107 protein-coding genes and 1 other RNA gene (2 of these 108 running past the window's edge) are annotated in these 115,343 nt (G+C 52.4%); 59 read left to right on the plus strand and 49 right to left on the minus strand.

Annotated elements, in window-relative coordinates; translation table 11 throughout:
• The 5 genes from DDT52_RS09995 to DDT52_RS10015 form a co-directional block, all read left to right on the plus strand.
• Nucleotides 1-514, plus strand: the 3' portion of a protein-coding gene (locus DDT52_RS09995) for an aminoimidazole riboside kinase (RefSeq protein ID WP_136156208.1). Its footprint begins 422 nt before the window's first position; the window shows 514 of its 936 coding nt (coding positions 423-936); its start codon lies beyond the left edge, outside the window; its stop codon occupies nucleotides 512-514.
• 184 nt (nucleotides 515-698) lie between these two features.
• Nucleotides 699-2,231, plus strand: a complete 1,533-nt coding sequence (locus DDT52_RS10000; RefSeq protein ID WP_136156209.1) for a carbohydrate porin — start codon at nucleotides 699-701, stop codon at nucleotides 2,229-2,231.
• Between the two features lie 81 nt (nucleotides 2,232-2,312).
• Nucleotides 2,313-3,683: a sucrose-specific PTS transporter subunit IIBC gene (locus tag DDT52_RS10005; RefSeq protein WP_136156210.1), complete on the plus strand. Its 1,371-nt coding sequence runs from the start codon at nucleotides 2,313-2,315 to the stop codon at nucleotides 3,681-3,683.
• A complete protein-coding gene (locus tag DDT52_RS10010; RefSeq protein WP_136156211.1) occupies nucleotides 3,683-5,092 on the plus strand; it encodes a glycoside hydrolase family 32 protein in 1,410 nt (469 codons plus the stop codon). Before DDT52_RS10005 ends, DDT52_RS10010 begins: the two co-directional genes overlap by 1 nt.
• Before the next feature lie 31 nt (nucleotides 5,093-5,123).
• Nucleotides 5,124-6,143, plus strand: coding sequence for a substrate-binding domain-containing protein (locus tag DDT52_RS10015; RefSeq protein WP_136156212.1), 1,020 nt, complete (start codon nucleotides 5,124-5,126; stop codon nucleotides 6,141-6,143).
• A gap of 34 nt (nucleotides 6,144-6,177) precedes the next feature.
• Here DDT52_RS10015 and exbD read toward each other — a convergent pair whose 3' ends face one another.
• Nucleotides 6,178-6,600, minus strand: a complete 423-nt coding sequence (exbD, locus tag DDT52_RS10020; protein WP_136156213.1) for a TonB system transport protein ExbD — start codon at nucleotides 6,598-6,600, stop codon at nucleotides 6,178-6,180.
• 3 nt (nucleotides 6,601-6,603) lie between these two features.
• Nucleotides 6,604-7,350: a tol-pal system-associated acyl-CoA thioesterase gene (exbB, locus tag DDT52_RS10025; RefSeq protein WP_136156320.1), complete on the minus strand. Its 747-nt coding sequence runs from the start codon at nucleotides 7,348-7,350 to the stop codon at nucleotides 6,604-6,606.
• Between the two features lie 1,105 nt (nucleotides 7,351-8,455).
• On the opposite strand from exbB, the gene DDT52_RS10030 reads away from it, so the two are divergent.
• From DDT52_RS10030 to DDT52_RS10050, 5 genes are all read left to right on the plus strand, one after another.
• The gene (locus tag DDT52_RS10030) at nucleotides 8,456-9,433 is read left to right on the plus strand and encodes a TRAP transporter substrate-binding protein (protein ID WP_136156214.1); all 978 of its coding nucleotides are present in this window, start codon (nucleotides 8,456-8,458) and stop codon (nucleotides 9,431-9,433) included.
• A 194-nt stretch (nucleotides 9,434-9,627) separates the two neighbouring features.
• Nucleotides 9,628-10,134, plus strand: coding sequence for a TRAP transporter small permease (locus tag DDT52_RS10035; RefSeq protein WP_136156215.1), 507 nt, complete (start codon nucleotides 9,628-9,630; stop codon nucleotides 10,132-10,134).
• A gap of 15 nt (nucleotides 10,135-10,149) precedes the next feature.
• Nucleotides 10,150-11,442 carry a TRAP transporter large permease gene (locus DDT52_RS10040; protein ID WP_136156216.1) on the plus strand — a complete coding sequence of 431 codons (1,293 nt, stop codon included), beginning with the start codon at nucleotides 10,150-10,152 and terminating at the stop codon, nucleotides 11,440-11,442.
• A 317-nt stretch (nucleotides 11,443-11,759) separates the two neighbouring features.
• Nucleotides 11,760-12,953 carry a cystathionine beta-lyase gene (metC, locus tag DDT52_RS10045; protein ID WP_136156217.1) on the plus strand — a complete coding sequence of 398 codons (1,194 nt, stop codon included), beginning with the start codon at nucleotides 11,760-11,762 and terminating at the stop codon, nucleotides 12,951-12,953.
• Nucleotides 12,954-13,197: 244 nt separating this feature from the next.
• Nucleotides 13,198-13,857, plus strand: coding sequence for a DedA family protein (locus tag DDT52_RS10050; RefSeq protein WP_109053824.1), 660 nt, complete (start codon nucleotides 13,198-13,200; stop codon nucleotides 13,855-13,857).
• Here the strand turns inward: DDT52_RS10050 and DDT52_RS10055 are convergent, their stop codons facing one another.
• Nucleotides 13,858-14,772 (minus strand): AraC family transcriptional regulator, encoded by a 915-nt coding sequence (locus DDT52_RS10055; protein WP_136156218.1) that lies wholly within the window; start codon nucleotides 14,770-14,772, stop codon nucleotides 13,858-13,860.
• Nucleotides 14,773-15,020: 248 nt separating this feature from the next.
• On the opposite strand from DDT52_RS10055, the gene yqhD reads away from it, so the two are divergent.
• A complete protein-coding gene (gene yqhD / locus DDT52_RS10060; protein ID WP_136156219.1) occupies nucleotides 15,021-16,184 on the plus strand; it encodes an alcohol dehydrogenase in 1,164 nt (387 codons plus the stop codon).
• A 276-nt stretch (nucleotides 16,185-16,460) separates the two neighbouring features.
• Nucleotides 16,461-17,288 (plus strand): 2,5-didehydrogluconate reductase DkgA, encoded by an 828-nt coding sequence (gene dkgA / locus DDT52_RS10065; protein ID WP_136156220.1) that lies wholly within the window; start codon nucleotides 16,461-16,463, stop codon nucleotides 17,286-17,288.
• 59 nt (nucleotides 17,289-17,347) lie between these two features.
• Here dkgA and DDT52_RS10070 read toward each other — a convergent pair whose 3' ends face one another.
• Entirely contained in the window at nucleotides 17,348-18,085 is a 738-nt protein-coding gene (locus DDT52_RS10070) for a GntR family transcriptional regulator (protein ID WP_136156221.1), read from the minus strand.
• Nucleotides 18,086-18,852: 767 nt separating this feature from the next.
• Here DDT52_RS10070 and DDT52_RS10075 point away from each other — a divergent pair.
• Together DDT52_RS10075 and DDT52_RS10080 are read left to right on the plus strand one after the other, a co-directional pair.
• Nucleotides 18,853-20,310, plus strand: coding sequence for a purine-cytosine permease family protein (locus tag DDT52_RS10075; protein WP_136156222.1), 1,458 nt, complete (start codon nucleotides 18,853-18,855; stop codon nucleotides 20,308-20,310).
• Entirely contained in the window at nucleotides 20,307-21,242 is a 936-nt protein-coding gene (locus DDT52_RS10080; protein WP_136156223.1) for a PfkB family carbohydrate kinase, read from the plus strand. The genes DDT52_RS10075 and DDT52_RS10080 overlap by 4 nt, the downstream gene beginning before the upstream one ends.
• Here DDT52_RS10080 and ftsP read toward each other — a convergent pair whose 3' ends face one another.
• From ftsP to parC, 3 genes are all read right to left on the minus strand, one after another.
• On the minus strand, nucleotides 21,243-22,658 hold the full coding sequence (gene ftsP, locus DDT52_RS10085; RefSeq protein ID WP_136156224.1) for a cell division protein FtsP: 1,416 nt from the start codon (nucleotides 22,656-22,658) through the stop codon (nucleotides 21,243-21,245). It lies immediately after the preceding gene.
• Between the two features lie 88 nt (nucleotides 22,659-22,746).
• Nucleotides 22,747-23,484: a 1-acylglycerol-3-phosphate O-acyltransferase gene (locus tag DDT52_RS10090; protein ID WP_136156225.1), complete on the minus strand. Its 738-nt coding sequence runs from the start codon at nucleotides 23,482-23,484 to the stop codon at nucleotides 22,747-22,749.
• A 169-nt stretch (nucleotides 23,485-23,653) separates the two neighbouring features.
• Nucleotides 23,654-25,924 (minus strand): DNA topoisomerase IV subunit A, encoded by a 2,271-nt coding sequence (gene parC / locus DDT52_RS10095; protein WP_136156226.1) that lies wholly within the window; start codon nucleotides 25,922-25,924, stop codon nucleotides 23,654-23,656.
• A 455-nt stretch (nucleotides 25,925-26,379) separates the two neighbouring features.
• On the opposite strand from parC, the gene DDT52_RS10100 reads away from it, so the two are divergent.
• From DDT52_RS10100 to DDT52_RS10140, 9 genes are all read left to right on the plus strand, one after another.
• A complete protein-coding gene (locus tag DDT52_RS10100) occupies nucleotides 26,380-27,948 on the plus strand; it encodes a BglG family transcription antiterminator (RefSeq protein WP_136156227.1) in 1,569 nt (522 codons plus the stop codon).
• Nucleotides 27,949-27,979: 31 nt separating this feature from the next.
• Entirely contained in the window at nucleotides 27,980-28,459 is a 480-nt protein-coding gene (locus tag DDT52_RS10105; RefSeq protein ID WP_136156228.1) for a PTS sugar transporter subunit IIA, read from the plus strand.
• A gap of 13 nt (nucleotides 28,460-28,472) precedes the next feature.
• Entirely contained in the window at nucleotides 28,473-28,787 is a 315-nt protein-coding gene (locus tag DDT52_RS10110; RefSeq protein ID WP_136156229.1) for a PTS fructose transporter subunit IIB, read from the plus strand.
• A gap of 25 nt (nucleotides 28,788-28,812) precedes the next feature.
• Entirely contained in the window at nucleotides 28,813-29,904 is a 1,092-nt protein-coding gene (locus tag DDT52_RS10115) for a PTS fructose transporter subunit IIC (protein ID WP_136156230.1), read from the plus strand.
• Nucleotides 29,905-29,916: 12 nt separating this feature from the next.
• The gene (locus DDT52_RS10120; RefSeq protein WP_136156231.1) at nucleotides 29,917-30,768 is read left to right on the plus strand and encodes a class II fructose-bisphosphate aldolase; all 852 of its coding nucleotides are present in this window, start codon (nucleotides 29,917-29,919) and stop codon (nucleotides 30,766-30,768) included.
• A 110-nt stretch (nucleotides 30,769-30,878) separates the two neighbouring features.
• Complete coding sequence (locus DDT52_RS10125; protein ID WP_136156232.1) at nucleotides 30,879-31,739, plus strand: ketose-bisphosphate aldolase; 861 nt, start codon at nucleotides 30,879-30,881, stop codon at nucleotides 31,737-31,739.
• Between the two features lie 371 nt (nucleotides 31,740-32,110).
• Nucleotides 32,111-33,151 carry a CAP-Gly protein gene (locus DDT52_RS10130; RefSeq protein WP_136156233.1) on the plus strand — a complete coding sequence of 347 codons (1,041 nt, stop codon included), beginning with the start codon at nucleotides 32,111-32,113 and terminating at the stop codon, nucleotides 33,149-33,151.
• A gap of 337 nt (nucleotides 33,152-33,488) precedes the next feature.
• Complete coding sequence (locus DDT52_RS10135) at nucleotides 33,489-35,873, plus strand: TonB-dependent receptor domain-containing protein (RefSeq protein WP_136156234.1); 2,385 nt, start codon at nucleotides 33,489-33,491, stop codon at nucleotides 35,871-35,873.
• 277 nt (nucleotides 35,874-36,150) lie between these two features.
• Nucleotides 36,151-36,732 (plus strand): NAD(P)H-dependent oxidoreductase, encoded by a 582-nt coding sequence (locus DDT52_RS10140; protein ID WP_136156235.1) that lies wholly within the window; start codon nucleotides 36,151-36,153, stop codon nucleotides 36,730-36,732.
• Between the two features lie 37 nt (nucleotides 36,733-36,769).
• Here DDT52_RS10140 and DDT52_RS10145 read toward each other — a convergent pair whose 3' ends face one another.
• The 6 genes from DDT52_RS10145 to nudF all read right to left on the minus strand — a co-directional run bounded on the left by DDT52_RS10145 (nucleotide 36,770) and on the right by nudF (nucleotide 42,281).
• A complete protein-coding gene (locus tag DDT52_RS10145) occupies nucleotides 36,770-37,666 on the minus strand; it encodes a LysR family transcriptional regulator (RefSeq protein WP_136156236.1) in 897 nt (298 codons plus the stop codon).
• 17 nt (nucleotides 37,667-37,683) lie between these two features.
• Entirely contained in the window at nucleotides 37,684-39,579 is a 1,896-nt protein-coding gene (gene parE, locus DDT52_RS10150) for a DNA topoisomerase IV subunit B (protein WP_136156237.1), read from the minus strand.
• 56 nt (nucleotides 39,580-39,635) lie between these two features.
• Entirely contained in the window at nucleotides 39,636-40,217 is a 582-nt protein-coding gene (yqiA, locus tag DDT52_RS10155) for an esterase YqiA (protein ID WP_136156238.1), read from the minus strand.
• Nucleotides 40,217-41,044: a 3',5'-cyclic-AMP phosphodiesterase gene (cpdA, locus tag DDT52_RS10160; RefSeq protein WP_136156239.1), complete on the minus strand. Its 828-nt coding sequence runs from the start codon at nucleotides 41,042-41,044 to the stop codon at nucleotides 40,217-40,219. The genes yqiA and cpdA overlap by 1 nt, the downstream gene beginning before the upstream one ends.
• 168 nt (nucleotides 41,045-41,212) lie before the next feature.
• Entirely contained in the window at nucleotides 41,213-41,644 is a 432-nt protein-coding gene (locus DDT52_RS10165; RefSeq protein ID WP_136156240.1) for a DUF1249 family protein, read from the minus strand.
• 4 nt (nucleotides 41,645-41,648) lie between these two features.
• Entirely contained in the window at nucleotides 41,649-42,281 is a 633-nt protein-coding gene (gene nudF / locus DDT52_RS10170) for an ADP-ribose diphosphatase (protein ID WP_136156241.1), read from the minus strand.
• Nucleotides 42,282-42,401: 120 nt separating this feature from the next.
• On the opposite strand from nudF, the gene DDT52_RS10175 reads away from it, so the two are divergent.
• The 4 genes from DDT52_RS10175 (at nucleotide 42,402) to DDT52_RS10190 (ending at nucleotide 46,267) form a co-directional block, all read left to right on the plus strand.
• Nucleotides 42,402-42,662 (plus strand): hypothetical protein, encoded by a 261-nt coding sequence (locus tag DDT52_RS10175; RefSeq protein WP_136156242.1) that lies wholly within the window; start codon nucleotides 42,402-42,404, stop codon nucleotides 42,660-42,662.
• Nucleotides 42,659-44,056, plus strand: coding sequence for an outer membrane channel protein TolC (gene tolC, locus DDT52_RS10180; RefSeq protein ID WP_136156243.1), 1,398 nt, complete (start codon nucleotides 42,659-42,661; stop codon nucleotides 44,054-44,056). Before DDT52_RS10175 ends, tolC begins: the two co-directional genes overlap by 4 nt.
• Before the next feature lie 373 nt (nucleotides 44,057-44,429).
• Nucleotides 44,430-45,095 carry a DUF1190 family protein gene (locus DDT52_RS10185; protein ID WP_109053797.1) on the plus strand — a complete coding sequence of 222 codons (666 nt, stop codon included), beginning with the start codon at nucleotides 44,430-44,432 and terminating at the stop codon, nucleotides 45,093-45,095.
• An 11-nt stretch (nucleotides 45,096-45,106) separates the two neighbouring features.
• Entirely contained in the window at nucleotides 45,107-46,267 is a 1,161-nt protein-coding gene (locus DDT52_RS10190; RefSeq protein ID WP_136156244.1) for a glutathionylspermidine synthase family protein, read from the plus strand.
• 52 nt (nucleotides 46,268-46,319) lie between these two features.
• On the opposite strand, the gene ygiD is transcribed toward DDT52_RS10190, so the two are convergent.
• The 3 genes from ygiD to rsmI all read right to left on the minus strand — a co-directional run bounded on the left by ygiD (nucleotide 46,320) and on the right by rsmI (nucleotide 48,593).
• Complete coding sequence (ygiD, locus tag DDT52_RS10195; RefSeq protein WP_136156245.1) at nucleotides 46,320-47,105, minus strand: 4,5-DOPA-extradiol-dioxygenase; 786 nt, start codon at nucleotides 47,103-47,105, stop codon at nucleotides 46,320-46,322.
• Nucleotides 47,106-47,301: 196 nt separating this feature from the next.
• Nucleotides 47,302-47,680, minus strand: an RNA gene (gene rnpB / locus DDT52_RS10200) — RNase P RNA component class A.
• Between the two features lie 25 nt (nucleotides 47,681-47,705).
• Nucleotides 47,706-48,593 (minus strand): 16S rRNA (cytidine(1402)-2'-O)-methyltransferase, encoded by an 888-nt coding sequence (gene rsmI / locus DDT52_RS10205; RefSeq protein WP_109053794.1) that lies wholly within the window; start codon nucleotides 48,591-48,593, stop codon nucleotides 47,706-47,708.
• A gap of 61 nt (nucleotides 48,594-48,654) precedes the next feature.
• On the opposite strand from rsmI, the gene DDT52_RS10210 reads away from it, so the two are divergent.
• The 4 genes from DDT52_RS10210 to dolP are packed head-to-tail and all read left to right on the plus strand — an operon-like array spanning nucleotide 48,655 to nucleotide 52,238.
• The gene (locus DDT52_RS10210) at nucleotides 48,655-50,667 is read left to right on the plus strand and encodes a penicillin-binding protein activator (RefSeq protein ID WP_136156246.1); all 2,013 of its coding nucleotides are present in this window, start codon (nucleotides 48,655-48,657) and stop codon (nucleotides 50,665-50,667) included.
• A complete protein-coding gene (locus DDT52_RS10215) occupies nucleotides 50,664-51,020 on the plus strand; it encodes a YraN family protein (RefSeq protein ID WP_210732700.1) in 357 nt (118 codons plus the stop codon). The genes DDT52_RS10210 and DDT52_RS10215 overlap by 4 nt, the downstream gene beginning before the upstream one ends.
• A gap of 41 nt (nucleotides 51,021-51,061) precedes the next feature.
• On the plus strand, nucleotides 51,062-51,652 hold the full coding sequence (gene diaA, locus DDT52_RS10220; RefSeq protein ID WP_109053792.1) for a DnaA initiator-associating protein DiaA: 591 nt from the start codon (nucleotides 51,062-51,064) through the stop codon (nucleotides 51,650-51,652).
• A gap of 10 nt (nucleotides 51,653-51,662) precedes the next feature.
• On the plus strand, nucleotides 51,663-52,238 hold the full coding sequence (gene dolP, locus DDT52_RS10225; protein WP_136156247.1) for a division/outer membrane stress-associated lipid-binding lipoprotein: 576 nt from the start codon (nucleotides 51,663-51,665) through the stop codon (nucleotides 52,236-52,238).
• A gap of 20 nt (nucleotides 52,239-52,258) precedes the next feature.
• Here the strand turns inward: dolP and DDT52_RS10230 are convergent, their stop codons facing one another.
• From DDT52_RS10230 to mnmL, 5 genes are all read right to left on the minus strand, one after another.
• The gene (locus DDT52_RS10230) at nucleotides 52,259-52,441 is read right to left on the minus strand and encodes a hypothetical protein (protein ID WP_136156248.1); all 183 of its coding nucleotides are present in this window, start codon (nucleotides 52,439-52,441) and stop codon (nucleotides 52,259-52,261) included.
• Complete coding sequence (gene mtgA / locus DDT52_RS10235) at nucleotides 52,442-53,179, minus strand: monofunctional biosynthetic peptidoglycan transglycosylase (RefSeq protein WP_136156249.1); 738 nt, start codon at nucleotides 53,177-53,179, stop codon at nucleotides 52,442-52,444.
• Nucleotides 53,176-53,829, minus strand: coding sequence for an isoprenoid biosynthesis glyoxalase ElbB (elbB, locus tag DDT52_RS10240; protein ID WP_136156322.1), 654 nt, complete (start codon nucleotides 53,827-53,829; stop codon nucleotides 53,176-53,178). The genes mtgA and elbB overlap by 4 nt, the downstream gene beginning before the upstream one ends.
• A 479-nt stretch (nucleotides 53,830-54,308) precedes the next feature.
• Entirely contained in the window at nucleotides 54,309-56,666 is a 2,358-nt protein-coding gene (gene arcB / locus DDT52_RS10245) for an aerobic respiration two-component sensor histidine kinase ArcB (RefSeq protein WP_136156250.1), read from the minus strand.
• Between the two features lie 158 nt (nucleotides 56,667-56,824).
• Complete coding sequence (gene mnmL / locus DDT52_RS10250) at nucleotides 56,825-57,760, minus strand: tRNA modification radical SAM protein MnmL/YtqA (RefSeq protein WP_136156251.1); 936 nt, start codon at nucleotides 57,758-57,760, stop codon at nucleotides 56,825-56,827.
• 656 nt (nucleotides 57,761-58,416) lie between these two features.
• On the opposite strand from mnmL, the gene gltB reads away from it, so the two are divergent.
• Together gltB and DDT52_RS10260 are read left to right on the plus strand one after the other, a co-directional pair.
• Entirely contained in the window at nucleotides 58,417-62,877 is a 4,461-nt protein-coding gene (gltB, locus tag DDT52_RS10255; RefSeq protein ID WP_136156252.1) for a glutamate synthase large subunit, read from the plus strand.
• Nucleotides 62,878-62,886: 9 nt separating this feature from the next.
• On the plus strand, nucleotides 62,887-64,305 hold the full coding sequence (locus DDT52_RS10260) for a glutamate synthase small subunit (RefSeq protein ID WP_136156253.1): 1,419 nt from the start codon (nucleotides 62,887-62,889) through the stop codon (nucleotides 64,303-64,305).
• Nucleotides 64,306-64,390: 85 nt separating this feature from the next.
• Here DDT52_RS10260 and DDT52_RS10265 read toward each other — a convergent pair whose 3' ends face one another.
• Nucleotides 64,391-65,344 carry a LysR family transcriptional regulator gene (locus DDT52_RS10265; RefSeq protein WP_136156254.1) on the minus strand — a complete coding sequence of 318 codons (954 nt, stop codon included), beginning with the start codon at nucleotides 65,342-65,344 and terminating at the stop codon, nucleotides 64,391-64,393.
• 199 nt (nucleotides 65,345-65,543) lie between these two features.
• Here DDT52_RS10265 and DDT52_RS10270 point away from each other — a divergent pair, with 199 nt between their 5' ends.
• Together DDT52_RS10270 and DDT52_RS10275 are read left to right on the plus strand one after the other, a co-directional pair.
• Nucleotides 65,544-66,218 carry an RraA family protein gene (locus tag DDT52_RS10270; protein WP_136156255.1) on the plus strand — a complete coding sequence of 225 codons (675 nt, stop codon included), beginning with the start codon at nucleotides 65,544-65,546 and terminating at the stop codon, nucleotides 66,216-66,218.
• Between the two features lie 11 nt (nucleotides 66,219-66,229).
• On the plus strand, nucleotides 66,230-67,573 hold the full coding sequence (locus tag DDT52_RS10275) for an MFS transporter (RefSeq protein ID WP_136156256.1): 1,344 nt from the start codon (nucleotides 66,230-66,232) through the stop codon (nucleotides 67,571-67,573).
• 53 nt (nucleotides 67,574-67,626) lie between these two features.
• Here the strand turns inward: DDT52_RS10275 and DDT52_RS10280 are convergent, their stop codons facing one another.
• From DDT52_RS10280 to zapE, 6 genes are all read right to left on the minus strand, one after another.
• Nucleotides 67,627-68,079: a GFA family protein gene (locus DDT52_RS10280; RefSeq protein WP_136156257.1), complete on the minus strand. Its 453-nt coding sequence runs from the start codon at nucleotides 68,077-68,079 to the stop codon at nucleotides 67,627-67,629.
• Nucleotides 68,080-68,137: 58 nt separating this feature from the next.
• The gene (gene sspB, locus DDT52_RS10285; RefSeq protein ID WP_136156258.1) at nucleotides 68,138-68,644 is read right to left on the minus strand and encodes a ClpXP protease specificity-enhancing factor; all 507 of its coding nucleotides are present in this window, start codon (nucleotides 68,642-68,644) and stop codon (nucleotides 68,138-68,140) included.
• Between the two features lie 4 nt (nucleotides 68,645-68,648).
• Nucleotides 68,649-69,290, minus strand: coding sequence for a stringent starvation protein SspA (gene sspA / locus DDT52_RS10290; protein ID WP_136156259.1), 642 nt, complete (start codon nucleotides 69,288-69,290; stop codon nucleotides 68,649-68,651).
• 421 nt (nucleotides 69,291-69,711) lie between these two features.
• Nucleotides 69,712-70,104 (minus strand): 30S ribosomal protein S9, encoded by a 393-nt coding sequence (gene rpsI / locus DDT52_RS10295; RefSeq protein ID WP_109053781.1) that lies wholly within the window; start codon nucleotides 70,102-70,104, stop codon nucleotides 69,712-69,714.
• 15 nt (nucleotides 70,105-70,119) lie between these two features.
• Nucleotides 70,120-70,548: a 50S ribosomal protein L13 gene (gene rplM, locus DDT52_RS10300; protein WP_109053780.1), complete on the minus strand. Its 429-nt coding sequence runs from the start codon at nucleotides 70,546-70,548 to the stop codon at nucleotides 70,120-70,122.
• 273 nt (nucleotides 70,549-70,821) lie between these two features.
• Nucleotides 70,822-71,952, minus strand: coding sequence for a cell division protein ZapE (gene zapE / locus DDT52_RS10305; RefSeq protein WP_136156260.1), 1,131 nt, complete (start codon nucleotides 71,950-71,952; stop codon nucleotides 70,822-70,824).
• A 223-nt stretch (nucleotides 71,953-72,175) separates the two neighbouring features.
• Between zapE and zapG the strand changes: the two genes are divergently transcribed.
• The 3 genes from zapG to degS all read left to right on the plus strand — a co-directional run bounded on the left by zapG (nucleotide 72,176) and on the right by degS (nucleotide 75,391).
• A complete protein-coding gene (gene zapG / locus DDT52_RS10310; protein WP_136156261.1) occupies nucleotides 72,176-72,580 on the plus strand; it encodes a Z-ring associated protein ZapG in 405 nt (134 codons plus the stop codon).
• A 210-nt stretch (nucleotides 72,581-72,790) separates the two neighbouring features.
• A complete protein-coding gene (gene degQ, locus DDT52_RS10315; RefSeq protein WP_136156262.1) occupies nucleotides 72,791-74,161 on the plus strand; it encodes a serine endoprotease DegQ in 1,371 nt (456 codons plus the stop codon).
• A gap of 144 nt (nucleotides 74,162-74,305) precedes the next feature.
• Nucleotides 74,306-75,391: an outer membrane-stress sensor serine endopeptidase DegS gene (gene degS, locus DDT52_RS10320; RefSeq protein WP_136156263.1), complete on the plus strand. Its 1,086-nt coding sequence runs from the start codon at nucleotides 74,306-74,308 to the stop codon at nucleotides 75,389-75,391.
• Between the two features lie 90 nt (nucleotides 75,392-75,481).
• On the opposite strand, the gene murA is transcribed toward degS, so the two are convergent.
• From murA to mlaF, 7 genes are all read right to left on the minus strand, one after another.
• Complete coding sequence (gene murA, locus DDT52_RS10325) at nucleotides 75,482-76,744, minus strand: UDP-N-acetylglucosamine 1-carboxyvinyltransferase (protein WP_136156264.1); 1,263 nt, start codon at nucleotides 76,742-76,744, stop codon at nucleotides 75,482-75,484.
• A gap of 52 nt (nucleotides 76,745-76,796) precedes the next feature.
• Nucleotides 76,797-77,051 carry a BolA family iron metabolism protein IbaG gene (ibaG, locus tag DDT52_RS10330; RefSeq protein WP_136156265.1) on the minus strand — a complete coding sequence of 85 codons (255 nt, stop codon included), beginning with the start codon at nucleotides 77,049-77,051 and terminating at the stop codon, nucleotides 76,797-76,799.
• Nucleotides 77,052-77,242: 191 nt separating this feature from the next.
• The gene (gene mlaB, locus DDT52_RS10335; RefSeq protein WP_136156266.1) at nucleotides 77,243-77,545 is read right to left on the minus strand and encodes a lipid asymmetry maintenance protein MlaB; all 303 of its coding nucleotides are present in this window, start codon (nucleotides 77,543-77,545) and stop codon (nucleotides 77,243-77,245) included.
• Nucleotides 77,546-77,558: 13 nt separating this feature from the next.
• Entirely contained in the window at nucleotides 77,559-78,191 is a 633-nt protein-coding gene (gene mlaC, locus DDT52_RS10340) for a phospholipid-binding protein MlaC (RefSeq protein ID WP_136156267.1), read from the minus strand.
• Nucleotides 78,192-78,203: 12 nt separating this feature from the next.
• Nucleotides 78,204-78,770, minus strand: coding sequence for an outer membrane lipid asymmetry maintenance protein MlaD (mlaD, locus tag DDT52_RS10345; protein ID WP_136156268.1), 567 nt, complete (start codon nucleotides 78,768-78,770; stop codon nucleotides 78,204-78,206).
• Between the two features lie 4 nt (nucleotides 78,771-78,774).
• On the minus strand, nucleotides 78,775-79,557 hold the full coding sequence (gene mlaE, locus DDT52_RS10350) for a lipid asymmetry maintenance ABC transporter permease subunit MlaE (RefSeq protein ID WP_136156269.1): 783 nt from the start codon (nucleotides 79,555-79,557) through the stop codon (nucleotides 78,775-78,777).
• 7 nt (nucleotides 79,558-79,564) lie between these two features.
• On the minus strand, nucleotides 79,565-80,377 hold the full coding sequence (mlaF, locus tag DDT52_RS10355; RefSeq protein ID WP_136156270.1) for a phospholipid ABC transporter ATP-binding protein MlaF: 813 nt from the start codon (nucleotides 80,375-80,377) through the stop codon (nucleotides 79,565-79,567).
• Nucleotides 80,378-80,681: 304 nt separating this feature from the next.
• Between mlaF and DDT52_RS10360 the strand changes: the two genes are divergently transcribed.
• From DDT52_RS10360 to rnk, 12 genes are all read left to right on the plus strand, one after another.
• Entirely contained in the window at nucleotides 80,682-81,644 is a 963-nt protein-coding gene (locus DDT52_RS10360; RefSeq protein ID WP_136156271.1) for a calcium/sodium antiporter, read from the plus strand.
• A gap of 89 nt (nucleotides 81,645-81,733) precedes the next feature.
• Entirely contained in the window at nucleotides 81,734-82,720 is a 987-nt protein-coding gene (gene kdsD / locus DDT52_RS10365) for an arabinose-5-phosphate isomerase KdsD (protein ID WP_136156272.1), read from the plus strand.
• A gap of 92 nt (nucleotides 82,721-82,812) precedes the next feature.
• Nucleotides 82,813-83,379, plus strand: coding sequence for a 3-deoxy-manno-octulosonate-8-phosphatase KdsC (gene kdsC / locus DDT52_RS10370; protein ID WP_136156273.1), 567 nt, complete (start codon nucleotides 82,813-82,815; stop codon nucleotides 83,377-83,379).
• Nucleotides 83,376-83,942, plus strand: coding sequence for an LPS export ABC transporter periplasmic protein LptC (lptC, locus tag DDT52_RS10375; protein ID WP_136156274.1), 567 nt, complete (start codon nucleotides 83,376-83,378; stop codon nucleotides 83,940-83,942). Before kdsC ends, lptC begins: the two co-directional genes overlap by 4 nt.
• Nucleotides 83,923-84,495: a lipopolysaccharide ABC transporter substrate-binding protein LptA gene (gene lptA / locus DDT52_RS10380; protein WP_136156275.1), complete on the plus strand. Its 573-nt coding sequence runs from the start codon at nucleotides 83,923-83,925 to the stop codon at nucleotides 84,493-84,495. The genes lptC and lptA overlap by 20 nt, the downstream gene beginning before the upstream one ends.
• A 3-nt stretch (nucleotides 84,496-84,498) precedes the next feature.
• Nucleotides 84,499-85,224 (plus strand): LPS export ABC transporter ATP-binding protein, encoded by a 726-nt coding sequence (gene lptB, locus DDT52_RS10385; protein ID WP_109053764.1) that lies wholly within the window; start codon nucleotides 84,499-84,501, stop codon nucleotides 85,222-85,224.
• 48 nt (nucleotides 85,225-85,272) lie between these two features.
• Nucleotides 85,273-86,706, plus strand: a complete 1,434-nt coding sequence (rpoN, locus tag DDT52_RS10390) for an RNA polymerase factor sigma-54 (protein WP_136156276.1) — start codon at nucleotides 85,273-85,275, stop codon at nucleotides 86,704-86,706.
• 23 nt (nucleotides 86,707-86,729) lie between these two features.
• Nucleotides 86,730-87,017, plus strand: coding sequence for a ribosome hibernation promoting factor (hpf, locus tag DDT52_RS10395; RefSeq protein WP_109053762.1), 288 nt, complete (start codon nucleotides 86,730-86,732; stop codon nucleotides 87,015-87,017).
• A gap of 95 nt (nucleotides 87,018-87,112) precedes the next feature.
• Nucleotides 87,113-87,586 (plus strand): PTS IIA-like nitrogen regulatory protein PtsN, encoded by a 474-nt coding sequence (gene ptsN, locus DDT52_RS10400; protein ID WP_109053761.1) that lies wholly within the window; start codon nucleotides 87,113-87,115, stop codon nucleotides 87,584-87,586.
• A gap of 153 nt (nucleotides 87,587-87,739) precedes the next feature.
• Entirely contained in the window at nucleotides 87,740-88,594 is an 855-nt protein-coding gene (gene rapZ, locus DDT52_RS10405) for an RNase adapter RapZ (protein ID WP_109053760.1), read from the plus strand.
• A gap of 15 nt (nucleotides 88,595-88,609) precedes the next feature.
• Nucleotides 88,610-88,882, plus strand: coding sequence for a PTS phosphocarrier protein NPr (gene npr, locus DDT52_RS10410; RefSeq protein ID WP_136156277.1), 273 nt, complete (start codon nucleotides 88,610-88,612; stop codon nucleotides 88,880-88,882).
• Between the two features lie 163 nt (nucleotides 88,883-89,045).
• Nucleotides 89,046-89,456 carry a nucleoside diphosphate kinase regulator gene (rnk, locus tag DDT52_RS10415; RefSeq protein WP_136156278.1) on the plus strand — a complete coding sequence of 137 codons (411 nt, stop codon included), beginning with the start codon at nucleotides 89,046-89,048 and terminating at the stop codon, nucleotides 89,454-89,456.
• 81 nt (nucleotides 89,457-89,537) lie between these two features.
• Here rnk and pmbA read toward each other — a convergent pair whose 3' ends face one another.
• Nucleotides 89,538-90,878: a metalloprotease PmbA gene (gene pmbA, locus DDT52_RS10420; RefSeq protein ID WP_136156279.1), complete on the minus strand. Its 1,341-nt coding sequence runs from the start codon at nucleotides 90,876-90,878 to the stop codon at nucleotides 89,538-89,540.
• Nucleotides 90,879-91,200: 322 nt separating this feature from the next.
• On the opposite strand from pmbA, the gene yjgA reads away from it, so the two are divergent.
• On the plus strand, nucleotides 91,201-91,749 hold the full coding sequence (gene yjgA, locus DDT52_RS10425; RefSeq protein ID WP_136156280.1) for a ribosome biogenesis factor YjgA: 549 nt from the start codon (nucleotides 91,201-91,203) through the stop codon (nucleotides 91,747-91,749).
• A 42-nt stretch (nucleotides 91,750-91,791) separates the two neighbouring features.
• On the opposite strand, the gene aaeB is transcribed toward yjgA, so the two are convergent.
• Genes aaeB through aaeX form a run of 3 tightly spaced genes read right to left on the minus strand, consistent with a single transcriptional unit; the run spans nucleotide 91,792 to nucleotide 94,914 of the window.
• Nucleotides 91,792-93,750, minus strand: coding sequence for a p-hydroxybenzoic acid efflux pump subunit AaeB (aaeB, locus tag DDT52_RS10430; protein ID WP_136156281.1), 1,959 nt, complete (start codon nucleotides 93,748-93,750; stop codon nucleotides 91,792-91,794).
• Nucleotides 93,751-93,754: 4 nt separating this feature from the next.
• Entirely contained in the window at nucleotides 93,755-94,675 is a 921-nt protein-coding gene (gene aaeA, locus DDT52_RS10435) for a p-hydroxybenzoic acid efflux pump subunit AaeA (RefSeq protein ID WP_425591545.1), read from the minus strand.
• Between the two features lie 35 nt (nucleotides 94,676-94,710).
• Nucleotides 94,711-94,914, minus strand: coding sequence for a p-hydroxybenzoic acid efflux pump operon protein AaeX (gene aaeX / locus DDT52_RS10440; RefSeq protein WP_109053754.1), 204 nt, complete (start codon nucleotides 94,912-94,914; stop codon nucleotides 94,711-94,713).
• 356 nt (nucleotides 94,915-95,270) lie between these two features.
• On the opposite strand from aaeX, the gene aaeR reads away from it, so the two are divergent.
• The 3 genes from aaeR to DDT52_RS10455 all read left to right on the plus strand — a co-directional run bounded on the left by aaeR (nucleotide 95,271) and on the right by DDT52_RS10455 (nucleotide 97,303).
• Nucleotides 95,271-96,206: an HTH-type transcriptional activator AaeR gene (gene aaeR / locus DDT52_RS10445; protein ID WP_136156283.1), complete on the plus strand. Its 936-nt coding sequence runs from the start codon at nucleotides 95,271-95,273 to the stop codon at nucleotides 96,204-96,206.
• A 197-nt stretch (nucleotides 96,207-96,403) separates the two neighbouring features.
• Nucleotides 96,404-96,700, plus strand: a complete 297-nt coding sequence (locus DDT52_RS10450; protein WP_109053752.1) for a hypothetical protein — start codon at nucleotides 96,404-96,406, stop codon at nucleotides 96,698-96,700.
• A gap of 9 nt (nucleotides 96,701-96,709) precedes the next feature.
• A complete protein-coding gene (locus tag DDT52_RS10455) occupies nucleotides 96,710-97,303 on the plus strand; it encodes a hypothetical protein (protein WP_136156284.1) in 594 nt (197 codons plus the stop codon).
• 63 nt (nucleotides 97,304-97,366) lie between these two features.
• Here DDT52_RS10455 and tldD read toward each other — a convergent pair whose 3' ends face one another.
• From tldD to csrD, 8 genes are all read right to left on the minus strand, one after another.
• The gene (gene tldD, locus DDT52_RS10460) at nucleotides 97,367-98,812 is read right to left on the minus strand and encodes a metalloprotease TldD (protein ID WP_136156285.1); all 1,446 of its coding nucleotides are present in this window, start codon (nucleotides 98,810-98,812) and stop codon (nucleotides 97,367-97,369) included.
• 44 nt (nucleotides 98,813-98,856) lie between these two features.
• Nucleotides 98,857-102,681, minus strand: a complete 3,825-nt coding sequence (gene yhdP, locus DDT52_RS10465) for an AsmA2 domain-containing protein YhdP (RefSeq protein WP_136156286.1) — start codon at nucleotides 102,679-102,681, stop codon at nucleotides 98,857-98,859.
• Nucleotides 102,682-102,738: 57 nt separating this feature from the next.
• The gene (gene rng / locus DDT52_RS10470) at nucleotides 102,739-104,208 is read right to left on the minus strand and encodes a ribonuclease G (RefSeq protein ID WP_109053748.1); all 1,470 of its coding nucleotides are present in this window, start codon (nucleotides 104,206-104,208) and stop codon (nucleotides 102,739-102,741) included.
• A complete protein-coding gene (locus DDT52_RS10475; RefSeq protein WP_136156287.1) occupies nucleotides 104,198-104,791 on the minus strand; it encodes a Maf family protein in 594 nt (197 codons plus the stop codon). Before DDT52_RS10475 ends, rng begins: the two co-directional genes overlap by 11 nt.
• A gap of 10 nt (nucleotides 104,792-104,801) precedes the next feature.
• Nucleotides 104,802-105,290, minus strand: coding sequence for a rod shape-determining protein MreD (gene mreD, locus DDT52_RS10480; RefSeq protein ID WP_136156288.1), 489 nt, complete (start codon nucleotides 105,288-105,290; stop codon nucleotides 104,802-104,804).
• Nucleotides 105,287-106,252, minus strand: coding sequence for a rod shape-determining protein MreC (gene mreC, locus DDT52_RS10485; protein ID WP_136156289.1), 966 nt, complete (start codon nucleotides 106,250-106,252; stop codon nucleotides 105,287-105,289). The genes mreD and mreC overlap by 4 nt, the downstream gene beginning before the upstream one ends.
• 325 nt (nucleotides 106,253-106,577) lie before the next feature.
• Entirely contained in the window at nucleotides 106,578-107,621 is a 1,044-nt protein-coding gene (mreB, locus tag DDT52_RS10490; RefSeq protein ID WP_009114770.1) for a rod shape-determining protein MreB, read from the minus strand.
• A 318-nt stretch (nucleotides 107,622-107,939) separates the two neighbouring features.
• A complete protein-coding gene (csrD, locus tag DDT52_RS10495) occupies nucleotides 107,940-109,877 on the minus strand; it encodes an RNase E specificity factor CsrD (protein ID WP_136156290.1) in 1,938 nt (645 codons plus the stop codon).
• A gap of 470 nt (nucleotides 109,878-110,347) precedes the next feature.
• Here csrD and msrP point away from each other — a divergent pair, with 470 nt between their 5' ends.
• The 5 genes from msrP (at nucleotide 110,348) to accC (ending at nucleotide 114,589) form a co-directional block, all read left to right on the plus strand.
• Nucleotides 110,348-111,349 carry a protein-methionine-sulfoxide reductase catalytic subunit MsrP gene (msrP, locus tag DDT52_RS10500; RefSeq protein ID WP_136156291.1) on the plus strand — a complete coding sequence of 334 codons (1,002 nt, stop codon included), beginning with the start codon at nucleotides 110,348-110,350 and terminating at the stop codon, nucleotides 111,347-111,349.
• A gap of 84 nt (nucleotides 111,350-111,433) precedes the next feature.
• The gene (msrQ, locus tag DDT52_RS10505; protein ID WP_136156292.1) at nucleotides 111,434-112,033 is read left to right on the plus strand and encodes a protein-methionine-sulfoxide reductase heme-binding subunit MsrQ; all 600 of its coding nucleotides are present in this window, start codon (nucleotides 111,434-111,436) and stop codon (nucleotides 112,031-112,033) included.
• Between the two features lie 252 nt (nucleotides 112,034-112,285).
• On the plus strand, nucleotides 112,286-112,738 hold the full coding sequence (gene aroQ, locus DDT52_RS10510) for a type II 3-dehydroquinate dehydratase (RefSeq protein WP_136156293.1): 453 nt from the start codon (nucleotides 112,286-112,288) through the stop codon (nucleotides 112,736-112,738).
• Between the two features lie 25 nt (nucleotides 112,739-112,763).
• Nucleotides 112,764-113,234, plus strand: a complete 471-nt coding sequence (gene accB / locus DDT52_RS10515; protein WP_136156294.1) for an acetyl-CoA carboxylase biotin carboxyl carrier protein — start codon at nucleotides 112,764-112,766, stop codon at nucleotides 113,232-113,234.
• Between the two features lie 11 nt (nucleotides 113,235-113,245).
• Nucleotides 113,246-114,589, plus strand: a complete 1,344-nt coding sequence (accC, locus tag DDT52_RS10520; protein ID WP_109053739.1) for an acetyl-CoA carboxylase biotin carboxylase subunit — start codon at nucleotides 113,246-113,248, stop codon at nucleotides 114,587-114,589.
• A gap of 132 nt (nucleotides 114,590-114,721) precedes the next feature.
• Here accC and DDT52_RS10525 read toward each other — a convergent pair whose 3' ends face one another.
• Together DDT52_RS10525 and DDT52_RS10530 are read right to left on the minus strand one after the other, a co-directional pair.
• Nucleotides 114,722-115,183: a hypothetical protein gene (locus tag DDT52_RS10525; protein WP_136156295.1), complete on the minus strand. Its 462-nt coding sequence runs from the start codon at nucleotides 115,181-115,183 to the stop codon at nucleotides 114,722-114,724.
• Nucleotides 115,180-115,343, minus strand: the final stretch of a protein-coding gene (locus DDT52_RS10530) for a hypothetical protein (protein WP_136156296.1). The gene runs 223 nt beyond the window's last position; only the last 164 of its 387 coding nucleotides appear in the window; its start codon lies beyond the right edge, outside the window — the gene reads right to left on this strand; it ends in the stop codon at nucleotides 115,180-115,182. Before DDT52_RS10530 ends, DDT52_RS10525 begins: the two co-directional genes overlap by 4 nt.

A 115,343-nucleotide genomic window follows, 5' to 3' on the forward strand; every position in this document is an offset into this window, starting at 1 on the left:
GGCAATGCGACGCATCAGATCCGCACAGGGATGGGTGAGTTTCGATCCCAATATCCGCGAGGATTTGTGGAACAGTACACAAGCCTTGCAGGACACGCTTTCCCAGGCGTTGTCGCTGGCCGATGTAGTGAAATTATCTCGTGAAGAGCTGAGTTTTCTCACCGCCACAAACGATCCCGAACAGGGCATCGCACAGTTGATGCAACGCTTCCCCATCCAATTACTGCTGGTCACGCTGGGCGGAGAAGGCGTATGGCTGCACGATCGCCAAAAATTGCAGCACTTCGCCGCGCCTTATGTCACCCCGGTTGACACCACCGGCGCAGGCGACGCCTTTGTTGCCGGACTGCTGCAAGGTCTCGCCGAATATAACGATTTATCGCATCGAAGCTCATGGGAAAGCGTGATCGAACAGGCACAACTGTGCGGCGCGCTTGCTACCACCGCAAAAGGTGCCATGACCGCCCTGCCGTTTGCGCAACAGCTTAAGTCCACGCCGCTCGCCAAACACTAACCCGCCTAATTTAATAAGGTCAATTGGCCTGTATTTGCAGTCAGGATCACAGTTACAGAATCGGGTTGGTGAAATTCCTTGCTAACCCGATTCTCTCACTTTAATTTCCATGAAAAACCGGTTTAGCAATTTAGCAAACCTGACGCTGACACATAATAAAGCTCCCCCAAGAAGAGAACTCAACATGAAACTAAATCATCTTGCCGTAACGATAGGGTTATTACTCTCGTCCCCTTTGTACGTTTCCGCAGCCAGTTCAGACAGCGTTGAGGCGCGCCTGAATGCTCTTGAACAACGGCTGCAACAGGCCGAAGCCAGGGCATCCGCGGCCGAGGCCCGTGCGGATGCGGCAGAGCAGAAAACGCAGCAGCTCGCGACCCGAACAGAGCAAACCGAACAGAAAACCCAGCAGGTTGAACAACGCACCACTGAGCTGGCCAGCCAGAAATCATTTGCCGATGGTTTCGAATTCCACGGCTATGCTCGCTCAGGCTTATCCATCAATGATTCGGCAACAAGTTCCAAAACCGACATTGGGCCGGGAATGTCACCCGCAGGTCAAACGGGTGGGCATGTTGGTCGACTGGGCAACGAAGACGATACCTATGTCGAAATCAAACTGGAGCACAAACAGAAACTGGACAACGGCGCGACGACCCGGTTCAAGGTGATGATGGCGGACGGCCAGCGCAGTTATAACGACTGGACGGCAGGCACCAGCGATCTCAACGTGCGTGAAGCGTTTGTCGAACTCGGTTCACTACCCTCCTTCACCGGGGCGCTGAAAGACACCACGCTGTGGGCGGGTAAACGCTTCGACCGTGACAATTTCGATATCCACTGGCTGGATAGCGACGTGATCTTCCTGGCCGGGACCGGCGGCGGGATCTACGACGTGAAATGGACGGACAGCTTCAAAAGCAACTTTTCCCTCTATGGCCGTAGTTTTGGTTCGTTGGACGGATCGGATCACGCTCTAAACGACGACATTAAAAACTATGTTTTCACCGCCAACAACTACGTCGGTCCATTCCAGTTCATGCTTAGCGGGATGAAAGCGAAAGATAATGAAGCCCGCCCTAACACAAGCGCAGACGTGACCAATGTTAATGCAGGCGACAAAGGGTATCACGCAATGGCTGCTTATCACGGGGACAGCTTCTTTGGCCTGCGTGAAGGTACATCCAAAGTGGCCGTGCTTTACGGCCACGGACTGGGCGGCGAAGTGAAAAACGTCGGTTCGGATGGCAACCTGACCAATGATGCCAACACCTGGCGTCTGGCCACCTACGGCACGACGCCGATCAGCAAAAACTGGAGCTTCGCGCCATCTATTCTGGCCCAGACCAGTAAAGATCGTTACGTCAGCGGCGACAGCTACGAATGGGTGACGTTTAATGCGCGTCTGATTCAGGAAATCACCGAAAACTTTGCACTGGCCTATGAAGGCAGTTATCAATACATGGATCTCGATCCACGTGGCTACCAGAGCCTCAATAAAGTCAGCGGCGGTTTCTATAAGCTAACGTTCGCGCCGACCTTCAAAGTGGGTGATATCGGCAATTTCTTCAGTCGCCCGGAATTACGTCTGTTTGCAACCTATATGGACTGGGATAAACGACTGGATAATTATTCCAGTGAGGACACCTTTGGCTCCACCGGATTTAAAGCCGGCGGCGAATGGAACTTTGGCGTCCAGATGGAAACCTGGTTCTAGCAGATAGCACAACCGCCGGTCGTCGCAACCGATGGCCGGCGCTGAGGATACCTCGTATCCAAATGATAAAAGAGGAATAAAATGGACATTAACGCCATAGCGACAGCACTCATTCCGTTATTGGGCGGGAAAGAAAATATCGCCAGTGCCGCCCACTGCGCCACCCGTCTGCGTCTGGTACTGACCGATGATAGTCTCGCCGACAAAAAAGCGATTGAAAATGTCGAAGGAGTCAAAGGCTGTTTCCACAACGCGGGACAGATTCAGATCATTTTCGGCACCGGACTGGTAAATAAAGTTTATGCCGAATTCATCAAAGTTGCCGGTATCAGCGAATCCAGCAAGTCTGAGGCAGCCTCATTAGCCGCACAAAAACTAAACCCGCTGCAACGTCTGGCCCGTCTGCTGTCAAACATCTTTGTCCCCATCATTCCGGCTATCGTGGCATCCGGTCTGCTGATGGGTCTGCTCGGCTTGATCAAAACCTATGGCTGGGCCGATGCCGACAGTGCGATTTTCATCATGCTGGACATGTTCAGCTCCGCCGCCTTTATCATCCTGCCCATCCTTATCGGCTTTACCGCCGCACGGGAATTTGGCGGAAACCCCTATCTCGGCGCCACGCTGGGCGGGATCCTCACCCATCCAGCGCTGACTAACGCCTGGGGCGTAGCCAGCGGGTTCCAGACCATGAGCCTGTTCGGTCTGGATATCGCCATGGTGGGCTATCAGGGAACCGTATTCCCGGTGCTGTTGGCCGTCTGGTTCATGAGCCTGGTGGAAAAACGGCTGCGCAAAGTCGTACCGGATGCGTTAGATATCATTGTTACCCCATTCCTGACCGTGGTCATTTCCGGCTTTATTGCCTTACTGATTATCGGTCCGGCTGGCCGTATGCTGGGCGATGGTATTTCCTTCGTTCTGAGCACGCTGATCGCCCACGCCGGATGGCTGGCCGGATTGCTGTTTGGCGGACTCTATTCCGCCATCGTCATCACCGGCGTTCACCACAGTTTCCATGCGATTGAAGCCGGTTTGCTGGGGAACCCGAGTATCGGCGTGAATTTCCTGCTGCCGATTTGGGCCATGGCGAACGTGGCGCAAGGCGGCGCGTGTCTGGCCGTCTATTTCAAAACCAAGGATGTGAAGATCAAGGCGATTGCCATTCCCTCGGCATTTTCCGCCCTGCTTGGCATCACCGAGGCGGCGATATTTGGTATCAACCTGCGATTCGTCAAACCGTTTCTGGCGGCCCTGGCCGGCGGCGCACTGGGCGGCGCCTGGGTGGTCTTCAATCATGTCAACATGACGGCCGTTGGGCTGACGGGCTTTCCCGGTCTGGCTATTGTGCAGGCGGGTTCTATTCTCAGCTATCTGATTGGTATGCTGATCGCCTTTGGCGCGGCATTTATCATCTCACTGCTGCTGAAATATAAAACGGATAGCGAATAATGAAGGAAGTCCACTTATTAAAGCGCATGGCGCATGCCCTGATGTCGGGTCATAACCAGACTCATGATGATCCTTACCGTCCGGCCTGGCACCTGTCACCGAACGTGGGGCTACTTAACGATCCAAATGGATTTATTCATCACAACGGGCGTTACCATCTGTTTTATCAGTGGAATCCTTTATCCTGTGCCCACGGCGCCAAATTCTGGGGGCACTGGAGTTCCGTTGATTTGGTGCATTGGAAACACGAGCCTGTCGCGCTGGTTCCCAGTGAAAGCTACGAAACTCACGGTTGCTATTCCGGCTCTGCCGTAGTGGATAACGATGCGATCACGCTGATTTATACCGGCAACGTCAAGTATGAAGACGGTTCGCGTACCGCTTTCCAGTGTATCGCCCGGGAAAACAACAACGGCGAATACGACAAGCTGGGGCCGGTACTCACGCTGCCCGAAGGCTATACCGGCCACGTTCGCGACCCGAAAGTCTGGCAGCACGACGATAGTTGGTACATGGTGTTAGGCGCGCAGGATAAGGCGTTACAAGGGAAAGTGCTGCTGTATCGCTCCAACGATCTGCTCGGCTGGGAACAAATAGCCGAGATCGCGGGTTCCCGGCTCGGCGGGCTCGGCGATTTTGGCTACATGTGGGAATGCCCGGATTTATTCTCTCTCGACGGACGGGAAATCCTCATTTGCTGTCCGCAAGGGCTTCCGCCAGAAGAAGAACGTTACCTGAATACCTTTCAGTCAGGCTACTTCGTTGGCGCACTGGATTATCAGCACGGCCATTACCAACACCAGGGTTTTCACGAACTGGATCTTGGCTTTGAATTTTATGCTCCGCAAACTACCGCAAGCGAAGATGGCCGACGCTTGATGTTTGCCTGGATGGCGATTCCCGACGAAAACGAATTTTTTGAGCCAACGATAGCGCATGGCTGGATCCATACCATGACCTGTCCACGCGAGCTGACGCTCCGTGGCGACGCGCTGTATCAACAGCCGGCGCGAGAACTGCAACAGTTGCGTACCCAGCATTACGCCTGGCGCGGCACTGCCGATTATGCGCCTTCCCTTCCCATCCACAGCGCAGAGATTTTGATGACGGTACAGGGAGAGTTCCAGCTGAATTTCGCTGCTCTGCTGGTGCTTTGCTGGGATGGCGAACGGCTGACCTTAAGCCGCCGTAACCTGCGGACAGGAGAGCCCGAACACCGCTACTGGCGCGGGGAGCTGAATCAGTTGCAGATCCTGTGCGATCGTTCCAGCATCGAAATTTTTATCAATGAAGGAGCCGCGGTGATTTCTGCCCGCTATTTCCCGGATCGCGATGCGACGCTTTCCTTCAGCGGACCGGGAAGACTGACGCTGCAACACTGGCTGTTGGCGTCATGCGTGATAGAATGACCGCACCTTTTTTCTGACAGCAGACTCCGTGGTGAAACAAACTAAACGCGTAACAATCAGTGACATCGCCACACTGGCCGGTGTATCAAAATCCACCGCCAGTCTGGTACTGAATGGCCGCAGCAAAGAGTTTCGCGTTTCTGATGAAACCCGCGATCGCATTCTGGCCGTTGCCCACGAGCAGCGCTATCAACCCAGTATTCATGCCCGCTCCCTGCGATCTTCCCGCAGTAATACGCTGGGGCTGGTTGTGCCGGAAATGACCAACTACGGCTTCGCGGTTATCTCGCGCGAGCTGGAGATGTTGTGCCGTGAAGCGGGATTACAGTTGTTGATCGCCTGTACGGATGAAAATGCCAGTCAGGAAATGATGGCCGTCAACAGCCTGATACAGCGTCAGGTTGATGGTTTGATCGTTGCTTCCAGCATGCTCAGCGATAGCGAATACCAGAAAATCAATCAACAATTGCCGGTGGTGCAATTCGACCGGGTAATTGGCGACTCCACATTACCGCTGGTGATTTCCGAAGCCGTGGAATCAACGGCGGAGCTGGTGGAACGCATCGCTCGTCAGCATCGGGAAGAGTTCTATTTCATTGGCGGTCAATCCCGCATTTCCCCGACCCGCGACCGTCTGGCAGGGTTTCAGTTAGGATTGCAGCGTGCGGGCCTGGAATGCCGGCCGGAATGGATTATTCACGGCAGCTACCATCCCAGCTCCGGCTATGAAATGTTCGCGCAGCTGTGCGCAACGCTGGGTCGCCCGCCCAAAGCGCTGTTTGTTGCCGCCTGCGGCTTGCTGGAAGGGGTACTGCGTTATCTGAATCAACACAACCTGATGGAAAGCGATATCCGCCTGTGCAGCTTTGACGATCACTATCTGTTTGACTGTTTACCGCTGAAGATTGACACCATCGCGCAGGATTGTGAAACGCTGGCGAGAAACAGCTTTGAAATGATTACGCGCTTAATTGACCAGCAGCCGCTGGACGAGGACAAACGCTATATACCGACCCGTATACACTGGCGGCATCCTGATTCACGTCAGTAAATCAGGATGCCGCCGTGAATATCATCTTCTGGAGCTATTTGGCGGCGGACTCCGCGCCAACTAACCCGACTTTGAGATAACCGGCCTTACGTAGCGCATCCATGACACTCATCATGGTTTCATAATCCACGCTTTTGTCTGCCTGAAAGAAGATGGTGGTTTCTTTATTGGCGCCGGTTTCGGCGTCAAGAACCTGAGCCAGTGACTGCTCATTAATCGCATCGTCACCCACATAAATCTGCTTGTCCGCTTTCACCGTCAGATAAACCGGTTTTTCCGGACGCGGCTGAGGCGCGGCAGAAGATGCGGGCAAATCTACACGAATATCCACCGTTGCCAGCGGGGCCGCCACCATAAAGATGATCAGCAAAACCAGCATGACGTCAATGAACGGCGTGACGTTGATATCATGCATCTCGCCATTGTCACTCACATCGTCGTTCATATGCATGGCCATGACTTATCCCACCCGCAGTTTATGCGCCGATGACGCCCGGTTGTCGTTGCTGGCTGCAACATCCAGATCGCGGCTCAACAGCAACAGCACCTGCGCGGCAACATCCCCCACCAGCGCTTTATAACCTGCAATCCAACGGGCAAATACGTTATAAATCACAACGGCAGGGATCGCCGCCACCAAACCAATGGCGGTCGCCAGCAAGGCTTCCGCAATACCCGGCGCCACAACGGCCAGATTGGTGGTCTGCGTCTGCGCGATACCAATGAAGCTATTCATGATGCCCCATACGGTGCCAAACAACCCGACAAACGGCGCCACGGCGCCAACCGTCGCCAGATAGCCGTTTCCACGCCCCATATGGCGCCCGGTCGCCGCAACGCGACGTTCCAGACGGAACGCGGTACGCTCTTTAATACCGTTGTTGTCGTCAGAACGCGCTGACAGATCCAGCTCATTCTGCGCATCACCCAGCAGCACTTGTGCGACACTGCCGGCGTTGAAAGCTTCCGCCGTTTCTGACGCGTCATCCAGTGTTCTGGCCTGTTCCAGAGCCTGATATTCACGGCGCAGGCGACGACGGGCGCCCATTAGCTCGACGGTTTTGCTGAAAAAAATCGCCCAGGTGACGACGGAAGCCAGCAGCAGGCCGATCATGACCGACTTAACGACGATATCAGCGTGTTGATACATTCCCCAGACCGATAAATCCGTTCTCATAAGATTGTTCGTGTCCGGATCCACGCTCATAGGAAGAGAAAGCGGAGAAGCTGGAGCCAATACATCCGGCGTCGCGCTATCCGGTGTCGCAGGAGCCGGCGTTGCGGTATCCAGTGTCGGCGCCTCAGCCTCAGGAGGAGGAGTGGGCTGAGCGACGGCCGCGCCTGAATTATCGCCAGAAATCGGCGCTGTTGCGGGAGCCGCAAACACATGTCCGCTTAGCCCTGCGCTAAACAGCAGAATAATCAGTACGCTACGGGAAAATGCGCTGAACGCGCCACGTTTTTTTTGCCAGGCTGATGACACCTGTTGAGTAATGTTACTGACAGCCGTATTCACGCTGTGCCTCCACCGTTAATTCAATACTTGTACCTTGGCACCAACACACCTGCGACTCGAAAGATGACGGGTATCATGACGCAAGAAATCAGCCTGAAATAATATCAGACCCTGAGTTAATTGATAGTCGTTCTCATTATTATTTACACTCTGCCAGGCGTTTTTTGTCGCGGCACTTTGTGCGGATGGCGTCGTGACAGGCAGAAAATGCCAATATGGTATAAAAATGATTTACCCACTTACATAAAGGAATAACGGCCGATACTTTTTATTCTGTGTCTCGCTTATTGCAAGTTGAGCATGCATGACTATGACTTTCACACCTTCCCGACCGGCGAATCAACACGCTGTAGATGACAACACTCCGCAAGCGATAGCATGGCGATACGATAAGAATTAATGTTTTCCGTTATGTGATCGACATTAAGTTATCACACCATTTTCCGCCTTAGCCCCGGAAGTTGCCCGACAGAAATTGAAATGCCATTTAATATTAAAATAAACAAAAACATTAAGTTACATAACATCATCTCTTCTGATTTGAAAAATATCTCATATAAAACAGCATTTCATATCACATATGGCTTTTGTGATATGGGTCATTCTCCAAAGTTGTATAATAGGTTAGCTTTACTCTTGAGAATTCAAGGGAACTTCACCAGGACAATAAAACAGATAAGGAACACCGCCCCCGCTCTCACAACTGACCCCTGCCCGTTAATGGGCTTAATTCTTATTAAATAGACCATTTGAATAAATTTACTCTACCTTACCCATCACCTCTGGAGATAACTCAATGAAGCTGTCGAAAACATTGATAAGCCTTTGCCTGAGTTCCGCGGCAATATTTATGACTCAAGCCATTCAAGCGCAACAAATTAAAGCCTCTGATGTTCACCCTGAAGGTTATCCAAATGTCGTTGCAGTACAAAAGATGGGGGAGAAACTGAAAGCCGCCACCAATGGCCGACTGGAAATCAAAACTTTTCCCGGCGGTGTTCTTGGTGATGAAAAACAAATGATTGAGCAGGCGCAATTAGGTGCTATTGATATTATTCGTGTTTCCATGACGCCGGTTGCCGCAATATTGCCTGAAATCGAAGTCTTTACCCTCCCCTATGTCTTCCGCGATGAAGACCATATGCACAAAGTGCTTGATGGACAAATCGGACAGGAAATTGGCGATAAAATTACCAATAACAGCAGATCCAAGTTGGTGTTTCTGGGTTGGATGGATGCCGGCACCCGTAATCTGATCACCAAACAGCCCGTCGCCAAACCGGAAGATCTTAAAGGCATGAAGATTCGCGTACAGACCAGTCAGGTTGCACTCGCGACGTTAAAAGCAATGGGCGCCAACGCTATTGCAATGGGCACCAGCGAAGTTTTCAGCGGTATGCAAACCGGCGTTATTGATGGCACGGAGAATAATCCGCCAACCTATATTGCACATAACTATATGCCGGTTGCCAAAAACTTTACCTGGAGCAGACACTTTATTATTCCGGAAGTATTCCTCTACTCAAAAACAAAATGGGATAAACTTTCTAAAGAAGATCAGGATCTTATTTTGAAATTCGCCAAAGAAGCCCAGCAGGAACAGCGGGTACTCTGGAATGAATACACTCAACAATCTCTGGATAAAATGAAAGCCGGTGGCGTTCAGTTCCATGAAATAGATAATGACTACTATTTCAAAGCGACTCAATCCGTGCGCGATCAATTTGGTGCCAAATATCAAGATCTGATTAAAGCCGTCGCCGACGTACAATAATAAATTCGCTATACCCAATAGACGTCATAAAGCTAAAGACAGTAACCAGAATGACACCCCGGCCGTTTAAAACATTAAACAGCCGGGGTGGATGAGGACGGACATCACTGCTGAACTTGAACGATATCGGGTATATACGGGTAAAACAGCAGAGCTTATTTACCCGTCATCATTGATGGTATACAGGTGAAAATATGGCACGCACTTATATTTCAACCATGGATATTCTCTATTTTATTGCCATGTGGATTTCAGGTCTGGCGTTATTAATCATGACGCTTATCATTCCCATTGGCATATTCGCACGCTATGCATTGAATGCCGCATTATCCTGGCCGGAACCGATATCGATTATCTGCATGGTGACCTTTACTTTTATCGGCGCAGCAGTCAGCTATCGTTCCTGTTCACATATTGCCGTTAGCATGCTTACCGATCGCCTTCCTGATGCAGGGAAGAAAATCTGTTCACATCTGGCCAATATTCTGATGCTGGTAATCAGCCTGTTCATTCTTTACTACAGCACCACGCTGTGTATGGAGCTATGGGATCAGCCCGTTGCAGAGTTTCCTTTATTGACGGCAGGTGAAAGCTATTTACCACTGCCAATCGGATCGCTGATTACCTTGCTCTTCATCATCGAAAGAATATGTTTTGGCCCGCAGGATAAACGCCCTGTGGTGATGCTTGGCAGTTCTTAATTCGGAGCCAATACCATGGATGCATTTATTTTAGTTGCCGCAATGGCCATATTGTTAGCGGTCGGCGTCCCCGTCGCTTACGCCGTCGGGCTCAGCGCCATCGTTGGCGCGTTTTGGATCGATTTGCCACTTGAAGCGGTCATGATCCAGATTACCAACGGCGTGAACAAGTTTTCACTGCTGGCGATCCCCTTCTTCATTCTGGCCGGTGCGATTATGGCTGAAGGCGGTATCGCCCGCCGTCTGGTCAACTTCGCCTATATCTTTGTCGGTTTCATTCGTGGCGGTCTGTCGCTGGTTAACATTGTCGCCTCCACCTTTTTCGGCGCCATATCGGGCTCCTCTGTCGCGGATACCGCCTCGATCGGTTCGGTGATGATTCCTGAAATGGAGAAAAAGGGCTACCCACGCGATTTTGCCGCAGCCGTCACCGCCAGCGGTTCCGTTCAGGCGATCCTGACGCCGCCAAGCCATAACTCGGTAATTTACTCACTGGCAACCGGTGGTACGGTTTCCATCGCCTCGCTGTTTATTGCCGGGATCGTACCAGGTCTGCTGCTCAGCCTGACCATGATGATCATGTGCGTGGGATTTGCCCACAAACGCGGCTATCCCAAAGGCGAGCGGGTTCCCTTTCGCCAGGCGCTGAAAATCTTCGTTGATACGCTCTGGGGATTGATGACCGTTGTCATCATTATGGGTGGGATCCTTTCCGGTATTTTTACCGCAACAGAGTCCGCAGCCATCGCCTGTCTGTGGTCGTTCTTCGTCACCATGTTTATCTACAAGGATTACAAATGGTCTGAACTGCCTAAGCTGATGTATCGCACCGTGAAAACGGTGACGATTGTGATGATCCTGATTGGTTTTGCCGCCGCGTTTGGGGCGATCATGACCTATATGCAGTTGCCAAGCCGCATTACGGATTTTTTCACCTCCATCTCCGATAACAAGTACGTCATCCTGATGTGGATTAACATCATGCTGCTGCTGATCGGTACGCTGATGGATATGGCGCCGCTGATTTTAATCCTGACCCCCGTGCTGCTGCCTGTCGCCATTTCTCTGGGCATTGATCCGGTACACTTCGGCATGATCATGCTGGTCAACCTGGGGATCGGGCTGATCACGCCGCCCGTCGGCTCCGTCCTGTTTGTGGCCAGCGCGGTCAGTAAACAGAAAATCGAACAGGTGATAAAAGCCATGCTGCCGTTTTATTGCGGGCTGTTCTTCGTACTGATGCTGGTGACCTATGTCCCGGCGATTTCTCTCTGGCTTCCCAAACTGTTCGGCGTACATACTGGCTGATAAACGCCATTCCGACTCAACGCATCAAGCCCCAAGCCCGCTGTTTACCGCGGGCTTTTTTCATCGCTCGTTTTTGCCTTCACCCCATGGATACTTGAAAGATGTTCATCTTCGCACAGCAGGAAGCCCCTTCTCACGGCGTAATAACAGTCACTCTTACCATTTTTTCCCTTCATATAGAAAACGCGCCCACGCGCCGCTCAAGGCGTGATAACGTAGAAAGCCTCCTATTGCAGAGAGACTCCCGCTAACACACGGTCATACAGGCGTTTTGAATAACCCGGCGAGACCTGAACAGAGAAAAGGTGATATTGGTTATGACAAGCAAAAAAACGGCAACGGTACTGGTCGCCGCAGGACGCAGTAAAAAATTCACGCAAGGTTCCGTAAACCCGATTATCCAACGCGCTTCCTCCCTGGTATTTGATACCGTTCAGGATAAAAAACACGCCACCATCAACCGGGCAAAAGGCGCGCTTTTTTATGGCCGCCGCGGTACGCTGACCCATTTTTCCTTTCAGGAGGCCATGACCGAGCTGGAAGGCGGCGCCGGCTGCGTACTTTATCCCTGCGGTGCGGCGGCGATCGCCAATGCCATCCTTTCCTTCGTTTCGACAGGCGATCACGTACTGGTAACCGGTTCCGCCTACGAGCCGACCCAAAGCTTCTGCAATACCGTTCTCAGTAAAATGAATATCGGCACAACCTATTTCGATCCCTTGATCGGAGCCGGTATCAGCGAGCTCATTCAGGAAAACACCAAGGTGGTGTTTCTGGAATCACCGGGTTCCATCACCATGGAAGTTCATGATGTCCCGGCGATTGTGCAGGCAGTGCGTCGTATCAACCCGGAAATCGTCATCATTATGGATAATACCTGGGCGGCGGGTATCCTGTTCAAGGCGCTGGAATTTGGTATTGATATCTCAGTGCAGTCCGGCACCAAGTACATTGTGGGCCATTCCGATGCCATGTTGGGCACCGCCGTTTCCAACGCTCGCTGTCTGGAGCAGTTGCGCGAACACTCCTACCTGATGGGGCAAATGGTTGATGCCGACACCGCCTACGTTGCCGGCCGCGGCCTGCGTACGCTGGGCGTTCGTTTGAAACAGCATCAGGAAAGCAGTATCCGCATCGCCGAATGGTTGTCAGAACGCCCCGAAGTGGCAGTCGTCAACCACCCGGCACTCCCGGAATGTAAAGGCCACGAATTCTATGTCCGCGATTTCTCAGGGTGTAACGGCCTGTTCTCATTCGTCCTGAAAGAACGGTTGAGCAAAACACAGTTGGCAAACTACCTGGATCACTTCGAGCACTTCAGCATGGCTTATTCATGGGGAGGATTTGAATCGCTGATCCTGGCCAATCAGCCTGATGATTTGGCCTCCATCCGTCCGGTTGCCGGCGTTGATTTTACCGGCACCTTGATTCGGTTACATATCGGACTTGAAGATTGCGACGATCTGATTGAAGACCTGGCTGCGGGCTTTAACAGAATTCAGGAAGTGTGACGGCCATAAGAGCCCCATCGCTTGATTTACCTGCGTCGGGGCGGGCAAAGCGTGTATCATATATATTGATAAACGCTTTACCTTAATCTGAATTCAGCGCTTATCTAATAAATATTACTGGCGGCATTAACACGATAAGCGCATCGCCCTACGTTGGTACCAACGCCATCATTGCGATATGGTGGTCTGGGCATTTTGTCCTGTTTTTGTTTTTTAGGGCTTCAGTCACCTGGCGGGAAGTAGCATGGTTCATGAAATTATTCAGGCGCTATGGCAACAAGATTTCAGCGCACTAGCCGACCCCAAAGTCATCTGGGTGATTTACGGTATTTTGTTTACCACCCTGTTTCTGGAAAACGGATTGCTGCCTGCCTCTTTTCTGCCCGGTGATAGTCTGCTGTTACTGACGGGAGCCATGATTGCCAAAGGCGTTATGAATTTTATTCCGACCATGATTCTGCTGACCGTGGCTGCCAGCCTCGGCTGCTGGTTCAGCTATCTGCAAGGGCGTTGGCTGGGCGATACCCGGCTGGTGAAAGGCTGGCTGTTGCAGTTACCCGCTCACTATCATCAACGGGCTCACCGCCTTTTCTATCGTCACGGACTGGTCGCCTTACTGATCGGTCGTTTTCTGGCTTTTGTCCGCACGCTGTTACCGACGATAGCTGGAATTGCCGGATTAAATAACGCCCGTTTTCAAATATTTAACTGGCTCAGTGGTTTCCTTTGGGTCGGTGGTATCGTGACATTAGGTTACACCCTGAGCCATATTCCGCTGGTAAAACGCTATGAAGATCAGGTGATGACCGCGCTGATCATTCTTCCCATGATCCTGCTGCTGTGCGGATTAATCGGCATGGTCGTCGTGGTGTGGCGTAAACATCTGACACGCCGTCTTCAGTAATTAGCCCGCTTCTACCGCCATATTGCCGGACCTCAGGCGCGCCACTTCATCCCCCGGCGTGGCGCCAAAATAGCGTTTAAATTCACGGCTGAACTGGGACGCGCTTTCATACCCCACCCGCATAGCGGCGGTACTGGCTTTCAGGCCGTCATTCAGCATCATCAAACGCGCCTTATGCAGCCGATAGGACTTCAGATATTGCAACGGTGAGGTATTGGTCACCGCTTTGAAGTTATGGTGAAACGCAGAAACACTCATGTTGACCTCTGCCGCCAGCAGTTCAACATTCAGGCTATCCGCATACTGGTTTTCTATTCGACGCAGCGCCTTCGCAATCTGGCTAAAGTGCGTATGCCGATTCACCAGGGCCTGCAACGATGCGCCGCGCTCGCCGCACAGCATATGATAAATAATCTCTCGGACAATGTGCGGTCCCAACACGCGCGCATCGCGCGGGCTATCCATAGCATCCAGAAGACGTTCGACGGCACACAGCACCTCATCAGTCAAAGGCACGCTATTTACGCCGCAGGTATCGGAACAAGGCCGGATTACACTGTCGTCGTCGCCGATATCAATCAGCAGATCTTGCAGCATCTGCATATCAATACGGATAGAGAGACCAATCAAAGGCTGTTCGACGCTGGCGAACGTCTCACATTCAAAAGGCAACGGTATGGTCATCAGCAGGTAGTTTTTCGGGTCGTAGCGGAATGTTTTCCCGCCCAGATAACCAACCTTCTGCCCCTGCAAAATGATGACAATCATCGGGTCATACATGACCGGCGAACGTGGATGGTGCTCATTCGCATAGAGAATTCTGACCTGTGGAATCGGTGACTGCGTCACCCAGTTTTTTGATGAATGGCATATCGCCTGCTTCACCATCCGCTCACGCGGGCTATCAACGGACATTGCATCACCTCTTCTGTCAATCAGAGACAAAATGCCATAGAGAAGCAAATTTATCACCGCTTTCTATTGGATTTTGTAGAAATAGGCAATAACCAAACAGGAATGAGCATTGTGCAATCGATGATAGATCCCAAGAATAAACCCGATGATTGTCATTGAGACATCCGAACCCCGCTCAGGCGGTGGCAGCACAGATGCTCAGTGAGATGACAACCTGATTTTTATTATTAAATGGGATAAATAACCTAATGCTGAATTTTATACTTCATACCCCAACCAAAATTCTGTTCGGTGAAGGTCAAATCGCTGAATTGAGCAAAGAAATTCCGGCTGACGCACGGATTCTCATCACCTATGGCGGCGGCAGCATAAAACGCAATGGCGTATTGGATCAGGTACACCAGGCGCTGGAAGGACGAAATGTTCTCGAGTTCTCCGGTATCGAACCGAATCCGACTTATGAAACCTTAATGAAGGCCGTTGACATTGTCCGCGCGGAAAAAATTGATTTCCTGCTGGCCGTGGGCGGCGGTTCCGTCGTTGACGGCACCAAATTCATCGCGGCCGCAGCGGACTACCAGGCCGCGCCGGATCCCTGGCATATTCTGGAAACCACCGGGGCCCACATCACCAGCGGTATTGCTATGGGCGCGGTACTGACCCTGCCGGCGACGGGCTCCGAATCAAACAGCGGCGCAGTCATTACCCGCCGTGCTACCGGCGATAAACAGCACTTCTTCTCTCCACATGTTCAGCCGGTATTTGCCGTGCTCGATCCGGTGGTGACTTACACGCTGCCTGAACGCCAGATTGCCAACGGCGTTGTGGATGCCTTTGTTCACACCATTGAGCAATACCTGACCTATCCTATTGATGCCAGGGTGCAGGATCGCTTCTCCGAAGGTTTGCTGCTGACGCTGATCGAAGAGGGACCGCGCGCGCTGTCCGAACCGCAGAATTATAAAGTCCGGGCAAACGTGATGTGGAGCGCCACCATGGCGTTGAACGGACTGATTGGCGCAGGTGTGCCGCAGGACTGGGCGACCCATATGCTGGGTCATGAACTGACGGCGATGCACGGGCTCGATCATGCCCAGACGCTGGCGATTGTCCTGCCTTCCATGCTGACGGCGAAGAAAGCGCAGAAGCGCGCCAAACTGCTGCAATATGCAGAGCGCGTGTGGAACTTACGGGATGGCAGTGAAGATCAGCGTATTGATGGCGCCATCGCCGCAACCCGTGATTTCTTTGAGAAAATGGGCGTTCCCACCCGGATGTCCGACTATCAGTTGGATGGCAGCACCATCCCGGCAATGGTTGCCAAGCTGGAAGAACACGGTATGACGGCGCTGGGTGAGCACCATGACATTACGCTGGCGGATAGTCAGCGGATTTACGAAGCGGCACGGTAATCCTCACCTCCCCGTCAAAACCATCGTCAATCGTTACGCGTTCTAACGTTTTCAGCGCGGGGAAAAAATAACCCGACACGGGATAACCCCGTCTCTGGAAATCGATAGCCGAAATGACGAAGAGGACAAAACCGCAGACGCATTTTTCGGCTAGAATGAAACGACATGCCCGTTCTTGCGAAGCGCGATATCGCATCGAATTGTCGCATCAACGGGCTGCAAATTCCCGTTAACCACCCGATATCACATTGATTAACGGTTAAAAAGGAGAATGACATGACGCAACCTAAAATTAAACTGGCTGACGGCAATATCATGCCGCAGTTAGGACTGGGCGTCTGGCGAGCAAACAATGAAGAAACGGTATCTGCCGTCACTGAAGCCTTAAACACAGGTTATCGCGCCATCGATACCGCCGCGATTTACAAAAATGAAGAGGGTGTCGGTCTGGCATTACAGAAGGCGGAGCTTCCGCGCGATACATTATTCATTACCACCAAACTCTGGAACAGCGATCAGAAGGATCCGCAGAAAGCCCTGGAAGAAAGCCTGCGAAAACTGCAACTGGACTACGTGGATTTGTACCTGATTCATTGGCCGCTGCCGCAGCAGGACACCTACGTGGAGGCCTGGCGGGGGCTGATTAAGCTACAGGAGCAAGGGCTGGCCAAAAGTATTGGCGTCAGTAACTTCCATGCCCACCATTTACAGCGCCTGAAAGACGAAACCGGCGTTCTTCCCGTCATTAACCAGATTGAATTACACCCGCTGTTGCAACAACGTCCGCTGCATATCTGGAACGTGAATCATCATATCCAAACCGAATCCTGGAGCCCGCTGGCCCAAGGTGGCGAGGGTATCTTCGATCAACCGATTATCCGCAAACTGGCAACCAAGTACGATAAAACCCCGGCACAAATCGTCATCCGCTGGCATTTGGATAACGGGCTGGTGGTGATTCCCAAATCGGTGACGCCTTCACGCATTCGGGAAAATTTTAACGTGTTTGATTTCCGGCTGGATAAAGATGAACTCAGCGAAATTGCCAAACTGGATAGCGGCAAACGTCTCGGTCCTGATCCTGATGCGGCCAGAAACGACTAACTTACCTTCTCGCTGCCGGCAGGCTGATGACGCTTGCCGGTAAGTGCGCCCTGCATGTTTTAGTCTGTCACCTGAAACTCATAGACATCGCTGCGACAGTAGATTTCACAATACTCCAGCAGTTCGCCACGCGTATTGTAGGTATGTTGCCGGGATAACAAGATGGGTGAACCCGCAGGAACATGCAAATGCTCAGCGATGTCTGCCGGACACGCCAGCGCTTTCAATCGATAGCGCTTTTTATCCGGATAGATATTCCGAGCGGCCCAATATTGATAGAGCGAATGTTCCAGTTGCTCAGGCTCCGGCAACAACGCCAGCGGGATCCATGTGATCTCCAACGACACCGGATCGCCATTGATTAAACGAACGCGCCGTAACTTGGTTGCCAGCGTCTCTTTCGGCAAAGACATTTCTGCCGCTATCGACGCAGGCAATTTCTTTTTGACCCGTTCAAGCCAGAGATTACCGGCCGCCCCACCTTGCCGCAGCACCAGTGAGGTAAAACCAGCCTCATCAGAATCTAACGAATAGTTCAGATGCTGACTGATTCTGGTTCCCACGCCTTGCTGACGAACAATCAACCCTTTCTTTTCCAACATCGACATAGAACGGGAAACCGTAACGCGGGATAACCCGAGCTGCTGAGCGATCAATCTTTCAGCAGGTAAAAACTGTCCTGACAACGCCTTACGCCGGCCAATTTCCATTTCAAGCAGCGAAGCAAGCTGCATATAACGCGGTGCTGAAGATTGCCCGCCCAGATTATCCCGTATCCAAAGAAGTAATTCCTGCATATCGCAGCCTTTTATTGTTTTATGCTGCTTTCAGCATACGCAATTGTTAAGTACAAATGTTGAGCCAAATGCGTTCGTCAGACGACATTCACTTGGACTTAGATTGGCATCATAAAGGCATTAAATTGGACTTGCACGTTTAGTGTAATATTTGTACACTCTGATAAGAAGTGCCAACACCAGGGGTCATGTGAGTGACTCAAAAAAACACCTCACGACGTCATTTTGGCTGTCTTGTTGTCAGCCGGTGGCGCGATGAAAGTGCATTAATCAAGATTGGTGATGCGGCTGTCTCCGGGAGTACGTTGCCTGCTTTGTCCGGGCGTGGAGTCACAGCCGCCCCACTTTTTCATCAAAACCACCGGTTTCCAAATGCCTTTTCTTTCTGTACGCCCACCATTTCACTCCGCCAAAAAACGATATTGGAAAAGAGAAATCGCTATCTATTGCATCGGCTGGCATTGACATAACTTTATGATACGCTGAACGCATTGGTGCAGATAAGCGGGAACCGGTGAAATAATCGCCATTGTCAGTGGGTATTTCGTGTTACACCGCCAATTCTGATGGTGATACGAATAGGATCGTGCCATCCTCACCGCGACATGGGGAATATTGGATGGCAGTGTACCGCTTCAATTTCAAGACGGCGGGTATCGTACTTTTCCAGCGGCATGGATTCACCATCATCAATCAGTTGGCGTGATTGATTTCCTCCTCCCTGCCGCCCTTCATTGTGTACCTGGGTTAAAAAGGAGCACGCCGGTATGGGTGAAACACAGCAGAAAGGCAGACCTTCACCAGATAAAGACTCCGCACCGTCCGGTGCGCTATCACAAAACAAAACCTGGAAAGTAGAAAATACCGGTATTGATCTGGTGCCGGAATCCGAGCGCACGGGCAAACCGCTGGAGTTATTCTGGATCTGGTGTGCGGCCAATATCGGGATTCTCGGTATTGTTTACGGTGCGATTATTGTGTCGTTCGGTCTTTCTTTTATTCAGTCCATCCTTGCGGCCATCGTCGGCGTCGCCAGCTTTGCGCTGGTCGGTTACACCTCATTTGCCGGACAAACCGGACGAACGGCAACCCTGACGCTCTCCCGGACTATTTTCGGTTTTAAAGGCAACATCGCCCCCACCGCGCTAAGCTGGTTTACCCTGATGGGTTGGGAAGCCGTGAATCTCATCACCGGAACGCTGACGCTCTCCGCACTGTTTGAAGCAACGGGCTTCAGCGCCAACACCACGCTGACAGCCGTTTGTCTGGTTCTGTTCGGCGGTCTGACCATCGCCGTCAGTATTCTGGGGCAAAACACACTGATCTTTTTGCAAAGCTGGATCACCCGTATTTTCGGTACGATGACGCTGGTGGTGGTCATCTATATTCTGTTCAATACGCCGTGGCATGCCGTGTTGTCGTTGCCGTCAGGCAACTGGCTAACGGGTTTTCTACCCGCGGTTTCCGTCATCGCGGCGGGAACCGGCGTAGGCTGGACTATCGCGGGTGCGGACTACAGCCGCTACCAGAGTCCGTCCTCCAGCCGCCGCAGCGTATTTTCGGCGGTGGTCGGTGGAGCGGCATTACCGCTGGTTCTGCTGATGCTGGCAGGCATCCTGCTGTCGTCACAGCTGCCTGACCTCACCAGTTCCGCCAACCCGATCGCGCTGATCGGCAGCATATTGCCTACCTGGATGTCAGTACCTTATCTGCTCACCGCAACGGCGGGAATTGTGACGATTGCCGTGCTCAGCCTCTATTCCGCCAGCCTTAACCTGCTGACCGTGGGTGTAAAAGTACGTCAGTCCGTCGCCGTTGCTTTTGACGCGGTGCTGGTAGTCGGCGTCGCCATCTATGTACTGTTTATTTCCGGTGATTTCCTGACGCCGTTTATCTCCTTCCTGATTTTCTGCGGCCTGTTTCTTGGTCCGTGGTCTGCGGTATTTATCCTCGACTATCTCTGGCTCCGCCAGCATCACGGTTACAATAACGACGCCGTATTTGGACTGAACGGCAAAAACCTTGGCGTACGCTGGGTGCCGTTGATTTGCTGGCTGCTGGGCGCCATTTCCGGCCTGATGGTCACGAAAACCGGCTTCATCGACGGGCCGCTGGCAATCGGTATTTTTGCCAATTCCAGCCTGGGTCTGTTTGTCTCTTTCGGCGTCAGCCTGATCACCTATTGGCTCTATCTGCTGGTCAACCCGCAAGCGAAACAGATATGACAACCTTTATCCCTGAACGCCCGATTGTGGTTATTGGCGGCGCCTGCGGCGATATGCTGCTGGCGTTGCCGCGCCTTCCCGTCAGCGGGGAGGATATCGAAGGCGAAGATCTGGGTCAGCAGATTGGGGGCTGCGCCTTCAACGTGGCCCGCGTGCTGTTTCACCTCACTGTCCCCATCATCAACGGCATGCCTGTCGGCAATGGTCCCTGGGGAAAGGCCGTCGAAGCCGCCATGGCGGAGCTGAATCTGCCGGTGCTGTTACGCAACACGGAAATGGACAATGGCTGGTGCATCGCCATGACGGAACCCAACGGTGAACGGACGTTCATCGGTATCACCGGATGCGAAGCGCATTGCAGCCGGGAACTGCTGCAACAGCTGACGCCGCCGGAAAATGCCTGGATTTATGTGAACGGCTACGAGCTGTTTGGCGCGGGGGGAAAGGCACTACGCGAATGGACACTGGCGCAGCCGCAGAAAAAACTGGTGGATTTTGGGCCGCGTCTGCCGTTCATCCCAGCGGAATTTATTACCGCCCTGTCTGGTACTGACACCATACTGACCTTAAACCGTGACGAGACGAAACAGCTATGCGGGCAAGGCGATCCGGTTTCACAAGCGTTGCGCTATGCGCAACGCAGCGGGTTGACGCTGATCTGTCGGCTGGATAAGGAAGGCGCCTGGATTTGCCCGCCAGACGGCGCGCCGACGACTATCGGGGCCTATGCGGTCAATGTCGTGGACACCATCGGCGCCGGCGATGCGCACAGCGGCGGCCTGCTGGCCGGGCTGTCGGCAGGCTGGCCGCTGCCTGATGCCGTCGATCTGGCTAATCGGGTTGCCGCCTGCGTGGTTGCCGGTAAAGGCGCGGCGGGTGCGCCCGACTGGGCAACACTGCGCCGATACTTTCCGGATTCCCGGCTGCCATAATCAGGCGGCCGGCTGGACGATCAGTTGCCCTGCGGAGCCCCGGTCAGCCATTTCCAGCGTCTGGCTGTAATACAGGAACGGGAATGCCTGTGATGAGGACTGCATAAAATACACCAACAGTTCGACGTCATTATCAACCCAGACGGTATCTTTCCAGCCGCTGTCCTCGATCGGCACGGCCCCGCCGTTCACGCTGCGCACCAGGAACTTCACGCCCTGTATATGGAATGACTGTGGCGTATCGGCATGGATCACCCAGCGCTCGCAGCGTCCAAACTGCGTTTGCACATCCATGCGGGTCATATCCCACATGGCGCCGTTAATACCCGGCAGGCTATCGCCCAGACGAAACTCACGCGTGCGGCTGATGCTGCCTTCAATGATATTATCCGCCAGCAAACGCATCGGCAGATTGTCCGTCACCAACGGCAGTAATCCCGTTGGTTTGAGCGTTAAAACCTGAGTTGAAATCAAAATGCTGGAAGGTTCAAACAGGCCGCGCAGGCGATCCATGATCCCGGCGGATTCGCCCGCCGTCAGCGTCACCTCACCGCCCTGAGACATATCAATCAGGATCTCCCGCCGTTCGCCAGGCGCAAGCGAGATCTGATTCACCGCCATCGGCGCAGGCAGAAGCCCTTGATCGCTGGCGATAACGTGCAGCGAACGTCCATCGTTCAGACGCATCACATAGCGGCGGGCATTCGATGCATTCAACAATCTCAGACGAACCCAGCCGCGGGAAACTTCCACAAACGGATTCTGAACGCCATTCACCAGTAGCGTATCGCCCACGAATCCACCGTTTGCCGGCGGGTTGTAAATCGGCACGCCAAAATTATCCAGACGCTTGTCCTGAATAATCAACGGAAAATCATCAACGCCGTAGTGATTGGGAAGCGGTAGCGATTTGCTGATACTGTCTTCAACCAGCCACAGCCCCGCCAGCCCGTTATAAATATGTGGAGCCATACGGTTCGGCGTATTGGCGTGATACCAGCAGGTCGCGGATGGCTGGCGGATCGGCAGAACGGGCGACCAGTCCATACCCGGCGAAATAATACGTGCAGCGCCGCCCATCAGCGATCCGGGAACCTGTAATCCACCAATCGTCATCGCCACGGGTTCATTTAGCCGGTTGCTATAAATCAGCTTGACGTCATCCCCGTCAAACACCCGCACCGTTGGCCCTAAATACCGGCCGTTGATCCCCCAAACCGAGGTTTTGCGATCGCCGACAAAGGCCCAGTGCGCACGTTGCATCGTCAGAAACAAAGGTTGCCCTCGGCGCGACTCCAGCAATGGCGGGATCGGTAATGCGCCGGGAATGCCATTTGCGTTCGCCGTCAATGGCGTCATACCCGCACACAGCGCAAGGCCCGATGCCTGAATAAACTGACGTCGGCTGAGTGACATAATGACTCCGTAAATCTGTTAAACCGTCTGCAAAGTTTAACTTCCGGTAACTTATCCGGAAGAAATAACTATTTGGCCTGAGTAAGGGTTATTTTTTTTCCGCCGCGTTGCGTGCCGCCACTTCCGCATCCAGCTGTGCCAGCTTGGCGGCCATCAGGTCGTGGCAATGTGCGGCCAGCTCACGAACCTGTTCTTTAGTATAGGAACGGGTATCGACCGGCGGCAGCATTTCCACGATAACGTGGCCGTTATTCCAGCGATTCAGCTTCACTTTGTTGCTGGTCGTCGAAACACAAATCGGTACAATCGGCACTTCCGCGCTGATCGCCGCATGAAACGCGCCGGTTTTAAACGGTAATAGACCACGCCCGCGACTACGCGTCCCTTCCGGGAACATCCAGATAGAAATGTTGCGTTCTTTGATATGTTTCACCACCTGAGCGATGGTGCCATGCGCTTTGGTACGATTTTCTCTATCAATCAGCAGGTTGCCCGTCAGCCAGTAAAGCGGCCCAAAAAAGGGAATCCACAGCAGGCTCTTTTTCCCGACGGTCACCGTACGCGGTTGCACGGCATTCGACGCAGTAACCATATCGTAATTATTCTGGTGGTTGGCGATATAGATACAATTGCCGTAATGCGCTGCCTCTTCCGGTATACGTAATTCAACCTTCAGGCCAAACACCACTGACAAGCGACCGAAAAGGCGGCCAAATGTCGATACATGACCTGGGTTTTTTGGGCTGAACAGGCAGTAAATGGAGCCAAAAATGCAGATCAGAAGCGAAAATACGATCACCACAATAAAACGAAGAACGAATAACATAGCAACCTCATTAGCCAACAGCCGCCGCTAGTATAGCGATTTCGCTATAAAAAACACGGTGATTCCTTTTGCAGCGGATTGGCGTTCTGGTAATCAGATAATGTCCGAAGGGATCAGGCATGCCGGGACGAAGATGCCCTACACATCGTCCCGCCCCGGCGTTGATTATTTATTCTTCACTACCGCCATCGCCAGCTTGCTTCGGCGCATCCACATCAATGCGATCGATGCGTTGCAGACCGCGCAACAACGTGCCCTTACGACCCCGTTCAGACTGGTATTTCTGTAGCTCATTGGGGCGCAGCACCAGCTTGCGTTTGCCGAAATACAGCGTGACCGACGCCTGCGGAGGCAGCAGCAGCAGCCAGGACAGACGATCCTTGCCGCTGGTAAAATCCGCGGACGAAATCGACACGATCTTGTTGCCTTTGCCTTTCGACAACTGCGGTAAGTCAGAGACGGGGAACAGCAACATCCTGCCAGCTGCGGTAATTGCCATCAACAGGTTGTCATCGCCTTTGATTTCAATCGGCGTAAGCGTTTTCGCCTTATCCGGCAGGGTAATAATCGCTTTACCTGCACGGTTGCGCGCGACCAGATCGTTAAAGGTACAGACGAATCCATATCCGGCATCCGACGCCATCAGCAGCGGCTGATCGTCTGCCGCCATCAGCACCTGCTCAATCGTCGCGCCCGGCGGCGGCGTCAATTTGCCCGTCAACGGCTCACCCTGACCCCGCGCAGAAGGCAACGTGAGGGGATCCAAAGCATAACTGCGTCCGGTAGAATCGATAAACACCACCGGCTGGCTGGTTTTCCCTTTGGCGGCGGCCCGGAAGCTATCGCCCGCCTTATAACTCAGTCCGGCAGGATCGATGTCGTGCCCTTTGGCGCTGCGCACCCAACCCATTTCCGACAACACAATCGTCACGGGTTCGGAAGGCACGAAATCATGTTCGCTCATGGCTTTCGCTTCGCCGCGTTCCTGTAGCGGTGAACGACGTTCATCGCCATAGGCCTGCGCATCCGCCTGGATTTCTTTTTTCAGCAGATTGCTGAGCTTACGTTCTGACGCCAGCAGCGCCTGAAGCTGATCGCGCTCTTTCGCCAGATCATCCTGCTCACCCCGGATTTTCATCTCTTCCAGTTTGGCCAAATGACGTAATTTCAACTCCAGTATCGCTTCAGCCTGCGTTTCACTCAGGCTGAACTGCCGCATCAGAACCGGCTTGGGTTCGTCCTCCGTACGGATGATGTGAATCACTTCATCAATATTCAGGAACGCCACCAGCAAACCTTCGAGGATATGCAGGCGCTTGAGCACTTTCTCCAACCGATAATTCAGCCGGCGGCGCACGGTATCGCGACGGAATACCAGCCATTCGCTCAGGATTTCGACCAGCCCCTTCACGCCGGGACGCCCATCCAGACCGATCATGTTCATGTTGATGCGGTAGCTTTTTTCCAGATCGGTGGTCGCGAACAGGTGGTTCATCACCAGATCGAAATCGATACGGTTAGAGCGTGGCACCAGCACCAGACGGGTCGGGTTTTCGTGATCGGATTCATCGCGCAAATCTTCAATCATCGGCAGTTTTTTGGCGCGCATCTGACTGGCTATCTGCTCCAGCACCTTGGCGCCCGAAACCTGATGAGGCAGAGCGGTGATCACCACCTCGCCATCTTCTTTCTTCCAGATGGCGCGCATGCGAACCGAGCCGCGTCCATTCTGGTAAATCCTGCGCACTTCCTCACGCGGCGTGATGATTTCCGCTTCGGTAGGGAAATCCGGCCCCTGAACGTACTGCAACAGATCTTCCAGCGAAGAGTCCGGTTTATCGATCAGCGCCACCGCGGCGGCGGCCACTTCACGGATATTGTGCGGCGGAATGTCTGTCGCCATACCGACCGCAATGCCCGTCGTACCGTTCAGCAGAATATTGGGCAGGCGCGCAGGCAGCATCTTCGGTTCCTGCATCGTACCGTCAAAGTTCGGGACATAGTCGACCGTCCCCTGCCCCAGCTCCCCAAGCAGCACTTCCGCATATCTGGACAGCCGCGACTCGGTATAACGCATGGCCGCAAATGACTTCGGATCATCCGGCGCGCCCCAGTTACCCTGCCCGTCCACCAGCGTATAGCGGTAGGAGAACGGCTGCGCCATTAATACCATCGCTTCATAGCAGGCGCTGTCGCCGTGCGGATGGTATTTACCCAGCACGTCGCCAACGGTACGCGCGGATTTTTTGAATTTGGCGCTGGCATTCAGCCCCAGCTCCGACATGGCGTACACGATACGTCGCTGTACGGGTTTCAGACCATCGCCAATGAACGGCAATGCCCGGTCCATGATGACGTACATGGAATAGTTCAGATACGCATTTTCAGTAAACGTATGCAGCGCAAGGCTTTCTGCGCCGTCATGAGTCATCTCACTCATTTATTTCACTTTCCTCACATCGCGGCGCGATTATAACGCTTTCCGACACGCCATACGGCGGTATGTTTGGCGAGAATAGTACCTTATCTGATGATGCTCTGTCACAGAGAACAGGGGACAAACGGTGGAAAGCGCGTCAGGCATTCGTCCAATCGTGCCAATACATTTATTTTCCCGCCATTATGAAAAAAATAATTAATATGCAGATAAGATCACAGTTATTTATTTTAGCCCGTAATGTGATCGCGATCTCAATTAATGAATGTTAAAAATAATGTTTTAATTTTGTCCCATCCAGCGGACACCATTTAGTATTGTCGTGATTTATTATCACGACTAGATTAATCATTACAGAACCACCTGAAATAACATCCCGAAAGCACAGCACAGGAAATAAGTTTAAAAAAAATTGAAATATAAGCATCAGAGAATCTCACACTCAACACAAGGGTAATATGATGCAGCCACTTACCTCCAGACAGAACCGATTATTAAAATATCTGCTACAGCATCAGGAGCATGTAACGGTTAAAAATATTGCGCATTATCTGGATGTGTCAGAAAAGACCGTTTATCGCGATATGCAGTTTGTTGAAGCCTTCCTTTCTGTCTGGAATATCTATCCAGACAAAAAGGTCGGCGCGGGAATAATGTTAACCGCTGACGACGATCGACATTTAACCTTGCTGGAACAGCAAATTGTGGTGGATGATGGTGATACCGACGCACTGATTAACAATTCTCGTCGTGTCAAAATCGCCTCACAGTTGTTGAGCGACACCCCCCATGAAACATCGATCAGTAAACTGTCAGAACGCTATTTTATCAGCAGCGCCTCCATCGTTAACGATCTCAAGATCATCGAAAGCTGGCTGCACCCACTGGGATTGTCGCTGGTGCGCAGCCAGAGCGGTACGCATATTGAAGGCAGTGAGGGCAGCGTGCGGCAGGCCATGGCCTCGTTAATCAATGATGTCATGCATCACAAAGAACCCGGCCCCCTTACCCATTCCCGTCTCGATCCCGGCAGCTATAAGGCGCTGATAAATTATTTCGGCGCAGAGGACGTCGCTTTTGTGCAATCGCTGTTACAGGAGATGGAACAGCAGCTTTCCTATCCGCTCGGCGAACCCTATTACATAAATATTTTCACCCACACCTTAATTATGATGCACCGCATCGCGCAGGGAAAAGCGTTAATGATGAATGAAGAGGCGATTCATCAGCAGGTGGATAACCGGGTATTTTCCATTGCGAAAAATATGGTCGCCAGAATAGAACAACGCGTCGATAACCGTTTACCTTCTGATGAAGTCTGGTTTATTTATCAATATATTATTTCCTCCGGCATTGTGATGGAGGAACGTGCGGATAATCAGGCTCTTCACTATCAATTTTCCAATGGAGAATCACGCCAACTCACCCGGGCGATCGTTCAGGTATTTTCCGATTTAATCAATATAGACCTACGCGCGGATAAACTTCTGCATGAAGGATTGCTTATTCACATCAAGCCATTACTCAACCGATTAAAATATCAGATTCATATTCGAAATCCTTTATTAGAAGATATCAAAAATGAATTTCAGGATATTTATCAGATTACCCGTCAGGCGATGGATAAAGTCTGTCGGCAATTTCAATTAAAAACGATAGCCGAGGATGAAGTCGGTTACCTGACCATTCATTTTCAGGCCGCGCTGGAACGACAAATCGCCCATAAGCGCATTCTGGTGGTCTGTTCCAGCGGTGTCGGCACATCGCACCTGTTGAAGAGCCGTATTCTGAGAGCCTTTCCCGACTGGTTTATCGTTGGCGTGGTCTCGGCCAGCAATATGCTGACTTTTTGTCAGCAGGAAAATATCGAGCTGATTATTTCCACCATTCATCTGGAAGAGCAGCAGATACCCATTGTTTATGTGTCCGCCTTTTTTAATGACGATGACATTAAGCGGGTTACCGAAAAAGTTATCGCCAATAAATTGCATCAGGCCGAACATCAATGTTCCGCGGCCGATCATTAATTTCCTTAAATTTATCGATGAGGTGTGATTAATGGATATCAATAAAATACTCAATGCCAACCGCGTGAAATTAACCATGTCCGCAACCAATAAAGATGAGGCGATTAATGAGCTAGCCGACCTGTTATATGCCGATGGCGCCATCACCAACAAACAGGATTTTATTCACGATGTGTGGTTGCGCGAGGCCGAAGGCTCCACCGGTTTTGAAAACCATATTGCGATCCCGCATGGAAAATCCTCAGCCGTAAAACAGACCACGCTCGCCATTGGCCGCACGCGTCAGGATATTCCCTGGGAAACGCTGGATGGCAGCAAAGTCCGCTGCATCATTCTTTTTGCCGTGCGTCTGGAAGATCAGAACACGACACATATTCGCCTGCTGTCTCAGGTTGCCAGCGCACTGGCCGACGATGAGGTGATCGCCCGACTGTTAGACGAGTCCGATCCCCATAAAATTATCCGACTGTTTAGTCAGTATGCAGAAACAGCCCCTGTAAATCCGACATAAAACGAGGCTCAAAATGAATATTGTTTGTGTTGCCGCCTGTACGGCGGGCATCGCGCATACCTATATCGCACGAGAGAAACTCATTAAGGGAGCCCAGGCCTTAAATTACGCGATTCGAGTAGAAACCCAGGGCACCATTGGCACCGAAAATGAATTAACTCCCGATGAAATAGCCGCAGCCGATGTCGTTATTCTGGCCGTCGATATCAAAATAAAGGGGGAAGAACGGTTTAAAGGTAAACCTATCGTCCGGGTAAAAACGGAAATTGTCATTAAATCTCCGGTCAAGTTTCTGGAAAAAGTCGCGGGTTCTTTAGCACGTGCCTGAATAACCATTTTTCGGGGTAACTACTATGAACACCAGAAAAAATACAGTTGGACAGGAAATAAAACGCCACCTCCTTACCGGTATTTCCTGGATGATCCCGCTGATTGTCGCCGCCGGTATCTGTATCGCGCTTGGTCAGGTGATTGGCGGCCCCAACGTGGCGGAAAAAACGGGCAGCATCGCGTGGATGCTGAACCAGATCGGCGGCTGGGGGATGGGACTGATTGTCCCGTTGATCAGCGCGGCGATTGCCTACTCGATTGCCGACCGCCCCGGTTTCGCGCCCGGCCTGATCGTGGGCTTTATCTGCGGCCAGATTCAGACCGGGTTTATTGGCGGTATCCTTGGCGGCTTTCTGGTCGGCTACATCGTGCTGCTGCTGCGCCGCTCGATCAAACTCCCCGTCTCCATGCAGGGTCTGATGCCCATCATGATCCTGCCGCTGCTCAGTACCATTATCGCAGGATTACTGATGATGACGTTTATCGGTCAGCCTATCGTCTGGCTACAGCAGGCGCTGATTCATCTGCTTGAATCCATGCAGGGCGGTTCGAAATTTCTGATGGGGGCGATTCTGGGCGCCATGGCGACGTTCGACTTCGGCGGTCCGGTGAACAAAACCATGTCGCTGTTCGCCGACGGCATGCTGGTAGACGGCATTTACGGCCCGGAAGCCGTCAAATTTGTCGGCTCCATCATTCCTCCCTTCGGCATCACGCTCTCCTTCCTGCTGACCCGTTACAAATACACCCGGTCGGAAAAAGAGGCGCTGAAAGCCGCATTTCCCATGGGCATCTGCATGATTACCGAAGGCGTAATTCCGATAGCCGCCCGCGATCTGATCCGGGTCGTGGCCAGCTGCGTCGTCGCTTCGGCTATTGCCGGCGGGCTGATCATGGTCTGGGGCGTGGAAGCGCCGGTGCCGCACGGCGGTATGTTCGTGGTCCCGCTGTTTACCAAACCGCTGATGTTCTGTCTGGCATTGGGGATCGGTACGGTTATTTGCGGCGTGATGCTATCGCTGCTCAAGAAACGCGTTACTCAGGCAGATGAAGAGTTTGATGATATCGACGATCGCACCGTCCGTGATGAAGATATTAAATTCACCCTCGAATAAACAGGAGCCGCTATGTATGCCCCCATGAAAGCCCTCATTGATGATGCGTATCAACGGCAGTATGCCGTACTCGCCATCAACTGTTTCAACCTTGAGACCGCGCGGGCCGCTATTGCCGCCGCCGAACAGCAGCAGGCGCCGCTGATCCTCAATGTCTACCAAGGGCACTGCCGGCATTTCCCGCCACACCTTGCCGTGCCGTTGGTCAGCGCGCTGGCGCAGCGGGCTGCCGTTCCGGTCGCGCTGAGTCTGGATCATGGTAAGGCGTTCGAGCTGATAGGCCAGTCGTTTCGCGCCGGTTTTACCGGCCTGATGATCGATGCTTCCAGCCATCCGCTGGAAGAGAACATCCGTCAGACCCGGCAGGTGGTGCAAATGGCCGCCACCGCCGGCGTCTGTGTGGAAGGAGAGCTGGGACACATCGCCGATGCCCCGGCTTATGACCTTGATGATGCCGCCGTCAAGATGACGCAGGTGGAAGATGTCATGCCCTTTATCCGTCAGACCGGCATCGACCTGCTCGCCGTTTCGGTAGGCACCGCCCACGGGATTTATCCTCCCGGCGTAACACCACGGATTGATTTTGATCGCCTCGACGCTCTGCATCGGGAATCGCCGATTCCGCTGGCGCTGCACGGCGGCAGCGGCACCAGGGCCGATGATATCCGCCGGGTCAGCCGCCACGGCGTGGCGAAAATCAATGTCGGCGCGGCGGTCTTTGAAGCAGGGAAAACGACGCTACAGCAGGCGTTGCAACCGCATCCCGAGGCTGAGCTGGCTGATTTGCTGGCCATGATGGAATCCGCCTGCCGGGAGGTGGTTTGCGACTATCTCAGTTGGTCCGGCGCCGCCGATAAAGCCTAACGCCCGACCGTAGCCCGTTTCACCGCCGGCCGTTTGATGTCAGACACATCAGTGAATCCTCACTGATGCGGGAAAGCTTTACCTATCGTCCACTATCAGGGAGACAAAACATGTTGATTTCCATGCACGAAATGCTGAAACCCACCCGCGAACACCGCTTTGCCATTGGCGCATTTAACGTCGCCGATAGCTGCTTTATCCGTGCCGTGGTGGAAGAGGCCGAATCAACCCATACGCCCGCTATTATTTCCATTCATCCCAGCGAGCTGGAATTCGTTACCGATACGTTCTTTGCCTATGTCCGGGAAAGAACCCTGCGCAGCCCGGTGCCCTTTGTCATTCACCTCGACCACGGCGCTTCCATTGCACACGTCCAGCGCGCGATCCAATGCGGATTCACCTCCGTCATGATTGACGGTTCGCTACTGCCTTATGAAGAGAACGTGGCACTGACCGCCGAAGTGGTCAAACTGGCGCACGCCGTCGGCGTTTCCGTTGAGGGTGAACTCGGCACCATTGGCGATACCGGCACCACGGTAGAAGGCGGCGTCAGTAAAGTTATTTATACCGACCCTGAACAGGCGGAGGATTTCGTCAACCGCACAGGCGTTGATACGCTCGCGGTCGCAATCGGCACCGCGCACGGCATCTACCCGAAAGACCTGAAGCCAGAGCTGCAAATGCACATTCTGCGGGATATCTCGCAGCGGCTGTCTATCCCGCTGGTATTGCACGGCGGCTCAGCGAACCCGGACGCCGAGATCGCCGAAGCCGTGACGCTCGGCGTGGGCAAAATCAACATCTCCAGCGATATGAAATACGCCTATTTTAAAAAAGCGCGGGAAATCCTCAGCCGTGAAACCTGGTGGGATCCCAATGCCATCTACCCGGAACCCATCAACGCGGCAAAAGAAGTTATCCGCTATAAAATGGCGCTATTTGGTTCGACGGGAAAAGCCAGCCTGTATTGATTCCATCGCCGGATAACCGTACACAGGGAGCTCAGGCTCCCTGAAAGGTTGATGACCCCCCTTCACCATCACTTGATTCTTCATTCCACTGCAATAGCCAGTTTTCATCAGAAAGGCAGATTGACTTATATTAATCATGCTAATTGTTTTATTGGTATATTTATACCTTTCCCGCTAAAAAAAACATTAATTACCACTGAAACCGTTATTTTTATTCATTTTAAACAATTGAATAATATCATAATTACCTTTCATTAATCGTTTGACTGTTTGCCAGTCCTCTTGTTTTTCCAATCACGACTATACTTCAACTTGCTTAATGATTTTGCCTTGAACTATGAGGCTTTGATTGCTTAAAAAAAGGGGTTGGTATGGGTATTCCGAATGAATTACATGTAGCGAAAAAAATATCATGGGGTAGCATCATTGGCGGTGTTGTAACCGTGTTAGCCGTTTCATTACTCCTCTCTACGCTCGGCACCGGTCTGGGCTTTTCGATTGTCGATCCATTGTCTGACGAGCCAGTTGACGGAGTGGGAACCACCGTCCTGATCTGGTCTGCCTTATCCATCATTGTCAGTCTGGCTGCGGGGGCGTTTGTTGCCGGGCGGTTGGCGGCGGTTGATGGTTTGATTCATGGCTTTCTTGTCTGGGCAACGGCGTTGATTGTTGCCGCCGTTTTAGGCAGCATGCTGCTTGGCGGCGCGTTGAAAGCCACCGGTCATGCACTCGGATCGGTTGCATCATTAACGGGCAACGCCATTTCCGGCGCGGGATCCGCCGTTGGAGGAGGATTGCAAGGCATCGCCAGTCTGGGCGGCAAGGCGTTTGATCAGCTTGATCTGGATACCACGCTGCAACCAGAACAGATGACCAACGAGGTGGCGCAGGCATTACGCAACAGCGATATTGAGTCATTGCATCCAGACTATATGAAAAAACAGCTGGAAGAGGCGAAAACGGAAATTGGCGCAGCGATAAAAGCCATTGCGCTCAACCCGGATAACAGCGACGCCGTTATACAGAGTCTGGTCGAAAAGCTGAAAAAACGCGGAGAAGCATTAGCGCAGGACGTCGACCGTGATAGCGTAACCAAAGCGTTATCAGACCATACTTCCTTGTCGCAGGAAGAAGTGAATCAAACCGTCGATAACCTGATTGAAGCCAAGAATAAAACGGCACAGTTGGTCAATCAGCGGTTGAATGACGCCGAAGCCCGTATTGAACAAGCCAAACAGCAATATGCCGAACTGAAGCAAAAAGCCCGCGAACAGGCCGCTGCCGCTGCTTCCGCCGCCGCACAGGCAGCGTTTTGGTCATTCTTTGCCCTGCTGATTGGCGCTATTGTCAGCGTATTCGCCGGTTTGTGGGGAGTTAAAACCAGCAACAAATACCACTTTGAACAGGTGTAAATTCACCATCGCTGACCGAACCCGTTTATAACCTGGCGTTGTTCGGCTTTATCGGCACCGTCAGCTTATATTGAGACGATATGTTTACCGACAGGCTCCGTAAAAGGGGCCTGTTTTATTTCTGCCTCCGCATCCCCCATCGATTACCCGCCTAAAACGTTTTATTAAGAATCATTCATCATTATTGCAACGGTTAATGATAATGCTTAGCATATGATAATAGTTATCATTACCCTATTTTTTATAATGTTATAGCTTGTTTTTCTGCCACCGCCATTGATTGCCAGCACGTCTACCGACATCGCTGGTCGGACAGCCCATTGCAAAGAGTATCATTATGTTAACTAATAAGAATTTAAATAAAATTCTTCTCACCGGTATATTAACAGGCATTGCGTTAAACAGTGCTGCCGCCGACAGCCAGACAACCCCACAGACTAATCCAGCCAGCGAATCAGAGCCAACGGGCGACGTAATGACGGTTTATTCTCCCAAAGTGGAGAAAGAGGCAGGCTCCAAGACAACCATCACCGCCAGCGATATGCAGAAAGAGGGCGGCAACGATTTCGGCACTATCATGCGCTATCAGCCGCTGATCAGCGCCACCGGCGCTGCCGGTGGCGCCAATACCGGCAAAAGCGGCTATACCGGGGATCGCGGCGGCTATACCGGCTATAACATCCGCGGGCTGGAAGCCAACCGCATAGCCATAGACGTGGACGGCATCGCACAGCCCAACGCCACGGGTCGGCCTTCCGTCGGTCGTACTGGCTCCAACACCTTCGGCATCGGCCGCGACTATATCGACCCCTATATGTATGGCTCCGTGGGCATCGAATCCGGCGCCACTGCGGTATCCAATCCCAACAACGCGCTGGGCGGCTCGGTATCGTTCCGTCCCAAATCCGCCGACGATTATCTTTCAGCCAATAAATCCAGCTATTTCGGCTACCAGAGCGACTATGATTCCTCCAACCGCAGCTGGCACAACGGCATCACCGCCGCCGCCGGTGATGACTACCTGCGCGGCGTAATCGTAGTCAGCCGCCGCGACGGTCAGGAAACTGAAAACAACAGCGGCACCATCGATGCTTATCCGGCCAACTGGCACTCCGACGCGATACTGGCGTCCGGTATCTGGCAGGCAACGGATACCCATCAGTTGACCGGTACGCTGGATTACTATCATAAAACCAACCATACCAACTTTGACTACTGGGGCACCGGCACCAGCACCATTTACGGCAGAGCGCAGCAAAGCAGCCAGACCCGCCGCTGGAGCGCCAGCCTGAAAGATCGCTGGACGCCAACCGACAACCGGCTGATCGATCTGGCGGAAACCCGGGCGTACTACCAGCAGACCGAAGCGCACGATAATACCTGGGCTCCGGCAACCACGGGCACCACTGCGGCTGAGGCTCACCGCATCTATTCCGATTACAATGTGAAGACCTACGGTTTGGAAACTCAGATGTCCAAAGAATGGGGCATTCATAGTTTGAGCTGGGGTCTGAACGCCAGCGAATCGAAAACAGAACGCCCGTATCGCCTCGATCCAGTATTGACCACGTACAACGACATTTCCAAACCAGAAGCAGATAGCCGCACTTATATTCTGGGCGGTTTCGCACAGGACAAAATGACCTGGGATCTGGACGGTCATGACTTCTCTATGGTACCAGCGGTACGTGTGGCCTATCAGAACAGCAAAGCCACCAATTTGTCCAATATGACCGGTGGCGACGCCAACATATCCGACTCGGATGTTGAAAAACTCTATGGCGAAGGATTCAGCGATACGCAGGTGTTGCCTTCCCTGAGCTTCCTGTATGACATTACGCCAAAACTGACCACCTATCTGCAATACAAACGCGGCGCCCAGTTCCCCAACGCCAGCCAGCTGTATGGCTCTTTTAACCTGACGGCAAACTATGCGTCGGCTTATGGCGCGCAATATGCGCTGCTGGGCAGCCCCGATCTGGAAACCGAAACCAGCAATAACTTCGAGCTGGGCCTGAAAGGGGAAGCGGTGGAAGGGATTACGGTCAGCGCCGCCGCGTTCTACAACGACTATAAAAACTTCATTGACTACACCCGCTACGCCCGGACAACCAATCCGGAAAAATTCACCAACGTACCGAGCAATATCAACATCGTCTATCAGGCGGAAAATCGTGATAAAGCCTATATCTACGGTGGTGAAATCAGTACCAAATTCAACTTTGGCACCTGGTTCGAACAGGTTAACGGTTTGAGCGCGCGTCTGGCGTTCGGTTACGCCGAAGGGGCATCCAAATCCAGCTACCTGGGCGACAAATACGTCGATCTGGCCAGCGTAACGCCAATGAAAGCCATCGTGGGCGTTGCCTATGACGATCCGGACAAACGCTATGGCGCCGCGCTGACCGCGACATTCAACAAAGGTAAACAGGCCACTTACACCAACCGTCAGAGCTATAACAACAGCGGTACGCCAATCGCCGATTCCACCAGCGAATATATGCGGGTGCCCGGCTATGGCGTGGTTGATCTGACCGCTTACTACCGTGTCGCTAAAAACGTGAAGCTGAGCGGCGGCGTCTACAACATTACCGATCGCAAATACTGGGATTATCTGAGCAGCCATAGTCTGGAAAGCGCCAACAACCAGGATCTGTACGATCAGGCACTGTCAGTCGCGCCGGGCCGGACCTTCCAACTGGGCGTGAATGTGGATTTCTGATTCACACAAAACGCGATCTCACGTAAAACAGGGCGATGCTGGTGCATCGCCAAAACAACAAGGGTAAGAGCGCAGGTTACTCTCTTACCCTATATTCACGACCAGTGATACGCCCCTTCCCATCCATCCCGAATGACTGCAATAACGTGTTTACCTAATCCCGCATTATTGTATTTTAGTCAATGGTGTTGTGCGCTACCGCACATTTTTCTTATCAATCAGACCTAATAGACTAGGCCTAACTCATCTTTCAATAACCTAATTTGGGATCATACCTATGCAGAAAATTTTTCTGATTAATGCAGGCAAATCATTTGCTCACTCCAAAGGTGAACTGAACAACACGCTTACCAAGATCGCCACCGATTTTCTGCGTGAAAAAGGTCATGATGTGCGCGTGACCACCGTGGATAACGGCTACGATATTAAACAGGAAATCCAGAATTACCTGTGGGCGGATACCATCATTTATCAGATGCCTGGCTGGTGGATGGACACGCCATGGATACTGAAGAAATATATTGATGAAGTGTTTACCGCAGGTCACGGCTTACTCTATGCCAGCGATGGCCGCAGCCGTGCCGACAGCAGTAAAAAATACGGCTCTGGCGGCCTGTTGCAAGGCAGGAAATACATGCTTTCCCTGACCTGGAACGCCCCGTTGGAAGCTTTCGAGGATCCCGATCAATTCTTCCATGGCGTCGGCGTGGACGGGGTTTATCTGCCGTTTCATAAGGCCAATCAGTTTATCGGGTTATCCCCGCTGCCGACCTTCATTTGTAATGACGTGATAAAATCACCGGATATTCCTGCTTATACCGCGCGTTACCGTCAGCATCTGGGCAAACTTTTTGCCTGAGAATAATAACGTACCGCCCCGCCGCTGTGGGCAACGCTCACAGCGGCTGCTCTGACAGTTTCTCGCTCAAATAATCCAGAAAACAGGTAATACGCACCGCCAGTTGGGTGTTGCGGTAATACACCGCGTGGACAGGCAAACTGACATTTACCGTTTCCTCTTTGAGAATCTGAACCAGACGGCCCGTCGCCAGATCATCCCGAATCAGAAAATCAGACATGCGGACAATCCCTTCCCCGCGCAGCGCCAGTTGGCGCAACGTTTCACCGTTTGAAGCCGCCAGCGCGGGAGTAATCGGGTAAAAATCCTGTAGCCCATACCGCAACGGCCAGTGATTCAGCGATTCCACCTGGGTAAATCCCAGACAGACATGTGTCGCCAGCGCCTCAACATTCGCAGGCGTCCCATGACGCCGCAGATAATCCGGGCTGGCAACCACGCGCAAACGGCTCGACCCCAACGCGCGGGCGTGGATGCTGGAATCTTTTAGCGTGCCGATACGGATCGCGATATCCGTATGCTGTTCCAGCAGGTCGATAATAAAATCGTCGGTGTTCAGTTCAAGAATGATCTTCGGGTAGCGGCGGCGGAATTCGGGAACGAGGGGGACAATGACATGTTGCATAAACGCAGAGGCTGCGTTGACCCGTAACCGCCCGCCGGGCCGTTCGTGCCGCAATAGCACCTGCTCTTCCGCATGTTCCACCGCATGGATCACGGCTCGCGCATGCTCAAGAAACATTACGCCTTCTTCTGACAGCGACAAACGCCGCGTGGTACGGTGCAACAGCGTCGTTCCCAGTTTATCTTCCAGACGCCGCAACGCCCGGCTGATACCGGACGTCGTCTGACCCAGTTGCTCTGCCGCCGCAGTAATCGATCCCGTGTCGACCACCACGACAAAAGCCTGTAATTCCTCAAGCGTGACTTTCATCAGCGTATACCCAAGCGTTATACTTCGATTTCCGCCTTATCGCCCTTCTCTTGCAACCAGTTACGTCGATCTTCGGAACGTTTTTTCGCCAGCAGCATATCCATCATCGCCATCGTCTGATCGATATCAGCGTCATTAATGGTTAACTGCACCAAACGACGGGTATTCGGATCAAGCGTGGTTTCACGTAGCTGCAACGGGTTCATTTCACCCAACCCTTTGAAACGCTGCACGTTAGGCTTGCCCTTTTTACGCTTGAGCTGCTCCAGCACGCCCGCTTTTTCTTCCTCATCCAGCGCGTAGTAAACCTCTTTCCCCAGATCGATGCGGTATAACGGCGGCATCGCGACATAAACATGTCCGCCGCGGACCAGCGCCCGGAAATGACGGACAAACAGGGCGCACAGCAGCGTGGCGATGTGTAAACCATCAGAATCCGCATCCGCCAGAATACAGATTTTGCCGTAGCGAAGCTGGCTGAGATCGTCACTGTCCGGATCGATGCCGATCGCCACGGAGATATCATGCACTTCCTGGGAAGCAAGCACTTCATCAGAAGAAACCTCCCAGGTATTCAGGATCTTACCCTTAAGCGGCATGATCGCCTGAAACTCACGCTCCCGCGCCTGTTTCGCCGAGCCCCCCGCGGAATCGCCTTCCACCAGAAACAATTCCGTGCGATTCAAATCCTGCGAGGTGCAGTCCGCCAACTTACCGGGCAACGCCGGGCCACTGGTCAGTTTTTTACGCACCACCTTCTTGGCCGCGCGCATACGACGTTGCGCGCTGGAGATAGCCAGTTCAGCCAGTTGCTCCGCGGCTTGTACGTTCTGATTCAGCCACAGGCTGAAAGCATCTTTCACCACGCCGGAAACAAACGCGGCGCACTGGCGCGAAGACAGGCGCTCTTTGGTCTGTCCGGCGAACTGCGGCTCCTGCATTTTTACCGACAGCACATAAGCGCAGCGTTCCCAGATATCGTCCGCGCTCAGCTTCACGCCGCGCGGCAGAATATTGCGGAATTCACAGAACTCGCGCATGGCGTCCAGCAGCCCCTGACGCAGGCCGTTAACGTGTGTCCCGCCCATCGGGGTGGGGATCAGGTTAACGTAGCTTTCGGTCAGCAGATCGCCGCCTTCCGGCAGCCACAACAGCGCCCAGTCCACCGCCTCGGTATCCCCGGCGATGGAACCCAGAAACGGTTTTTCCGGCAGGGTAATCAGGCCATTCACCGCTTCACACAGGTAATCGTTCAGGCCATCCTGATAACACCAGCGCTGTTCGGTGTTGTTGACCTTGTCTTTGAAAACGATTTCTACGCCGGGGCACAAGACCGCTTTGGCTTTCAGCAAGTGCGTCAGCCGCGATACCGAAAAGCGCGGGCTGTCGAAAAACTTCTCATCCGGCCAGAAATGTACTCGCGTACCGGTATTACGGCGGCCGCAGGTTCCCGTTACGGTGAGATCCTGCACTTTGTCGCCGTTTTCAAACGCCATATCGTAGACCTGTCCGTCACGTCGAACCGTCACTTCCACTCGCGATGACAGGGCGTTAACCACAGAAATCCCCACGCCGTGCAGGCCGCCGGAAAACTGATAGTTTTTGTTGGAGAACTTACCGCCGGCGTGTAACCGGCACAGAATCAATTCAACGGCCGGAACGCCCTCTTCAGGATGGATATCCACCGGCATGCCGCGACCGTCATCAATGACTTCCAATGACTGATCGTCGTGCAGAATCACATCAATACGGCGTGCATGTCCCGCCAATGCCTCATCGATGCTGTTATCTATAACTTCTTGCCCCAGATGATTAGGACGTGTGGTATCGGTATACATGCCCGGACGACGGCGCACCGGTTCCAGCCCGCTGAGTACTTCAATCGCATCAGCGTTATAACTTGATTGAGTCATGGTTTGAATGAATTCTTTGTTTTTAAACGGATTGTTTTAAATGAAATCAGCGGCGATCAGTCTGTCGTAAGACCCAGAAAATTCACTATGGGTGCAAAAAAGTGCTCAAATCCGACAAAGGCGTGATTGCCCCCCGACTCCACTGTTTGGCGACAGGCAGTGTAATAGGCGACCGCCTGGCGATAGTCCAGAACTTCATCCCCGGTCTGAAGCAACAGCCAGAGCAAATCCGGCGATTCCAGCGGCTCAACCTGCATCACTTTCAGATCGTAAACGTGCCGAGACTCTAGCACATATTGCTCACCTGTGTAGGGGTTCTGATATTCCCCCAGATGATCGAGCAGCAGTTCAAACGGTCTGACGGCCGGATTCACCACGACAGCGGGTATGGTAAAACACTGGGACAACCAGGTTGCATAATAACCACCGAGAGAGGAACCAACAATCCCAAGCGGCCGGCCGGCGTGCGCCATCACCAATGACTCCATCATCTCGGCCGCTTCCGCCGGATAAGGCGGAAGTTGCGGGATCAGCATGTCGATTTCAGGATGCCGGCTTGCCAGCCAGTTCTTCAGCGCGGTTGCTTTCGCTGAATTGGGGGTGCTGTTAAAACCGTGAAGATAGAGTAAGGTTGGCATTAATAACCATCCGAATCCATATCCGGCAGGAATTCACTTCCCGACAGACGAAACACCGCCGTCTCCAGACGGCCGTCAGGCATCAGATCCAGATAGCGCCAGCCCGGCGCGACATCATCAATCGTGAAATTCGTGCAGTGCGGTTTGAACTGTACGCAGGTTGACGGCGTTGCCAGCAAGCGACGGCCGTGCCAGTCGAGATCCATTTCCTGATGGATATGTCCACACAGAATGGTATTCACCTGCGGGTAACGAGCCAGAACCGCAGCCAGACTGTGCGCGTTGCGCAAGCTGTGCTGGTCAAGCCAGGTACAGCCGGAAGGCGATGGGTGATGGTGCAATAAAAGCAGCGTGAAGCGCTCGGGCTGGTTTTTCAGGCAACGCTCCAGCCATTCAAGCTGATAATCGCTCAGTTCGCCATGCGGCACGCCAAATACCTGACTATCGAGCAGGATGATCTGCCATTTATCGCCGACCAGCACCTGTTTGGAAGGGGCGATATCCGCTTCAGCCAACGCATCCACCATTGCCGGCTGGAAATCATGATTGCCCGGCAGCCACACACAAGGTGCGTCCAGTTGCCGGATACCGCGAGAAAAGTGGCGATAGGCTTCCAATGAATGATCCTGTGCCAAATCACCTGTCGCGACGATCAGATCGAACGCTTCCTGCTGAGCCTGTATGGCATCCAGTACCGCGTGGTAACTGCGATATGTGTTAATACCAAGCAATGTTTCATGCTCGCCGGCAAAAAGGTGGGTATCTGTTATTTGTAAAATCCTGATTCTGGCCCCACTCGCCACAGGAAGTGTCAACAGGCTTTCCAAATGGTGTCCTTGGTTACTTAATCTGTCTATACCCGTCATCTTTCACGTTGCAAATGTGCTGGTTTCATTACCCGGCCTCTCCGTGCATCCTGAAAAAACGCCGGGAGCATTTTTTAACAACGCATAGCGTTGGCTCCCGTGGACGGGCAAGGATAGCCCGTCATCAATCTATTGGGTATCAAAAACCGGAATCGACATCGAACCATACGCCAAACAATATCTTAGCCAATCAGCAAGAAACTGATTAATTTGATGCTTTTCGTCACGTTGATGTAACTTCTTATTCGGATAATCATAACGTGCTTTGAAACGGAAGATCTGCTGACTGGCACACACTTCCGCAACCAGCGCGTCATGATACAGCCTGACCGTCATCATTGGCAGGCTCCAGTAGCTTACCGCCGGTACGGTCTGCTTAATCTCAACCAATGAGGTATAGCGGGTAGATTCAAGAATCGTTAAGCGATAGGCCGCATTATTAACGTGATAAACCGCCGTTTCACCGACTTCGTCAATACGGGGCAGCAAACGCCGTAATTGCATAAAATTGGTTTCGCATAGCCTCATCATTGCCGGGAAATCCGGGGTATAACGCTTCATAAATTCAATCCGCCCACGTTTTTCTCAGTTTCTCATGGTGCAACGCCAACCATTGCAAGGCAATGACAGAGGCTGCGTTATCAATAATCCCTTGTTCAACCCATTGATAGCTCTGCTCGCGGCTGACAACATGCACACGAATGTCTTCATTTTCTGCCGCCAGACCGTGAATGCCTGCCGCCGTCCGGGTATCCACTTCGCCTACCATAACAGCCAGACGCTCACTGGTGCCACCCGGGCTGGCAAGATAGCTGATTATCGGGCGGCAGCGCCCTACCGTTAATCCGGCTTCCTCAAGTGCTTCACGCCGGGCAACGTCTTCCAGGCTTTCTCCCTGCTCAATCATGCCAGCCACCAGCTCAAACAGCCAGGGGGAAACGCTGGTGTCATAGGCCGCGATACGAATCTGTTCGATCAATACCACCTCATCCCTTACAGGATCATAAGGTAACAGGACGACCGCATGACCACGTTCAAAAATCTCACGGCTGACTTCGCCACTCATTTCACCATTAAACAGGCGGTGACGAAAACGGTAGCGTTTCAGTGAAAAAAAACCGTCGTATAGCGTTTCACGTGCAATAATTTCTACATCATCTTTCGTGAAAGTAACCGGACCGGATACGGAAGACCCCATGACTAAACTCCTGTAACGAGTATTGATGAAATCCGGTATTGTATGGCGGAAATCCCTATCATTATACTCATCGTTGTTTTGGATAGATTTGTTTTTGATAGATCTGTTTGTGGTAGATTTATGTACATTCAGTCCTTGTTCCAACGGGGACTGATGATTACGGGTGTTCTGGTGCGATCGCGTTTATCCTGTAAAACAGAAAAATTCCGTACCATTCAGGCCCGGATCGCCAATAACACCAGCCGGTTCGGACAGCGTCCACAGAAAGATGGCACGTTCAGCTACCTTATCCTATTGGCAGATTCTGATAGAATCGACAATTATTCGTCTATAGATAGCGCAACCATAGCGACATTGCTGCACAACAAGGAATGCAAATGAAGAAATTGCTCCCTCTTCTTATCGGTTTGAGCCTGGGCGGCTTTAGCGCCATGGGCCAGGCGGAAAATCTACTACAGGTTTATCAGCAAGCCAAAAATACCAACCCTGATTTACGCAGTGCCGCCGCTGTCCGCGATTCCGCGTTTGAAAAAATCAATGAAGCGCGCAGCCCGTTGCTGCCACAGATGGCACTGGGCGCGGATTATACCTATAACAACGGCTACCGCGACAACAGCGGCACGAACAGCCAGGTAAAAAGCGCGTCATTGCAGTTGACACAAACCCTGTTCGATATGTCCAAATGGCGCGCGCTGACGCTACAGGAAAAACAGGCCGGTATTGAAGATGTTACCTATCAAAGCGCCCAGCAGAATCTGATTCTGAACACGGCGACCGCCTATTTTAATGTTCTGCGCGCCATTGATTCTCTGTCATACATCAACGCACAGAAACAGGCGATTTACCGCCAGTTGGATCAGACTACCCAGCGCTTCAACGTGGGTCTGGTCGCCATTACCGACGTACAAAACGCCCGCGCAGAATATGACAGCGTGCTGGCCAATGAAGTTCTGGCACGAAATACGTTGGATAACTCGCTGGAATCCCTGCGTCAGGTAACCGGAAATTTCTACCCGCAGTTGGCTGGTCTTAACATCGAACGTTTTTCCACCCAGCAACCAGGCGTGGTTAACAATCTGCTAAAAGAAGCTGAAAACCGTAACCTGAACCTGTTATCCGCCCGTTTAAGTCAGGATCTGGCTCGTGAGCAAATCCGTTCGGCGCAAACCGGCTATATGCCGACGCTGGATCTGACCGCGTCTACCGGCGTGAGTAATACGGACTATAACGCCCGTAACGCAGCGAATGACAGTGACATAGGTCAAAACAAAGTCGGCATCAACTTTACATTGCCACTTTACAGCGGCGGCTCCACCAACTCTCAGGTGAAACAGGCCCAGCATAACTTTGTCAGCGCCAGCGAACTGCTGGAAAGCGCCCACCGTACCGTGGTTCAGACGGTGCGCTCTTCGTTCAACAACATTTCGGCGTCTATCAGCAGCATCAATGCTTACAAACAGGCAGAAGTGTCTGCACAAAGCTCGCTGGATGCCATGGAAGCCGGCTATCAGGTCGGTACCCGCACGATTGTTGATGTGCTGGACGCGACCACCACGCTGTATAACGCCAAGCAGCAGCTTTCCAGCGCGCGTTATGATTACCTGATCAACCAGTTAAACATTAAATACGCCTTGGGTACGCTGAATGAAAGCGACCTGCAAACGCTGAACGCGGCGTTAGGTCAGATGGTATCGACCACACCGGCGGTCTCTGACGACAATAGCGGCGCACCGTTTGCCAATACCACAACGGTATCCGCGACAGCAGGCCAGTAATCAGCTCGATTCGAGGGGAACGGCAGGTTCCCCTCAGACGGTTGAAAACCTGTTTACGGAATCAGAACGGTGATAATAGGATAGAAGAGTAAAGCGTTCGCGCCAGAGACGGACTTACCGCGTTTTGACGATCTCCCCATTATCGCCGCTCATCACGCGTTATCATTAACCTTCCTTTTTGGCGTTAAAATCGCCTCCGGCATTTTCCACGCTCGCCGGTCGATAAAGCGAAACGCGGCACAACTGAATGTATAGCAACGTAAAGAGTCGCCTGGTTACGGCCACTGGTGCTTTAAATTACATCAACCTTCCCCTATTCTTAGCCCCACTAGTTGGTTATTCGGCATGATGCCTTTTCTCTGGGATTAACACGATGAAACGTACAAAAGATATTAATCAGGAAACTTTTCGTAAGGGATGGAGAACATACCGCATGGCCCCCATCGCGCTGGCGGTCAGTGCCGTATTTGTTTTGGCGAGTTGCGAACAGGCTGATGAAACGGTTTCTCTGTATCAGAATGCCGACGACTGCTCCGCCGCCAACCCATCCATGAGCGAACAATGCACCACGGCATACAATAATGCGTTGAAAGAAGCAGAGAAAACGGCGCCCAAATATGCCACCCGCGAAGACTGCGTAGCAGAGTTTGGCGAAGCACAGTGTACACCGGCGCCGGCGCCTGCTCAGGCAGGTATGGCCGCGGAATCCCAACAGAGTGGCAGCTTCTGGATGCCGCTGATGGCCGGTTATATGATGGGCCGCATGATGAGTGGCGCAGGCTACGCACAGCAGCCGCTGTTTACCTCAAAATCGCCGACCAGTCCGGCAAACGGCAAATTCGTCGATGCTACCGGCAAGAACTACGGCAATGCCACCACTGGCCGTACCATCAACGTGCCGAAAACCGCGCTGGCGCCGAAACCGGCGACAACATCAACCATTACTCGTGGCGGCTTCGGTGAAACCGTCGCCAAGCAGACCACCATGCAGCGCAGCAGCAGTTCAAGTTCCAGCCCTTCCCGTAGCATGGGTGGCTGAGGACGTATTTAATGAAGCGGATAGATATTCAAGAACGTCCTGACTGGCGTGAAAAAGCGACCGAGTTCGGTTTCCGTTTTCATACCATGTATGGCGAGCCCTACTGGAGTGAAGAGGCTTACTACCAGTTTACTCTGGCCCAAATCGAAGATCTTGAAGACACAACGGCAGAACTGCACCAGATGTGTCTGCAAGTGGTGGATAAGGTCGTCGACAGCGAACAGCTACTGACGAAGTTTCGCATTCCCAAACATACCTGGGATTTTGTCAGAACCTCATGGCGCACCAATCAACCGTCGCTTTATTCGCGTCTCGATCTGGCTTATGACGGCCAAACGCCGGCCAAGCTGCTGGAGAATAACGCCGATACCCCGACGTCACTGTACGAATCGGCGTTTTTCCAGTGGCTGTGGCTGGAAGATCAGATCAAGTCAGGGCAGTTGCCGCAAACCGCCGATCAGTACAACAGTATTCAGGAAAAGCTGATCGAACGTTTCGAAGATCTGAAGCTGAACCATGGCTTTGGACTGGTGCATTTTGCCTGCTGTCAGGATACCGAGGAAGATCGCGGTACGGTGCAATATCTCCAGGATTGCGCGCTGGAAGCCGGCTTACCAAGCGAATTTCTGTACATGGAAGAGATTGGACTTGGTGAGAAAGGCCAGTTTACCGATCTGGAAAATCAGGTTATCAGCAACCTGTTCAAGCTGTACCCATGGGAATTCATGCTGCGTGAAATGTTCTCCACCAAGCTTGAGGATGCCGGAGTCCGCTGGTTGGAGCCCGCCTGGAAGAGTATTATTTCCAATAAAGCGCTGCTGCCGATGCTGTGGGAAATGTTCCCCAATCACCCTAACCTGCTTCCCGCCTATTTTGCCGAAGATGATCACCCCGCGCTGGAAAATTACGTCATCAAGCCGTTGTTTTCGCGTGAAGGCGCCAACATCCAAATCGTGGAAAACGGTAAAGAAATTGCTTCAGCGGGGGGGCCTTACGGTGAAGAAGGCAAAATCATTCAGCAATATCATCCTCTGCCGAAATTCGGGGACAGCTATACGCTGATCGGCAGCTGGCTGGTCAACGACCAGCCTTGCGGTATCTGCATGCGCGAAGATCGTCAACTGATCACGCAGGATCTGTCACGTTTCTATCCGCATATCATCCTGGATTGATTCCGTCAAAAAGAGGCGCGGTTAAAACTGCGCCTCTTCCCGCATAGAAATGTTATCCCACCTGTACCGACAACATACTCAGCGACCCCATTTCAATGCCGTCGACCGGGATGCTAACGGCCTCTTTGCCATCCCAACTGCCCAGAACATAAAGCAATGGCAGATAGTGATCCGGTGTCGGGTTAGATAATGCGGCTCCTTCATGCTGCATAAAGTCTATCAGCGGATGGTTATCGCCCTGATAGGTCAGATTATCCCGAACGAACTGATTAAAGGATGTCGCCCACGGATAAGCATCCGCAGCGCCATCCCATTTAGCCATGCGCAGGTTATGCACGACATTGCCACTGGCGACAATCATGATGCCTTCATTGCGTAACACAGCCAATTTGCGGCCCAATTCATAGTGGTATGCCGCGGGCTGAGTACCGTCTACGCTGAGTTGTACCACCGGGATATCCGCATGTGGATACATCTTTATCAACACACCCCAGGAGCCATGATCCAATCCCCATTGGCTCTGATCGGCTACGACGGGATACGGCGCCAGCGCCTGCTGGATCCTCGCCGCCAGCTCAGGCGAACCGGGCGCGGGATATTGCGTATCAAACAGCGCCTGCGGGAAGCCGCCGAAGTCATGAATGGTTCTCGGTTTTTCCATGGCCGTCACGGCAGTGCCGCGGGTGTACCAATGGGCTGAAACGGCAACAATCGCTTTTGGCCGCGGCAATGATTCGCCTAGAGCTTGCCACGCCTGGGTATAAGGGTTGTTCTCCAACACATTCATCGGGCTACCATGGCCGAGGAACAGTGCGGGCATCCGGGCAGTATTGCTCATCAAAATATCCTCAGAAAAAGATCGGCATGTGCCGTAGCACGTTATGGGGACTACTTTACGCCCTTTGTGCCGTTGAAAAAGCCGGATATCTATGATGGAGAGATTCAATAAATTTGAAGGGGCGTGGACAGTCATTTATCTTTTTGCCTGTTCGCACAAGACAAAAAAAACCCGCCGGAGCGGGTTTTTATAAAAGAATTGGAGTTGACCGTTAAGCCGGGTTCTGTCGTGGACAGTCATTCATCTAGGCCAGCAATCGCTCACTGGCTCAAGCAGCCTACCCGGGTTCAGTACGGGCCGTACCATGTGAACCCCTATTTGGCCTTGCTCCGGGTGGAGTTTACCCTGCCACGCACTGTTGCCAGCCGTGCGGTGCGCTCTTACCGCACCCTTTCACCCTTACCTGTGCCCGCTTAAGCGGGCCATCGGCGGTTTGCTCTCTGTTGCACTTGTCGTAGGCTTGCGCCTCCCAGGCGTTACCTGGCACCCTGCCCTATGGAGCCCGGACTTTCCTCCCCTCCACCTGTCTCCCCCGAAAGGGACGGCAGTGAAGCGGCGACTGTCTGGTCAACTCCGGCGCGGATAATAGGACAAATTGTCCTACTTGTCATCCTCAGATTCACCACTATCGCCGTCTTGTTCCAGCGCATAGCGATAAAGCGCGTTTTTCTTCACGCCATGGATTTCCGCCGCCAGCGCGGCGGCCTTTTTCAATGGCAGTTCCGCTCGCAACAGCGACAGCGTATGCAACGCCGCGGTCGGCAACGCGTCCTCATCCGCCTGGTGGCCTTCCACGATCAGCACCATCTCGCCCTTACGGCGATTTTCATCTTCCTTCACCCAGGCCAGCAGTTCTCCCACTGGCGCCCCTTGAATCGACTCCCAGGTTTTGGTGATTTCCCGTGCCAGTACGACATAACGCTGCGGTCCCATGACTTCAACCATATCCTGTAGACTATCAAGCAACCGATGGGTTGATTCATAGAAAATCAGCGTCCGCGGTTCTTCCATCCGTTCGCGCAACGCGTCCTTTCGCGCTTTGGTTTTGGCGGGCAGAAAACCTTCATAGCAAAAACGATCGGAGGGCAGTCCGGCAGCCGACAGAGCGGTAATGGCCGCACAGGCCCCCGGCAACGGCACGACGCGGATACCGGCTTCACGGCAGCGCCTTACCAGATGATAACCGGGATCGTTAATCAGTGGCGTACCCGCATCGGAAACCAGCGCAATACTTTGTCCAGACTGCAATTTCGCCAGCAGCGTGTCTGCTTTCTGCTGTTCATTGTGATCGTGTAATGCGAACAGTCGCGCATTAATTGCAAAATGTTGTAACAGCAGGCCAGTATGACGGGTATCCTCAGCGGCGATCAAATCAACACGCTGCAGCACGGCCAACGCACGCTGCGTGATATCGCCCAAATTGCCGATCGGCGTAGGGACAATGTAGAGGGTGGATGCAGAAATGTCTGCTTGTTGGTTTTGATTCATTGTTTCATCCGGGTTGCCGATTTAATATTGAGCATCTTTAAAAAAAATCACTGGATACAGTATGCTTCCCTTTCATTTCGTCCGTACCCAGGCAGGGCGTGTTATCCCTGTTTTGTTAGCGGCGCTGTTTCTTGCAGGCTGTCCAAGTCAGGCGCCGCAAAGCCCGCCCCCCGAAGTTCAGGGCAAGGCCGATGCTTCATCTGATTATTATCTGCAACAGATGCAGCAAAGCAGCGATAATAACAAGGCTGACTGGCAATTACTTGCGATTCGTTCTTTGCTACAGGAAGGCAAGGTGCCGCAGGCAAGCCAGCAGTTTAGCGCATTGCCTGAAAAATTAAGCGATACACAGAAGCTGGAGCAACAATTACTCAGTGCTGAACTGTCCGCCGCGCAGCATAACGTGGACGCCGCGAATGCGGCACTGGGCCAGTTGGATGTCAACACGCTTGGCGAACAGCAAAAGCGCCGCTACTATCAGGTCCAGATTAACGCCAATCAGGGGCGGCCTTCTATTACGCTGCTGCGCGCCTATATCGCTCAGGAGCCACTGCTGCAAGGTGAAGAGCGCCAGGCAAATCTTGATCAAACCTGGCAGGCGCTGGCACAAATGAGCCCGCAAGAGTCGGGGTCATTGCTGATCAATGCGAATGAAAACACGCTGGCGGGCTGGGTGGATTTGCTGAATACCTATCAGAATAACCGCCCGTCTCCCGATCAGTTAAAACCGGCTATTCTGGATTGGCAGACCCGCTATCCTCATCATCCGGCTGCGAAAACACTGCCGACCCAACTGAATAATTTGCTGAATTTCCAGCAGACCGCCATTAACAGCATCGCCTTGCTGTTGCCGTTGAACGGTCAGGCTCAGGTATTCGCCAACGCCATCCAGCAGGGGTTCAATGCCGCAAGAAGCGGCCAGGCGATGATGGCGGCCACGATGCCGGCCGACCTGCCATCCACGGATACTCAGGATGAAGCGGTTGATCCCAATGCCGCTCTTGCGGATAACCAGACCACGCCATCACAACCTGAATACAGCGAACAGATTGTCCCTGCGACCAGCCCCGACCCGATTGACCAGCAGGCGGTCAGTTCACTGCCAGTGAGGGTCTATGACACATCCTCACAGCCGTTGGCAAATGTACTGGCGCAGGCGCAGCAGGACGGCGCCTCGCTCGTCGTCGGGCCGTTACTAAAAAACGAAGTGGAACAGCTCTCTGGCGATCAATCTCCGCTCAACATTTTAGCGCTTAACCAACCGGAGCATGTGCAGGACACGCCTAACATCTGCTATTTCGCCTTGTCGCCGGAAGATGAAGCGCGAGATGCCGCGAAATTTATCCATCAGCAAGGCAAGCAACAGCCATTGTTGCTGGTGCCGCGCAACAATCTGGGCGATCGCGTCGTGAGCGCATTTGCCCAGGCATGGGATCAACAAGGCGGTGGCGGTCTGTTGCAGCAACGCTTTGGTAGTGCGTTTGAGTTAAAACAAGCCATCAATAGCGGCGCCGGACTCAGCCTGAGCGGCCAGCCAGTCAATATCGCGCCCGCACAGAGCCAACCGGGTATTACCGTCGCGGGTCTGACCATTCCCGCGCAGGTACAGCCCACGGTGAGTACCTCGGTCAGCGGCAATATCGATGCGGTATATATCATCGCCACGCCGGATGAGCTGTCCCTGCTCAAACCGATGATCGATATGCGTACCACATCGCGTTCACGGCCCGCGCTATATGCCAGTTCACGCAGCTTCCAGGCAGGCAGCGGCCCTGATTTCCGTTTCGAAATGGAAGGATTGCAGTTCAGCGATATCCCGTTGCTGACCGGCGCCAATCCCGCGCTCATGCAGCAGGTAAGCAGTCAGTTTAAAAACGACTACTCATTGGTTCGCCTCTATGCCATGGGAATGGATGCCTGGACCCTCGCCAACCATTTTGGTGAAATGCGCCAGATCCCGGGACACCAGATTGCCGGCGCCACCGGTATACTGAGTTCCACACAGGATTGTACGATCAATCGGCAACTGACCTGGCTGCAATATCGTCAGGGACAACTGGTTCCTGCCTCCTGAACCAGCGAGTGACGGGAGCCCGCTATGAGCGACAGGCCCGGTATTATCTTGAGCGCGCCGGCCTGATCTTCGTGGCAGCCAATGTCGCGTTGCGCGGCGGCGAGCTCGATTTGGTGATGCGCGACCAGCAAACCTGGGTGTTTGTGGAAGTACGATATCGACGAAACGCCGACTTCGGTGGCGCAGCAGCCAGTGTCACCTACCGCAAACAGCAGCGGCTGCTGCATGCCGCCGCTGTCTGGCTGGCTCAACGTGGAGCCAGCTTTGATACGGTAGATTGCCGTTTCGATGTGCTGGCCATTACGGGCGACCAGTTTATCTGGCTTCCTAACGCTTTTAATGCGCAGGGATGAGATGCGCTTCATGGACTTTAATTAAAGTAGGTTAATTCAACGTGCTGGATAGAATAAAAGTTTGTTTTACCGAAAGTATTCAAACACAGATAGCGGCGGCGGAGGCCTTGCCCGACGCCATCTCCCGCGGCGCCGTCGCATTAGTGCAGTGCCTGCTGAATGGCAACAAAATTCTGTGCTGCGGTAACGGAACATCGGCAGCCAACTCGCAGCATTTTGCCGCCAGTATGATCAATCGCTTTGAAACCGAACGCCCCAGTTTACCGGCTATTGCACTTAATGCCGATAATGTGGTCTTAACTGCGATAGCCAACGATCGGCTACAGGAAGAGGTCTACGCCAAACAAGTCCGGGCGCTGGGACAGGCTGGCGATGTGTTGCTGGCGATCTCGACTCGTGGAAATAGCCGTGACATAGTCAAAGCGGTGGAAGCGGCGGTTACCAGAGATATGACCATCGTCGCCCTCACCGGTTACGATGGCGGTGAACTGGCCGGACTGCTCGGCCCACAGGATGTGGAAATACGCATCCCTTCCCATCGCAGCGCCCGTATCCAGGAAATGCACATGCTGACCGTTAACTGCCTGTGCGATTTGATTGATAACACCCTTTTTCCACACCAGAACGATTAAGGAGCACTACATGAGGATAAGTTCTGCATTTGCCGTGCTATCTATCGCCCTGCTGCTACAAGGCTGTGTCGGCGCGGTAGTTGTCGGAAGCGCGGCGGTTGCCACCAAAAGCGCCACCGACCCCCGCACGGTAGGGACGCAGGTCGACGATGGTACGCTGGAAGTTCGCGTAACCAATGCAATCAGCAAAGATGAGCAGTTGAAAAAAGACGCCCGAATTGTTGTTACCGCTTATCAAGGGAAAGTGCTGCTGACGGGGCAAGCCCCAAACACCGAACTCGCCAACCGAGCTAAACAGATTGCCCTCGGCGTGGAAGGCGCGGCCGAAGTCTATAACGAGATCCGTCAGGGTAGCCCGGTTTCACTCGGAACCGCCTCAATGGATACCTGGATTACCACTAAAGTCCGCTCACAGATCCTGGCGAGCGACACAGTCAAATCATCCAACGTGAAAGTCACCACCGAAAACGGTGAAGTCTTCCTGTTAGGTCTTGTGACCCAACGTGAAGGCGCATCAGCGGCGGAAATCGCCAGTAAAGTCAGCGGTGTGAAACACGTCACCACTGCCTTTACCTACCTGCAATAACCTTCACCGCTCGTAACGCTTCAACCGCTGATGTCACCGTCAGCGGTTGAAGTGATGGTCATGATGGTCACCCCACCCTGTAAGCGATACGCTGACAGGGTATTTTCTTTATGGCCGGCTATTTTTACGCGTCCCTGGCGGGCCGTCGCAAGCGACGTTGAAAATCGCTTCGGACGATTTTTTATCGCGCAGTCCGCCCCCATTTATTCCAGCAAATTATTGGCACGCAAAAACGCTTCGCCACCAATCTGGCGCATCTGACGTAAAATCCATTGCTGACGTTGAATCACATAGCCAGAAGGCGCATTCACCCGAAAACGGATCGGGTTTGGCAATACTGCCGCCAGCAACGCCGCCTCACTTGCCGTTAATCGATTGGCTGATTTGTTGAAATAATGGTTAGCCGCCGCTTCCACACCAAAGAGGCCGGGGCCGAATTCGGCGATATTCAGATAAACCGTTAAAATCCGCCGTTTGGTCCAGACCAGTTCCACTCCTGCGGTGATCCCGGCTTCAAGACCTTTGCGCAGCCAACTGCGGCCATCCCACAGGAACAGATTCTTTACCGTCTGTTGAGAGAGCGTTGATGCCCCGCGGATCCGCTGTGTATTCCGCTCGTTGTGCCTTAACGCCGAGTTAATCGCATCCAGATCGAACCCCCAGTGCTGCGGAAACTTCTGATCTTCCGCCGCGATAACAGCCAGCGCCATCGCTGGCGCTATCTCATCCATTGAAACCCAATCCGAGTGCGCGACATAGCCAAAGTCGCCGCTTAGCCATGCACTGAGCTGACGATCGACCATGACGGCCGAAAACGGCACAGGCAGGAATGAAAACAACAAAATGCCAGCCAGCCATAGTCCCAGGATCGCCAGAAGGCCACGAACGACCAGACGCCGCAGACATACCAGTAATCCCTTGCCGCGTCGCCTGAATATCATTCAATTAAATCCAGTACGCGCGATACCAGTTTATCAATTCCCTGCGCCGCTTCACCGATCGAGTTAGCCAGCATATAAGCCGGTGTCGTGACAATCTTGTGCTCGGCATCAACCACGATATCATCCACCGGGCAGACCACGTGAATCCCGCCCATTTCTTCAATCGCTTCCGCTGTATCAATATCGTTACCAATGGTTACCCGAATCGGTTCTCCCAACAACGCCGGCAACAACGCCGGAGCGATGCAAATAAAACCAATTGGTTTATTTTGCTTATAAATTTCCTGGGTGAGTAATTTTAAAAATTCATCAACCTGACAGGCCGATCCCTGAGTGGCAAAGTCGCTTAAATTTTTAGCGGCACCGAATCCGCCAGGGACGATCAGAGCATCAAGTTGCTGCGCATCAGCCGTTGAAAGTGGCTGAATTTTTCCTCTGACAATTCGGGCCGATTCGATTAAAACGTTGCGATTCTCATTGGTTACGTCACCCGTCAGATGATTAATCACATGAAACTGCGGTTTATCTGGCGCAAAGCAAACGGCTTGTGCGCCGGCACGATCCAATGCAAGCAACGTCAGTACCGCTTCATGAATCTCCGAACCATCAAAAACACCACATCCGCTCAGGACGATACCGACTCGTTTCATCATCTTTCCCTCATTTCATTACATCAACTAATTGATTTTTTAATTGGCAAACACTAATCTACATCACACATTTTAATGATTCTTGTAACAAAGATTTCCACATTTGCTATTTTGTTGCTTGATGAAGATGCACTTTAGTTGAGACTATACGCTTTAACGAAAGCAGCAGTATCCGCACTTGCGAGTTCACGACCTCTGATATCTAAAATGCAGGTGCATGATTTCCCTGGTGTTGGCGCATAATTCGCGCACCCCGGCCTCGGTCGGGGTCATTTTTTTATCCCCCCGCCACACATCCTTGTCGCTCCCTGCCCATGCCTTGCAACACACAATGCCAGCGGTTACTCCCGATTTTTTATGGCGGACCTATCCCTGCCCGCCACCCTTCGGGCCGCCGCAAAGCGGCGTTAAGAAACGCTCCCGGCGCTTTTTATGGCGGGCTATCCTGCCCGCCACCCTTCGGGCCGCCGCAAGCGGCGTTAAGAAACGCTCCCGGCGTTTCTTTCAGCTTCGGCGACCCAATCCCGCAGCACCTGAACATCATGGCGCCAGTCGTGTTTAAGCTCATCAATCCATTCCTGCACGTTATCCCACCATGCTGGCAATGTCGGCGTCTGAATCTGCTGCGCAATCTGTTGCAGGTGACGAAGCCCAACAGAGCCCGCAGCCCCTTTAATCTTGTGCCCTTCTTCGGTAATGCCTTGCTGGTCGCGCGCCGTCATATTGGAATCAAGAATCGCCAGATAGCCCGGCATCATCTGTTCAAACATATCCAGACTTTGATGGATTAATTTGGGTCCAACCAGATCCAGATATTGTTCCAGCATCGCAATATCCAACAGTTCCTCATTCACCATTTCGCCACCTTTCTCCGCGACAGACTCATCGACATGGGTTGCCTGATAATCCCAATATTGCTTGATTATCGCAGTTAGCGCGGGGACAGACAGCGGTTTACTCAGCACGTCATCCATGCCCGCATCCAGATACTCTTTTTTATCTTTCAGTACGTTGGCCGTTAACGCCACCAGCGGAGGCAGGCTACGGTTGGCGTAGCGCTGGCGTATCTGACGAGCGACGTCCAGCCCGGTCATATCCGGCAGTTGAATATCCAGCAGCACTAAATCAAACTCATCAGGATCAAACATTTCCAGCGCTTCATTCCCGGTCATCGCCACTTCCACGCTGTTACCCAGTTTTTCCAGTACCGAACGAGCCACCACGACGTTTAATTCAATGTCTTCAACCAACAGGACATGCAGTGCCGGTAATGGCATATCATCATCCGCGTCCGTCTTTCCGATGTCCTCGTCGACGCTGGGCGCCGTCACGGTCAGCGTAAAACAGGAACCTTTACCCTGCGTACTGGTAACCTGAATATCGCCGCCCATGTTTTGGGCCAGACGTTTGGAGACGGATAAACCAATCCCCGTACCGGTCGCCGGTTTGCCGCCGTGTTGATCTTTTACCTGATAGTACATGGCAAAGATTTTTTCCAGTTCATCCGCCGGGATACCCATCCCGGAATCTTCAACGTCAAAACGCAGGCGATTGCCGTGCTCATGCCACACCCGCACGACAATTTTTCCCTGCGGCGTAAATTTCACCGCGTTACTGAGCAGGTTCCACAAAATCTGCCGCAGGCGCGTACCATCGGTAATAATTTTCTGGGGCAGCGGTTGATGCAGATCCATAATCAGCTTCAATCCTTTCGGCTGGGCCAGCAGCCCGCCCAAATTCTCCAGATCGACCAGAAAACCGGTGAAATCTATCGGCTGATTATCCAGTTGCACCTTCCGGCGCTCCTGTTTGTCCATTTCAATGATATCGTTAAAGATATTGCCCAACGTGATGGCGCTGACGTGAATCGTTTTCAAATATCGCTGCTGTTCCGGCTCAAGCTGCGTGTCCAGCAGGATACGACTTAATCCGACAATGCCATTAAGCGGCGTACGAAGCTCGTGACTGATCGTTGAGATAAACGTCGTCTTCTCCCTGCTGGCGTTTTCCAGCGCGTCCTGATAGCGTTTACGCTCCGTTATATCGCGTCCAAAGCCCATCAATCCGTGCCGTTTTCCCATCCGATCGTAAAATGGCACTTTGCGCAGTTCAAAGCAGGCCTTACGGCCATCGGGGTAGACCAGCCATTGTTCATACGTCAGAGAAACGTTATGGCGGAACACCTTCTCGTCCGTTTCCATCACTTTTTCCGCAATATCGGGGGAATAAACGTCCCGCGGCGTCAGGCCGATCAGCTGCTTCTGGCTTTTTCCGACCAACAGTTCCATTGCGCGATTGCAGCCAGAAAACTCTTTGTCTTCATTGCGGTAATAAACCAGATCGGGAGACGCATCCAGAAAGGAACGTAATAGCGCCGACTGCTGTTCCAGCTCAATCTGCGCCTGTTCACGGCGCGCCATTTCATCTTTCAGGCGGCTCACGACCAGCAGACGAGCCTCTTCCGCCTTGATACGGTCGGCGATTTCCTGATTGAGCTGGACAATGTTGCCCTGAAGCTGCGCATTCAATTCCAGATCCCGGTGCCGCATCTCTTCGAGTTTAGCGACCAGCTTTGATAATCGCTGGCGGGACTCTTCCAGTTGCTCGACCACGACGGAAAGGAAGTAAACCGCCCAGGGCGTAATCAGCAGCCCGAAAAAGACGGAACGAACAACATCGATACTTTCCACTGCGCCGCTGAGCAATAGCGTAACGGCCATCTGCACCACCATCGCCAGCAGCACCAATACCGAGGCCAGCAGCAGTGAAAAACGAACAAGCCCCAGCTTTACCATCAAATCAACGTAGTACTGAGCCAACAGGCGGATTTGCTTCATAGCGGTTTCCCTTAGTCACGAACCACCAAATCATATCGTAAATTGGCGATATATGCGGTGATGACACCGGAAGATTCATGACATCACGATCGTGCGCCAATGCGCTTTCACCAATAATCTAAAGCATAGAAAGACGTTGTGGTTTCTATATATCAGTATCAGATCCGGGTTTCATCGTACTGATAGGGCCGGCCCAGTGCCGATCCCTGTACGCCATGCGTTTGCAGGTAACGATCCAGTTCAACCATGCCGGTCCAGCGATTTTCACACCAGAGCGGCGCCAGCAACGTCGGGCGGCGGGCACTGGCTGAAATACGATGATAGATAATTTCGGGAGGCGTATGGCGAATCATCTCACCGGCCGTCTCGACATATTGCTCCAACGTCAGCACAGGCAAACGTCCCGCCCGCCAGGCTTTGGCCATAATGCTCCCTTCCACGATGTGCAAAGGGTGAAGCTTAATGCCCTCCACGCCGGTCTCAACAACCTGTTCCAGCGTCAACAAACAGCGCTGCGCATCCTCGCCCGGCAGTCCGACGATCAGGTGACAACACACGTTCAGTCCCCGTTCGCGGGCGCGTCTTACCGTCTGCTGATAACACGCAAAGTCATGGCCGCGATTGATGCGATGCAACGTTTTATCACTGGCGCTCTGCAAACCCAGTTCCAGCCAGACCTCATAACCCTGCCGATGATAGCCGGACAGCAAATCCAACACCGCGTCAGGCACACAGTCAGGCCGGGTTCCCACGCACAGCCCGACCATCGCGGTTTGTTTCAATGCTTGCTGATACAGGCTCTCCAGCACCTTAACTTCTGCATAAGTACTGGTATAAGCCTGGAAATAAGCCAGATAGCGTTTTGCCCGGTTTACCTTCCCCGCCTGCGCCGCCAACTGGCAGGCGATACTGCGCTGCTGCATTTGCTCATCGGCGAAAGAGGCGACGTTACAGAAAGTACAGCCGCCGCGCCCCAGCGTTCCATCACGGTTTGGGCAATTAAAACCGCCATGCAATGTAAGCTTGTGTATCTTTTCTCCATAGCGACGTTGAAGATTTCCACCAAACATGTTGATTAATTTTTGTAATTGCATATTCTTATTAGCCCTCTTTAGAAAGAGCAGCCTACTCTGTCAGCCTCTTCGGCGCGATGACGCCGATCAATCGCCTTTCCTCATCTGAAATGCATGATTATTCGCTTTTTCTGCAAAGAAACTCATATTCAAGGTAATTAATTTTTCTTATCCAGGCGATCACCTTCATTAAAAGATGACAAGAAAGTGAAAAACAGTGGCATAAATCAGAAAACCCAAGTCACACAGTATAAGATTCCAGAAAGCAGAGATATAGCAGCATGTAGAGGAGATATTGTGATACCGACATAGTGATACAGCTCACAGTTCGATCAAATCCCATAACCGCTTATCGACATATTTTTGTCAAAAAAATCATTAGCTTTCATAGATATAACCAAAAATTATCTCTTAACGGCACATTTTGCATTGATATTTGACCTGAACAGGCTTTCTCGCTAATTTGGAAATCCGCTGGAAGCTTTCCTGACGGGTCCATGACTCGTCATATTTATGCAGTAAATGAAGACTCCCTCTAAAAACAAGTCATTTACCACTTGTGAGACCGTCACGAGAGGCCGAAGAAGAGAGCGGCAGGGTTAATAGTCGCTCAACGCCAAGGTGCTTTCTCGCAGTAGGTTGTGAGAGTCACACAGAGCCCGGGGAGGTTCACTAATATGTTGTACGATGCATCCCAAGAGAGAGACAACTGTGGTTTCGGATTAATCGCCCATATAGAAGGTGAGCCGAGCCACAAGGTAGTGCGTACCGCGATTCACGCACTGGCCCGTATGCAACACCGTGGCGCGATCCTTGCTGACGGCAAGACCGGCGACGGCTGTGGCTTATTACTTCAAAAACCCGATCGTTTCTTTCGTCTGGTCGCGGAAGAGCGCGGCTGGCGCTTAGCCAAGAATTATGCCGTCGGCATGATGTTCCTCAATCAGGACGAAGATCTGGCCCGCGCCACTCGTCGGATTGTAGAAGAAGAACTGCAAAACGAAACGCTTTCGGTACTTGGCTGGCGTGAAGTGCCGACCAATCCTGACGTACTGGGTGAAATCGCCCTGTCATCCCTGCCGCGCATTGAACAAATCTTTGTCAACGCTCCGGCCGGCTGGTTACAAAGTGATATGGAGCGCCGCCTGTTTATGGCGCGCCGCCGTATCGAAAAACGTATTGAAGACAAAGAATTCTACGTTTGCAGTTTTTCCAATCTGGTGACGATCTATAAAGGCTTGTGCATGCCGGCGGATCTGCCGCGCTTCTATCTTGATCTGGCCGACCTGCGTCTGGAATCGGCCATTTGCCTGTTCCATCAGCGCTTCTCGACCAACACCGTACCGCGCTGGCCGCTGGCGCAGCCGTTCCGCTATCTGGCGCACAACGGCGAGATCAATACTATTGCCGGTAACCGCCAATGGGCGCGCGCCCGTGCCTATAAATTCAAAACGCCGCTGATCCCTGATTTGCAGGATGCGGCACCGTTTGTGAACGAAACCGGCTCCGACTCCAGTTCACTGGATAACATGCTGGAACTGTTCCTCAGCGGCGGTATGGATATCATCCGCGCCATGCGTCTGCTGGTGCCGCCCGCCTGGCAGAACAACCCGGACATGGATCCCGAACTGCGTGCCTTCTTCGACTTTAACTCCATGCATATGGAGCCGTGGGATGGTCCGGCCGGCATCGTCATGTCCGACGGCCGCTATGCCGCCTGTAACCTGGACCGTAACGGTCTGCGTCCGGCACGCTACGTCATTACCAAAGACAAACTGATTACCTGTGCTTCTGAAGTGGGCATCTGGGATTATCAGCCGGATGAAGTGGTGGAGAAAGGCCGTGTCGGGCCGGGTGAATTGATGGTTATCGATACCCGCAGCGGGCGTATCCTGCATTCCGCCGAAACCGATGACGATCTGAAAAGCCGCCATCCGTACAAAGAGTGGATGGAGAAAAACGTCCAGCGCCTGGTGCCGTTTGAAGAATTGCCGGACGATCAGGTGGGCAGCCGCGAATTTGATGACTCACTGCTGGAAACGTATCAGAAGCAGTTTGGCTACAGTAGCGAAGAGCTGGATCAGATCATCCGGGTGCTGGGTGAAAACGGTCAGGAAGCCACCGGTTCCATGGGGGACGACACGCCATTCGCCGTGCTTTCCAGCCGTCCGCGTATTATTTATGACTACTTCCGCCAGCAGTTTGCGCAGGTAACCAATCCGCCGATCGATCCGCTGCGTGAAGCGCACGTCATGTCGCTGGCGACCTGTATCGGCCGCGAAATGAACGTATTCTGCGAGGCAGAAGGTCAGGCTCACCGTCTGAGCTTTAAATCGCCGATCCTGCTTTATTCCGATTTCAAGCAGTTGACTTCACAGGATCAGCAGCACTATCGCGCTGATGTGCTGGATCTGACTTTCGAACCGGAAAAACAGACGCTGCAAGAGACGATTGAAAAACTCTGTGACGATGCCGAAAACAAAGTCCGCGACGGCGCCGTTTTGCTGGTGCTGTCTGACCGTGCCATCTCCGCGAAACGCCTGCCGGTGCCGGCGCCAATGGCCGTTGGCGCCGTTCAGCGCCGTCTGGTTGAGAAAAGCCTGCGCTGCGACGCCAACATTATTGTTGAAACCGCCGGTGCCCGCGATCCGCACCATTTTGCGGTTCTGTTAGGCTTCGGTGCGACCGCCATCTATCCTTATCTCGCTTATGAAACGCTGGCGCGGATGGTGGACAATCACACGATCGACAAACAATACCGCACGGTGATGCTGAACTATCGTAACGGCATCAACAAAGGGCTGTACAAGATCATGTCCAAAATGGGCATTTCAACTGTGGCCTCTTATCGCTGCGCCAAACTGTTCGAAGCTGTGGGTCTGCATAAAGACGTTTCTGAGCAATGCTTCCAGGGCGTAGTCAGCCGGATCGGCGGGGCCAACTTCAGTGATTTTGAACAGGACCTGCGGAATCTTTCCAAACGCGCCTGGCTGAAACGCAAGACGCTGGAACAAGGCGGACTGTTAAAGTTCGTACACGGCGGCGAATACCACGCTTACAACCCGGATGTGGTTACCACACTGCAAACCGCGGTTAAAAGCGGTGAATACAGCGATTACGAGCAATACGCCAGGCTGGTGAACGAACGTCCGGCCGCCACTCTGCGTGACCTGCTGGCGTTGAAACCACAGGAAGGCGCGGCCATTTCCATCGACGATGTTGAGCCTGTAACAGAAATGTTCAAGCGCTTTGATACCGCGGCGATGTCGATTGGCGCGCTCAGCCCTGAAGCCCATGAGTCACTGGCTGAAGCCATGAACAGTCTGGGCGGTTTCTCCAACTCCGGCGAGGGGGGCGAAGATCCGGCTCGTTACGGCACCAACAAGGTTTCCCGTATCAAACAGGTGGCTTCCGGCCGCTTTGGCGTAACGCCAGCCTATCTGGTTAACGCCGATGTCATTCAGATCAAGGTGGCGCAGGGCGCCAAGCCGGGCGAAGGCGGCCAGTTACCGGGCGATAAAGTCACGCCATACATTGCCCGACTGCGTTACTCCGTACCCGGTGTGACCCTGATTTCACCGCCGCCGCACCATGATATCTATTCTATCGAAGACCTGGCGCAGCTGATTTTCGATCTGAAACAGATCAATCCGCAAGCCATGATCTCGGTAAAACTGGTTTCTGAACCGGGCGTTGGCACCATCGCGACCGGTGTCGCCAAAGCCTATGCCGATCTGATCACCATTGCCGGCTACGATGGCGGCACCGGCGCCAGCCCGCTGACTTCGGTGAAATATGCAGGTTGCCCGTGGGAGCTGGGTCTGGCGGAAACGCAGCAAGCGCTGGTCGCCAACGGCCTGCGTCACAAAATCCGCCTCCAGGTGGATGGCGGTCTGAAAACCGGCCTCGATATTATTAAAGCGGCGATTCTGGGGGCGGAAAGCTTCGGATTCGGCACGGGTCCAATGGTCGCATTAGGGTGTAAATACCTGCGTATCTGTCACCTGAACAACTGCGCGACCGGTGTCGCCACCCAGGATGAAAAACTGCGCCGCGACCACTATCACGGCCTGCCAGAGCGCGTTACCAACTACTTCCAGTTCATCGCACACGAAACCCGGCTGCTGATGGCTGAGCTGGGCGTCAGCCGTCTGGTGGATTTGATTGGCCGTACCGATCTGCTGGTCGAACTGGATGGCTTCACCGCCAAGCAGAACAAGCTGGACCTGTCACCGCTGCTGCATACCGCACAGCCTCAGCCAGGAAAAGCGCTGTACTGTACCGAGAGCAACCCGTCATTCGACAAGGGCCTGCTGAACAAAGAATTACTGGCGCAGGCACAGCCGCATGTGGATGCCAAACAGAGCAAGGCGCTCTATTTTGATATCCGCAACACGGATCGCTCGGTCGGCGCGACCCTGTCGGGTGCGATCGCCGCCAAACATGGCGACCAGGGGCTGGCAAGCGATCCGATCAAAGCCTACTTCTCCGGCACGGCCGGGCAGAGCTTTGGGGTCTGGAATGCGGGTGGCGTTGAACTGACGCTGACCGGCGACGCCAATGACTACGTGGGCAAAGGCATGGCTGGCGGCTGCATTTCCGTCCGTCCGCCGGTGGGTTCCGCGTTCCGCAGTCACGAAGCCAGCATCATTGGCAACACCTGCCTGTACGGCGCCACCGGCGGTAAGCTGTTTGCCGCAGGCCGTGCCGGCGAACGTTTCGCCGTGCGTAACTCCGGGGCGATCACCGTAGTCGAAGGTATCGGCGATAACGGCTGTGAATACATGACGGGCGGTATTGTCTGTGTGCTGGGGCGTACCGGCGTTAACTTTGGTGCGGGGATGACCGGCGGTTTCGCCTACGTTCTGGATGAAGACGGCGAATTCCGTAAACGCGTCAACCCTGAACTGGTAGAAGTGCTGGATGTAGAACTGCTGGCTATTCATGAAGAACATTTACGCGGTCTGATTACCGAGCACGTGCAGCATACCGGTTCACAACGTGGAGAAGAGATCCTCGCTAACTGGCCGGCATGGGCATCGAAATTTGCCCTGGTGAAACCGAAGTCAAGTGATGTGAAGGCATTGTTGGGTCACCGCAGTCGTTCCGCAGCCGAGCTGCGGGTTCAGGCGCAGTAAGAGGTTATCATGAGTCAAAATGTTTACCAATTTATCGACTTACAGCGCGTTGATCCGCCTAAAAAACCGCTGAAAATTCGTAAAATTGAATTTATAGAGATTTACGAACCGTTCTCAGAGAGTCAGTCCAAAGCACAGGCAGATCGTTGTTTGTCATGTGGTAACCCATACTGCGAGTGGAAGTGTCCGGTTCATAACTACATTCCCAACTGGCTGAAACTGGCGAATGAAGGCCGCATCATTGAAGCAGCCGAATTGTCACACCAGACCAACAGCCTGCCGGAAGTCTGCGGCCGCGTGTGTCCACAGGATCGCCTGTGTGAAGGTTCCTGTACGCTGAATGACGAATTCGGCGCCGTAACCATCGGCAACATTGAACGCTATATCAATGATAAAGCGATTGAGATGGGCTGGAAGCCTGATGTCTCGAACGTACAGCCAACCGGCAAGCGCGTCGCCATTATCGGCGCAGGTCCGGCGGGCCTTGCCTGTGCCGACGTACTGGCGCGCAACGGTGTGCAGGCCGTGGTATTTGATCGTCATCCCGAGATCGGCGGCCTGCTGACTTTCGGCATCCCGGCCTTCAAACTGGAAAAAGAAGTCATGGTCAAACGCCGTGAAATCTTCAGTGGGATGGGTATCGAATTCCGCCTGAATACCGAAGTGGGTAAAGACGTTCAGATGCAAGCGCTGCTGAATGAATATGACTCCGTATTCCTTGGCGTGGGAACGTATCAGTCCATGCGTGGCGGACTGGAGAATGAAGACGCACTAGGCGTTTATGACGCCCTGCCGTTCCTGATTGCCAACACGAAACAGCTGATGGGGTTCGATGCGTCCGAAGAAGAGCCTTACATCACCATGCAAGGTAAACGCGTGGTGGTACTGGGTGGTGGTGATACGGCGATGGACTGCGTGCGTACTTCTGTTCGTCAGGGCGCAACGCACGTGATCTGTGCCTATCGTCGCGATGAAGAAAACATGCCTGGCTCCAAACGTGAAGTGAAGAATTCGCGTGAAGAAGGCGTCGAGTTCAAATTCAACCTGCAACCGCTGAGCGTGGAAATCAACGGTTCCGGCAAGGTTTGCGGCATCAAAATGGCACGTACCGAGTTGGGCGCGCCTGATGCCAATGGCCGCCGCCGTCCTGAAATCGTTGAAGGCTCCGAACATGTGCTGGAAGCGGATGCGGTCGTGATGGCGTTTGGTTTCCGTCCGCACAAAATGGCATGGCTGGCTGAACACGGCGTCGAACTGGATGGTCAGGGCCGCATCATCGCGCCGGAAGGTCACGAAAACGCCTTCCAGACCAGCAACCCGAAAATCTTTGCGGGCGGCGATGCCGTACGCGGTTCCGATCTGGTGGTTACCGCGATTGCAGAAGGCCGTAAAGCGGCTGACGGTATTCTTAACTTCCTGGAAGTCTAAGTTCTTCCTCTTCTCAAAAGGGCGGCCCATGCCGCCCTTTTCTATCTTCATGACACCGCAGCCATTAGCGGCCTATTGCGGGTATTCAGTCAGCCGCCAAACTCTCAATAATATCTTGTGTATAAAACTTGATACCCGGTATTTCTTTCGTTAACAGCTCCGATAATTCATTTAATAAAGCAACCAGTTTAGCAACGCCTTTTTGCGTGCTTTTCTTCTGGTTTTTATGCATAACCATATAAACGACTCTACTGGGCGGATGACAATTTTGAGCCAGACGAAACGATGCACATCCGTGCTGTTTCTGCGCAAATAAAGCCGTAGAACTGGGAACAATAGCCCAATCTGTTTCAGATGATAATAAGTTCATGATCAAATGACCATTATCAAACTGAGCATTAAAACCATGAATACGACCAAACCCTTGCATGTGCCAGCGCTCAAAATCCTCATCCCAACGGACATAATACTCATCTTTAACCTGAAGTTGCTCAAACTTAACATCTTCTTTTCCCGCCAGAATCGAACACGGAAGACACAATCCGACCATAGGCTCACAGTATAATTTAAAACTCATGGTGTTTTGAGATTTTAAATCCGAGAAAGAAAACCCAACATCAATTAATCGCTTTTCAATCAGACCAAAAATATCGATGGAATGTGTTGTCACGATTTTCACATTCATTTTACTTTCGTGATTAATCAGTTCCCGATAAAGAGGCGTAAATATTGCAAAATTAATACTATTAAGACAGCCTATTGTAATATTTATTCTCGATTCATTTGCTTTTACATTTTCTATTTCTAAAAAAAAGTCATACCATTTTTCAGCAATTTCAAGAAAAGAATTACCTGCTTCTGTCAGTTTTATTTCTCTTATTCCCTTATTTCGTTCGAAGAGATCAAAGCCTAGTTCGTTTTCAAGTACCTGTAATCTCTTTGTCACAGTGGATTGAGCAACAAAAAGCTCCTCGGCTGATTTATTAATACTCCCGGCATTCACAATGGTCAAAAATGTTTTCAGTGAGATAGCATTCATTTTTCCACCTGTATATATTCCAAAGATTGATATTTAATATTTATTATTTTCTCTTTACACCAAAAGACTGAATAATTAAATATGTCATTACCTTAATCCACCAATAATTAATTACCGCCATTTTTATCAGCCAGAAAGTAAATAAATTTTATTTTTTAGAAGTACGTCACAATTTTAATTGCGTTGAACCGGAGTATTTATGTCCAACAATGGATTTCAAATTAAAAAATATTTTAATAGACCAAAAAAATATTTAATAGATGAGTTCAGAAAACTACCCGCAGCAAACATCGGCGATGTGATGAATCGTCAGTTTTGCCTGAGTAATAAAATCAAGCCGCTTAATGAGTTAAAGCTCACCGGCCCCGCGTTTACCGTCAATCTGCGTAGCGGAGATAACCTTCTATTTTACAAGGCTATCGAAATGGCATCGCCAGGAGATGTCATTGTGGTAAACGGGCAAGGCGGGGAAAAAAATGCCCTGATGGGTGAACTGATGCTGCGCTGGGCGATAAAAAAAGACATCGCGGGGATCATCATCAATGGCATGATCCGCGATCTTGGTTTTATTCAACAATCGCCTATTCCGGTATTCGCTTTAGGGGCAACCCCCGCGGGGCCTTTTAAGGACGGTCCTGGTGAGATTAATTTCCCCATCTCCATTGATGGCGTTGTTATCTCACCCGGAGATGTGATTGTTGCAGACCTTGATGGCGCTGTCGTTATCAGGCAAAGTGACCTTGAATCAGTATTAGAAAAAACCAAACTCATTACGGAAAAAGAAGAAAATATCAAAACCCAGATAGAAAATGACGAATGGGATATGTCATGGGTAGATGAAAAATTATTGGGAAAAAACTGTATTTATCTTTGATGGGAAAAACAATGAATATCACAAATAATAAACCAGGGCGTTTTCGCTGGGTCATTGCATCACTTATCTTTTGCATTTATACCGTAGCTGCTGCCGACAGAGCAAATATTGGTGTTGTGTTACCCTTTATCCGATCTGATTTTCATATGTCCAACACCGAGGCCGGCGCACTGGCTAGTCTTTTCCTGTTAGCCTATGCGATAGCACAAATACCCAGCGGTTTTCTTTATGCGAAATTTGGCGTGAGAAAGATATTTTCAATATCCATAATATTGACCTCGCTGGCAACTTGCTTTGTTGGTTTCTCCAGTTCAATTCTAGGATTGAAAGTATCCCGATTTATATTGGGTCTGGCGGAAGGACCGTTACCCATTGGTATTACCTCGACCATTAACCGTTGGTTTCCAGCCTCTGAAAAAGGAATTGTCACCGCAATATTTTTATCCGCGGCAAAATTCGGTCCGGTCCTTGTTCCACCTTTATGCGCCATCATTATTTATTACTACAGTTGGCACTATGTTTTCTATTTTTTTGCCATTCCGGGCATATTTCTTGCCGTCATCTGGTATTTAATTGTCACTAACTCTCCACAGGAAAGCAGATTTTGCTCACCCGAAGAGTTAGATCTCATTGAAGAGAAAATCCCCGCCGGAGGGATCGCAGAACACACGCCAAAATCACAACCTATCTATGCCAACGAAAAAACGTTCAGGTTATTAGACAAGATAATTCGGACCAAAGAAGTACCGTTGCTCAGCACCAAGAAAGAAATCTTTAAATCATGGAATGTACTTGGCAGTATGTTCGGTTATTTTTTCATGATGGGTATCGTGAACGTCTTGCTGGCATGGATTCCCACCTATCTGATGAATGAGAAAGGCTTCTCGGTAATGAAGATGGGCATGGTGGCCTCTGCCCCCTGGATTGGTGCGGTGATAGGTAACCTGGTGGGAGGATGGTGTTCCGACAGGCTGCTGAATAAACGCAGAAAACCCTTGATGATGGCATCCGCCGTTGCAACCGTGGTCATGATGATAACGCTGATCAACGCGCCGGATAATCCCATGATCCTTGGAGGACTGCTGTTGCTAACCGGCATCCTGTTCAACCTGGGCTTCTCCGCCTATATGGTTTATCCCATGGCGCTCACAACCAAAGAAGTGTTTCCTATTGCCGGTTCCATTATCAACACCGGAGGACAGTTGGGTGGCGCGGCATGTCCTTTAATTGCAGGACTGCTGCTGGATAATTTCAGCTGGGATTACGTGTTCGGTTTTATGGCTCTCTGCTCGTTTCTGTGCCTGCTGGTGCTAATGACCATCAACGAACCGATACAGACCAAGACACCGGCCTGAAGAGGCTTACAGCGCACACAAGGGCAGCTCGGGCTGCCCTTCCGCTTGCGCCGTCACGTATTGTACAAATCGATAATCTGTTGCTCTGTCAGTACGCTGGTTTTTTCAGCAAAATTGTAATAACCCGGCTTGTTATCGATATAAATCTGGGATACCAGTGTTTTTTCCGTTTCATCGGCAAAAAAACCAGCCGGGATCTCGTAAGTATCCGATCCCCGTAAACGATAAAACAGATGCGTACCGCACACGCGGCAAAACGCCCGTTCAGCCCACTCAGAAGACTGCCAGACAGTAATATTTTCCTCGCCTTCTATCTTGATTGCCGGGTCTTTGCATTCGACGGCCATAAAGGGCCCGCCGCCCCACGTCTGACACATACCGCAGTGACAAGCCGTTACGTCCGTTACCTGATGTGTGGTGGAAATCGTCACGCCACCGCACAAACAACTGCCTTGATGATTCACTTTTCCCTCCTTCACTGGCACGACGTCATGCTCTGCGAGCATGACGGTTACTCAGATGCAAAAAGGGCACAGTCGCTGTGCCCTTGATGAGTCCGGTGATTTATTTAACGACCCGTAATGATGGCCGCCCTCCCTTGGGAGGCTGCGGTGGCTCATCATCAGGATGATCATCGCCATCCGTTGCATCGGCGTCAGGCTTATTATCAACTATCGACATCACGGTGCCGGAACTGGCGGTTTCATCCTGAAAGTTGTCAAATTCTTCGCCCATTGATTCATAAGCGGGTTCTGGCTCAAACATGGTGCCCGCGCCATTTTCACGCGCGTAAATGGCTAACACCGCCGCCATCGGAACATAAACCTGGCGTGGAACGCCGCCGAAGCGAGCGTTGAAACGAACGCTGTCATCAGCTAACTCCAGGCCACCAACGGCACGAGGTGCAATATTCAGCACAATCTGCCCATCACGGGCAAACTCCATCGGCACCATAACACCAGGCAGAGTCACATCGACTACCAGATGAGGCGTCAACTGATTATCCAGTAACCAGTCGTAAAAGGCCCGTAGCAAATACGGACGACGCGGAGACAGTTGAGACAACGCCATTCGTTTAACCTCTGGTTTGCAAACGTATTTCACGTTCAGCTTCCGTCAGGGAAGCCAGGAACGCATCACGCTCAAATACGCGCGTCATGTAGCCTTTCAATTCTTTCGCACCAGAACCGCTCAGTTCAATCCCTAACTGCGGCAAACGCCACAGCAGCGGCGCCAGATAGCAGTCAACCAGGCTGAACTCTTCGCTCATGAAATAAGGCGCTTCATTGAAGACGGGCGCTACCGCCAGCAGCTCTTCACGCAGCTGTTTGCGGGCAGAGTCGGCTTCCTGCGCGCTACCTTGCGTGATTTTCTTCAGCAAAGAATACCAGTCGTTCTCAATGCGGTGCATCATCAGACGGCTGTTGCCACGAGCAACCGGATACACGGGCATGAGCGGTGGGTGAGGAAAACGTTCATCCAGATACTCCATGATAATACGTGATTCATAGAGCGTCAGTTCCCGATCAACCAGCGTCGGAACTGAACCATAAGGATTGAGGTCAATAAGATCCTGCGGCAGATTATCCATGTCTACCTGCTCAATCTCGACACTCACACCTTTTTCCGCCAAGACAATGCGGACCTGATGGCTAAAAATGTCGGACGGACCAGAAAACAGCGTCATTACCGAACGTTTGTTGGCAGCGACAGCCATGAAAACCTCCAAGTTTATCGAGAAAATACGGCGAATAACCGATCTGCTATGATCCTGCAAACCCATGTGCTGCATTTTTGCCACTCAGCGTTGAAAAAACCACCGGACAAAATCAGTCGTTTTCAGAAAAAAACCTGGCGGGTAAACAGGCACAAAATCGGCAAATAGTTTATCAGATTTTGTTCGTTCTGTGGGGATATAAGCACAACTTCATCATTAACAACTTGAAAATAAAGATTATTTATCTACGATAATTGTTTTTCAGGAATAAAAAATTTCCAGGAGAAAAAAACGCCGGGGACATTTTTCAACAACGCGAAGCGTTGGCCCGAAGGGTGGCGGGCAAGGACAGCCCGTCATAAAAAACCCGGTGACCAGCACCGGGTTTTTCGCATTGATTTCGCTGCAAAGCAGCAAGAAATTAACGCTTGGAGAACTGAGGACGACGACGTGCTTTACGCAGACCGACTTTCTTACGTTCAACCTGACGAGCATCACGGGTAACGAAACCAGCTTTACGCAGTTCGCTACGCAGGGACTCATCATACTCCATCAGAGCGCGGGTGATACCGTGACGGATCGCACCAGCCTGACCAGAGATGCCACCACCCTTAACGGTGATGTACAGATCGAATTTACCAACCATGTCGACCAGTTCCAGCGGCTGGCGAACTACCATGCGGGCAGTTTCGCGACCGAAGTACTGTTCCAGACTACGTTGGTTGATAACGATATTACCACTGCCCGGTTTGATAAATACGCGAGCGGCGGAGCTTTTGCGGCGACCAGTGCCGTAGTATTGATTTTCAGCCATTGCCTATAATCCCGATTAAATGTCCAGAACTTGCGGTTGCTGTGCCGCGTGATTGTGCTCGGTGCCCGCGTAAACTTTCAGTTTACGGAACATTGCACGACCCAGCGGGCCCTTCGGCAGCATGCCTTTAACCGCGATTTCAATCACACGCTCAGGACGGCGGGCAATCATCTCTTCAAAGGTCGCTTGTTTGATACCACCGATGTGACCGGTGTGATGATAATAAATCTTGTCAGAACGCTTGTTGCCGGTAACAGCAACTTTATCGGCGTTCAGAACGATGATGTAATCACCGGTATCAACGTGCGGGGTGTATTCCGCTTTATGCTTGCCGCGCAGACGACGAGCCAGTTCAGTAGCAAGACGGCCTAAAGTTTTACCGTCTGCATCAACAACATACCAGTCGCGTTTTACGGTTTCTGGTTTAGCTGTAAAAGTTTTCATTAAAAGCTTACCCAATAATTAGTTACACGCAGGTGTTCACCCAACGCTCAAAAACAGTTGAGGCTCACACGACCATCAAGTCCAGCAAACCTACCCCTTCGAATAGCCATTGCCGGCACTATAAAGTTTTTGGGAAAAAAACTTTGTTGTAACGTGGGGTCGCAGGATTATAGAGAAGTCGCCCCCAAAGATCGACCTTTTTTCACGCGTAAACCAAGAAAAACCGCCATCTCACCCCCTCCTCACGATCTGTGACCAAACGCAGACGGTGAGCTACGCCAGATGCGGCTGGCGTAGATACGCCTCGCTTTGCATTTCCTGCAAGCGGGACAGGCAGCGTTGATATTCAAACTTCAGATGTTCACCCTGATAAATATCAAACATGGGGGCCTGTGCGGAAATGATAAGTTTAATTCGCCGTTCGTAAAACTCATCGACTAACGCCAGAAAACGGCGGGCGCTATTTTCCTCTTTCGTCCCCATCACCGTCACGTTATGCAGCAGCACCGTATGATAAAGGCGTGAAAGCGCAATATAGTCGTTCTGGCTGCGCGCCTGGGTACACAGCGTGGCAAAGTCAATGGCCAGCACGCCATCGCTCGCCCCAAACGTCGGCAGGGGATGATGATTGATTTCAAGCGTGGGTCCCGGCGTGACCCACGTTTTTCCCGATAAGCGGGTAAACATCTGCTGCATGGTTTCTTCGGTCTGCGCGTCAAGCGGCGTCAGATAAAGATGGGCCTGCGTTAATGTCCGCAATCGATAATCGATCCCCGCATCAACATTGCGCACGTCGCAGTGCTGTTTAATCAGTTCAATGGCGGGCAGGAAACGGGCGCGTTGCAACCCATTGCGATATAACTCGTCCGGAGGAATATTCGAGGTCGCCACCAGCGTAATGCCCCGGGAAAACAGCTCACGCAGTAGCTCGGCCAATAGCATGGCATCAGTAATATCAGAGACGAAAAATTCATCAAAACACAGTACATCCGTTTCGGCTTTAAACCCATCGGCAACCTTTTCCAGCGGATTTTCATGTCCCTGTAGTTGGTTAAGTTCCTGATGAACCCGCAGCATAAAACGATGAAAATGCAGCCGGAGTTTGCGCGGTTCGGGCAGGCTGTGGAAAAACATATCCATCAGCCAGGTTTTCCCCCGGCCCACCCCGCCCCACATGTACAATCCCTGCACGGGGGACAACGAACGCTTATCGCTTAAGCCAAGCCAGGAACGCCATTTCGTCAGCCGGCCGGCCGTCTCGTCCGACGCCTGCGCCGCTCGCTCACACAATGCCTGGTGTATGGTTTCCAACCGCATGACGGTTTGATGCTGTACCTCATCAGGTTGATACTCTCCGGCGGAAAGTGCCTGCTGGTAAAGCGCCAATGGTGTCGTTCGCTGCATAATGATCGCAATCCCTGAGAAAAAAGTTAATTGTGTTTTGTCGCGAGTTGTCGTCGATTTGAACCGTAATCGTAGCAGTTAACTGCCTTGATGCCTGAGATGCATCAACATTACCCTAAGTCATCACGCTTCAGGATTCCACTCAGACAAGGTTAGCGGTTATAGTGGCTATTATTAAGTGAAAAAACCCTACGTGGACAACGAAGTCAAAATAGGAGTCATTATGACCTGGGAGTATGCGCTGATTGGTTTAGTTGCCGGTATCATTATTGGTGCTGTCGCCATGCGTTTTGGCAACCGTAAGCTGCGGCAACAACAGGTTCTGCAGAACGAGCTTGAGAAAAGCAAAGCCGAACTGGAGGAATATCGTCAGGAGCTGGTCGGACACTTTGCCCGTAGCGCCGAGCTGCTGGATAACATGGCGCACGATTACCGCCAGCTTTATCAGCATATGGCGAAGAGTTCCAATAACCTGCTGCCTGATGTTCCCGGCCAGGATAATCCGTTCAAATATCGTCTGACGGAAGCCGAAGCCGATAACGATCAGGCGCCGGTTGATATGCCACCTCGTGACTATTCGGATGGCGCGTCAGGTTTACTGCGGGGAGAACGCCCAACCCGCAAGTAGACGTGATGAGGAGAATTTCTGCGTGAGGTTTCATCGAACCTCACGCCTTCCCTGTCCCCGCGGTATCCCCGCCGTAGGCTATAGTTACAAACTACTGACGAAACATCAGTGAACTTTACACACTAATCGCCAGTCTGACTCTTCACCGCATGTTTAAGTTTATATATCATCATTTTATTCATCCGCTGGTCGTGAGAGAGTTAATCAACAATGAAGAAAAAATCTTTATTATTTAGTGCATTAGCAATGAGCATCGGCTTAACCCTGTCCACGCTCCCGGCGGCGAATGCCGCGTTGCCCGCCGTGGTTCAGGGACAGCAGATGCCAAGCCTGGCGCCAATGCTTGAAAAAGTCTTGCCTGCGGTCGTCAGCGTGCATGTGGAAGGTACGCAGGTACAACGCCAGCGCGTACCGGAAGAGTTTAAATTCTTCTTCGGTCCCAATTTCCCAACCGACAAACAAAGCTCACGTCCTTTTGAAGGACTGGGGTCTGGTGTGATTATTGATGCGGCCAAAAGCTATGTCCTGACCAATAATCACGTCATCAACAATGCCGATAAAATTCGCGTGCAGTTGAACGATGGGCGCGAATATGAAGCCAAACTGATTGGGCGCGATGAACAATCCGACATTGCCCTGCTTCAGTTAGTGGACGCCAAAAATCTGGTTGCCGTCAAAATGGCGGATTCCGACCAGCTACGCGTCGGTGATTTCGCCGTTGCGGTGGGTAACCCGTTCGGCCTTGGACAGACGGCCACCTCCGGCATCATTTCCGCACTGGGTCGTAGTGGGCTGAATCTGGAAGGGTTAGAAAACTTTATTCAGACCGACGCCTCCATCAACCGCGGCAACTCCGGTGGCGCATTGGTTAACCTGAACGGTGAACTGATCGGGATTAACACGGCCATTCTGGCTCCGGGCGGCGGGAATATCGGCATTGGCTTTGCCATTCCCAGCAACATGGCGCAGAACCTGGCTCAGCAACTGGTTGAATTCGGCGAAGTCAAACGGGGTGTTCTGGGGATCAAAGGCAGCGAGATGACGTCCGAAATGGCGAAAGCCTTTAAGGTCGATGCACAGCGCGGCGCGTTCGTCAGCGAAGTGCTGCCAAAATCTGCTGCGGCCAAGGCCGGAATCAAAGCGGGTGACGTCCTGACCTCGCTGGATGGGAAACCCATCAGCAGTTTTGCCGAATTGCGCGCCAAGATAGGCACCACCGCGCCGGGTAAAACCGTGAAAATCGGTTTACTGCGTGAAGGTAAACAGCAGGAAGTCTCCGTCGTGCTGGATAACAGCGCAACGTCCACCACCAGCGCGGAAACCTTGTCTCCGGCCCTGCAAGGCGCTTCTCTGACCAACGGTCAGTTGAAAGACGGCAGCAAAGGCGTACAGATCGATAATGTCACCAAAGACTCTCCGGCCGCGCAGGTTGGTTTGCAGAAAGGCGACATCATCATCGGCGTTAACCGTGAGCGAGTGGAAAACATTACCCAGCTCCGCAAGCTGCTGGAAGCCAAACCATCCGTGCTGGCTCTGAACATCGTTCGCGGCGACGAAACGATTTACCTGCTTCTGCGTTAATCGCCACCGGGAAGATTACTGCGTGCCGTTTTGCCGAACAACGGACACCTACCCGGTCTGAAAATCGGACACAGTATCCTGCTGTGTCCGGTAATCTCGTGTTATTCTCGGCATCATATCCATCTTGCACAGTAAAACACGCTTATGCTTGCTAAGTTATTACGTTCCATCCTACTCGGCGTGATCGCCGCGGGCATTCTGTTGGCTGCGGTTCCCACGCTGCGCCCTACGGCATGGCAGAAGAGCGATGACACACCAGCCTCCGCCACCCCAGTCAGCTATTACGACGGGGTCCGCCGTGCAGCGCCAGCCGTAGTGATCATCTATGACAAAGTTCCCAATACGGAACAGACGACCGAACTCAATATTCGAACGCTGGGTTCTGGCGTCATCATGAGTGACAAAGGCTATATCCTGACCAACAAGCACGTTATTAATAACACACAGCAAATTCTGGTCGCGCTTCAGGACGGCAGACTCTATGAAGCAACGGTTGTCGGCTCAGATAGCCTGACCGATCTGGCGGTTCTGCAAGTTAACGGTGTCAATTTGCCCGTTATCCCGATCAATACCAGTCGTATCGCGCACGTGGGCGATGTCGTCATGGCTATCGGCAATCCCTACAACCTGGGACAAACCATTACCCAGGGGATCATCAGTGCGACAGGACGCGTCGGGCTGAGCGCGGTCGGACAGGACAGCCGACAAAATGGCCGGCAAAATCTTTTGCAAACCGATGCATCCATCAACCATGGTAACTCCGGCGGCGCTCTGGTGAATACGCTGGGGGAACTGGTTGGCATCAATACGCTGTCCTTTGACAGAAGTGCCGACGGTGAAACGCCAGAAGGGATTGGTTTCGCCATTCCCGTTGAGCTGGCGACCAAGGTGATGGAAAAACTGATCCGCGATGGCCGCGTCATTCGCGGCTATATCGGCATCAACGGGGTACAGATAGAAGATATCGAAAGTATCGAAAACGGCAGCCGCCAGGGACGCCCTAACGGTATCCAGGTCAGAACCGTCGACATTGGAGGCCCCGCGGATAAAGCAGGGATTCAGGTCGAAGATATATTAGTCAGCGTTAACAATAAACCGACACGTTCGGTTATCGAAACCATGGATCAAATTGCAGAAATACGGCCCGGAACCGTCGTTCCCGTGGTGATCAAGCGCGGCCCTAAAGAAATCAAGTTAGACATGACGATTCAGGAGTTTCCGGCCAACTGAATTCGGCGGGCAGGGGTAGCTCTGCCATAAAAAAACCGGGTGGGGAAACCCACCCGGCTGCTAATCATAATACCGACGTCGCGCTCACGCTTAATCGTGTTCTTTTACACGCTCAATGTTCGCCCCCAGCGCACGTAATTTATCTTCAATGCGCTCGTAACCACGATCGATATGATAAATACGGTCAACGATGGTTACGCCTTCGGCGATACAACCTGCCAGCACCAGACTCGCTGAAGCACGTAAATCGGTTGCCATGACCTGCGCACCGGACAGTTTTTCCACGCCGTGGCAAATTACCGTATTGCTTTCAATTTCCGCCTGTGCCCCCATGCGGATGAGTTCCGGCACGTGCATAAAGCGGTTCTCGAAAATCGTTTCGGTAATGACCCCCGTCCCTTCCGCCACCAGGTTCAGCAGGCTGAACTGAGCTTGCATATCGGTAGGGAAACCCGGATGTGGCGCAGTACGAACGGTTACCGCTTTCGGCCGTTTTCCGTGCATATCCAGGCTGATCCAGTCCTCACCGATCTCGATGTCGGCCCCTGCTTCACGCAGTTTAGCCAGCACCGCATCCAGTGTTTCCGGGTGGGTCCGGCGGCAAACCACCTTACCGCCGGAAATGGCTGCCGCAACCAGAAAGGTCCCGGTTTCAATACGATCAGGCAGAACGCGATAAACCCCGCCGCCCAGTCGCGCCACACCTTCGATAATCACTTTGTCGCTGCCCGCACCGCTGATTTTAGCGCCCAGCGTATTCAGAAAGTTCGCCGTATCAACAATTTCCGGCTCACGCGCAGCGTTCTCAATAATGGTGGTACCTTCAGCCAGCGTTGCCGCACTCATTATGGTCACCGTGGCGCCCACGCTGACTTTATCCATCACAATGTGGGCGCCTTTCAGGCGGCCATCGACGGAAGCCTTCACATAGCCTTCTTCCAGCGTGATTTTTGCCCCCAATTGCTCAAGGCCATTGATGTGCAAATCCACCGGACGCGCGCCGATCGCGCAACCACCGGGCAAAGAAACCTGACCTTGCCCAAAGCGCGCCACCAACGGTCCCAATGCCCATATTGATGCGCGCATGGTTTTCACCAGTTCGTAAGGCGCACAAAAAACATTAACCTCGCTGGCGTCCACGTGTACTGAACCATTACGTTCAACACGCGCTCCCAACTGAGAGAGCAACTTCATTGTTGTATCAATGTCCCGCAGCTTCGGCACATTCTGGATTTCTACCGGCTCTTCTGCGAGCAGGGCAGAAAACAGAATCGGCAGTGCGGCATTTTTGGCTCCGGAAATGGTGACTTCACCAGTTAGCCGGGTTGGCCCCTGCACACGAAATTTATCCATAGTCGCTGTTTCTCAATGTTTCAATTCAATATTGCGTCATATGACGACAAGCTTAAAAACCACTCAGCTTGCGGTCACGCTGCCACTCTTCCGGCGTATACGCCTTAATCGACAGCGCATGAATACGGTTATCCGCGATGTACTCCTTCAGCGGAGCATACACTGCCTGCTGTTTTTTCACCCGACTCATGCCAGTGAAAAGCTCACCGACAGCGATGACCTGAAAGTGGCTGCCATCGCCAGAAACATGGACTTCCTCGAGTGCCAATGCCTTCATCAGCACATCTTTAATTTCATTATTTTCCATCACTCTCGATTTCTATGTCAGGGGGGATGATAAACAGGGTGGTATCTTAGATGAATACGGCATTATCTTAAACAAAGAAATCCCCCTATCCTTCATCTTTCAAGCCGCAGGCGCGTGTCCCGCGGCTGGAAATCTATTGGTATAGGCATAACGCAAAAAAGGGGGATTTGACAACGAATTGTCGATGCGCGCTATGCAGTTTGAGACACAGGGATGATTTCATTCAGGTTATACAATGCAATCAGCGTCTTTAGCCGATCGCCAGCCCCAATAATTTTCAGTCCGCCTCCCTGCGAAGCGGACTGGTAATAAAAATGTATCAGCAAAGCCAGCCCCGCCGAGTCAACACGTTCCAGACCAGAAACATCCAACGCCGTTTTACCTGACAGCAACGTATCACGCTGTTCCCAGAGCGGTAACAGCGTTTCGCGATCCAGATCGCCGGTTAATACCAACGTCGATTCCAGTGACTGCCAACTCAGTGCATTCGCCATGTCTCTACCCAGATTAGTTGTTTTGCCGATCCAGCGTGATCGGCTGTTTCGCTGCGGCGGCAAGCTGTTGGGTCAGGCCGTCAACGCCTTTTTGACGCAACGTAGCCGCCCATTCATTTTGCTTGGTCGTAATCATGCTGACGCCTTCCGCAATCATGTCATAGGCCTGCCAGTTGCCGCTTTGGCTGTTTTTACGCCATTGGAAATCCAGACGTACCGGCGGCCGGCCGCCGTTATCGATAATCGTCACGCGAATGGCGATAATGTTGGCATCGCCCAACGGCTGATCGGGCGCGATTTGATAGGTTTGCCCGTGATATAACGCCAGAGCCTGCCCGTATGCCTGTTCCAGATAGGCTTCAAAGGCTTTGAAATAGGCATCGCGCTGAGCGGGTGTCGCATCCTTATAGTACCGGCCAAGAACCAACGCGCCGGCATATCTGACCTGTACATACGGCAGAAGCTCTTCGCGTACGACATTACGCAGATAGTCTGGATTTTGTCTGATGCGCGGCTGCTCGGTTTTTAAGCGATTAAAAGTTTTTTCCGCCGCTTCATTCATCAAGCGATAAGGGTTCGTTTGATCGGCAGCGTTGGCCAATGGCGTAACCACCAGTAAAGCCACCATCAGTAAACGTTTAAACATGCAGATATCCTCTTATGGATGTGAAGTAACGGGCTGACTCTGAGGTTCGGGCGTCACCGCCTCGCCAGTTGCCGGGCCAGAACCTGTCTGACCGGCATTATCCTCGCTGGTGCCACCGCTCTTATATAGGAATTGACCGATGAGATCCTCCAATACCATCGCTGACTTGGTGTCCTGAATAACGCCGCCGTCTTTCAGTATTGAAGTCCCCATCTCTTCATCTTCAAAACCGATATTCAATGCCAGGAACTGTTCGCCCAGCAGGCCGGAGGTGCGGATTGCCAGAGAACTGGTATCAGGAATATGGTCATAGCGCGCCTGAATATCCATCGCTACGCGGGGAAGGTAGGTTTTCTCATCAAGCGAAATATCCGCTACCCGCCCAATAACCACGCCGCCGATTCGAATGGGCGAACGCGTTTTCAGACCGCCGATATTGTCAAACGTCGCGTACAGACGATAGGTCGGTTCACTACCGATCGATTTGAGATCGGCGACCTTCAGGCACAAAAAGATGATGGCGCACAGCGCAATCAGCATGAATGCGCCAACCCAAACTTCATTTTTCTTTGTTTGCATTGAATCAGTTCCCAAACATCAGTGCTGTCAGCACAAAATCCAATCCCAGTACCGCGAGTGATGAGTGCACAACGGTACGGGTCGTCGCCCGACTGATTCCTTCTGAAGTCGGAATCGCATCATAGCCGTTAAACAGCGCAATCCAGGTCACGGTAATCGCGAAGACGATACTTTTAATCACGCAGTTCAGTACATCCTGCCGCCATTCAACCGCGCCCTGCATGGCAGACCAGAAGAACCCGCTGTCGATGCCTTTCCAGTCCACGCCGACCAGCGCCCCTCCCCAGATACCGACGGCGACAAAAATTATCGCCAGCAACGGCATACTGATTAATCCGGCCCAGAAACGCGGTGCGACAACGCGACGCAATGGATCAACCGCCATCATTTCCATGCTGGACAACTGCTCGGTCGCCTTCATCAGACCAATTTCCGCGGTCAGCGCCGATCCGGCACGTCCGGCAAACAGCAACGCGGTAACCACCGGCCCGAGCTCACGGAGCAGCGAAAGCGCCACCATCATGCCCAGACTGGCTTCCGCACTGTAGGTGGTCAGAATAAGATACCCTTGCAAACCGAGCACCATACCGATAAACAGACCGGATACCATGATGATTAACAGTGACTGAACACCGACGCTATACAGTTGTTTGATCAGCAGCGGCCACTGTTTCCTGAATTCAGGTTTGCCCACCAACGCATTAAACAGCATCAGTCCGGCACGGCCAAACGAGGCACAGGTAGAAATTCCCTGACGTCCTAACGACGCCAACGCCTGTAATAACATGAGTTCGTTAACCCCCTGAACCTAACAGTGCGGTTTTATAATCATCCGCCGGGAAGCGGAAAGGAACGGGACCATCGGCAATGCCATCCAGAAACTGGCGCACCCGGGGGTCATCGTTCATTTTCAGCTGTTCCGGCGTCCCTTCCGCCACAACCTGCCGCTCGGCAATAATATAAGCGTAATCGGCAATACTCATGACTTCCGGCACGTCATGAGATACGACAATACAGGTAACACCCAGCGCATGATTCAGTTCATCAATCAACTTGACCAGCGTTCCCAACGTGATCGGATCCTGTCCGACAAAAGGCTCATCGAACATAATCAGCTGCGGATCGAGCGCGATCGCCCGCGCCAACGCCGCACGCCGCGCCATCCCGCCAGAAAGCTCCGCCGGCATCAGGTCGGCCGCTCCCCGTAGCCCCACGGCCTCCAGCTTCATCATCACCGTGCTGCGCAGCAGCGGCTCCGGCAACCGGCTGTGCTCACGCAGCGGCCAGGCGACATTATCAAACACGTTCAGATCGGTAAATAACGCGCCAGACTGAAATAACATGCTCATTTTTTTGCGGGCATTGTACAGTTCCGTGCGTGACAGCGACGGAATATTGTCGCCATCAAACCAGATTTCCCCGCTGTCCGGCGGAAGCTGCCCGCCAATCAGGCGAAGCAATGTTGTTTTACCGATACCGGAAGGTCCCATGATCGCGGTGACTTTCCCTTTGGGAACGTTCAACGTGATATCTGTAAAAATCGGCCGATCTCCGCGTCGAAAGCTCATGCCGCGAATCTCAACCAGGTTGGTATCCTTATGGTTCATTATCTCATATTCCTTACCGAATCAGCGTATTAGCTGCGATCGTCAGTTTTAAACGAATAGCGGTAATGCGGCCCCATCTCTAAATCCTAATGGTTGATATCCTGCAAAGCCCGAGTTTTACAAAAACTTACCGTAAGTTCTTGTCCCAAATGGCTGAACAAAACCGCCATAGGTTTTACTTTTCCGCCCTACACAGTCAGAATTAACGCTAATGATGAAAAGCGTTTTTTTGTTCGAAATTCGTCCAGAAATACGGGCTTATCAATCAGTGAACCAGTGATTATACCTTAATAAAGGACGCGGCATGCTTTTTGCGACAGTACTCTTGATCGTCGGTTTGGTATTACTGGTATATGGTGCCGATCGTCTGGTATATGGCGCCGCCGTTCTGGCGCGCGTTTTGGGTCTGCCGCCTTTCATTATCGGCCTTGCCATCGTCGGTTTCGGTACCTCGCTGCCCGAACTGATTGTCTCCGTGACCGCCGCGCTGAACCATCAGATCGATATGGCCGTCGGTAACGTGTTGGGCTCCAATATCGCCAATATCCTGTTAATTCTCGGCAGTGCCACGCTGATCCGCCCTTTGACCGTGCATTCAGAGCTGTTGCGCCGTGAATTTCCGCTTATGCTGCTGGTCACCGTTTTATGTGGCTTTTTACTTCATGATAGCTATCTGAGCCGTACCGACGGCGTGATTCTCCTGACCGCCGCCGGGATATTCCTGTTCCTGATGATCCGCATGACCCGTCTGGCGCAGCAGGAAGGCGTAGACAGCCTGACGCGGGAACAGTTAGCCGAACTGCCGCAGGCCGACAGCAATCAAATGGTCGCCGTTTTATGGCTGATTCTCGGCCTGATTATTCTACCCATGGCCGCCCGTATGGTGATCGACAATGCCACCGTACTTGCCCGCTATTTTAATATCAGCGAACTGACCGTCGGCCTCACGGTGCTGGCGATTGGCACCAGCCTGCCCGAATTGGCCACCGCCATTGTTGGTACGCTGAAAAAGGAAGATGATATTGCGCTGGGTAATCTCATCGGTTCGAATATCTTTAATATCGTCATCGTGTTGGGCGTACCGGCGCTGCTTTCGCCAGGTACGCTCAACCCCCTTGCCTTCGGGCGTGATTATTGGGTCATGTTGGGAGCCAGCGCATTGCTGGCGGCGCTGTGCCTCAGCAGAAAGCGTCGTATCGGGCAAGGTGCCGGCGCGCTGTTGCTCTGCGCGTTTGTCGTTTATCTCTCGGTATTGTTCTTTGTTTGAGTAGCCCGTGGTCTGATTAGCAAATTGTTTGATTAACCAGAACATCAGGGTATTAACCAAAACATCAAAACAAGCAGGATTATTCAGGTATGTCACATTTTGAACTACAACCCGGTTTTGATTTTCAGCAGGCAGGCAAACAGGTTCTGAATACTGAACGCGAAGGCCTGGCACAGTTGGATCAATACATTGATGATCATTTCACTCAAGCCTGTGAAAAAATCTTCCACTGTCAGGGGAAAGTGGTCGTTATGGGGATGGGAAAATCCGGCCATATCGGCTGTAAGATGGCCGCCACCTTTGCCAGTACCGGAACGCCCGCTTTTTTTGTCCATCCCGGAGAAGCCAGCCATGGCGATCTGGGCATGGTAACGCCGCATGACATCGTGATCGCCATTTCCAATTCCGGCGAATCCCACGAAATCCTGTCGCTGATCCCGGTGCTGAAACGCCTGCGGGTTTTCCTGATTTGCATGACCGGTAACCCCGAAAGCACCATGGGGAAAGCGGCGGATATCCATCTGTGCATCCATGTTCCGCAAGAAGCCTGTCCGCTTGGCCTGGCGCCGACCAGCAGTACGACCGCGACGCTGGTGATGGGAGATGCGCTGGCCGTCGCGCTATTACAGGCACGCGGCTTTACCGCCGAGGATTTTGCCCTCTCCCACCCCGGTGGCGCACTAGGCCGCAAACTTTTGCTGCGCGTCAGCGATATCATGCACTCGGGTGAAGAAATGCCTCATGTTCCCCATGACGCCTCTCTGCGCGACGCCCTGTTGGAAATTACGCGCAAAAATTTGGGAATGACGGTCATTTGCGACGCGGACATGAAAATCCTCGGTATCTTCACCGATGGGGACTTACGCCGAATCTTCGACATGAAGATTGACTTGAACAGCGCACGCATTGCTGATGTGATGACCGTCGGCGGTATCCGGGTCACAGCGCAAACGCTGGCCGTGGATGCCCTGAACCTGATGCAGTCACGTCATATTACGTCGCTGCTGGTTGCGGAAAACGATCGTCTGGTCGGGATCGTTCATATGCACGATATGCTGCGCGCAGGCGTGGTGTAATATGCCCTCGCAGATAACCCGTTATCGCACGGAAAATACGCGATAGCGAAGTCAACACACCGTAGAGCCAAAAGAACCAAGGATAAACGTCAATGAGTGAAACCAGGGCACAAACCGATACCTGCTATGGACCTGTCGATCGGCAGGTACTGGATAAGGCCCGTGAAATTCGCCTGTTAATCTGCGATGTTGATGGAGTAATGTCGGATGGCCTGATTTATATGGGCAATCACGGTGAAGAGCTGAAAGCCTTTAACGTTCGTGATGGCTATGGCATCCGCTGCCTGCTGACGTCCGGTATTGAGGTCGCCATTATTACCGGGCGGTCGGCCAACCTGTTGGTGGATCGCTGCAAGACACTGGGGATCACTCATCTTTATCAGGGACAATCCGATAAGGTTTTGGCCTTCAACGATCTGTTGGATAAACTATCCGTAACGGCCAGCCAGACCGCCTATATCGGCGATGATCTGATCGACTGGCCGGTGATGGCGCAGGTCGGCCTGAGCGTTGCCGTGGCAGACGCACATCCGTTACTGTTGCCGCGGGCTGATTACGTTACGCGCATCGCGGGTGGACGTGGCGCGGTGCGTGAACTTTGCGATTTGATCCTGTTTTCACAGGATAAGCTGGAGCATGCCAAAGGGTTGTCGATATGAGTAAAACCAAGCGTTGGCTGACAGCTTTGCTGGCATTGCTGGCTCTCATTCTGATCGGCTGGAATATTGCAGATAACGAAACGGCGCCGCCGGCAGACACCGCTACCCCTGCGGTACCGGTGTATACCAGCGAGAAAACCACCACCCAGATTTACAGTCCGGCCGGGAAGCTGAGCTACCGTCTGATCGCGGACAAGGCGGAATATTTCGATGACGAGCAACTGAGCTGGTTTACGACGCCTATCGCGACATTGTTTAACGAACAGGGAACGGCAACCTGGTCAGTGCGCGCCGACCGCGCCAAGCTGACAAAAGATAAGGTGCTCTATCTGTATGGGCATGTCGAGGTTAACAGCCTGACAAACGACTCACAGTTGGAGAGAATCAAAACAAACAATGCCCAGGTGAATCTGGTCACTCAGGATGTCTCTTCCGATGATGAAGTCACCCTGTATGGCGCCAGCTTTACTTCCAACGGGATGAAAATGCGCGGAAATCTGCGTAACAAGACAGCCGAGTTGATCGAAAAGGTAAAAACCTCCTATGAAATCCAAAACCAATAACCTGATGCGTAGCACCCTGATCGCCAGCTCGTTGTTAGCCGTCAGCGTTTCCACGCTGGCCGTCACCGGGGATAGCAATCAGCCTATTCATATTGACTCAGAGCAGCAATCTCTGGACATGCAGGGCAACACGGTAACGTTCACCGGCAATGTCGTGGTGAAACAGGGAACGATTGAGGTCAAAGCCGACAAAGTCGTCGTTACCCGGCCACAGGGAGCACAGGGTCGTGAAGTTATTGAAGGCTACGGTAACCCCGTGACGTTCTATCAGATGCAGGACAACGGCAAACCCGTAAAAGGCAATGCCCGGAAAGTTCGCTATGAACTGGCTAATGACTTTTTGGTGCTGACCGGTGATGCCTATCTGGAGCAGGTGGACAGCAATGTGAAAGGCGATCGCATCACTTATCTGGTGAAGCAACAGCAGATGGAAGCCTTCAGCGACAAAGGTAAACGTGTTACTACGGTATTGGTTCCTTCTCAGCTTCAGGAGAAAACGAACAAGAGCTCATCCTCCCCCTCTCAAAAACCGCAACCACGAGTCACTGAATAACTTATGGCAACATTAATCGCAGAAAATCTGGCTAAGGCGTATAAAGGCCGCAGGGTTGTGGAAAACGTCAGCCTTACCGTCAACTCCGGCGAGATTGTCGGCCTATTGGGGCCGAATGGCGCCGGGAAAACGACAACATTTTATATGGTTGTCGGCATTGTCCCGCTCGATGAAGGGCGAATTGTGATTGATGACGACGATATCAGCCTGCTTCCTTTACACGATCGCGCCCTGCGCGGGATCGGTTATTTACCGCAGGAAGCGTCGATTTTTCGCCGGTTGAGCGTCTATGACAACCTGATGGCCGTTTTGCAAATCCGTAAAGATCTGACCTCGGAGCAACAGGAAGACCGGGCGAATGAACTAATGGAAGAATTCCATATTATTCATTTACGCGATAGTCTGGGACAATCGCTCTCCGGTGGTGAACGGCGCCGGGTTGAAATCGCCCGGGCCTTGGCGGCAAATCCCAAATTCATCCTGCTGGATGAGCCATTTGCCGGCGTTGATCCCATTTCGGTCATTGATATAAAAAAAATAATTGAGCATCTGCGTGACAGCGGGCTTGGTGTGTTGATTACCGATCATAACGTCCGTGAAACGCTGGATGTTTGCGAGCGCGCCTATATTGTAAGTCAGGGGCACCTGATCGCCCACGGCTCCCCGACCGAAATCTTAGCCGATGAGCAGGTAAAACGCGTCTATCTGGGCGAAGGCTTCCGACTCTGATAGGGTAGTGTTTCCATTGAATAATATATAAGGAAGTTGGCGCTACTTATGAAGCAAGGTTTGCAACTCAGGCTTAGCCAGCAACTGGCCATGACTCCACAGCTACAGCAGGCAATCCGTCTGTTGCAACTGTCCACGCTTGAACTGCAACAAGAGATTCAACTGGCGCTGGAAAGCAATCCGTTACTTGAGCAGACGGACAACCACGAAGAAATAGAGTCATTCGAGACGGTCGACAGTGATTCGCTGGATACCGGCGAAGCACTGGAACAGAAAGATATGCCGGAAGAGCTGCCGCTTGATGCGACCTGGGACGAAATCTATTCCGCAGGCACGCCCTCCGGTACCGGTACGGATTACCGGGATGAAGAGTTACCGATCTACCAGGGAGAAACGACACAGACCCTTCAGGACTACCTGATGTGGCAGGTGGAACTGACGCCTTTTTCAGATACCGATGCGGCGATAGCGACATCCATCGTCGATGCGGTGGACAATACCGGCTATCTCACCGTGCCGCTGGAAGATATTCTGGACAGCATTGGGGATGAAAACGTCACGCTGGATGAAGTAGAAGCCGTACTCAAGCGGGTACAACGTTTTGATCCCGTAGGGGTTGCCGCGCGCGACCTGCGCGATTGCCTGCTGGTACAGCTTTCTCAGTTTGCTGAGGATACGCCGCGCCTCGCGGAAGCGAAGCTGATTGTAAGCGACTACCTCGACCTGCTGGCCAATCATGATTTCCGCAGCCTGATTCGTTCAACCCGTCTGAAAGAAGACGTACTGAAAGAAGCATTGGCGCTGATTCAATCCCTCGATCCCCGTCCGGGCCAATCCATCAATACCGGTGAGTCCGAATACGTCATTCCTGACGTGCTGGTACGCAAGATCCAGGGGCATTGGGTGGTCGAATTGAATACCGACAGCGTGCCCCGGCTCCAGATCAATCAACAATATGCCGCGCTGGGCAATAGCGCCCGTAGCGATAGCGACGGTCAGTTTATTCGTAGCCATTTACAGGAAGCGCGCTGGTTAATCAAAAGTCTGGAGAGCCGTAATGATACCCTGCTCAAAGTGACTCGCTGTATTGTCGAACAACAGCAGGATTTTTTTGAACAGGGTGAAGAATTCATGAAACCGATGGTGCTGGCTGATATCGCCCAGGTGGTGGATATGCATGAATCCACCATTTCCCGCGTGACCACACAAAAGTTTCTGCACAGTCCACGCGGTATTTTTGAACTAAAATATTTCTTCTCCAGCCATGTGAATACCGACAACGGCGGTGAAGCTTCGTCAACGGCTATCCGGGCGCTGGTCAAAAAGTTAATCGCCGCAGAAAACCCCGCCAAGCCTTTAAGCGACAGCAAACTGACCACGCTGCTCTCTGAACAGGGCATTATCGTGGCGCGGCGTACGGTGGCGAAATATCGAGAGTCTTTATCTATCCCACCATCAAATCAGCGTAAACAACTGGTTTGATCTCAACAGAGAAGGAAGACACTATGCAGCTCAACATTACCGGACACCACATCGAAATTACCGAACCTTTACGCGATTTCGTGAATACCAAGTTTGCCAAGTTAGAGCAATATTTCGACCGTATCAATCAGGTCAACGTGGTACTGAAAGTGGAGAAAGTACAACAAATTGCCGATGCTACAGTCCACGTCAACGGTGGGGAGCTGCACGCTACATCAGAAGCGGAAGATATGTATGCCGCTATCGATTTGCTGATCGATAAGCTGGCTCGCCAGCTCAATAAGCATAAGGATAAGCTGAAACAGCACTAGTTTTTTTCTTGCCCGTGGGCAAGAAAACAGACCCAGCCCATGCATCCTATGGGCTGGGCTCACCAGCAGTGAAAGTGTCGTTAAGTGAATATAAAATGAATAACGTTCCCGTTTTGCAACTCAGTACCGTGTTACGTCCAGAGTGCACCCGAAGTTCTGTCCATTGCCAAAGTAAAAAACGAGCACTGGAAATTATCAGTGAGCTAGCTGCCAAACAGCTTAATCTCCCCTCACAGATTATTTTTGATGCCATTCTCACCCGCGAGCGAATGGGCAGTACCGGCATTGGCAATGGTATTGCCATTCCCCACGGTAAGCTTGAGGATGAAAACGCGCTGGGAGCAATCGGGGTATTTATCCAGTTGGATCAACCTATCGCTTTCGATGCGATTGATAATCAAGCCGTTGATTTGCTTTTTGCCTTGCTGGTTCCGGCAGAACAATGTAAAACCCATTTACATACGCTGTCGCTTATTGCCAAACGTCTGACAGATAAAGCGATTTGCCGGCGTCTGCGGGCGGCGCAAAGCGATGAAGAGCTGTACCAGATCATGACGGAAGCCGGTTAAGTCAGTGGCAGTCATGCTTACGATATATGGTGATCCAATCGGGAACCGGAGATTACTTGCAATCCGTGTTTTACTTGTTCATTTTCTAGCAATTCATTATAAACATAATGGCATAGAGAGTTCGCCATCACGTTGCCATAGGGGAGTCGTCAGATGGTGCTGATGATTGTCAGTGGTCGCTCAGGGTCAGGAAAATCTGTCGCTCTGCGCGCGCTGGAAGACATGGGGTTCTACTGTGTAGATAACCTGCCAGTGGTTTTATTGCCGGAGCTGGCCAATACGCTTGCGACACGCAATATCTCCGCAGCAGTCAGCATTGACGTGCGCAATATGCCGGAATCGCCGGAAATCTTTGAGCATGCAATGAAACAGCTGCCGCAGAGTTTCTCACCACAGCTGTTATTTCTGGATGCCGATCGCAATACGCTGATCCGTCGTTACAGTGATACTCGTCGTCTGCACCCCTTATCCAGTAAGAATCTGTCGCTGGAAAGCGCCATTGATGAAGAAAACGATCTGCTGGAGCCACTGCGTTCACGGGCCGATCTGATCATCGACACCTCTGAAATGTCAGTGCATGAACTGGCTGAAATGCTGCGTACCCGCCTGTTGGGCAAACGGGAACGCGAACTGACGATGGTCTTTGAGTCTTTCGGCTACAAGCATGGTATTCCTATCGATGCCGACTATGTATTTGACGTGCGTTTTCTGCCCAACCCGCACTGGGATCCCAAATTACGTCCGATGACCGGTCTGGACAAGCCCGTCGCCGCCTTCCTCGATCGGCACACGGAAGTCCATAATTTTATCTACCAGACGCGCAGCTATCTGGAACTCTGGCTTCCCATGCTGGAAACCAATAACCGCAGTTATCTGACCGTGGCAATTGGCTGTACCGGCGGCAAACATCGTTCCGTTTACATTGCGGAACAGCTGGCGGACTACTTTCGTTCCCGCGGCAAAAATGTGCAGTCCCGCCACCGCACGCTGGAAAAGCGTAAATCATAATAGCCAGACCCAATAATGACGATAAAACAAACGGTTGAAATCAAAAACAAGCTGGGCATGCATGCCCGGCCCGCCATGAAACTGTTTGAACTGGTGCAGCGTTTTGACGCGGAAGTGATGCTGCGCAATGACAGCGGTACCGAAGCCGAGGCCAGCAGCGTTATTGCCATGCTGATGCTGGATTCAGCCAAGGGTGGGCTTATTGAAGTCGAAGCGACGGGCCCGGATGAAGAACAGGCGCTGGCCGCGGTGATTGAGCTCTTTGACGCCGGGTTTGATGAAGAGTAACCCGATCCGAAAGCTCTCTGCTCATCTTCGTGATAGAGATCGCTTTTCTTTCTGACCGTAAGCCCCTACTATCTTCTGATATCAGTTTTTCTTATACACCCCCGCTCCACTGGCGCGGGGGTGTTGCTTTTATGTCATCTGGAAATAAAACCTGGAGAGGAGTATGACGAAACCTAACCTGACAATCAGTGAATTGGACGCGGAACGTTTGGATATGTTACTGGAGCAGCCCGCCTTTGCCGGCAGCGATGTCGCTCAGGCCCTGAATGACGAGCTTGATCGGGCGGAAATTTTACCTTCCGGCAATATCCCTGCGGATGTGGTAACCATGAACAGTCGGGTGCGTTTTCGCGATCTGATCGCTAATGAGGAACACATCCGCACGCTGGTTTACCCGGTTGCAGTGAAAGACAGCAGGGAACACTTGTCTGTCATGGCTCCGCTGGGCGCGGCATTGCTGGGAATGCATGTAGGAAACACCATCGCCTGGCGGTTGCCGAATGGTGAAGAAACGCATATCGAGGTGCTGGAACTGCTTTATCAGCCGGAATCGGCGGGTGAATATCACCGCTAAACGGCGATAACGCAGAGAATGACAAACCGTCGGACAATGCCGACGGTGACGGCCACTCTCCCGTCGCCACGCGGTTCCCGTTTATTCTCCTGCGATCTTCATTTCGGGCAGTAACACTGACCCACACTGAATATTACTGCGCGTCTCAATGTCGTTGCCTACCGTGACGATGTTGCGCAACATGTCTTTCAGATTACCCGCAATGGTAATCTCACTGACCGGATACTGAATTTCACCGTTTTCCACCCAGAAGCCGGACGCGCCACGGGAATAATCCCCCGTCACGCCGCTGACGCCCTGCCCCATTAATCCCGTCACCAGCAGCCCTTTACCCATCTGTTTGAGCAGACCATCGAAATCCAGCCCTTGTCCGGCGATGCGCCAGTTATGGATACCACCAGCATGTCCGGTGCTCTTCATGCCCAGTTTACGCGCGGCATAGCTGGTCAGCAGCCAGGTTTGCAAAACGCCGTCTTTCACAATCTCACGCCGCTGAGTGCGTACCCCCTCGCTGTCGAACGGCGTCGATGCCAGTCCTTTGCGTAAATGCGGCAATTCTTCAATAGTGAGCCACTCCGGCAGAATTTGCTGGCCCAGCTTATCCAGCAGGAAGGTTGATTTACGGTATACGCTGCTACCGCTGATTGCGCCGACCAGATGGCCGAACAGCCCTGTCGCCACTTCCGCGGAAAACAATATCGGCGCCTGCATGGTGGGTAACTTACGCGGCGACAAACGGGATAACGTACGGCGCGCGCACTCTTCACCCACCCACTCCGGCGTTTTCAAATCATCCAGCGAACGACCAATGGTATAGGCGTAATCACGCTCCATGTCACCATTCATCTCGGCAATCACGCAGCTGGACATCGAATGACGGCTGGAACAATAGCTTTGCAGCATGCCGTGGCTGTTGCCAAATACTTTGATGCCATAATGGCTATTGAAGCTTCCGCCTTCAGTATTGGTGATGCGCTTATCCGCTTTCATCGCCGCCTGTTCAGCACGTGCCGCCAGTTCGATACCACGATCGGCATCCAGCTCCGCCGGGTGAAACAGATCCAGATCCGGTGCGTCAAAAGCCAGCAGATCCTTGTCTGCCGGACCAGCAAAAGGATCGACGGAGGTGTAACGAGCAATATCCAGCGCCGCCTGCACGGTCCGCGCGATAGCATCCGGGCTGAGGTCGGTTGATGAAGCGCTGCCTTTACGCTGCTGGTAATACACCGTAATACCCAACGCGCCATCGCTGTTAAATTCAACGTTTTCAACTTCACCATAACGGGTGCTCACGCCAATACCGGTCGTTTTCGACACGGAAACTTCTGCCGCATCAGAACCCGCTCGCGCCAGTTCCAGCGCCTGTACAACCGCTTGTTCCAGCGTTTCACGCTGTTGTGCAACCTGAGTGATTATTGTCATTGTTCTGCCATAATGAGTAAGGAAACCGTTTCGATAGGTGACGCTGGGGAAATGCCCATGCAGCCACAGTCCCGCTGCACGGTCAGGTCTCCATGCATGAATATTTCCACGCAATTCATCGTCATCCATCCGCATAAAAGGTGTAGCATAATGCTCCTGAGTCTAACAGGATCCGCAGACAATTTCGCACAAAGCCCAAACCTGTTAGGATCAGCCTCTTTTTATGGCGGCAATCCTTGCCCGCCGCTCTACGGGCCGTCACTGCGTGACGTTGAAAAACGCGTCTGGCGTTTTTTTACCGGAAATTTTTTAGGAACCAACCATGAGCAAAAAAACCGAAGACTGGCTTGATGACGTCCCGGACAATAATGAAGACGACGATGATGAAATTATCTGGGTCAGCAAAAGCGAGATAAAACGTGATGCGGAAGCGCTGAAAGATCTCGGTGCGGAACTGGTTGAACTGGGTAAGAACGCGTTGGAGAAAATCCCGCTGGATGACGACCTGCGTGCGGCGGTCGAGCTGGCGCAGCGCATCAAGAAAGAGGGTCGCCGCCGCCAGTTACAACTGATCGGTAAACTGCTGCGGGCCCGCGATCCAGAACCGATTCAGGCTGCGCTGGATAAACTGAAAAACCGTCACAATCAGCAGGTCGTGCTTTTTCACAAGCTTGAGCTATTGCGTGACCGGCTGGTAGCCGAAGGGGATGACGCCATTCCTGATATTCTGGCGCTTTACCCGCATGCAGATCGCCAGCAGCTACGTTCGCTGGTACGCAATGCGCAAAAAGAGCAGGCGGCGAATAAGCCGCCAAAATCGACCCGCCAGATCTTCCAGTATCTGCGTGAGCTGTCAGAAAGCGAAGCGTGATAGCCGGCTCAGGGTGCCCGCGGTTACCCTGAGTTAACGCATCTAATCACCCAACGCATGCTGATATTTATGCAACATGGTGATTAAACGTCCGACTGGCGCCGTGATACCCGGTGACACCCGCCGCTCCGCCAGTTTCTGCTGATACTCCCCAAGTTCATCCAACAGTCGCGCAAAAGATTGGCTGCGGATGGTATCCCGTCGCGCGCCGATCACCTGTTCCGCCGTGGCGCGAATCTGGCGATGAAAAGCGGAGAGCTCCTCATCCCGGGGAATATCCAGTGAACGCAGACGCTGATGCGCGATAATCAACGACAGCGCCAGACGATATTTGGCAATATCACCGGGAAACATATTCAACAGCAGAAATAGCTGCTGATAGAGTGCGGGCAAATGGTTTTCCTTGCGCCGCGCCTGATTGGTCGTTAATGCCGATACCGCACTGTAAACAAAGCGATTCAGCAAGGTATGTCCGGTACGGGTTTTGGCATTGTCACGGATCAACAGAATAACCAGCAGCGCCAGAAAACAACCGATAATCTGCCCGATAGCGCTATCCAGAAACTGGCCGATATGGAACGTCATCGGATTATCCAGCACCAGAATATTAATCGTGCTCGCCAGCGCGCCCAGCGATCCCAGGCGTCGCTTTTGCACTTCAATACCAATGATGAAAGCCATCGCGCCCAGGCTGAAGCATAACAGCAACAGACTCTGCTGCGTTGAAGGCATGATAAGCATAAACATCAGCGCCCCCAGTGGCAGCGCAAAGATTGTTCCATAAAGGAAATCAATCGCCACCATTTTGGGATTTGGCAGCCGCATCGCCAGCGACGTCACCACGGCAATCATGACCATGCAAACGCTACCTGAAGTCCAACCGGTGCTCAGCCAAAATAAACAGCCCAGCGCGGTGGCCACCCCCGTCCGTAATCCGTTAATCATGGCATGGTGAGCTTCGGCCGAGGACGCTTTAACCTCAACATCGCTGTTCAGCACGTCAGCCTCCACTTTGCTGATACGCCCGTTAGTCTGTACGCCTTTGGCCAATAACAGGTAACGTGTTGCGGTCCCAACCCAGCCACTTACCGTGGGCGGCATATCCTGACTATGGCTGGCAACAATCAGGCGCCGCAGCGATTTCAGACGCCGGTGGATATCCTGCATGGATTCAACCGGCTGATCGATAACCCATTTCAGGCTGCCTTTCACCCATGAAGGATTATCCTGCAAAATCAGATAGGTTTCGCAAGACTGCGTAATCAACGCCAGCGATTGCGTATGCATTGCTTTCAAACGGCGATTGCTGTTCTGCCAGCGCGACGATTCCATCATCAAATGATTACGCATGCCATTCAGCGCCGTCGTTTTACGCACCAGCGCATGCCAGGCGGCATCAATCGCCTCTTTTTCCGCCTGATTGATACATAATTGCAGCAGCCGATACTGATCCATCAGCAGCGCTTCGATACTGCGGTCAATATCTCGTTTTATCGAGCGCGGGGAGAACACTAAGTCGGCCACAATGGCGCACACGATCCCCAGCACAATTTCACTACAGCGCTCGACGGCAAACTGCGGCGTCAGCAGCGGCGTGCCCTGGGTGGAGACAATGATAATTAACGCCGTATAGCCCGCCAGCCCAAACACATAGGCATTTTCAACTTTGACAAGTGAAGAGATCCAGGTACAAACTCCCGCCCACAAACAGCACAGCATCAGCATCAGAACCGGTGCGCGAATCGTGGTAATAATGATGACTAATGCACCGATACAGCCAATAAATGTTCCGATAATACGCAACATGCCCCGATGGCGGATAGCGCCGGAAAACGGTTCGCCACCCGCCGCAAAGGCCGGTCCGGCAGAGACGATCGCCGCTGTCAGCACAGACCAGCGCGGGGTTTCCAACTGCAAATGGAAACCCAGCAGCAAAGACAGGACAATGGCGAAGCTCAGCTTAAATGCAAAGCGGAAGCGAACAAATATCGGGCTTTTCATGATATCAGCCGAACTCACGCAGGCGATATAACAAGCGAATCAGCGGCGACGGCTTTTTATCATTGTCGACCTGCTCGCCGGTAATGACGACGGTAGCGGTAGTGCCGGCCGGATACAGCTCGCCCATTTGGCGATCCAGCTTGATTTTCACGGGTACGCGCTGTGCCAGACGCACCCACTCCAGGTTGGAGTCAACCGTTGCCAGACCTTTACTGTCAACGCTGCTACTGCTGTTGTTCACCCCGGCTGCCACGCTGTCTACCGTGCCGTAGAAGATACGCTCACTGCCAAGAGGCGTAATTTCAGCCCGATATCCACGGCGTATCCTTTCCAGTTTGGTTTCTTCCATGTAAGCCAGCAGATAGAATGAATCTTCCTTCACCAGCGCCACGGCGGTTGAACCGCGGGTAATAAACTCTCCGGTCTGCACATTCAGGTTGGTTACCCAGCCATCGGCGGGCGCGCGCACCACCGTGCGTTCCAGATCCAACTTTGCCAGCGCCAGTACCGCCTGTGCTTTGGCAAGCTGGTGTGTCGCCGTTTCCAGCGCATTGCCCGACTGGTCGATATCCTCCTGCGACATCGCCTGGATGCCCAAACGCGCCCGGCGCCCCGCTTCCCGTTTTTTCTCCACCGCCAGCGCCTGATAATAGGCCACATCGGCTTCCGCCTGCGCCAGCGCTTCATGATAGCGGGGTTGATCCACCACGAACAACACATCACCCTGCTTCACCAACTGGTTGTCTGTCACCCGCACATCGGTGAGCAACCCGCTCACATCGGGGGCGATAGCCACCACATCCGCGGTAAATTTCGCATCACGCGTCCAGGGCGATTCGGTATAAAACGCCCAGATACGAAATACCGCCACAACGGCGAATAACACCACGGCCAGCGTGATAACCACACGACCCAGTTTTTTCATGAGCGTGGCGATAAAGAAAGATTTCACAAAGAACCTCAAAGACCGTAACGAAACAGCAGATAGAACAGGCAGCAGAATAATGCGGTATTAAACAACGCGGGATGCCAGACAAAGTCATAAATACCCGTCGGCTGCAACAGCCGGTTCACAACGAAAAATAACGTCAGTGAAACCAGCAAGACAAAGAAGACCGGCGGGAACGACAGGCCGAACAACACCATAACCGGGAGTGAACTCATCCTCTTTTCCTTATGTTTCATTAGGTATAACGCGTCGGGATGACACGTTACCGTGATTAATTCATGATCAACGGACCACCATGTGGCGCATCAGCAGCAAAGGCTCGTCCCACAGGCTCCATAGCCGATAGGCCAACATGGCATTAAACTGAGACATGTACATGGCGATTGCAGATGCTGACTGCTGATTCGATAAGCGATGTTCAATCAGCGTTTTTTACGCTACGGTGATAACAATGAATGACTGAAGGTTTTATATGACCCGTCCGGAATCACCGGATAGGCTATATTATGGATGCTTATTATCATCTTATCTACATAGTGTGATCTAAATCACTTTTAAGTCAGAGTTAATAATGGAACGATTAAAAAGCATGTCGGTATTCGCCAGAGTGGTGCAGTGCGGCTCCTTTACCGCCGCCGCGCGCCAGCTCCAGATGAGCGTTTCCGCCGTCAGCCAGACCGTCACCAAGCTTGAAGACGCATTGCGGATCAAACTGCTTAATCGCAGTACGCGCAGTATTGGTCTGACCGAAGCGGGGAAAATCTATTACCACGGTTGCCGCCGCATGCTGCAAGAAGCCCATGAGGTACATGAGCAGCTTTACGCCTTCAACAGTACCCCCACCGGCACATTGCGCATCGGCAGTTCGTCCACCATGGCGCAGAACGTTCTGTCCGCCATGACCGCCGATATGCTGAAAGAATATCCGGGACTTTCCGTTAATCTGGTCACGGGCATTCCCGCACCTGATTTGATCGCCGATGGTCTGGATATTGTCATTCGGGTTGGCGCGTTACAGGATTCGAGCCTGTTCTCCAAACGACTGGGATCGATGCCTATGGTGGTCTGTGCCGCCAAAAGCTATCTGGCACAGCACGGTACGCCGGAAAAGCCGGCCGACGTGGTGAACTTTTCCTGGCTGGAATATAGCGTGCGCCCGGATAGTGAATTCGAACTGATTGCTCCTGAAGGCATTTCTACCCGGCTGGCTCCGCAGGGTCGTTTTGTCACTAACGATCCGCAGACGCTGGTGCGCTGGTTAAAAGCCGGGGCGGGAATTGCCTATGTTCCCCTGATGTGGGTGGTTGAAGAAATCCAGCGTGGCGAAATGGAAATTCTGTTCAGCCGTTACCACTCCGATCCCCGCCCGGTGTATGCGTTATATACCCGCAAAGACAATCTGCCGCTGAAAGTGCAGGTCTGTATCAATTACCTGATTGAGTATTTCAAGCAGGTCGCCCTGACGTATCAGGGATATCGTCAGAATAGCGAGGAAGATAAAAAGTAAATTTTGCGAAGCGTTTCCGCCTTTCCCAACTTAGCGCTCTCGCTATGTCAGACCGTGCGTTATATCTCTTTCCTCCTGCGACTTACAAACGTGTACCGGCCCCCAACACGCGGAAACTGACGCGACGCCATCACAGGCAGGGTCAGTAAAATCACCTTTGGAAAAGTACGATATATGACGTACAATTGGATAATAATATGGGATTCAGGGATGCAAAAAAACAGGTTATTGGCTGTTTACGAACGGGCAATGTGTTACATGAAGCCAGAGGCAGCATCAGCGCCAAGAATTTGCTGGCAACGGGACAGGTAACGCTTGAGGATGTTATTGATATTATTAACCGGACTGATGGTTCATCCTACACCTGCTCCCCACACCATTTCGCTTCACACATTGATGTTCACATCATCAGGGTCAATCACCGCTGTATACCGTGGTATATCAAATGGTATTTCACCGAACCGAATTGCGTTTTTATCAGCGTTCATCATTAAGGCTATGGCATGAAAATTTTCAAAGTGGGCGATACGCAGACCGTGTTATGCAACTTCTGCCGGTCATGTGAAAATGTTACGTTTCAGCTCAAAGATGTGCCGTTTAGCGATGGCACTGGAATAGTGAAGCAAGTGCTGGTGGGGGTATGTGATCAATGTGGAAACGTCGCGGTCGTTCCTCATCAATCCACGCCAATGATCAAAAAAGCACTGGATGTACAGCGTAAATCGCTGGAAAGCCGCGTCCCTGCACACATGATCGATATTCTTAACCTGGCCAGCAGCGAATTAGGCGGCGCGCCTGATTTCGTCCCCAGTCTGATAAAATATTACCTGCACCGTCTGGCTGCCGACCAAGAGGCCGCAAAGGATATCCCACGTTTGCTGCAAAGCGATTTGGCGCAGGGGAAATCCGAGAAGCGACTCTCGCTTAAAGGCAGGCATGTCATTCAGAATATTGATACGCTAAAAATATCCACAAAAATTACCAGTACGACCGCGCTACTCAAAGGCATTGTCCTGAAGATCAATGATGATGTTCTGGTACAACGTAACCCAGCACACATCAGGCGACTGAAATCGATTATTGCCGCCATTTCCTGAATTAAAAAACCGCGTCAGCAAAGAACGCGGTTTTTCAAAATGCAGTGTGGGAACAGCGTTTAATTACGCCGTACCACCGACCGTCAGACTTCCCAGCTTCAGAGTAGGCTGGCCAACGCCAACGGGCAGGCTTTGCCCCTCTTTGCCGCATACGCCCACCCCTTTATCCAACGCTAGATCGTTACCTACCATGGAGATCTGCTGCATGGCTTCAATACCGGAACCGATCAGCGTGGCGCCCTTCACCGGCGTGGTCACGCGGCCTTTTTCAATCAGGTAAGCTTCTGACGTTGAGAACACGAACTTACCAGAGGTGATATCCACCTGACCACCACCAAAATTCGGCGCGTATAGGCCGTATTCAACGCTGGCGATAATCTCTTCCGGCGTTGACTGACCCGCCAGCATATAGGTGTTGGTCATACGCGGCATAGGCAGGTGTGCATAAGATTCACGGCGTCCATTGCCCGTCGGGGCAACGCCCATCAGACGAGCATTCAGTTTATCCTGCATGTAACCTTTCAGAATCCCGTTTTCGATCAGCACGTTATACTGACCCGGCACTCCCTCATCATCCATAGCCAACGAGCCCCGACGTCCTGTCAGCGTACCGTCATCCACCACCGTACAAAGCTCGGACGCCACCAGCTTGCCCATCTGACCACTGAATACCGAGGTTCCACGGCGGTTAAAATCGCCTTCCAGACCGTGCCCAACCGCTTCATGCAGCAACACGCCCGGCCAGCCCGCGCCCAGCACAACAGGCATCGAGCCCGCGGGTGCAGCAATCGCCGACAGGTTAACCAGCGCCATACGCACGGCCTCTTTCGCCCAGGCTTCCACACGAGATTCGCCGTCGAGCGTTTCCCAGAAATAGTGATAGCCGCTGCGCGAACCGCCGCCGCTGGCGCCACGCTCACGTTTACCGTCCGCTTCAACCAGCACGCTGATCGACAGGCGCACCAGCGGACGAACATCAGCAGCCAACGTACCGTCAGTCGCCGCCACCAGCACCAGTTCATACACGCCTGTCAAACTGGCCGTCACTTCCTGCACTCTGGCATCAGCAGCACGAGCGACCGTATCCGCACGTTGCAACAGGGCAATTTTCTCTTCGCGGGTCAGGCTATCAAGCGGGTTAAGCTGTGGGTAAAGCGCAGAATGCGGCACCTCTCCCAGCGTGTGCGCCTGGCCATTGCCTTGCTCGCGCACAATGCTGCGTGCCGCCTGCGCACTTTGATGCAACGCATTCAGCGTAATCTGATCGGCATAGGCAAACCCCGTCTTTTCACCATCGATCGCGCGAATACCTACGCCCTGATCGATATGGTAGGAGCCATCCTTGATGATACGGTCTTCCAACACCCATGATTCGTGGTAGCTCGACTGAAAATAAAGGTCGGCATAATCCAGGCGACGTTCATTTAATAATCCCAATACGGAAGAAAGGTCATTAAGGTTCAATTTGTTAGCGGTGAGTAATTGCTCACTGACAAATGACAGACTCATATTTTTTCACTCTTTATTAGATGAAATCGGGTGAACGAACTGCGCTATTCGCCCTTCTTCTTACTTGGCTCACGCAGGACTTCCTGAATCTTCGGCTGATCGATGCTACCGGAAATGTGGTAACGAATCAGCGAAATCTTGTTCCACAGCGGCGCCAGCACCTTACTGGCCGCAAAAACTGCCGCACCGATCACCGGGTTAACGACAAATGCCGTGGCGACCCCCACCGTGGCAGAAATTTCCGGCGCAACCACCGCTTCGATATTGACCTGACGCTGTACCAAATCGACATCGCCTTTCATGGCGATGTCCGCTTCCAGCCCATCAATCAACATATCGTCGGTATGCAGAACGCCATCCTTAATCCACGCCGTGCTGCGGATACCATCGAAATAAAAACCGCTGCCAAACGTATCGCTGAAATCAAACCGCAGCTTACGCAGTAAAGCATCGAAACTGACCAGACGCAGTAGCTGCCCGGCCTGACCCGTCCCCACTTCGGCGATTTCCCCCTTTCCTATCCGCGCATGCAGGATACCGCTCAGACTGGCAATATCCGGCGCCCAGGGAGTGCCACGCCAGTAAAGATCGTAGTCCACATCAAACGCCCCGGCGCGCAACGGTGTACTAATGCCGAACCAGTCGGCATTTTGCTCCAGGCTGTCGCCAGTCAAACGTCCTTTCAACGCAGTACGGACCCCTTCGGCGTTATCCTGCCAGCTACCGTTTACCGTCAGTTGCGCCTTCCCGGTATCAATAACACCGTCACTCAGGGTCAGTCTGTCTTTCTCAGGCTGTAGCGTTCCCTGAACGCGGCCAAAGTTTTGTCCGACAATCCAGCACTCACGGCAGTTGAGCTGCAACGCAGGCCAATCCTGAAAGCTGATGCTGGGATCGTTCAGCGGCGATTTCTTCTCGGCCAACGCAATCGGATTGGTCGCTTCATCACCTTTCCATTGAGGATTGTAGTAGAGATAACGGATATCACTACGCCATATACCGCGGTGCGGAATATCAAGCGTGGCGTCAATCTCGCGACCCTGAGCCTGCACTGCGCTACCGTTCAGACTATCTCTACTGGTAACCGACAAATCATGCCACTGCTGTCCCAGCAATTGCAGTTCTGGCGTGTGCAATGTGACTTCCGTCGGGAAGCGAAAACGGCTGCCTGCGCCATTCCCACTCAGCGATGAACGCATTGATGGCAACAATCCAAGCCAGCTTTCGCCATCCAGTGCAGGCAGATCGAGCACCAGCGCAGAGCTTTCCGGTAACGACGGCAACGTATCGGCGCTGGTTTTCCAACTGCCGCGCGCCAGAGTGACAGCATTCCCCTTCAGTAACCACTGACTGTTAAACCGGTTTCCCTCACCAACGTGACCATTCAGCACAAACCCGTTCAGATCGCCTTTCGCCTTGACCTGTAACGGCAAACGCTTCCCGGACGCCTTATTTAAAGGAGCAGGTAAGTGACTACTCACTTTCTCTAGTTCAGCATCGATATCTACGCTATACGTGGTTTTTCCCTTATGGGGCAAACTGACGGCGACCACACTTTTCCAGTCCGCCGACCCGGCGACCTGACTGACAAGCGGCTTTGGCATGCCCGGCAAGCGGGAAGGTTGCCACGCCCCCTGTAACCCGACATTCACCAGAAATGCATTTGCCTGCTCTTCCGTCGTGAAATTCACCTGCATGGGCTGATCCAACCAATTGGCATTCAACGTTTCACTGCGCAAGTTGCCGTTGTCATAATGGAAACGCCCCGTGAGGTTCTTTATCGTTGCCGCCAGTGGTTTGATGTACAGACTGTTATTATTCAATACGATATCGCCGCTGGCGTGCACATTCGCGCCATCCAGCGGAATATCAAGATGTAAGGAACCTTTCACGGGGCCGGCAATTTTCAGTTCTTCCAGCGCGGCGCCCACCGATGATTTAAGCGGCGTCTGCTGAAAATAATTACCGATTTCCGGCCCCGCGCCTTCCAGTTCGCCATCAATCAGTAATCTCTCTTTTTTATAATCCGGAATAACCGCGCTGATGTTCTTGCCTTCCACCTTGCCCAGCCAGGTTTGTGGAGCAAACATCCACAGGCCGTTATTAGCGAAATCAAGGTTGATGTCCAACTGCGTCAGGGCAGGCCAACCGGGTTCAAACTCAAACACCGCATTTTTGACTGGCGCCCAGACTTCAAATTGTCCTTCGTTATGCTCGTAGGGGAAATGCTGCGGATTACCGGCAAAAATCAACGTACCATTGTCCACCCGCCCGCTCTTAAGCGCGTTGCTCAGGTAATTCACCAGTTCTTTGCCCATAAAAGGCTCGGGGTAATAGCGCCACGCATCAGCCGCATCGGTCAGGCGAATCCCGGCCAGAATATCCAGTCTGGGCTCACCTTTTTCAGGATGTTGATAGCGGAAATCGCCATTAACCCATAGCGATTGGGCCTGAACATCCAACCCGTGGCTCCACAGTTCCCAGCTCTGCGGGTTATAACGCCAGTGAATTACCCCCTTGACCTGATTGATTTCCAACGGTGCGCGGAACATTTCCTCATAAGGCAACGTGCTCTTGACCAGATCAATATTCAGTTGCCCTTGTTCGGCGCTGCCGCTGACCGAGCCAGAAAAATGATTCGCTCCCGGCAGCCGTTCCCACTGCCGCCAGCTGACATCCTGCCAACTGCTCTGAAAACGGGTTCTTTCCGGTTGTTGCAGAGGAATATCCAATGCCAGCGCCGTGAGCTTACCTTTCGGTTGCAGTGATTCCCAACGCGTTTTCAAGTCGGGTGTGGTGGTAGACAGCAGGGGCAGCAGCGAGCCAAGACGCTCCAGTTCCAGATTCCCGGCCCGAATACGCAATTCTTCCTGACGATCCGGCCCCAGCATCGATTCATCCTTCGGCAACCATAGCGCCGATAATTGCCCGGTCGGCCACGCAACGCCATCTGTCGCAACGTTCAACACCGGCACATTCAACTGCCAGCCATTTTCCTGACGACTGACATGCAACACCATGTCATCAATATTCAGACGGTGCCCGTTTTCGCCTTCCTTCCAGGTTGCCGTACCCTGATTCAGGAACACATCTCCGCTGTGAATGCTGCCGTCACGCACATTCAGCCAGGCGGCCAGACTGAAATCCGCACTTTCCAGCCCGGTATTACTCTTCAGCCAGCGGCTAAGCCAGGGCTTCATATCAATATCATCGGCCTGTAGATACAGCGTACCGTTATTAAGCAACCCCTGATTATCCTGCAGATCCATTTTCATCTGCACCACGCCATGCTGACCGGTAAAACTCGACAGGCTGATCAGCCCCTCGGCACGGTGGCGATTATCCTGGTTCAGCCAGGTCAGTTGAGGGATGCTCAGCTCCGCACGCGCTCCGGATGGCGTAAGAAAAGAGATGGTGCTATCACGCAGATCAAAATGATCGAACTGGCGCAGGAAAAGATCGTTCAATTTTTCCGATTCCATCAGCCCGCCATCCCGATGCTGCTCGTTTAGTGTCGTATTGAGCGCCAGGCGGGATTGATAAAAGGTGAGATCGCGGAACTGCCAGCGTCCGTGCAGCAGAGATTGCCACACATCCAGCGCCAGCGTGATGCGTTTAACCTGCCAGTCGGATTCCGGCAGCGAGGTACGAAAATTGTCAATTTCCAGCGTAGGGCCAAACGATTCCCAGCGCCCTTTTAGCGATCCGAGCTCCAGCGGAACCCCAGAGACAGACTGTGCCCATGCCACCAGCTGTGGCCGGAAGTGATCGAGCTGTGGCAGCACCAATCTTAAACCGCTGACTAACAGCGCAACAATCACAATAAGAGTGGCGCCCGTGACGAATAATATTCCGGGCAGTCGCCTCACGTATTTCTCCTTGTTTTCATCGCTGACGACGGGGGCACGAACTTATATCATCGCGATTTACATCATTACGACATCAAACTGTTCCTGACTATACAGGGGTTCAATCTGCACTTTGACCTGCTTGCCGACGAAAATTTCCACCTCGGCCAGCGCGTGTGACTCTTCACTTTTCAGCGCTTCCCCTACCGCAGGTGAGGCATAAACCAGGAAACGATCGGTATCATAAGCATGGTGCACGCGCACAATCTCGCGCATGATTTCATAGCAGACCGTTTCGACGGTTTTCACCGTACCGCGTCCATGACAGGTCGGGCATTCATGACACAAGACATGCTCTATACTCTCACGGGTGCGCTTACGCGTCATCTCCACTAATCCTAGTTGGGAGAAACCATTAATACTGGTTTTTACCCGATCTTTACTCAGCGCCTGCTCCAGAGAATGCAATACGCGCCGGCGGTGATCCTCATTGTTCATATCGATGAAGTCGATAATGATGATGCCGCCGAGGTTACGCAGACGCAGCTGCCGGGCAATCGCCTGAGTGGCTTCGATATTGGTGTTAAAAATGGTCTCATCAAGATTGCGATGGCCGACAAAAGCCCCGGTATTGATATCGATGGTCGTCATCGCTTCGGTCTGATCGATGATCAGATAGCCACCGGACTTCAACTCGACTTTTCTATCCAACGAGCGCTGAATTTCGTTTTCCACATCGAACAGATCGAAAATCGGCTGTTTGCCCGCGTAATGCTCCAGTTTGCTGGTCATTTCCGGAATATATTCGGCAGTAAATTCCAGCAGCGCATCATAGGTCAGCCTGGAATCGATGCGAATGCGATCCAACGCCGCACCGGCGAAATCACGCAAAATACGCTGCGCCAGCGCCACTTCGCCGTAGAGCTTGCATTTGGTCTGGTTGCGTTTTTTACGCTCCATCACCTTGCCCCACAGGCGCTTCAGAAAAGCCGCGTCCTGAGAAAGCTCTTCTTCGCCGATACCTTCCGCCGCCGTGCGGATGATAAAACCGCCCTGATCGTCACAGTAGTCCGCGACCGTTTTCTTTAAACGCTCGCGTTCAGCTTCACTTTCGATGCGTTGCGAAACGCCAACGTGTGAAGCCCCCGGCATAAAAACCAGGTAGCGGGATGGCAACGTGATATCCGTCGTCAGACGGGCCCCTTTGGTGCCCAGCGGATCTTTTACCACCTGAACCATCAGGTCCTGTCCTTGACGGACCAGTTCGGCAATATCACGAACGTGGAAGTTCTTCTGCTCGTCACCGGCGACGCATTCAGTGTGCGGCATGATATCGGAGGCGTGCAAAAAGGCGGCCTTATCCAGACCAATATCGACAAACGCCGCCTGCATGCCCGGTAATACCCGGCTCACCCGGCCTTTGTAGATATTGCCGACAATACCGCGTTTGGCTTCACGCTCAATATGAATTTCCTGCAGGATTCCGCCATCAATATAGGCAACCCGCGTTTCTGAAGGTGTGACGTTTACCAGTAACTCAGCAGTCATGTTTTCCTCTTGCCTGTCGCAGCGCAGCAAAATTACTGAACAGCTCATGTGTTTCTACCAGCGGTAAACCTACCACCGCGTGATAGCTCCCGTTGAGCGACCGAACAAAGCATCCGCCTTTGCCCTGAATGCCATAAGCCCCGGCTTTATCCATCGGCTCGCCGCTAACAATGTAAGTTTCAATATCCTGGCGGGAAAGCGTACGGAACACGACGTCCGTCTTGACCAGCGTACTCAGGCTGTCGTCTCTGTCGGCCAATGCCACCGCCGTCATGACCTGATGTTGTTGTCCGGAAAGCATCGCCAGCATATGTGCCGCGTGCCCGCCATCCCGGGGTTTTTCCAGTACCTGTCCGTTCAATACCACAATCGTATCCGCCCCCAGCACCGGCAAATCGGCAGGCGCCGCGAGTACGCCTGCCGACGCTTTTTCATGCGCCAGTCGGCGAACATAGGCTTCAGCCGTTTCATCAGGCAAACGCTGTTCTTCCACCGCGATATTCAGCACGGAAAAAGGAATGTCGAGCAGGGACAACAGTTCCCTGCGGCGAGGCGAAGCGGATGCCAGATAAAGCTGAGTCATGATTAACCTTTTATTGCACGGTAAACTGACGACGTATTTTCCGCATCAGCAGGAACAACCACGGCCACAGTACACCGTCAACCACGCTATTCCAGAAAGTTTCAGGCCGAAACGAGATGTTAATCACCAGGAATTCGGCCCAGAACACAATCAAATCCATCAACAGCGACAGCAGCATGACAATCAACGCCTGCTGCCATAATGCCATATTCCTGAAAAGCTGAAATTTAAATGCCACCAGGTAAGCAACAATACTGAGCGCCAGCGCACGTACGCCAAGAGTAGACCCTAAAATCAGATCCATAATGATGCCGAGCACAAATCCGGTACCGACATTAACCCGATGCGGCAACGCCATCACCCAGTAGATCAGAAATAACGTCAGCCAGGAAGGACGATAAATATAGATTTCATCCGGCCACGGCATGATCTGCAATACCATGGCGATTAAAAACGAGAGCCAGATAATCCAGTTGCCGTGTCTGCGATAGCGGTTCATTGACGGCCTCCCGGCGATGTCGTAACGGGAGGCGGCGGCCCCATTTCATCGGGAGCAGGTAATACCTGCGGCATCATCTGCATCAGCCGTTCATTGGCGACCCGATGAACCTCTTCCGGTGGCAACACGGTGTTGGTATTTCTGTCCACGCCCCATAACAGCAACAGATAACGCAAGCGCTGCAAGCCCGCGGTCGGACGCGCCTGAATAATCGTATAAGCGCGCTGGGTATCAATTTTAACTGACGACACCACGGCGACCGGATACCCCTCAGGGAAACGTCCGCCCAATCCAGACGTGACCAGAACATCGCCAACGCGAATGTCGGTGTTATTGGGCAAATGCTCCAGTTGCAGGTCGTCTGCACAGCCATTTCCCGCGGCAATCACGCGGATATCATTGCGCAGCACCTGAATCGGCAACGCATGGGAAACATCACAAATCAGCAGAATCCGGCTGGTAAACTGCCCAACCGCCACCACCTGACCGACCACGCCTTTGTCGCTGATGACCGGCTGGCCTTCATATACGCCGTTTACCCGACCTTTATCGATCACCATCTGATCGCTATAAGGATCGGTACCGGCGGAAATCACCTGCGTCACCATTTTCTGCTCGTCCTGACGCAGCGGCGATCCCAGCAACTCACGAAGACGAGCATTCTCCTGCTTGAGTTGCCCTAACAGCAGCAGATCGCTGTTTTTCATCAGCAATTCCTGACGCAGCGCGGTATTTTCGATCCCCAGCTGTTCACGGGTTGCCAATGATGCCGAGACGTTATCCAGCACTTCACGCGGGCCATTTGCCAGAAAATAAAACGGACTGACCGCAGTATCCATGTACGTTCTGATTTTAGTGAACGTGCCAAGCCGACTGTCAGCAATAATCACAGAAATCGCGGTGACGACAGCAAGAAAAAGTCGTAACTGCAGGGAAGGTCCCCTGCTAAAAATCGGCTTCATAAAATTCGTGTATTCCTCGACAACAATAAAAAATCGCCAGGCGCGATTTTTAACAACGCAAAGCGTTGGCCCGCAGGGCGAGTCTCACGGATGAGACGAGTCAAAAAGCGCCAGAAGCGATTTTCAACGTGGCAACGCAAAGGCCCGGAGGATGGCAGGCAGGGAAAACCCAATTATACGAAATCGTCAGGAGACGATTTCGTATAACGCGACGCGTTGTTCCGCAGGGCGAGTCTTATGCATGCCCCATACGAAAAAAGGGGTAACCGTGCGGGATGAAAAACGCACGCGTTCATCCATACGGTCCCCCTTTTTCCCGGCCAGATTATTCTTCGCTGAACAAATCGCCACCGTGCATGTCGATCATTTCCAGCGCTTTACCACCGCCGCGCGCGACACAGGTCAGCGGATCTTCGGCCACCACGACCGGAATACCCGTTTCTTCCATCAGCAGACGATCGAGGTTGCGCAATAGTGCGCCGCCGCCAGTCAACACCATGCCACGTTCAGATATATCAGAAGCCAGTTCCGGCGGACACTGTTCCAACGCCACCATCACCGCGCTAACAATCCCCGTCAGCGGTTCCTGTAATGCTTCCAGAATCTCATTAGAGTTCAGGTTAAAGCCACGCGGCACCCCTTCAGCCAGGTTACGGCCGCGGACTTCAATTTCAAGCACTTCATCACCCGGATATGCCGAACCGATCTCATGCTTGATACGCTCTGCCGTGGCTTCACCAATCAGTGAACCGTAATTACGGCGAACATAGTTGATAATCGCTTCATCGAAGCGGTCGCCACCAATACGCACGGAAGAGGAATATACCACCCCGTTCAGGGAGATCACGGCCACTTCCGTCGTACCGCCGCCGATATCCACAACCATGGAACCCGTGGCTTCAGAAACAGGCAGGCCCGCGCCAATCGCAGCAGCCATCGGCTCTTCAATCAAAAAGACTTCACGCGCCCCGGCCCCCTGCGCAGATTCACGAATCGCACGCCGCTCCACCTGCGTGGCGCCAACCGGCACGCACACCAGCACTCGCGGGCTTGGGCGCATAAAGCTATTGCTGTGCACTTGCTTGATAAAATGCTGTAGCATTTTTTCAGTCACAAAGAAGTCGGCAATCACGCCGTCCTTCATCGGACGAATAGCCGCGATATTACCAGGCGTTCGACCCAGCATTTGTTTAGCGTCATGACCGACAGCGGCGACGCTTTTCGGAGATCCAGCACGGTCCTGACGAATAGCGACCACTGAAGGTTCATTCAGTACGATGCCCTGCCCTTTAACATAAATCAGGGTATTGGCGGTACCCAGGTCGATGGACAAGTCGTTGGAAAACATGCCACGAAATTTCTTAAACATAACTAAAGGATAATCCTGCAAGCTGGGGGCGAAAAATAAATCCGCCTACTTTACCAACCACACGAAGCAGCGACAAGGCACGAAAACGCTCTGCTCCGGTGAAAAAAGTCTGTGTTGTACCGTTCGGCTTTCAAAAGGAACCCGCACACAGCGGTCTTTCCTCCAGGCGGCGAGGTAGACTATCGCGTTCCGCCCGACAGAATAGTACGAACACAGGACATAAAAGCTAACATTTAATCGGATTGCCGCTAACGTAAGTACATACTAACCCATTCGACAACCGACTCATTCTACGTCAATTTGACCAGGACTTTTACACTAAACACGATAGCGAGGTGAATATTTTTTCAACTCTTCCCCCACCGGAAGCGAAGCGGCAAAAAAATCCCCCTGTCCGCCATAAACGCCCTTCTCCAATAACGTGCGCCACTCTTCTTTAGTACGAACGCCGGCGGCAAAAACCGTCGTCTGAGTACCTTTACAGGCTTCCGTCAGACTTTGTACGAATAACTGATTTTCCGGACGACGTTCAAGACTGCGCACCAGCCCCGGGTGGAGCTTAATCATTTCCACTGACAACGACTTGATATAAGTCGTACTGACCAGCGTTAACCCAGCCTGTGTCACCGCAAGACGACAGCCCAGGCCCAGCACCAGATCCAGAATCGGGCGCAGACGGCCGATATATTGACAAACATCCGCCTCTGCAAGTTCAAATAAAATGCGCTGCCGCTGTTTTTTCGGACATTGCATCAGCGTTTCCCGCAGCCATCGGATAAATGGCTTTTGCAGCAGCGAGTCAACACTTACCGGCATCGCCAGCGTTTCTTCAGGCCAGCCTGCCGATAACGCAAGAATGCGGGAGATAAGCTGCCGATCGTAACTGGCGGTCAACCCCAGTTGCTGAACTATTGGCATATATTCCGCGGCCAGCAGTTCCTGAGTACCATCGTAGATACGGCTCATCATTTCACGGTGGTGTACGACCCCCTCCCGGGTGACCGCCGGTTTCTGATACAGCCTCGGGCCGCCTCTTGCAAGCGTCAGCTCCAGCAACGTTCGCCATTTCACACTGCCCCGGCCTTTATCCGGCACCTGTCGGTCAAACACGCACCAGCCGTTTCCTCCCTGCAATACCGCGTTACGGGTCGCGTCTTCGACACTTTCCATCACCTGTTCCGGGCTTTGTCCGCTGCGATAAGCACAAATCCCGATATGCAGGATATCTTCACGATCAATCCGCGGGGTTGCAGGCAGAATATCAATGGCATTGACTAACTGAGCGGCAATATTATCGGCTTCTTTCAGGGTACGGTGCGGCAATAATACCGTAAAATCATTATTGAAATAACGCGCCAGTAATGCCGAGGGATAGCGCATGACAAAGGTCGACAGCAAATTCACCAACGTATAACGGTATTCCTGGATCACACCGTTATAACCATGCGTTTCCTGTAACGTTTCAAAATCAGGCACCCGGATCATCATGACGATACCGTGGGTACCGACATCTTCAATGTCTTCCAGTTGTGTCGTCAGCTGATTGTCAAAAAACAGACGATTGTTGAGGCCCGTTTCCGCATCCTGAGCCGCAAATGCGCGGATTAATGTATCAACGCGGCTGCGTTCTTCACGCGCGGCGGTTAAATCAGACAGCAACTGGTCGATCGCGCCGCTGGCGTTTACCGGCCATTCCCTTACGGAACCATGCATCACCGACTCTCGTTCGCCATTCAGAATTCGCCGGGCCCGTTCTTCCAGCTCCTCCTGTCCGGCGGTTTGGTGACGCAGCCATTGAATAGACAAATAAAGCACCAGCACCATTAAGCCAATGGCCAGAAGCACCGACAGCGTCGACATCAGAAAACGCGGGGCGCCAATCAGGGGATCGAGATAGGTGACAACCACCACCAGATCCAGATGATGCATCAAATCAAGTTGAGTATCGCTATAGCGATAACTGCGGACATCCCCGGCTTCAGGCAGTTGCACCGAATACAGAACCGAATTCGCATCCATAATCTCTAACGCGACGATACCGGCCGTTTTCATCATGGCCGGTAGCCAGAATTTGATATTCTCGGGCGATTGCACCAAAAGTGCCTGATCGATACTGGCGGCGACTTCTCTTAACTGTTGTGAAGTTCGCTGCTGGCTATAATAGAAGAGGCTAAAGATACTGCTGGAAAGCATCAGAAAAATCGCCAATGCCGTCAGCAGCGTCATGAGTATGGAGAACCTGGTCGTAAATCCCATCCCTGCGTCCTATTTCCGGATAAATGTCGTTTCTGCGAGTGTCCTGTTTTTATCGGTTCGCTTTATACCCAATAGATTTCAGGATGCGAGCAAACGCCAACCGCATGCATCCCTGCCCGGCGCAGATTGGAATGCTGCCTGCGATGCTCCCAAAGGGTGAGGCCCAAAGAGAAACCGGGTCATAACGCCAGCTCACCAATAACCTGAAAGATGACGGATATATACTACCTGTTACAAATATAGTCGTTAAATAATTCCACATCTTTTTTATCCTGCGCAGCGTTCATCGACGGATGTTGATCCGGAACAGACGCGCGACCATGCAATCAGGTGGGTTGTTACACCCTGCAAAGAAGTATTTCGTTTGCCTGCGCGGTGTTCCCCACATAATTCATCTATAAATTAAGTAAGCCGCTATGTAAAAGACACCACATTACGTCAGTAATAATAAAAACTGGCTGGAGTACACCATGCATAAACATCGCAAATTAACCGAAGCCGATGTCACCCCGGAATCTGTTTTTCATGACCGACGACGCGTGTTGAAAACGCTGGGGATAACAGCGGCGGCGCTGTCATTGCCTCTAACCGCGAAAGCGGATCTGTTCGCCTGGTTCAAGGGCAACGATCGTCCCAAAGCGCCGCCAGGAAAACCGTTATCCTTTGCTCAGCCAGCCGGCTGGCGGCTCAATTTGCCGCTCACGCCGGAAGATAAAGTCACGGGTTACAACAATTTCTATGAATTCGGTCTGGACAAGGCCGATCCGGCCGCCAATGCGGGGGGACTGAAAACCGAAGGTTGGACAATCCAGATCGACGGAGAAGTCGCCAAACCCATCACGCTGGATATTGACGATCTGATTAAACGTTTCCCGTTGGAAGAAAGAATTTACCGTTTCCGTTGTGTCGAAGCCTGGTCGATGGTTGTCCCCTGGGTTGGTTTTGAACTGGCAAAACTGATCAAGTTTGCCGATCCCACCGGCAACGCGCGCTATATTGCGTTTCAGACACTCTACGACCCGGAACAAATGCCGGGACAAAAAGATCGTTTTATCGGCGGCGGACTCAGTTATCCCTATGTCGAAGGATTGAGGCTGGATGAAGCCATGCATCCGCTTTCTCTTCTCACCGTTGGCGTGTATGGCAAAACGCTGCCTCCCCAGAACGGCGCACCGATCAGGTTGATTACACCGTGGAAATACGGTTTTAAAAACATCAAATCCATCGTGAAGATAAGCCTCACCCGCGATCGTCCCCCCTCGACCTGGAACCTTGCCGCACCCGATGAATATGGTTTCTACGCCAATGTGAATCCGCATGTGGATCATCCTCGCTGGTCACAGGCGACAGAGCGCGTCATTGGTGCCGGCGGTCTGCTTGATGTACAGCGCCAGCCGACACGGCTATTCAATGGTTACGCCGAGCAGGTTGCATCACTGTATCGGGGCATGGACCTGCGGGAGAACTTTTAACTTGCTCTGGCGATGTACAGATCCCGACGCAGCCTTACGCGCTCAGGCGTCTGTCATCAAGACGAACGATCTCAGGAAAAGAGAATGCGACTGACGCTTCAACAGATTAAGTGGCTCAAGGTCATTATCCATTTAGCCGCAGCGTTACCGCTTTTATGGTTAATCCTGGCCGTCGTTCAATCATGGCTGAGCGCCGATCCGGCCAAAGATATCCAGCATTTTACCGGCAGAATGGCGCTTAAGCTGTTGATCGCCACCTTGCTGGTTACTCCACTGGCCCGCTATGCCAAACAACCGCTGCTGATTCACTGTCGGCGTATGATCGGTCTCTGGTGTTTCACATGGGCCACGTTGCATCTGATCAGTTATTCGGTGTTGGAACTGGGTCTGAATCATCTGGCCTTGCTGGGAGCAGAGTTGATCTCTCGTCCCTATTTAACGATCGGTATCATCAGTTGGCTGATTTTACTGGCGCTGGCCCTGACTTCACCACGGGTGATAATGCGCAAGTTGGGATCTCACTGGCAAAAACTGCATAACTTCGTCTATCTGGTCGCCATTCTCGCCCCGATACACTATCTTTGGTCAGTCAAAACGCTATCACCACAACCCATTTTGTACTCGCTGGCGGTGTTGGCTTTATTGTTATTGCGTTATAAAAAGTTTCGCCAGTGGTGGCGCTAAATGGGGCAACGACGTTCATGCTTGCTGTTAAAACCGCGCTCTTTTCGCCGATCATATCGGGCTACTGCGGGAATATCTCCGCAGATAAGACCAGTATTTAGCTGCTAATTGCTACGATATGGTTATAATGCACGACTTTAATTTTTCAACGCCGGACAATTTTCACGCGAAAGGTGACAAACGAATAGCTTCGCGCTATTTTGTGCGACACCATTTTTGCAATCTGGGCGAATCGCGGGAGATAGCAGCACAATGGCAGAAAAGTTTCACATTTTGCTTTTGAATGGTCCAAACCTCAATCTGCTGGGTACCCGCGAGCCGGATAAGTACGGCAGTACGACGCTGGCCGAGATTGTCAGTAACCTGGAAACACAGGCACAGGTGCTGGATGTGAGTTTTTCCCATCTGCAGTCCAATGCGGAACATGTCTTGATCGATCGAATCCATCAGGCCAGAGGAAACACGGATTTTATTTTGATTAATCCGGCGGCATTTACTCACACCAGCGTCGCTCTGCGTGATGCCCTGCTGGCAGTAGCCATCCCGTTTATCGAAATTCATTTGTCCAACGTGCATGCACGTGAAGCTTTCCGTCATCACTCCTACCTTTCAGATATCGCGGTAGGCGTGATCTGCGGACTCGGGGCAGATGGTTATAACTATGCTTTACAGACAGCGGTAAAACGTTTGTCAACTTCCAATTAAACAAGAAGAGTACGGAACCACATCCATGGATATTCGTAAAATCAAAAAACTGATCGAACTGGTTGAAGAGTCCGGCATCGCCGAACTGGAAATTTCTGAAGGTGAAGAATCAGTACGTATCAGTCGTGCCCCGGCAGCACCAAGCTATCCAGTAATGCAGCAGGCCTATGCGCCGATGATGCAACAGCAGCCTGCTCTGGCTGCCGCAGTCGCACCAGCGCCAGCCGCGGATACAGCAGCGGCTGCACCGGCTGCAATCAGTGGTCACATCGTTCGTTCTCCAATGGTTGGTACGTTCTACCGCACCCCAAGCCCTGACGCTAAAGCGTTTGTCGAAGTGGGTCAGCAAGTGAATGTCGGTGACACGCTTTGCATCGTTGAAGCCATGAAAATGATGAACCAAATCGAAGCCGACAAAGCAGGCGTGGTCAAAGCGATTCTTGTCGACAACGGTCAACCGGTTGAATTTGACGAGCCATTAGTTGTCATCGAATAACGAGGCTTACCATGCTAGATAAAATCGTTATCGCTAATCGCGGAGAGATTGCGTTGCGCATTTTGCGTGCCTGCAAAGAGCTGGGCATCAAAACCGTTGCCGTTCACTCCAGCGCAGACCGCGATCTGAAACACGTATTACTGGCGGATGAAACCGTGTGTATCGGCCCGGCGCCGTCCACCAAAAGCTATCTGAACATCCCGGCAATCATCTCTGCCGCGGAAATTACCGGATCGGCGGCGATTCATCCCGGTTACGGCTTTCTGTCAGAAAATGCCGACTTTGCCGAGCAGGTTGAGCGTTCAGGCTTCATTTTCATCGGTCCGCGTGCCGATACCATTCGCCTGATGGGCGATAAAGTCTCCGCGATCAGCGCCATGAAAAAAGCCGGTGTACCCTGCGTTCCGGGTTCCGACGGCCCGTTAGACAGCGATATGGATAAGAACCGCGCCTTTGCCAAGCGTATTGGCTATCCGGTAATTATCAAAGCGTCCGGCGGCGGCGGCGGTCGCGGGATGCGCGTTGTACGCAGCGATAAAGAACTGGAACAATCCATCAATATGACCCGTGCGGAAGCCAAAGCCGCTTTCAACAACGATATGGTCTATATGGAAAAATATCTGGAAAACCCACGTCACGTGGAAATCCAGGTACTGGCTGACGGTCAGGGGAATGCCATTTATCTGGCGGAACGCGACTGCTCCATGCAGCGCCGCCACCAGAAAGTGGTGGAAGAAGCGCCGGCGCCGGGCATCACCAGTGAACTGCGCCAGTTTATCGGCGACCGCTGTGCGAAAGCCTGTATTGATATCAACTATCGCGGCGCCGGCACATTTGAATTCCTGTATGAAAACGGCGAGTTCTATTTCATTGAAATGAACACCCGTATTCAGGTGGAACACCCGGTTACCGAGATGATTACCGGCGTGGATTTGATCAAGGAGCAATTGCGTATTGCTGCCGGTCAGCCCTTGTCCATCAAGCAGAAAGACGTTCACGTCCGTGGTCACGCGGTGGAATGCCGTATCAACGCCGAAGACCCGAACACCTTCCTGCCGAGTCCGGGTAAAATCACCCGCTTCCACGCGCCGGGCGGTTTCGGCGTTCGCTGGGAGTCGCATATCTACGCCGGGTATACCGTCCCGCCGTACTATGATTCCATGATCGGCAAGCTGATCACTTACGGTGAAACCCGTGAAGTCGCCATTTCCCGGATGAAAAATGCGTTGGCAGAGCTGATTATCGATGGCATCAAAACCAACGTTGAGCTACAGATGAAGATCATGAACGATGAAAACTTCCAGAAAGGTGGCACAAACATCCACTATCTGGAGAAGAAACTCGGTTTGCAGTAAATATCACCGGTTTTCTATCGTTAAGAAGGTAAAAGGTCGGTGAAAACCGGCCTTTTTGCTGTTCGGTCAATTCAGACCGGGTAATTACCCACTTGCCGTCCATATAACTCCCACTACGCCATGTCTGCGCGATTAAAGCCGCCGCCAGGTCTGCATCAGGCCAAAAAGATGAACGCCCCCATAGCCGAGGCAAATAAGCGAGCTCCACATATCGAAGGGAGCGATCTGACCGCCTGCGGTAATAAGAAGCGGAATTACCACAAGTCCACGCAGCAAATACACTGCCGTGATGATGCACAGAGCAGGTTTAAGCATTGGCAGCTTTCGAAGAACGCCACTTCCTGAAAGCGCATAGACGCTCCACAGTAAGAGGATCAATGTGATACCTGCGGTGACGAGCAGCGGATACCACTGTCCCGCGGCAGCGGCCGATGCCATTCGTTCTCCAGCGCCGAAGAAACGATACCACGGCGCTCCGCCAAGAATAACGGCAATGTGGAGTAACGCGGCAATGGCACTCAGCCCCGCAGCGATAACGAGTAAGACATTATATTTGACTGGCGCCTGCGCCGAATTTTTATGAGAACCCGTCATGTTTTCTCCCTTGAGGAACTCAGCCCCCAAAGCGCTAAAAATAATATAACGGCAAATGCCATCCAGTGCGGCACGACGAGAACTGAGCCAAAGCGGGCAAAACCATAGCCGAGAAAAAGCACGGTAAAAGCGAGGTACTGAGCGAATACCAGCAGGGTAA

Source organism: Brenneria roseae subsp. roseae, assembly GCF_003115845.1.
In the GTDB taxonomy this organism is placed as follows: Bacteria; Pseudomonadota; Gammaproteobacteria; order Enterobacterales; family Enterobacteriaceae; genus Brenneria; species Brenneria roseae.

What these genes read in the sequence shown, in the direction of transcription:
- DDT52_RS10000 (WP_136156209.1), top strand. Translation starts at nt 699, where the DNA reads ATGAAACTAAATCATCTTGCCGTAACGATAGGGTTATTACTCTCGTCC.
- DDT52_RS10005 (WP_136156210.1), top strand. Translation starts at nt 2,313, where the DNA reads ATGGACATTAACGCCATAGCGACAGCACTCATTCCGTTATTGGGCGGG.
- DDT52_RS10010 (WP_136156211.1), top strand. Translation starts at nt 3,683, where the DNA reads ATGAAGGAAGTCCACTTATTAAAGCGCATGGCGCATGCCCTGATGTCG.
- exbD (WP_136156213.1), bottom strand. Translation starts at nt 6,600, where the DNA reads ATGGCCATGCATATGAACGACGATGTGAGTGACAATGGCGAGATGCAT.
- exbB (WP_136156320.1), bottom strand. Translation starts at nt 7,350, where the DNA reads ATGAGCGTGGATCCGGACACGAACAATCTTATGAGAACGGATTTATCG.
- DDT52_RS10030 (WP_136156214.1), top strand. Translation starts at nt 8,456, where the DNA reads ATGAAGCTGTCGAAAACATTGATAAGCCTTTGCCTGAGTTCCGCGGCA.
- DDT52_RS10035 (WP_136156215.1), top strand. Translation starts at nt 9,628, where the DNA reads ATGGCACGCACTTATATTTCAACCATGGATATTCTCTATTTTATTGCC.
- DDT52_RS10040 (WP_136156216.1), top strand. Translation starts at nt 10,150, where the DNA reads ATGGATGCATTTATTTTAGTTGCCGCAATGGCCATATTGTTAGCGGTC.
- metC (WP_136156217.1), top strand. Translation starts at nt 11,760, where the DNA reads ATGACAAGCAAAAAAACGGCAACGGTACTGGTCGCCGCAGGACGCAGT.
- DDT52_RS10050 (WP_109053824.1), top strand. Translation starts at nt 13,198, where the DNA reads ATGGTTCATGAAATTATTCAGGCGCTATGGCAACAAGATTTCAGCGCA.
- DDT52_RS10055 (WP_136156218.1), bottom strand. Translation starts at nt 14,772, where the DNA reads ATGTCCGTTGATAGCCCGCGTGAGCGGATGGTGAAGCAGGCGATATGC.
- yqhD (WP_136156219.1), top strand. Translation starts at nt 15,021, where the DNA reads ATGCTGAATTTTATACTTCATACCCCAACCAAAATTCTGTTCGGTGAA.
- dkgA (WP_136156220.1), top strand. Translation starts at nt 16,461, where the DNA reads ATGACGCAACCTAAAATTAAACTGGCTGACGGCAATATCATGCCGCAG.
- DDT52_RS10070 (WP_136156221.1), bottom strand. Translation starts at nt 18,085, where the DNA reads ATGCAGGAATTACTTCTTTGGATACGGGATAATCTGGGCGGGCAATCT.
- DDT52_RS10075 (WP_136156222.1), top strand. Translation starts at nt 18,853, where the DNA reads ATGGGTGAAACACAGCAGAAAGGCAGACCTTCACCAGATAAAGACTCC.
- DDT52_RS10080 (WP_136156223.1), top strand. Translation starts at nt 20,307, where the DNA reads ATGACAACCTTTATCCCTGAACGCCCGATTGTGGTTATTGGCGGCGCC.
- ftsP (WP_136156224.1), bottom strand. Translation starts at nt 22,658, where the DNA reads ATGTCACTCAGCCGACGTCAGTTTATTCAGGCATCGGGCCTTGCGCTG.
- DDT52_RS10090 (WP_136156225.1), bottom strand. Translation starts at nt 23,484, where the DNA reads ATGTTATTCGTTCTTCGTTTTATTGTGGTGATCGTATTTTCGCTTCTG.
- parC (WP_136156226.1), bottom strand. Translation starts at nt 25,924, where the DNA reads ATGAGTGAGATGACTCATGACGGCGCAGAAAGCCTTGCGCTGCATACG.
- DDT52_RS10100 (WP_136156227.1), top strand. Translation starts at nt 26,380, where the DNA reads ATGATGCAGCCACTTACCTCCAGACAGAACCGATTATTAAAATATCTG.
- DDT52_RS10105 (WP_136156228.1), top strand. Translation starts at nt 27,980, where the DNA reads ATGGATATCAATAAAATACTCAATGCCAACCGCGTGAAATTAACCATG.
- DDT52_RS10110 (WP_136156229.1), top strand. Translation starts at nt 28,473, where the DNA reads ATGAATATTGTTTGTGTTGCCGCCTGTACGGCGGGCATCGCGCATACC.
- DDT52_RS10115 (WP_136156230.1), top strand. Translation starts at nt 28,813, where the DNA reads ATGAACACCAGAAAAAATACAGTTGGACAGGAAATAAAACGCCACCTC.
- DDT52_RS10120 (WP_136156231.1), top strand. Translation starts at nt 29,917, where the DNA reads ATGTATGCCCCCATGAAAGCCCTCATTGATGATGCGTATCAACGGCAG.
- DDT52_RS10125 (WP_136156232.1), top strand. Translation starts at nt 30,879, where the DNA reads ATGTTGATTTCCATGCACGAAATGCTGAAACCCACCCGCGAACACCGC.
- DDT52_RS10130 (WP_136156233.1), top strand. Translation starts at nt 32,111, where the DNA reads ATGGGTATTCCGAATGAATTACATGTAGCGAAAAAAATATCATGGGGT.
- DDT52_RS10135 (WP_136156234.1), top strand. Translation starts at nt 33,489, where the DNA reads ATGTTAACTAATAAGAATTTAAATAAAATTCTTCTCACCGGTATATTA.
- DDT52_RS10140 (WP_136156235.1), top strand. Translation starts at nt 36,151, where the DNA reads ATGCAGAAAATTTTTCTGATTAATGCAGGCAAATCATTTGCTCACTCC.
- DDT52_RS10145 (WP_136156236.1), bottom strand. Translation starts at nt 37,666, where the DNA reads ATGAAAGTCACGCTTGAGGAATTACAGGCTTTTGTCGTGGTGGTCGAC.
- parE (WP_136156237.1), bottom strand. Translation starts at nt 39,579, where the DNA reads ATGACTCAATCAAGTTATAACGCTGATGCGATTGAAGTACTCAGCGGG.
- yqiA (WP_136156238.1), bottom strand. Translation starts at nt 40,217, where the DNA reads ATGCCAACCTTACTCTATCTTCACGGTTTTAACAGCACCCCCAATTCA.
- DDT52_RS10165 (WP_136156240.1), bottom strand. Translation starts at nt 41,644, where the DNA reads ATGAAGCGTTATACCCCGGATTTCCCGGCAATGATGAGGCTATGCGAA.
- nudF (WP_136156241.1), bottom strand. Translation starts at nt 42,281, where the DNA reads ATGGGGTCTTCCGTATCCGGTCCGGTTACTTTCACGAAAGATGATGTA.
- DDT52_RS10175 (WP_136156242.1), top strand. Translation starts at nt 42,402, where the DNA reads ATGTACATTCAGTCCTTGTTCCAACGGGGACTGATGATTACGGGTGTT.
- tolC (WP_136156243.1), top strand. Translation starts at nt 42,659, where the DNA reads ATGAAGAAATTGCTCCCTCTTCTTATCGGTTTGAGCCTGGGCGGCTTT.
- DDT52_RS10185 (WP_109053797.1), top strand. Translation starts at nt 44,430, where the DNA reads ATGAAACGTACAAAAGATATTAATCAGGAAACTTTTCGTAAGGGATGG.
- DDT52_RS10190 (WP_136156244.1), top strand. Translation starts at nt 45,107, where the DNA reads ATGAAGCGGATAGATATTCAAGAACGTCCTGACTGGCGTGAAAAAGCG.
- ygiD (WP_136156245.1), bottom strand. Translation starts at nt 47,105, where the DNA reads ATGAGCAATACTGCCCGGATGCCCGCACTGTTCCTCGGCCATGGTAGC.
- rsmI (WP_109053794.1), bottom strand. Translation starts at nt 48,593, where the DNA reads ATGAATCAAAACCAACAAGCAGACATTTCTGCATCCACCCTCTACATT.
- DDT52_RS10210 (WP_136156246.1), top strand. Translation starts at nt 48,655, where the DNA reads ATGCTTCCCTTTCATTTCGTCCGTACCCAGGCAGGGCGTGTTATCCCT.
- dolP (WP_136156247.1), top strand. Translation starts at nt 51,663, where the DNA reads ATGAGGATAAGTTCTGCATTTGCCGTGCTATCTATCGCCCTGCTGCTA.
- DDT52_RS10230 (WP_136156248.1), bottom strand. Translation starts at nt 52,441, where the DNA reads ATGGGGGCGGACTGCGCGATAAAAAATCGTCCGAAGCGATTTTCAACG.
- mtgA (WP_136156249.1), bottom strand. Translation starts at nt 53,179, where the DNA reads ATGATATTCAGGCGACGCGGCAAGGGATTACTGGTATGTCTGCGGCGT.
- elbB (WP_136156322.1), bottom strand. Translation starts at nt 53,829, where the DNA reads ATGAAACGAGTCGGTATCGTCCTGAGCGGATGTGGTGTTTTTGATGGT.
- arcB (WP_136156250.1), bottom strand. Translation starts at nt 56,666, where the DNA reads ATGAAGCAAATCCGCCTGTTGGCTCAGTACTACGTTGATTTGATGGTA.
- mnmL (WP_136156251.1), bottom strand. Translation starts at nt 57,760, where the DNA reads ATGCAATTACAAAAATTAATCAACATGTTTGGTGGAAATCTTCAACGT.
- gltB (WP_136156252.1), top strand. Translation starts at nt 58,417, where the DNA reads ATGTTGTACGATGCATCCCAAGAGAGAGACAACTGTGGTTTCGGATTA.
- DDT52_RS10260 (WP_136156253.1), top strand. Translation starts at nt 62,887, where the DNA reads ATGAGTCAAAATGTTTACCAATTTATCGACTTACAGCGCGTTGATCCG.
- DDT52_RS10265 (WP_136156254.1), bottom strand. Translation starts at nt 65,344, where the DNA reads ATGAATGCTATCTCACTGAAAACATTTTTGACCATTGTGAATGCCGGG.
- DDT52_RS10270 (WP_136156255.1), top strand. Translation starts at nt 65,544, where the DNA reads ATGTCCAACAATGGATTTCAAATTAAAAAATATTTTAATAGACCAAAA.
- DDT52_RS10275 (WP_136156256.1), top strand. Translation starts at nt 66,230, where the DNA reads ATGAATATCACAAATAATAAACCAGGGCGTTTTCGCTGGGTCATTGCA.
- DDT52_RS10280 (WP_136156257.1), bottom strand. Translation starts at nt 68,079, where the DNA reads ATGCTCGCAGAGCATGACGTCGTGCCAGTGAAGGAGGGAAAAGTGAAT.
- sspB (WP_136156258.1), bottom strand. Translation starts at nt 68,644, where the DNA reads ATGGCGTTGTCTCAACTGTCTCCGCGTCGTCCGTATTTGCTACGGGCC.
- sspA (WP_136156259.1), bottom strand. Translation starts at nt 69,290, where the DNA reads ATGGCTGTCGCTGCCAACAAACGTTCGGTAATGACGCTGTTTTCTGGT.
- rpsI (WP_109053781.1), bottom strand. Translation starts at nt 70,104, where the DNA reads ATGGCTGAAAATCAATACTACGGCACTGGTCGCCGCAAAAGCTCCGCC.
- rplM (WP_109053780.1), bottom strand. Translation starts at nt 70,548, where the DNA reads ATGAAAACTTTTACAGCTAAACCAGAAACCGTAAAACGCGACTGGTAT.
- zapE (WP_136156260.1), bottom strand. Translation starts at nt 71,952, where the DNA reads ATGCAGCGAACGACACCATTGGCGCTTTACCAGCAGGCACTTTCCGCC.
- zapG (WP_136156261.1), top strand. Translation starts at nt 72,176, where the DNA reads ATGACCTGGGAGTATGCGCTGATTGGTTTAGTTGCCGGTATCATTATT.
- degQ (WP_136156262.1), top strand. Translation starts at nt 72,791, where the DNA reads ATGAAGAAAAAATCTTTATTATTTAGTGCATTAGCAATGAGCATCGGC.
- degS (WP_136156263.1), top strand. Translation starts at nt 74,306, where the DNA reads ATGCTTGCTAAGTTATTACGTTCCATCCTACTCGGCGTGATCGCCGCG.
- murA (WP_136156264.1), bottom strand. Translation starts at nt 76,744, where the DNA reads ATGGATAAATTTCGTGTGCAGGGGCCAACCCGGCTAACTGGTGAAGTC.
- ibaG (WP_136156265.1), bottom strand. Translation starts at nt 77,051, where the DNA reads ATGGAAAATAATGAAATTAAAGATGTGCTGATGAAGGCATTGGCACTC.
- mlaB (WP_136156266.1), bottom strand. Translation starts at nt 77,545, where the DNA reads ATGGCGAATGCACTGAGTTGGCAGTCACTGGAATCGACGTTGGTATTA.
- mlaC (WP_136156267.1), bottom strand. Translation starts at nt 78,191, where the DNA reads ATGTTTAAACGTTTACTGATGGTGGCTTTACTGGTGGTTACGCCATTG.
- mlaD (WP_136156268.1), bottom strand. Translation starts at nt 78,770, where the DNA reads ATGCAAACAAAGAAAAATGAAGTTTGGGTTGGCGCATTCATGCTGATT.
- mlaE (WP_136156269.1), bottom strand. Translation starts at nt 79,557, where the DNA reads ATGTTATTACAGGCGTTGGCGTCGTTAGGACGTCAGGGAATTTCTACC.
- mlaF (WP_136156270.1), bottom strand. Translation starts at nt 80,377, where the DNA reads ATGAACCATAAGGATACCAACCTGGTTGAGATTCGCGGCATGAGCTTT.
- DDT52_RS10360 (WP_136156271.1), top strand. Translation starts at nt 80,682, where the DNA reads ATGCTTTTTGCGACAGTACTCTTGATCGTCGGTTTGGTATTACTGGTA.
- kdsD (WP_136156272.1), top strand. Translation starts at nt 81,734, where the DNA reads ATGTCACATTTTGAACTACAACCCGGTTTTGATTTTCAGCAGGCAGGC.
- kdsC (WP_136156273.1), top strand. Translation starts at nt 82,813, where the DNA reads ATGAGTGAAACCAGGGCACAAACCGATACCTGCTATGGACCTGTCGAT.
- lptC (WP_136156274.1), top strand. Translation starts at nt 83,376, where the DNA reads ATGAGTAAAACCAAGCGTTGGCTGACAGCTTTGCTGGCATTGCTGGCT.
- lptA (WP_136156275.1), top strand. Translation starts at nt 83,923, where the DNA reads ATGAAATCCAAAACCAATAACCTGATGCGTAGCACCCTGATCGCCAGC.
- lptB (WP_109053764.1), top strand. Translation starts at nt 84,499, where the DNA reads ATGGCAACATTAATCGCAGAAAATCTGGCTAAGGCGTATAAAGGCCGC.
- rpoN (WP_136156276.1), top strand. Translation starts at nt 85,273, where the DNA reads ATGAAGCAAGGTTTGCAACTCAGGCTTAGCCAGCAACTGGCCATGACT.
- hpf (WP_109053762.1), top strand. Translation starts at nt 86,730, where the DNA reads ATGCAGCTCAACATTACCGGACACCACATCGAAATTACCGAACCTTTA.
- ptsN (WP_109053761.1), top strand. Translation starts at nt 87,113, where the DNA reads ATGAATAACGTTCCCGTTTTGCAACTCAGTACCGTGTTACGTCCAGAG.
- rapZ (WP_109053760.1), top strand. Translation starts at nt 87,740, where the DNA reads ATGGTGCTGATGATTGTCAGTGGTCGCTCAGGGTCAGGAAAATCTGTC.
- npr (WP_136156277.1), top strand. Translation starts at nt 88,610, where the DNA reads ATGACGATAAAACAAACGGTTGAAATCAAAAACAAGCTGGGCATGCAT.
- rnk (WP_136156278.1), top strand. Translation starts at nt 89,046, where the DNA reads ATGACGAAACCTAACCTGACAATCAGTGAATTGGACGCGGAACGTTTG.
- pmbA (WP_136156279.1), bottom strand. Translation starts at nt 90,878, where the DNA reads ATGACAATAATCACTCAGGTTGCACAACAGCGTGAAACGCTGGAACAA.
- yjgA (WP_136156280.1), top strand. Translation starts at nt 91,201, where the DNA reads ATGAGCAAAAAAACCGAAGACTGGCTTGATGACGTCCCGGACAATAAT.
- aaeB (WP_136156281.1), bottom strand. Translation starts at nt 93,750, where the DNA reads ATGAAAAGCCCGATATTTGTTCGCTTCCGCTTTGCATTTAAGCTGAGC.
- aaeA (WP_425591545.1), bottom strand. Translation starts at nt 94,675, where the DNA reads ATGAAAAAACTGGGTCGTGTGGTTATCACGCTGGCCGTGGTGTTATTC.
- aaeX (WP_109053754.1), bottom strand. Translation starts at nt 94,914, where the DNA reads ATGAGTTCACTCCCGGTTATGGTGTTGTTCGGCCTGTCGTTCCCGCCG.
- aaeR (WP_136156283.1), top strand. Translation starts at nt 95,271, where the DNA reads ATGGAACGATTAAAAAGCATGTCGGTATTCGCCAGAGTGGTGCAGTGC.
- DDT52_RS10450 (WP_109053752.1), top strand. Translation starts at nt 96,404, where the DNA reads ATGGGATTCAGGGATGCAAAAAAACAGGTTATTGGCTGTTTACGAACG.
- DDT52_RS10455 (WP_136156284.1), top strand. Translation starts at nt 96,710, where the DNA reads ATGAAAATTTTCAAAGTGGGCGATACGCAGACCGTGTTATGCAACTTC.
- tldD (WP_136156285.1), bottom strand. Translation starts at nt 98,812, where the DNA reads ATGAGTCTGTCATTTGTCAGTGAGCAATTACTCACCGCTAACAAATTG.
- rng (WP_109053748.1), bottom strand. Translation starts at nt 104,208, where the DNA reads ATGACTGCTGAGTTACTGGTAAACGTCACACCTTCAGAAACGCGGGTT.
- DDT52_RS10475 (WP_136156287.1), bottom strand. Translation starts at nt 104,791, where the DNA reads ATGACTCAGCTTTATCTGGCATCCGCTTCGCCTCGCCGCAGGGAACTG.
- mreD (WP_136156288.1), bottom strand. Translation starts at nt 105,290, where the DNA reads ATGAACCGCTATCGCAGACACGGCAACTGGATTATCTGGCTCTCGTTT.
- mreC (WP_136156289.1), bottom strand. Translation starts at nt 106,252, where the DNA reads ATGAAGCCGATTTTTAGCAGGGGACCTTCCCTGCAGTTACGACTTTTT.
- mreB (WP_009114770.1), bottom strand. Translation starts at nt 107,621, where the DNA reads ATGTTTAAGAAATTTCGTGGCATGTTTTCCAACGACTTGTCCATCGAC.
- csrD (WP_136156290.1), bottom strand. Translation starts at nt 109,877, where the DNA reads ATGGGATTTACGACCAGGTTCTCCATACTCATGACGCTGCTGACGGCA.
- msrP (WP_136156291.1), top strand. Translation starts at nt 110,348, where the DNA reads ATGCATAAACATCGCAAATTAACCGAAGCCGATGTCACCCCGGAATCT.
- msrQ (WP_136156292.1), top strand. Translation starts at nt 111,434, where the DNA reads ATGCGACTGACGCTTCAACAGATTAAGTGGCTCAAGGTCATTATCCAT.
- aroQ (WP_136156293.1), top strand. Translation starts at nt 112,286, where the DNA reads ATGGCAGAAAAGTTTCACATTTTGCTTTTGAATGGTCCAAACCTCAAT.
- accB (WP_136156294.1), top strand. Translation starts at nt 112,764, where the DNA reads ATGGATATTCGTAAAATCAAAAAACTGATCGAACTGGTTGAAGAGTCC.
- accC (WP_109053739.1), top strand. Translation starts at nt 113,246, where the DNA reads ATGCTAGATAAAATCGTTATCGCTAATCGCGGAGAGATTGCGTTGCGC.
- DDT52_RS10525 (WP_136156295.1), bottom strand. Translation starts at nt 115,183, where the DNA reads ATGACGGGTTCTCATAAAAATTCGGCGCAGGCGCCAGTCAAATATAAT.